Origin of the sequence: Nocardia sp. NPDC020380 (assembly GCF_044386975.1) — a bacterium.
Lineage (GTDB): Bacteria > Actinomycetota > Actinomycetes > Mycobacteriales > Mycobacteriaceae > Nocardia.
This window is the reverse complement of the sequence record NZ_JBIRVQ010000007.1, coordinates 287,899-401,733: the sequence shown is the minus strand read 5'-3', so window position 1 is coordinate 401,733 and position 113,835 is coordinate 287,899. Positions and strand designations below refer to the sequence as shown.

General features: G+C 67.7%; 104 protein-coding genes, 1 pseudogene and 1 riboswitch (2 of these 106 cut by a window edge). Of the genes and pseudogenes, 42 read left to right on the top strand and 63 right to left on the bottom strand.

Features of this window, described 5'->3' with window-relative positions; genetic code table 11:
• A protein-coding gene (locus tag ACH438_RS21470; RefSeq protein ID WP_397007791.1) for an SCO2521 family protein crosses the window boundary here: on the top strand, window positions 1-976 show its 3' portion. It extends 17 nt beyond the left edge of the window; only the last 976 of its 993 coding nucleotides appear in the window; its start codon lies beyond the left edge, outside the window; its stop codon occupies window positions 974-976.
• A gap of 16 nt (window positions 977-992) precedes the next feature.
• Here ACH438_RS21470 and ACH438_RS21465 read toward each other — a convergent pair whose 3' ends face one another.
• The 3 genes from ACH438_RS21465 to ACH438_RS21455 all read right to left on the bottom strand — a co-directional run bounded on the left by ACH438_RS21465 (window position 993) and on the right by ACH438_RS21455 (window position 2,885).
• Window positions 993-1,856, bottom strand: a complete 864-nt coding sequence (locus ACH438_RS21465; protein ID WP_397007789.1) for a hypothetical protein — start codon at window positions 1,854-1,856, stop codon at window positions 993-995.
• A gap of 2 nt (window positions 1,857-1,858) precedes the next feature.
• The gene (locus tag ACH438_RS21460) at window positions 1,859-2,329 is read right to left on the bottom strand and encodes a GNAT family N-acetyltransferase (RefSeq protein ID WP_397007787.1); all 471 of its coding nucleotides are present in this window, start codon (window positions 2,327-2,329) and stop codon (window positions 1,859-1,861) included.
• Window positions 2,330-2,681: 352 nt separating this feature from the next.
• The gene (locus ACH438_RS21455; RefSeq protein WP_397007785.1) at window positions 2,682-2,885 is read right to left on the bottom strand and encodes a hypothetical protein; all 204 of its coding nucleotides are present in this window, start codon (window positions 2,883-2,885) and stop codon (window positions 2,682-2,684) included.
• 235 nt (window positions 2,886-3,120) lie between these two features.
• Between ACH438_RS21455 and ACH438_RS21450 the strand changes: the two genes are divergently transcribed.
• The gene (locus ACH438_RS21450) at window positions 3,121-4,008 is read left to right on the top strand and encodes a helix-turn-helix domain-containing protein (RefSeq protein ID WP_397007783.1); all 888 of its coding nucleotides are present in this window, start codon (window positions 3,121-3,123) and stop codon (window positions 4,006-4,008) included.
• Window positions 4,005-4,208: a DUF397 domain-containing protein gene (locus ACH438_RS21445; protein WP_397007781.1), complete on the top strand. Its 204-nt coding sequence runs from the start codon at window positions 4,005-4,007 to the stop codon at window positions 4,206-4,208. Before ACH438_RS21450 ends, ACH438_RS21445 begins: the two co-directional genes overlap by 4 nt.
• A 41-nt stretch (window positions 4,209-4,249) precedes the next feature.
• Here the strand turns inward: ACH438_RS21445 and ACH438_RS21440 are convergent, their stop codons facing one another.
• The 4 genes from ACH438_RS21440 to ACH438_RS21425 all read right to left on the bottom strand — a co-directional run bounded on the left by ACH438_RS21440 (window position 4,250) and on the right by ACH438_RS21425 (window position 8,064).
• Window positions 4,250-4,387 carry a hypothetical protein gene (locus tag ACH438_RS21440; protein ID WP_397007779.1) on the bottom strand — a complete coding sequence of 46 codons (138 nt, stop codon included), beginning with the start codon at window positions 4,385-4,387 and terminating at the stop codon, window positions 4,250-4,252.
• Between the two features lie 138 nt (window positions 4,388-4,525).
• Complete coding sequence (locus tag ACH438_RS21435) at window positions 4,526-5,272, bottom strand: succinate dehydrogenase/fumarate reductase iron-sulfur subunit (protein ID WP_397007777.1); 747 nt, start codon at window positions 5,270-5,272, stop codon at window positions 4,526-4,528.
• Window positions 5,273-5,274: 2 nt separating this feature from the next.
• Window positions 5,275-7,197: a fumarate reductase/succinate dehydrogenase flavoprotein subunit gene (locus ACH438_RS21430; protein ID WP_397007775.1), complete on the bottom strand. Its 1,923-nt coding sequence runs from the start codon at window positions 7,195-7,197 to the stop codon at window positions 5,275-5,277.
• A 36-nt stretch (window positions 7,198-7,233) separates the two neighbouring features.
• On the bottom strand, window positions 7,234-8,064 hold the full coding sequence (locus ACH438_RS21425) for a hypothetical protein (RefSeq protein ID WP_397007773.1): 831 nt from the start codon (window positions 8,062-8,064) through the stop codon (window positions 7,234-7,236).
• A 747-nt stretch (window positions 8,065-8,811) separates the two neighbouring features.
• Here ACH438_RS21425 and ACH438_RS21420 point away from each other — a divergent pair.
• The gene (locus tag ACH438_RS21420) at window positions 8,812-9,831 is read left to right on the top strand and encodes an alpha/beta hydrolase (RefSeq protein WP_397007771.1); all 1,020 of its coding nucleotides are present in this window, start codon (window positions 8,812-8,814) and stop codon (window positions 9,829-9,831) included.
• Here ACH438_RS21420 and ACH438_RS21415 read toward each other — a convergent pair.
• Window positions 9,793-11,220, bottom strand: a complete 1,428-nt coding sequence (locus ACH438_RS21415) for a wax ester/triacylglycerol synthase domain-containing protein (RefSeq protein ID WP_397007769.1) — start codon at window positions 11,218-11,220, stop codon at window positions 9,793-9,795. The genes ACH438_RS21420 and ACH438_RS21415 overlap by 39 nt on opposite strands.
• A gap of 204 nt (window positions 11,221-11,424) precedes the next feature.
• On the opposite strand from ACH438_RS21415, the gene ACH438_RS21410 reads away from it, so the two are divergent.
• Entirely contained in the window at window positions 11,425-13,167 is a 1,743-nt protein-coding gene (locus ACH438_RS21410; RefSeq protein WP_397007767.1) for a hypothetical protein, read from the top strand.
• An 8-nt stretch (window positions 13,168-13,175) separates the two neighbouring features.
• Here ACH438_RS21410 and ACH438_RS21405 read toward each other — a convergent pair whose 3' ends face one another.
• The 5 genes from ACH438_RS21405 to ACH438_RS21385 all read right to left on the bottom strand — a co-directional run bounded on the left by ACH438_RS21405 (window position 13,176) and on the right by ACH438_RS21385 (window position 18,900).
• Window positions 13,176-13,682: a hypothetical protein gene (locus tag ACH438_RS21405; RefSeq protein ID WP_397007765.1), complete on the bottom strand. Its 507-nt coding sequence runs from the start codon at window positions 13,680-13,682 to the stop codon at window positions 13,176-13,178.
• Window positions 13,683-13,879: 197 nt separating this feature from the next.
• Window positions 13,880-14,170 carry a hypothetical protein gene (locus ACH438_RS21400; RefSeq protein ID WP_397007763.1) on the bottom strand — a complete coding sequence of 97 codons (291 nt, stop codon included), beginning with the start codon at window positions 14,168-14,170 and terminating at the stop codon, window positions 13,880-13,882.
• A 225-nt stretch (window positions 14,171-14,395) separates the two neighbouring features.
• Window positions 14,396-15,373, bottom strand: coding sequence for an alpha/beta fold hydrolase (locus ACH438_RS21395; RefSeq protein WP_397007761.1), 978 nt, complete (start codon window positions 15,371-15,373; stop codon window positions 14,396-14,398).
• 259 nt (window positions 15,374-15,632) lie between these two features.
• Window positions 15,633-17,588, bottom strand: a complete 1,956-nt coding sequence (locus ACH438_RS21390; RefSeq protein ID WP_397008228.1) for an acyl-CoA dehydrogenase family protein — start codon at window positions 17,586-17,588, stop codon at window positions 15,633-15,635.
• 127 nt (window positions 17,589-17,715) lie between these two features.
• On the bottom strand, window positions 17,716-18,900 hold the full coding sequence (locus tag ACH438_RS21385) for an AAA family ATPase (protein WP_397007759.1): 1,185 nt from the start codon (window positions 18,898-18,900) through the stop codon (window positions 17,716-17,718).
• Between the two features lie 188 nt (window positions 18,901-19,088).
• Here ACH438_RS21385 and ACH438_RS21380 point away from each other — a divergent pair, with 188 nt between their 5' ends.
• The 3 genes from ACH438_RS21380 (at window position 19,089) to ACH438_RS21370 (ending at window position 20,841) form a co-directional block, all read left to right on the top strand.
• Window positions 19,089-19,337, top strand: a complete 249-nt coding sequence (locus ACH438_RS21380) for a hypothetical protein (protein ID WP_397007757.1) — start codon at window positions 19,089-19,091, stop codon at window positions 19,335-19,337.
• Window positions 19,338-19,522: 185 nt separating this feature from the next.
• Window positions 19,523-19,685: riboswitch (cyclic di-AMP (ydaO/yuaA leader) on the top strand.
• A gap of 16 nt (window positions 19,686-19,701) precedes the next feature.
• Complete coding sequence (locus tag ACH438_RS21375; protein ID WP_397007755.1) at window positions 19,702-20,379, top strand: C40 family peptidase; 678 nt, start codon at window positions 19,702-19,704, stop codon at window positions 20,377-20,379.
• A gap of 51 nt (window positions 20,380-20,430) precedes the next feature.
• Complete coding sequence (locus ACH438_RS21370; RefSeq protein WP_397007753.1) at window positions 20,431-20,841, top strand: RNA-binding S4 domain-containing protein; 411 nt, start codon at window positions 20,431-20,433, stop codon at window positions 20,839-20,841.
• A 21-nt stretch (window positions 20,842-20,862) separates the two neighbouring features.
• Here the strand turns inward: ACH438_RS21370 and ACH438_RS21365 are convergent, their stop codons facing one another.
• From ACH438_RS21365 to ACH438_RS21345, 5 genes are all read right to left on the bottom strand, one after another.
• Window positions 20,863-22,047: a cation:proton antiporter gene (locus ACH438_RS21365; RefSeq protein WP_397007751.1), complete on the bottom strand. Its 1,185-nt coding sequence runs from the start codon at window positions 22,045-22,047 to the stop codon at window positions 20,863-20,865.
• 10 nt (window positions 22,048-22,057) lie between these two features.
• On the bottom strand, window positions 22,058-22,447 hold the full coding sequence (locus tag ACH438_RS21360; protein ID WP_397007749.1) for a hypothetical protein: 390 nt from the start codon (window positions 22,445-22,447) through the stop codon (window positions 22,058-22,060).
• Window positions 22,448-22,498: 51 nt separating this feature from the next.
• Entirely contained in the window at window positions 22,499-25,120 is a 2,622-nt protein-coding gene (locus ACH438_RS21355; RefSeq protein WP_397007747.1) for an acyltransferase domain-containing protein, read from the bottom strand.
• A 652-nt stretch (window positions 25,121-25,772) separates the two neighbouring features.
• Entirely contained in the window at window positions 25,773-25,946 is a 174-nt protein-coding gene (locus ACH438_RS21350; protein WP_397007745.1) for a type II toxin-antitoxin system VapB family antitoxin, read from the bottom strand.
• Between the two features lie 93 nt (window positions 25,947-26,039).
• Window positions 26,040-27,014 (bottom strand): NAD(P)H-dependent flavin oxidoreductase, encoded by a 975-nt coding sequence (locus tag ACH438_RS21345; RefSeq protein WP_397007743.1) that lies wholly within the window; start codon window positions 27,012-27,014, stop codon window positions 26,040-26,042.
• A gap of 283 nt (window positions 27,015-27,297) precedes the next feature.
• On the opposite strand from ACH438_RS21345, the gene fadD5 reads away from it, so the two are divergent.
• On the top strand, window positions 27,298-28,863 hold the full coding sequence (gene fadD5, locus ACH438_RS21340; protein WP_397007741.1) for a fatty-acid--CoA ligase FadD5: 1,566 nt from the start codon (window positions 27,298-27,300) through the stop codon (window positions 28,861-28,863).
• Between the two features lie 75 nt (window positions 28,864-28,938).
• Here the strand turns inward: fadD5 and ACH438_RS21335 are convergent, their stop codons facing one another.
• Complete coding sequence (locus tag ACH438_RS21335) at window positions 28,939-31,368, bottom strand: flippase-like domain-containing protein (protein WP_397007739.1); 2,430 nt, start codon at window positions 31,366-31,368, stop codon at window positions 28,939-28,941.
• Between the two features lie 250 nt (window positions 31,369-31,618).
• Here ACH438_RS21335 and ACH438_RS21330 point away from each other — a divergent pair, with 250 nt between their 5' ends.
• Window positions 31,619-32,245, top strand: coding sequence for a GDSL-type esterase/lipase family protein (locus ACH438_RS21330; protein WP_397007737.1), 627 nt, complete (start codon window positions 31,619-31,621; stop codon window positions 32,243-32,245).
• Here the strand turns inward: ACH438_RS21330 and ACH438_RS21325 are convergent.
• The gene (locus ACH438_RS21325) at window positions 32,222-33,781 is read right to left on the bottom strand and encodes a threonine/serine exporter ThrE family protein (protein WP_397007735.1); all 1,560 of its coding nucleotides are present in this window, start codon (window positions 33,779-33,781) and stop codon (window positions 32,222-32,224) included. The genes ACH438_RS21330 and ACH438_RS21325 overlap by 24 nt on opposite strands.
• Window positions 33,782-34,062: 281 nt before the next feature.
• Between ACH438_RS21325 and ACH438_RS21320 the strand changes: the two genes are divergently transcribed.
• From ACH438_RS21320 to ACH438_RS21310, 3 genes are all read left to right on the top strand, one after another.
• Complete coding sequence (locus ACH438_RS21320) at window positions 34,063-34,983, top strand: LysR family transcriptional regulator (protein WP_397007733.1); 921 nt, start codon at window positions 34,063-34,065, stop codon at window positions 34,981-34,983.
• 78 nt (window positions 34,984-35,061) lie between these two features.
• The gene (locus ACH438_RS21315) at window positions 35,062-35,955 is read left to right on the top strand and encodes a LysR family transcriptional regulator (RefSeq protein ID WP_397007731.1); all 894 of its coding nucleotides are present in this window, start codon (window positions 35,062-35,064) and stop codon (window positions 35,953-35,955) included.
• Window positions 35,952-36,590, top strand: a complete 639-nt coding sequence (locus ACH438_RS21310; protein WP_397007729.1) for a methyltransferase domain-containing protein — start codon at window positions 35,952-35,954, stop codon at window positions 36,588-36,590. The genes ACH438_RS21315 and ACH438_RS21310 overlap by 4 nt, the downstream gene beginning before the upstream one ends.
• Here ACH438_RS21310 and ACH438_RS21305 read toward each other — a convergent pair.
• The 3 genes from ACH438_RS21305 to ACH438_RS21295 form a co-directional block, all read right to left on the bottom strand.
• Window positions 36,571-38,142, bottom strand: a complete 1,572-nt coding sequence (locus ACH438_RS21305) for a phytoene desaturase family protein (protein WP_397007727.1) — start codon at window positions 38,140-38,142, stop codon at window positions 36,571-36,573. The two genes, ACH438_RS21310 and ACH438_RS21305, sit on opposite strands and share 20 nt — an antisense overlap.
• A gap of 35 nt (window positions 38,143-38,177) precedes the next feature.
• Window positions 38,178-39,713, bottom strand: coding sequence for an FAD-binding protein (locus ACH438_RS21300; protein ID WP_397007725.1), 1,536 nt, complete (start codon window positions 39,711-39,713; stop codon window positions 38,178-38,180).
• Window positions 39,714-39,819: 106 nt separating this feature from the next.
• A complete protein-coding gene (locus tag ACH438_RS21295; protein WP_397007723.1) occupies window positions 39,820-40,725 on the bottom strand; it encodes an NADP-dependent oxidoreductase in 906 nt (301 codons plus the stop codon).
• Window positions 40,726-40,791: 66 nt separating this feature from the next.
• On the opposite strand from ACH438_RS21295, the gene ACH438_RS21290 reads away from it, so the two are divergent.
• Window positions 40,792-41,238 carry a winged helix-turn-helix transcriptional regulator gene (locus tag ACH438_RS21290; RefSeq protein ID WP_397007721.1) on the top strand — a complete coding sequence of 149 codons (447 nt, stop codon included), beginning with the start codon at window positions 40,792-40,794 and terminating at the stop codon, window positions 41,236-41,238.
• On the opposite strand, the gene ACH438_RS21285 is transcribed toward ACH438_RS21290, so the two are convergent.
• Both ACH438_RS21285 and ACH438_RS21280 read right to left on the bottom strand, forming a co-directional pair.
• On the bottom strand, window positions 41,228-41,866 hold the full coding sequence (locus ACH438_RS21285) for a class I SAM-dependent DNA methyltransferase (RefSeq protein ID WP_397007719.1): 639 nt from the start codon (window positions 41,864-41,866) through the stop codon (window positions 41,228-41,230). The two genes, ACH438_RS21290 and ACH438_RS21285, sit on opposite strands and share 11 nt — an antisense overlap.
• A 67-nt stretch (window positions 41,867-41,933) precedes the next feature.
• Entirely contained in the window at window positions 41,934-43,844 is a 1,911-nt protein-coding gene (locus ACH438_RS21280; RefSeq protein WP_397007717.1) for a DUF6301 family protein, read from the bottom strand.
• A gap of 185 nt (window positions 43,845-44,029) precedes the next feature.
• On the opposite strand from ACH438_RS21280, the gene ACH438_RS21275 reads away from it, so the two are divergent.
• Together ACH438_RS21275 and ACH438_RS21270 are read left to right on the top strand one after the other, a co-directional pair.
• On the top strand, window positions 44,030-44,284 hold the full coding sequence (locus tag ACH438_RS21275) for a hypothetical protein (RefSeq protein WP_397007715.1): 255 nt from the start codon (window positions 44,030-44,032) through the stop codon (window positions 44,282-44,284).
• Between the two features lie 86 nt (window positions 44,285-44,370).
• The gene (locus ACH438_RS21270) at window positions 44,371-45,837 is read left to right on the top strand and encodes an MFS transporter (protein ID WP_397007713.1); all 1,467 of its coding nucleotides are present in this window, start codon (window positions 44,371-44,373) and stop codon (window positions 45,835-45,837) included.
• On the opposite strand, the gene ACH438_RS21265 is transcribed toward ACH438_RS21270, so the two are convergent.
• Window positions 45,834-47,774 carry a CocE/NonD family hydrolase gene (locus ACH438_RS21265; RefSeq protein ID WP_397007711.1) on the bottom strand — a complete coding sequence of 647 codons (1,941 nt, stop codon included), beginning with the start codon at window positions 47,772-47,774 and terminating at the stop codon, window positions 45,834-45,836. The genes ACH438_RS21270 and ACH438_RS21265 overlap by 4 nt on opposite strands.
• Before the next feature lie 149 nt (window positions 47,775-47,923).
• Between ACH438_RS21265 and ACH438_RS21260 the strand changes: the two genes are divergently transcribed.
• Both ACH438_RS21260 and ACH438_RS21255 read left to right on the top strand, forming a co-directional pair.
• Window positions 47,924-48,979 (top strand): alpha/beta hydrolase, encoded by a 1,056-nt coding sequence (locus ACH438_RS21260; protein WP_397007709.1) that lies wholly within the window; start codon window positions 47,924-47,926, stop codon window positions 48,977-48,979.
• Window positions 48,980-48,988: 9 nt separating this feature from the next.
• Window positions 48,989-49,480: a hypothetical protein gene (locus ACH438_RS21255; protein ID WP_397007707.1), complete on the top strand. Its 492-nt coding sequence runs from the start codon at window positions 48,989-48,991 to the stop codon at window positions 49,478-49,480.
• Between the two features lie 120 nt (window positions 49,481-49,600).
• Here the strand turns inward: ACH438_RS21255 and ACH438_RS21250 are convergent, their stop codons facing one another.
• From ACH438_RS21250 to rpsF, 6 genes are all read right to left on the bottom strand, one after another.
• Entirely contained in the window at window positions 49,601-50,944 is a 1,344-nt protein-coding gene (locus tag ACH438_RS21250) for an LAGLIDADG family homing endonuclease (protein ID WP_397007705.1), read from the bottom strand.
• A 43-nt stretch (window positions 50,945-50,987) separates the two neighbouring features.
• On the bottom strand, window positions 50,988-53,633 hold the full coding sequence (gene dnaB, locus ACH438_RS21245; protein WP_397007703.1) for a replicative DNA helicase: 2,646 nt from the start codon (window positions 53,631-53,633) through the stop codon (window positions 50,988-50,990).
• Between the two features lie 628 nt (window positions 53,634-54,261).
• The gene (rplI, locus tag ACH438_RS21240) at window positions 54,262-54,717 is read right to left on the bottom strand and encodes a 50S ribosomal protein L9 (RefSeq protein WP_397007701.1); all 456 of its coding nucleotides are present in this window, start codon (window positions 54,715-54,717) and stop codon (window positions 54,262-54,264) included.
• Window positions 54,718-54,734: 17 nt separating this feature from the next.
• Window positions 54,735-55,004, bottom strand: a complete 270-nt coding sequence (gene rpsR, locus ACH438_RS21235) for a 30S ribosomal protein S18 (protein WP_040814320.1) — start codon at window positions 55,002-55,004, stop codon at window positions 54,735-54,737.
• A 58-nt stretch (window positions 55,005-55,062) separates the two neighbouring features.
• Window positions 55,063-55,629 (bottom strand): single-stranded DNA-binding protein, encoded by a 567-nt coding sequence (locus ACH438_RS21230; RefSeq protein WP_397007699.1) that lies wholly within the window; start codon window positions 55,627-55,629, stop codon window positions 55,063-55,065.
• 143 nt (window positions 55,630-55,772) lie between these two features.
• Window positions 55,773-56,063, bottom strand: a complete 291-nt coding sequence (gene rpsF / locus ACH438_RS21225; RefSeq protein WP_397007697.1) for a 30S ribosomal protein S6 — start codon at window positions 56,061-56,063, stop codon at window positions 55,773-55,775.
• 196 nt (window positions 56,064-56,259) lie between these two features.
• Here rpsF and ACH438_RS21220 point away from each other — a divergent pair, with 196 nt between their 5' ends.
• Window positions 56,260-57,657, top strand: a complete 1,398-nt coding sequence (locus ACH438_RS21220) for a glycosyltransferase family 87 protein (RefSeq protein WP_397007695.1) — start codon at window positions 56,260-56,262, stop codon at window positions 57,655-57,657.
• Here the strand turns inward: ACH438_RS21220 and ACH438_RS21215 are convergent.
• A complete protein-coding gene (locus tag ACH438_RS21215) occupies window positions 57,571-58,131 on the bottom strand; it encodes a CGNR zinc finger domain-containing protein (RefSeq protein ID WP_397007693.1) in 561 nt (186 codons plus the stop codon). The two genes, ACH438_RS21220 and ACH438_RS21215, sit on opposite strands and share 87 nt — an antisense overlap.
• Window positions 58,132-58,206: 75 nt before the next feature.
• Between ACH438_RS21215 and ACH438_RS21210 the strand changes: the two genes are divergently transcribed.
• Entirely contained in the window at window positions 58,207-59,169 is a 963-nt protein-coding gene (locus tag ACH438_RS21210) for a DMT family transporter (protein WP_397007691.1), read from the top strand.
• Window positions 59,170-59,258: 89 nt separating this feature from the next.
• On the opposite strand, the gene ACH438_RS21205 is transcribed toward ACH438_RS21210, so the two are convergent.
• Window positions 59,259-60,386, bottom strand: coding sequence for a DUF475 domain-containing protein (locus ACH438_RS21205; protein ID WP_397008226.1), 1,128 nt, complete (start codon window positions 60,384-60,386; stop codon window positions 59,259-59,261).
• 88 nt (window positions 60,387-60,474) lie between these two features.
• On the bottom strand, window positions 60,475-61,050 hold the full coding sequence (locus ACH438_RS21200; protein WP_397007689.1) for a TerD family protein: 576 nt from the start codon (window positions 61,048-61,050) through the stop codon (window positions 60,475-60,477).
• A gap of 212 nt (window positions 61,051-61,262) precedes the next feature.
• On the opposite strand from ACH438_RS21200, the gene ACH438_RS21195 reads away from it, so the two are divergent.
• The 4 genes from ACH438_RS21195 to ACH438_RS21180 all read left to right on the top strand — a co-directional run bounded on the left by ACH438_RS21195 (window position 61,263) and on the right by ACH438_RS21180 (window position 67,133).
• On the top strand, window positions 61,263-62,462 hold the full coding sequence (locus ACH438_RS21195) for a hypothetical protein (RefSeq protein ID WP_397007687.1): 1,200 nt from the start codon (window positions 61,263-61,265) through the stop codon (window positions 62,460-62,462).
• 92 nt (window positions 62,463-62,554) lie between these two features.
• Window positions 62,555-63,619: an HpcH/HpaI aldolase/citrate lyase family protein gene (locus tag ACH438_RS21190; RefSeq protein ID WP_397008224.1), complete on the top strand. Its 1,065-nt coding sequence runs from the start codon at window positions 62,555-62,557 to the stop codon at window positions 63,617-63,619.
• Window positions 63,620-63,798: 179 nt separating this feature from the next.
• A complete protein-coding gene (locus tag ACH438_RS21185; RefSeq protein ID WP_397008222.1) occupies window positions 63,799-66,225 on the top strand; it encodes a phosphoribosyltransferase in 2,427 nt (808 codons plus the stop codon).
• A gap of 53 nt (window positions 66,226-66,278) precedes the next feature.
• The gene (locus tag ACH438_RS21180; RefSeq protein ID WP_397007685.1) at window positions 66,279-67,133 is read left to right on the top strand and encodes an HAD family hydrolase; all 855 of its coding nucleotides are present in this window, start codon (window positions 66,279-66,281) and stop codon (window positions 67,131-67,133) included.
• Here ACH438_RS21180 and ACH438_RS21175 read toward each other — a convergent pair.
• A complete protein-coding gene (locus tag ACH438_RS21175; RefSeq protein ID WP_397007683.1) occupies window positions 67,037-67,624 on the bottom strand; it encodes a TetR/AcrR family transcriptional regulator in 588 nt (195 codons plus the stop codon). The two genes, ACH438_RS21180 and ACH438_RS21175, sit on opposite strands and share 97 nt — an antisense overlap.
• Before the next feature lie 130 nt (window positions 67,625-67,754).
• On the opposite strand from ACH438_RS21175, the gene ACH438_RS21170 reads away from it, so the two are divergent.
• Entirely contained in the window at window positions 67,755-68,582 is an 828-nt protein-coding gene (locus tag ACH438_RS21170) for a carboxymuconolactone decarboxylase family protein (RefSeq protein ID WP_397007681.1), read from the top strand.
• Between the two features lie 100 nt (window positions 68,583-68,682).
• On the opposite strand, the gene dhaM is transcribed toward ACH438_RS21170, so the two are convergent.
• The 4 genes from dhaM to ACH438_RS21150 form a co-directional block, all read right to left on the bottom strand.
• Window positions 68,683-69,393 carry a dihydroxyacetone kinase phosphoryl donor subunit DhaM gene (gene dhaM, locus ACH438_RS21165; RefSeq protein WP_397007679.1) on the bottom strand — a complete coding sequence of 237 codons (711 nt, stop codon included), beginning with the start codon at window positions 69,391-69,393 and terminating at the stop codon, window positions 68,683-68,685.
• A 16-nt stretch (window positions 69,394-69,409) separates the two neighbouring features.
• Window positions 69,410-70,024 (bottom strand): dihydroxyacetone kinase subunit DhaL, encoded by a 615-nt coding sequence (gene dhaL, locus ACH438_RS21160; RefSeq protein WP_397007677.1) that lies wholly within the window; start codon window positions 70,022-70,024, stop codon window positions 69,410-69,412.
• Window positions 70,024-71,025, bottom strand: coding sequence for a dihydroxyacetone kinase subunit DhaK (dhaK, locus tag ACH438_RS21155; protein ID WP_397007675.1), 1,002 nt, complete (start codon window positions 71,023-71,025; stop codon window positions 70,024-70,026). Before dhaK ends, dhaL begins: the two co-directional genes overlap by 1 nt.
• 102 nt (window positions 71,026-71,127) lie before the next feature.
• On the bottom strand, window positions 71,128-71,874 hold the full coding sequence (locus tag ACH438_RS21150) for a hypothetical protein (protein ID WP_397007673.1): 747 nt from the start codon (window positions 71,872-71,874) through the stop codon (window positions 71,128-71,130).
• Window positions 71,875-72,030: 156 nt separating this feature from the next.
• Here ACH438_RS21150 and ACH438_RS21145 point away from each other — a divergent pair, with 156 nt between their 5' ends.
• On the top strand, window positions 72,031-73,311 hold the full coding sequence (locus ACH438_RS21145) for a TerD family protein (RefSeq protein WP_397007671.1): 1,281 nt from the start codon (window positions 72,031-72,033) through the stop codon (window positions 73,309-73,311).
• Window positions 73,312-73,334: 23 nt separating this feature from the next.
• On the opposite strand, the gene ACH438_RS21140 is transcribed toward ACH438_RS21145, so the two are convergent.
• The 3 genes from ACH438_RS21140 to ACH438_RS21130 form a co-directional block, all read right to left on the bottom strand.
• Window positions 73,335-75,005, bottom strand: a complete 1,671-nt coding sequence (locus ACH438_RS21140) for a glycosyltransferase family 87 protein (RefSeq protein ID WP_397008220.1) — start codon at window positions 75,003-75,005, stop codon at window positions 73,335-73,337.
• 90 nt (window positions 75,006-75,095) lie between these two features.
• The gene (locus ACH438_RS21135; protein ID WP_397008218.1) at window positions 75,096-77,483 is read right to left on the bottom strand and encodes a transglycosylase domain-containing protein; all 2,388 of its coding nucleotides are present in this window, start codon (window positions 77,481-77,483) and stop codon (window positions 75,096-75,098) included.
• Window positions 77,484-78,075: 592 nt separating this feature from the next.
• Complete coding sequence (locus ACH438_RS21130) at window positions 78,076-78,489, bottom strand: DUF5318 domain-containing protein (protein ID WP_397007669.1); 414 nt, start codon at window positions 78,487-78,489, stop codon at window positions 78,076-78,078.
• A 181-nt stretch (window positions 78,490-78,670) separates the two neighbouring features.
• Here ACH438_RS21130 and ACH438_RS21125 point away from each other — a divergent pair, with 181 nt between their 5' ends.
• The gene (locus ACH438_RS21125; protein WP_397007667.1) at window positions 78,671-79,228 is read left to right on the top strand and encodes a PadR family transcriptional regulator; all 558 of its coding nucleotides are present in this window, start codon (window positions 78,671-78,673) and stop codon (window positions 79,226-79,228) included.
• On the top strand, window positions 79,221-80,330 hold the full coding sequence (locus ACH438_RS21120; protein WP_397007665.1) for an inositol-3-phosphate synthase: 1,110 nt from the start codon (window positions 79,221-79,223) through the stop codon (window positions 80,328-80,330). Before ACH438_RS21125 ends, ACH438_RS21120 begins: the two co-directional genes overlap by 8 nt.
• Before the next feature lie 307 nt (window positions 80,331-80,637).
• On the opposite strand, the gene ACH438_RS21115 is transcribed toward ACH438_RS21120, so the two are convergent.
• The 6 genes from ACH438_RS21115 to ACH438_RS21090 all read right to left on the bottom strand — a co-directional run bounded on the left by ACH438_RS21115 (window position 80,638) and on the right by ACH438_RS21090 (window position 87,442).
• Window positions 80,638-81,063: a GyrI-like domain-containing protein gene (locus ACH438_RS21115; RefSeq protein WP_397007662.1), complete on the bottom strand. Its 426-nt coding sequence runs from the start codon at window positions 81,061-81,063 to the stop codon at window positions 80,638-80,640.
• A 5-nt stretch (window positions 81,064-81,068) separates the two neighbouring features.
• Complete coding sequence (locus ACH438_RS21110) at window positions 81,069-81,524, bottom strand: GyrI-like domain-containing protein (protein WP_397007660.1); 456 nt, start codon at window positions 81,522-81,524, stop codon at window positions 81,069-81,071.
• Between the two features lie 277 nt (window positions 81,525-81,801).
• On the bottom strand, window positions 81,802-84,021 hold the full coding sequence (locus tag ACH438_RS21105) for a transglycosylase domain-containing protein (RefSeq protein ID WP_397007658.1): 2,220 nt from the start codon (window positions 84,019-84,021) through the stop codon (window positions 81,802-81,804).
• 151 nt (window positions 84,022-84,172) lie between these two features.
• Complete coding sequence (locus ACH438_RS21100; protein WP_397007656.1) at window positions 84,173-85,063, bottom strand: carbohydrate ABC transporter permease; 891 nt, start codon at window positions 85,061-85,063, stop codon at window positions 84,173-84,175.
• On the bottom strand, window positions 85,063-86,040 hold the full coding sequence (locus tag ACH438_RS21095) for a carbohydrate ABC transporter permease (RefSeq protein ID WP_397008216.1): 978 nt from the start codon (window positions 86,038-86,040) through the stop codon (window positions 85,063-85,065). Before ACH438_RS21095 ends, ACH438_RS21100 begins: the two co-directional genes overlap by 1 nt.
• 97 nt (window positions 86,041-86,137) lie before the next feature.
• Window positions 86,138-87,442, bottom strand: a complete 1,305-nt coding sequence (locus ACH438_RS21090; protein WP_397007654.1) for an ABC transporter substrate-binding protein — start codon at window positions 87,440-87,442, stop codon at window positions 86,138-86,140.
• A gap of 147 nt (window positions 87,443-87,589) precedes the next feature.
• Here ACH438_RS21090 and ACH438_RS21085 point away from each other — a divergent pair, with 147 nt between their 5' ends.
• On the top strand, window positions 87,590-88,429 hold the full coding sequence (locus tag ACH438_RS21085; RefSeq protein ID WP_397007652.1) for a DUF2786 domain-containing protein: 840 nt from the start codon (window positions 87,590-87,592) through the stop codon (window positions 88,427-88,429).
• A gap of 104 nt (window positions 88,430-88,533) precedes the next feature.
• On the top strand, window positions 88,534-89,046 hold the full coding sequence (locus tag ACH438_RS21080; RefSeq protein ID WP_397007650.1) for a TIGR04338 family metallohydrolase: 513 nt from the start codon (window positions 88,534-88,536) through the stop codon (window positions 89,044-89,046).
• Window positions 89,047-89,053: 7 nt separating this feature from the next.
• Here the strand turns inward: ACH438_RS21080 and ACH438_RS21075 are convergent, their stop codons facing one another.
• The gene (locus ACH438_RS21075) at window positions 89,054-90,034 is read right to left on the bottom strand and encodes an o-succinylbenzoate synthase (protein ID WP_397007648.1); all 981 of its coding nucleotides are present in this window, start codon (window positions 90,032-90,034) and stop codon (window positions 89,054-89,056) included.
• Window positions 90,035-91,275: 1,241 nt separating this feature from the next.
• Here ACH438_RS21075 and ACH438_RS21070 point away from each other — a divergent pair.
• Both ACH438_RS21070 and ACH438_RS21065 read left to right on the top strand, forming a co-directional pair.
• Window positions 91,276-91,716: a hypothetical protein gene (locus ACH438_RS21070; RefSeq protein WP_397007646.1), complete on the top strand. Its 441-nt coding sequence runs from the start codon at window positions 91,276-91,278 to the stop codon at window positions 91,714-91,716.
• Window positions 91,717-91,828: 112 nt separating this feature from the next.
• Window positions 91,829-92,170, top strand: coding sequence for a hypothetical protein (locus ACH438_RS21065; RefSeq protein ID WP_397007644.1), 342 nt, complete (start codon window positions 91,829-91,831; stop codon window positions 92,168-92,170).
• A gap of 65 nt (window positions 92,171-92,235) precedes the next feature.
• Here the strand turns inward: ACH438_RS21065 and ACH438_RS21060 are convergent, their stop codons facing one another.
• On the bottom strand, window positions 92,236-93,405 hold the full coding sequence (locus tag ACH438_RS21060; RefSeq protein WP_397007642.1) for a thiolase family protein: 1,170 nt from the start codon (window positions 93,403-93,405) through the stop codon (window positions 92,236-92,238).
• Between the two features lie 162 nt (window positions 93,406-93,567).
• On the opposite strand from ACH438_RS21060, the gene ACH438_RS21055 reads away from it, so the two are divergent.
• The gene (locus ACH438_RS21055) at window positions 93,568-94,059 is read left to right on the top strand and encodes a winged helix-turn-helix transcriptional regulator (RefSeq protein WP_397007640.1); all 492 of its coding nucleotides are present in this window, start codon (window positions 93,568-93,570) and stop codon (window positions 94,057-94,059) included.
• A gap of 24 nt (window positions 94,060-94,083) precedes the next feature.
• Here the strand turns inward: ACH438_RS21055 and ACH438_RS21050 are convergent, their stop codons facing one another.
• Window positions 94,084-95,157, bottom strand: coding sequence for an ABC transporter ATP-binding protein (locus ACH438_RS21050; RefSeq protein WP_397007638.1), 1,074 nt, complete (start codon window positions 95,155-95,157; stop codon window positions 94,084-94,086).
• 193 nt (window positions 95,158-95,350) lie between these two features.
• On the opposite strand from ACH438_RS21050, the gene ACH438_RS21045 reads away from it, so the two are divergent.
• From ACH438_RS21045 to ACH438_RS21035, 3 genes are all read left to right on the top strand, one after another.
• Entirely contained in the window at window positions 95,351-96,145 is a 795-nt protein-coding gene (locus tag ACH438_RS21045) for an LLM class F420-dependent oxidoreductase (RefSeq protein WP_397007636.1), read from the top strand.
• A gap of 152 nt (window positions 96,146-96,297) precedes the next feature.
• Complete coding sequence (locus ACH438_RS21040; RefSeq protein WP_397008214.1) at window positions 96,298-98,052, top strand: ABC transporter substrate-binding protein/permease; 1,755 nt, start codon at window positions 96,298-96,300, stop codon at window positions 98,050-98,052.
• On the top strand, window positions 98,049-98,774 hold the full coding sequence (locus ACH438_RS21035; protein WP_397007634.1) for an amino acid ABC transporter ATP-binding protein: 726 nt from the start codon (window positions 98,049-98,051) through the stop codon (window positions 98,772-98,774). The genes ACH438_RS21040 and ACH438_RS21035 overlap by 4 nt, the downstream gene beginning before the upstream one ends.
• 38 nt (window positions 98,775-98,812) lie before the next feature.
• On the opposite strand, the gene ACH438_RS21030 is transcribed toward ACH438_RS21035, so the two are convergent.
• A complete protein-coding gene (locus tag ACH438_RS21030) occupies window positions 98,813-99,547 on the bottom strand; it encodes a glycoside hydrolase family 25 protein (RefSeq protein WP_397007632.1) in 735 nt (244 codons plus the stop codon).
• Window positions 99,548-99,681: 134 nt separating this feature from the next.
• A complete protein-coding gene (locus ACH438_RS21025) occupies window positions 99,682-101,022 on the bottom strand; it encodes an MGH1-like glycoside hydrolase domain-containing protein (protein ID WP_397007630.1) in 1,341 nt (446 codons plus the stop codon).
• A gap of 176 nt (window positions 101,023-101,198) precedes the next feature.
• Here ACH438_RS21025 and ACH438_RS21020 point away from each other — a divergent pair, with 176 nt between their 5' ends.
• The 4 genes from ACH438_RS21020 (at window position 101,199) to ACH438_RS21005 (ending at window position 104,107) form a co-directional block, all read left to right on the top strand.
• Entirely contained in the window at window positions 101,199-101,903 is a 705-nt protein-coding gene (locus tag ACH438_RS21020; protein WP_397007628.1) for an SDR family oxidoreductase, read from the top strand.
• Between the two features lie 132 nt (window positions 101,904-102,035).
• Window positions 102,036-102,830, top strand: a complete 795-nt coding sequence (locus ACH438_RS21015) for a polysaccharide deacetylase family protein (protein ID WP_397008212.1) — start codon at window positions 102,036-102,038, stop codon at window positions 102,828-102,830.
• 23 nt (window positions 102,831-102,853) lie between these two features.
• Entirely contained in the window at window positions 102,854-103,627 is a 774-nt protein-coding gene (locus tag ACH438_RS21010) for a polysaccharide deacetylase family protein (protein WP_397007626.1), read from the top strand.
• Window positions 103,628-103,762: 135 nt separating this feature from the next.
• A complete protein-coding gene (locus ACH438_RS21005) occupies window positions 103,763-104,107 on the top strand; it encodes a hypothetical protein (protein WP_397007624.1) in 345 nt (114 codons plus the stop codon).
• 96 nt (window positions 104,108-104,203) lie between these two features.
• On the opposite strand, the gene leuS is transcribed toward ACH438_RS21005, so the two are convergent.
• On the bottom strand, window positions 104,204-107,077 hold the full coding sequence (gene leuS / locus ACH438_RS21000) for a leucine--tRNA ligase (protein ID WP_397007622.1): 2,874 nt from the start codon (window positions 107,075-107,077) through the stop codon (window positions 104,204-104,206).
• Window positions 107,078-107,354: 277 nt separating this feature from the next.
• On the opposite strand from leuS, the gene ACH438_RS20995 reads away from it, so the two are divergent.
• Complete coding sequence (locus ACH438_RS20995; RefSeq protein ID WP_397007620.1) at window positions 107,355-107,762, top strand: SdpI family protein; 408 nt, start codon at window positions 107,355-107,357, stop codon at window positions 107,760-107,762.
• A gap of 3 nt (window positions 107,763-107,765) precedes the next feature.
• Here the strand turns inward: ACH438_RS20995 and ACH438_RS20990 are convergent, their stop codons facing one another.
• The 6 genes and pseudogenes from ACH438_RS20990 to ACH438_RS20965 all read right to left on the bottom strand — a co-directional run bounded on the left by ACH438_RS20990 (window position 107,766) and on the right by ACH438_RS20965 (window position 111,173).
• On the bottom strand, window positions 107,766-108,197 hold the full coding sequence (locus tag ACH438_RS20990) for a GNAT family N-acetyltransferase (RefSeq protein ID WP_397007618.1): 432 nt from the start codon (window positions 108,195-108,197) through the stop codon (window positions 107,766-107,768).
• A gap of 14 nt (window positions 108,198-108,211) precedes the next feature.
• Window positions 108,212-108,619, bottom strand: a complete 408-nt coding sequence (locus ACH438_RS20985) for a hypothetical protein (RefSeq protein ID WP_397007616.1) — start codon at window positions 108,617-108,619, stop codon at window positions 108,212-108,214.
• 22 nt (window positions 108,620-108,641) lie between these two features.
• Window positions 108,642-108,938, bottom strand: coding sequence for a hypothetical protein (locus tag ACH438_RS20980; RefSeq protein WP_397007614.1), 297 nt, complete (start codon window positions 108,936-108,938; stop codon window positions 108,642-108,644).
• Between the two features lie 419 nt (window positions 108,939-109,357).
• Window positions 109,358-110,224, bottom strand: a pseudogene (locus tag ACH438_RS20975) (DUF692 domain-containing protein); the annotation flags it as partial.
• A complete protein-coding gene (locus ACH438_RS20970) occupies window positions 110,221-110,775 on the bottom strand; it encodes a TIGR04222 domain-containing membrane protein (protein WP_397007612.1) in 555 nt (184 codons plus the stop codon). The gene ACH438_RS20970 and the pseudogene ACH438_RS20975, both read right to left, overlap by 4 nt.
• A complete protein-coding gene (locus ACH438_RS20965; RefSeq protein ID WP_397007610.1) occupies window positions 110,721-111,173 on the bottom strand; it encodes a hypothetical protein in 453 nt (150 codons plus the stop codon). Before ACH438_RS20965 ends, ACH438_RS20970 begins: the two co-directional genes overlap by 55 nt.
• A gap of 123 nt (window positions 111,174-111,296) precedes the next feature.
• Between ACH438_RS20965 and ACH438_RS20960 the strand changes: the two genes are divergently transcribed.
• Window positions 111,297-112,286: a bile acid:sodium symporter family protein gene (locus tag ACH438_RS20960; RefSeq protein WP_397007608.1), complete on the top strand. Its 990-nt coding sequence runs from the start codon at window positions 111,297-111,299 to the stop codon at window positions 112,284-112,286.
• On the opposite strand, the gene ACH438_RS20955 is transcribed toward ACH438_RS20960, so the two are convergent.
• Both ACH438_RS20955 and ACH438_RS20950 read right to left on the bottom strand, forming a co-directional pair.
• Window positions 112,273-113,424, bottom strand: a complete 1,152-nt coding sequence (locus ACH438_RS20955) for an aminotransferase class I/II-fold pyridoxal phosphate-dependent enzyme (protein ID WP_397007606.1) — start codon at window positions 113,422-113,424, stop codon at window positions 112,273-112,275. The two genes, ACH438_RS20960 and ACH438_RS20955, sit on opposite strands and share 14 nt — an antisense overlap.
• Window positions 113,421-113,835 carry the end of a 3-oxoacyl-ACP synthase III family protein gene (locus tag ACH438_RS20950; RefSeq protein WP_397008210.1) on the bottom strand. 599 nt of this gene lie beyond the right edge of the window, so the window shows 415 of its 1,014 coding nt (coding positions 600-1,014); the start codon falls outside the window, past its right edge; its stop codon occupies window positions 113,421-113,423. The genes ACH438_RS20955 and ACH438_RS20950 overlap by 4 nt, the downstream gene beginning before the upstream one ends.

Genomic DNA, 113,835 nt, shown 5'->3' with positions numbered 1-113,835 from the left:
GCCGCTGGTGCTGCTGGGCGAGGTACGCACCACCCTGTTGCCGTCCTCGGGTGCGCTGGCCGGGCGCGAGGCCTCGGCCCTGCTGTCGCTGCTGCCGGGGCAGCGCGTGCTGTTGCGGGAACGTCCGCTGGCGCTGGCGGTCTCGCCGAGTTCCGCGGTGGGCGTGGACTGTCAGCTCGCCACGGTGTCCAAGTCGGAGAGCCGGGCGGTCGGTACGGTGGCCGCGCACGCGGTTCTGGTCGGCGGCCGGATCGCGCAGAGTTCGGCCGCCACCAAGGTGGTTCGCGCGGCCGATACCAACCGGCGGCCGTGGTCGCACTATCTGACGCAGGTCGGGTCGGTGGAACTGATCCACCGGATCGGCGACGACACCACGGCCGCGGTCGATCTCACCGAGGGCTATCTGGAGGGTTCCACCGCCGGCACCCTCGATCTGGCCTCCATCAGCGACCGCCTGCTCACCCAGGTCCGCATGGACGGGCGCCTGGATCAGCGCCCGCCGGTGCGTACCGCCGCGACCCGGGTGCGCTGGGCCGCGCGGGTGGCGCCGCCGGTGGGCGGGGCGGTGCGCGGGCGCACCCTGTTCGCCTTCCGGCTGGAGGATGAATCCACCCGGTCGGTACGCATCATGGTGCCGACCGTCCGGGATCTCGCTGCCGTGCAACGCTTCTGCGAGGACCTGGCGGTGCACGACTGGCTGCTCACCACGCTCGCCTCCGCCCTGTCGGACGCCTCGCGCAACGAGCCGCATCGCGATACCGCCGAACTCCTCAGCCCACTGCTGGAACAGCTGGTGCACCTGTGGATGCCGGGCGCGCACACCCCGCCGCGCCTGCGCGAACTGTGGACCCGGCTGGAAGCCGATCCCGGCTTCACCAAGCAATGGACGGCGCAGATCGGGCAGCTGCGCGACCGCCTCGCGGTGGCGACGCTGGATGCTCTGCGCAGCGCCAAGATCAGCACCACCGAGTGGTGATCCGATCCACCGGTGCTCAGAGCCGGAACCAGCGCCGCACCAGCAGGGCGAAGAACACGGACATGGTGAACGTGCCGGTGTAGGCCTCCAGCGCGAACACGGCGCGCCCGCCGACCCGCAGGTCCTGGGTGTCCCCGATGCCGAGCGGGTTCAGGTAGTTGGTCATGCCCTGATAGATGGTGACGGCGATCGGCTGATCCGCGCGCAGCGCGACCGCGGCGGTGAAGATGAACAGTTGCAGGCCGATCAGCCAGAGCATGCGGAAGGGTCGATAGCCGTAGCCGCAGATGAGATCCGGCACCAGTCCGCCCGCTCGCTTCCAGGCCGCCGGTTGCGCGAGCCGCCGGGCGCGGGACAGGGCCAGCCCGCACCGATCCTCCGCATCGCTGTCCTCGTCGATGCGGTAGAGACTGCCGGCGCGCCGGAAGGCCAGCGCCGCATGCGCCGGGAGTCCGGCCCGGATGAGCGGTTTACCCAGCCGCTCATAGGTTTCCGCCAACTGCCGATTCTGGGTCCGGCTCAGGCGCAGCGGCCCGCGGAATTCCACCTCCGCCGCCATCAGCGCGGTCAGCAGTTCCGCGGTATCGATGACGGAAACATCTGCGCCGGAAGCGGTCTGCGACAGCACGGGCGTATACAGATTCCCGAAGACCAGGCTGTCCCCCGCGCGCCGGATGCCCGGCGGATCATAGGTGGCCAGCACCGCTTCCACGTGCCGGGTGAGCGTATCCAGCAGCGGTAACTCGCTGGTGTGCCGGCGCTGCCGGTGCGGGAGATCGGCGAAGACCGCGACCTCTTCGGCGTAGGCGTCGGCGTGCCTTTCGATGCGCGTGCTCATGGCCGCCACGAACGGCGAGGAGGGCGCGCTCTTTTCCAGCATGATCAATGGTAAAGCTTGCGCACCAGCACATCTCGTGGCTCATCTGCGCCGAAGTAGTCGTGTTCGTGATCGGTCCACACGAATCCGACCTCCTTGTAGAGATGACGGGCGGCGCGATTGCCCGGCCGTACGGTGACGAAGACCTGATCCACCTGGCTGGTCCGGCAGTGTTCCAGTGCGGTCTCCAGCAGGGCCCGGCCGTAGCCGCGCCCGCGGCAGTGGCCGGCGACGGCGAAGCCGAGGAACCAGGCGCTGCCCTCCGGCCCGATGGCCGTCAGGACATAGCCGCATACTTCGCCGTTGTCCTCGGCGACCATCCAATCCGAGCCGTGTAGCTCGAAGAGCTGGCGCAGCACGAAATATGGATAGGCCAGATGCTCGAACTCCACCACTTCCAGCTTGCGGATGGCGCTCAGGTCGGTCATGGACGCGGCCCGGAAGGCCGGGACCTGCGATTGTTCGAAGGCCAACAACGGTGTTCCCCTTCACCGGCACAACAGCGAGATGGCTCCAGGGTAGGCGTCGGGCCGCATCCGCGATGCGGTTCGCGCCGGGTCCTGGATGCGGTTCGGCCCGCCCGCCGTCTGCCAGAGGGGCGGGCCGAACCGCGCTGCAGCACCGCGGAGGGGCTTGCGTCAGCGCGCCGGAGGTTGGACGCGCGACGCTCGAAAGCGCTGTGCGGCAGCGTTCTTCGAGGCCAGGGGCCTTCCCCGAGAACCCCTGGCCACGTTTCGGAGGTCCATCAGCAGCCAGACCAGGCGGCGTGCCGCGCGATCCCGGCGATCCGGACGAAATGCGTTCTGATCGGGACGATGTGGCCGAGGATCACGGCAGTGCGCGTTCATCGAGCACGCACCGCCCCTCCTCCACGAGGGTCGCCCGTGCCCGCCTCCGCACCCTGCATGTCTCCACGGTGCAATCGAGATGCAATTGCATTGCTGCGTGGGCCTGTTCGACGGTCATGATGACCGGCTCCGTACCGCAGCGCAGCAATCCGGCTACCGGCATGTTCAGGGTGGTGAGTTGCACGGCCGAGACTCCTTGTTCCTACTGGTTCCTGAAGTGCCCGGAGGTTCAGGAAAGGAAAGGGGCCTAGCTACTTCAGCTCCGGGCACATCTCCAGCACACCATGAGCAGACCCCGCGCGGGGGGATTTCGAGAATGAGAACGCAAAATTGCGCGAATTCCCAGCAGCGAATCCGCTTGGGGGAGGACGATTCTCCATAGTGGACGAAGCCCCCGCGACCGACGAACGGAGCGCGCTGTGTCAGATGGTCCTGCTTCATCAACCCTGCCCCGCCGCCAGCTGGGCCGTTACCTGCGCGATTGGCGCATTCAGGCAGGACTAACCATCGCCGAGGCCGCGAAACTCATGGAATGGGGCGCGAGCACGCTGCAGCGCCTGGAGAAGGGCAACGCCGATCGCATCCGCACCATCGACGTCCAGGAGCTGTGCCGCATCTACGGAATCCCCGGCGAAATCGCCGAGGGACTCAAGGGATTGGCGCAGCAGGCGGCCGTCAAGAGCTGGTGGCACTCCTACGGCGATCTCATTCCGGAGAATTTCGACGTCTACGTGGGGCTCGAGGCATCCGCGCAGCAGTTGTCCTGCTACCAATCGGAGTTGGTGCCCGGCCTGCTCCAGATCGCGGATTACGCCAGGGCCCTGAACCGGCTCGGCTATCCGGAAGACGGTGCCGCGGAGCTCGATCGGCGCGTTCAGCTGCGGTTGCAGCGGCAGGCCATGATCACCCGCCGGATGCAGCCGGCGACGGTCGCCATGGTGTTGCACGAGTCGGTATTGCGCCGCTCGGTGGGAGGTGCAAGGGTGATGGCGGCGCAGGTGCGGCAGCTGGCGGACATCAGTACTCGTCCCAATGTCGGCTTGCGTATCCTGCCCTTCGCGGCCGGTGTCCCGCTGGGACTTTCGACCGGCCCGTTCGTGATCCTCGAATTCGGAACCGACGGCAAGGGGCAGCCGGTGGAGCCTCCCGTGGTCTATGTCGAGGGGTTCACCGGCGATCTGTATCTCGAAAGACAGGGCGATGTCCAGCGGTATCGCCGGGCGCTCGAGTGCCTGGAACGCTGCGCGCTGGATGTCCAGGACAGCAGAAACCTGCTGCGGCAGGTGGCGAAGGAGTATTCGGCATGAGCTTGGAGCTTTCCGGGGCACGCTGGTTCAAGAGCAGTCGCAGCGGCGCCGGTAAGGAGTGCGTAGAGGTGGCCTTCCTGTCCGACGGCCGGATCGGCGTGCGGGACAGTAAGAATCCGGACGGTCCGGCACTGGTGTTCGGTGCCGCGGAATGGGATTCGTTCACCGCCGGCCTGGGGAGAGACACCTTCGGGCACTGACGGTTGCCAGGGGTTCACGGGAATTCCCGTGAACCCCTTCGTCACAGGATCGCAACCACTCCGATTGCGACCGCGGCGACCAGCACTCCGATGGCCAGCGCCGACATCAATGCTCCGGTGAGTACGTACACGCCCATCGCCGATACCGCGAAGAGCATCCCGACGATCAGTCGTTCCACCCAATCATCCGGACCCAATTTCCGGTACCGGGGACGGTAATTCTTCAGTCCTCGGTCCACAAAAGGTTGGATACCCATGCTTAGCTGCGGCAAACATGGGTTCGTTGCCGAACGGCGGCTGTTTCGTGATCTAGAAGATCAACGCCGGAACAGCTTGTTGCCGAGCCAGACGATCGGGTCGTACTTGTGATCCACGACCCGTTCCTTCAACGGGATCAGCGCATTGTCGGTGATCTTGATGTGTTCGGGACAAACCTCGGTGCAACATTTGGTGATATTGCAGTAGCCGAGCCCCGCGTCGTCCTGGGCCAACTCCCGGCGATCCGCCACATCCAGTGGGTGCATTTCGAGTTCGGCAATGCGCATCAGATACCGCGGACCGGAGAACGAGACTTTGTTCTCCTCGTGGTCACGCACCACGTGACAAGTGTTCTGACACAGGAAGCATTCGATGCACTTGCGGAATTCCTGCGACCGCTCGACATCCTGCTGCTGCATCCGGTACTCGCCCGGCTTCAGATCCACCGGCGGCGTGAAGGACGGGATCTCCCTGGCCTTCTTGTAGTTGAAGGACACATCCGTGACCAGATCCCGGATCACCGGGAAGGTCCGCATCGGCGTGACCGTCACGACCTCCTCCGGCGTGAACGTGGACATGCGCGTCATGCACAGCAGCCGCGGCCGCCCGTTCACCTCCGCCGAGCACGAACCGCACTTGCCCGCCTTGCAGTTCCAGCGCACCGCCAGATCCGGCGCCTGGGTGGCCTGCAGCCGGTGGATGATGTCGAGCACCACCTCACCCTCGTTCACCGGCACGGTGAAGTCCTGCAGCCCGCCGCCCTCGATATCGCCGCGCCACACCTTGAACTTCGCGTCGTAACCCATGGCTATTCCGCCTTTCCGTCGTGCAGCACCGCGAGATCGGCCGGTGTGTAGTACTTTTCGAGCTCGGCCGGATCGAACAGCCGCAGCAGGTCCTCGCGCATGGGCACCTGGGCCTCCTCGGTCACCGTCACCGACGGCACCGTGAAACCGACCTCGTCCGGATCCACCCGGCAGACCAGGAGCTTGTTGCGCCAGACCGGGTCCATGCCCGGATGGTCGTCGCGGGTGTGGCCGCCGCGACTTTCGGTGCGCAGCAGGGCCGCCTGGGCCACGCATTCACTGATGAGCAGCATGTTGCGCAGATCCAGCGCGAGATGCCAGCCCGGGTTGAACTGCCGGTGGCCTTCGATGGTGACGGTGTCGTACCGGTCGCGCAGTTCCGAGAGATGCTCGATGGCCTGCTTCAGCTCGTGTTCCTTGCGGATGATGCCGACCAGATCGTTCATGGTCTGCTGCAGGTCCATGTGCAGCGTGTACGGATTCTCGCCGGGTGCGTCCTGTGGCGAATCGAACGGCGCCTCCGCCGATTTCGCGGCGGTGGCGACATCCGCGTCGGAGATCTTGGGCCGCGCGGCCAGCTGCTCCACATAGGTGGCCGCGCCCAGGCCCGCGCGCCGGCCGAACACCAGCAGATCGGAGAGCGAGTTGCCGCCGAGCCGGTTCGAGCCGTGCAGGCCGCCCGCGCATTCACCGGCGGCGAAGAGTCCCGGCACCGAGGCGGCCTGGTTGTCCGGGTCGACCTCGATGCCGCCCATGACGTAGTGACAGGTGGGCCCGACTTCCATGGGCTCCTTGGTGATATCCACATCGGCCAGTTCCAGGAACTGGTGATGCATGGACGGCAGCCGCTTCTTGATGGTCTCCGCGGGCAGGCGGGAGGCGATGTCGAGATATACGCCGCCGTGCTCGGTGCCGCGGCCCGCCTTCACCTCTTCGTTGATGGCGCGGGCCACCTCGTCACGGGGCAACAGGTCGGGGGTGCGGCGCGCGGAGTCGTTGTCCTTCAACCACTGATCCGCCTCCTCGATGCTCTCGGCGTACTGGCCCTTGAACACCGGCGGGATGTAGTCGAACATGAACCGCTTGCCCTCGGAGTTCTTGAGCACTCCGCCGTCGCCGCGCACGCCCTCGGTGACGAGGATGCCCTTCACGCTGGGCGGCCAGACCATCCCGGTCGGATGGAACTGCAGGAACTCCATATTGATGAGCGTCGCCCCGGCGCGCAGCGCCAGCGCGTGCCCGTCGCCGGTGTACTCCCACGAATTGGAGGTCACCTTGTACGACTTGCCGACACCACCGGTGGCGATGACGATCGCGGGCGTCTCGAAGAGCACGAAGCGCCCGGTCTCGCGCCAGTACCCGAACGCGCCGGCGATCTTGTCGCCGTCCTTCAGCAGTTCGGTGATGGTGCATTCGGCGAAAACCTTGATGCGCGACTCGTAGTCGCCGGTCGCCGCGAAATCCTCCTGCTGCAGCGACACGATCTTCTGCTGCATGGTGCGGATGATCTCCAGCCCCGTGCGGTCACCCACGTGCGCCAGGCGCGGGTAGGTGTGGCCGCCGAAGTTGCGCTGGCTGATCCGGCCGTCCTTGGTGCGATCGAACAGCGCGCCATAGGTTTCCAGCTCCCAGACCCGGTCCGGAGCTTCCTGGGCGTGCAGTTCGGCCATGCGCCAGTTGTTGAGGAACTTGCCCCCGCGCATGGTGTCCTTGAAATGGACCTGCCAATTGTCCTTGTCATTGGCATTGCCCATGGCGGCCGCGCAGCCACCCTCGGCCATGACGGTGTGCGCCTTGCCGAACAGGGACTTGCACACCACCGCCACCGACAGGCCGTGTTCACGGGCCTCGATGACCGCTCGCAGGCCGGCGCCACCGGCACCGATCACGACGACGTCGTACTTGTGCCGTTCGACTTCAGGCATGGAACCGAATACTCCTGTGGGACAAGTGGAATGGGGTCACCCGATGATCCGGGGATCGTTGATCGCGCCGCTCGAGACCAACATGACGTAGAAGTCGGTCAGCGTGAGCGTGCCCAGCGTGGTCCAGGCCAGCTGCATGTGCCGGGTGTTCAGCTTCGAGACCTGGGTCCAGAACTGGTACCGCACCGGATGCTTCGAGAAGTGCTTGAGCCGTCCGCCGGAGATGTGCCGGCAGGAGTGGCAGGACAGCGTGTACGCCCACAGCAGCAGTGCGTTCGCGGTGATGATGAGGGTCCCGAGGCCGAGACCGAAGCCACCGGGCGAGTGGAACGAGTCGACGGCGTCGATGGTGTTGATCACCGAGATGATGACCGCGACGTAGAAGAAGTAGCGGTGCGCGTTCTGGATGATCAGCGGAAGCCGGGTCTCGCCGGTGTATTTCGCGTGCGGCTCGGCCACCGCGCAGGCCGGCGGCGACATCCATACCGACCGGTAGTAGGCCTTGCGGTAGTAGTAGCAGGTGAGCCGGAAGAGCAGCAGGAACGGCAGCACCAGGAAGCCCAGCGGGATCCACATGGGCAGGTGGCCGAACCACTGCCCGAAGTGACTGGACCCCGAGACGCAGGAGGCGCTCAGGCACGGCGAGTAGAACGGCGTCAGATAGTGGTAGTTGTCGACCCAATATGCCGTTCGCACAAAGGATCTGATGGTCGCGTAGATCACGAACGCGCCCAGTCCGAGCACGGTCGCCGCCGGCGGTACCCACCACCGGTCGGTACGCAGTGTGCGCGCGGCGATAGCGGCGCGGCCTTTACCGAAAACTCCGGTCGTGCCCGATTCAGGTGCCTTGACTGGTGCGGCGCTCACTCTGACTTGCCTCGCTGCCCTACCCCGTGGAACGTCATCGTTACCTCCGGCATCGAATGTGATGGTGAGCACCTTACGACAGCGCAGCTATCGCCGGAGCCGTGTAACGCGATTTCGTGATCCCGTGATTTGCGCCACATTTCCCGGATCCGGGCATGTTTCGCTCCGCCAGTGAATCAAGGGCTATCGACGCCGATGTGGCCCGAAATCGGTTGTCCCGGCCCATGTTTTCGAGGGCAATTAAATTCCATCCGGAACCTATTGATCATGAACTGGGCGCTTGATATGTTGCCCGGGTCACAGTCGTTAGCTGATCGTGACCGTTTCGCTTTGGCGGCTTGGCAGTACGCGAAGCGCGACGACATGCGCACATAAGGAGATCCACCATGGGTTCTTTGAGTTCCCTGCTGTCCAGCCTCATACCGGCCCTCGGCTCCGCCGTAGCGGGCGACGGACTACTGGACACCTTCCTCGGTTCACTGGCGCACTTCCGCAAGTAACCGGGCAAGACCGCAAGAAACACAAAGCAACACAAAGCAATTCGAAGGAGACACCATGGGATCGCTGTTCGACCTGCTCGGCAAGGGTAGTGGGAGCATCGGCGACGTCGGCACCAAGCTGGTGAACGCGCTGATCACCATCAGCGGCGGCACACCGGCCGCCGGCAAGTAACCCGGACCGAACACGAGTGGGGGCACACCCGGATCCGGTGTGCCCCCTGCCGATCCCCGCTATCCAGGCGCATTCATGATTCCGAAGTTGTTGCGCGGCAGTATGTTCCGGGCAACGTTCCTCCTCGCGGCCGCACTGTTCCTCCTCACGGCAGCGCAGCCCCGCACCCTCGCCGCACCCGCCGCCCTCGGCGACACCGGCAGACTGGTCCAGCTCACCGTCCACTCCGCGGCCATGGACCGCGATATCACCCTGCAGGTCCTGCGACCGCGGGACACCGGAACCCCCGCCCCCACCCTGTATCTGCTCAACGGCGCGGGTGGCGGTGAAGACGAAGCGAGCTGGGTCGCGCAGACCGATCTGCAGAACTTCTTCGCGGACAAGCACGTCAACGTCGTCATCCCCATGGAGGGCGCGTTCAGTTATTACACCGACTGGCAGCGACCCGACCCGGGCCTGGGCAAGACGCTCGGCAACAACGGCCGCAATATGTGGTCGACCTTCCTCACCCGGGAACTACCCCCGGTCATCGACCGGACCTTCGGAACCGACGGCGTGAACGGCCTGGCGGGCATCTCCATGGCCGGCAGCTCCGTCCTCGATCTCGCCATGCAGGCGCCCGCGCTCTACCGTTCGGTCGCCTCCTACAGCGGCTGCGCCATGACGAGCGATCCACTGGGACAAGCCTTCATGAACCTGGTGATCAGCATCGGAAACGGGCGGGCGCAGAACATGTGGGGCCCGCTCGACGGCGAGCCGTGGCGCGACCACGACGTGGTGCTGCACGCCGACCGCCTGCCGGACATCCCCATGTACGTCTCCAGCGGCACCGGACTACCCGGCGCCCACGATCGGCTCGACGACCCGACCGTGCGGGACAACCCGCAGACCCTCGCCAATCAGATGCTGCTCGGCGGCGGCATCGAAGCCGCCGCGCACTACTGCACCACCCGGCTCGCCGAACGCACCCGCGCACTCGGGCGCACCGACATCACCTACAGCCTCGACGATCCGGGCACCCACTCCTGGGGGTACTGGCAGGACGAGCTGCACAAGTCATGGCCGATGTTCGAGAACGCGCTCGGCCTCGGCTGATTCGAGCGCCGCGGACAACCGGTCGAACGAGCAGAGCAGCAGCTCACCGTAGTGCGCGGTCGACGGCAGCATCGTCCTGTCCGCGCTGAACGCGATGATCAGCTCGTCCCCCTGCGAGGTGGTCACATGCCGCAGGCCGTCTCCGTCCATGATCGGCAGCGCGCCGAACGCGCAGATCATCGGCGCGCCCAGGAATTCCAGCCGCGCCGCCACCGGCGGCACATTGCTGACGGTGGTGTTGGACAACGGGACGGTCGAGAGCTCGTCGAACACCCGGCGCGCCCGGGCCCAGCCCGCCAGCCGCAGCAGCCACGCCGGGGACGTCTGGACCCGGGACTCCCGGCGCAGCACCGCGGGATCGGCGCTGCGCTCCTTCTCCCGTCGCGCCGACTCCCGGATGGCCAGTAGCCGCGCCACCGGATCGGCCAGATCGGTGTGCAGATCAACCGACAGCTGCACCAGCTGATTGGCCGAATCCCAGTGCGCCACACCCCGCATGGAGCGGGGCACCATGGCGGCCAGTGCCGCCGACGGCGTCTCGCCGAGTTCGGCCAGCAAGGTCCCGAGCGCACCGGACACCACCGTCAGGACCAGGTCGTTGACCGTAACCCGCTCCGGCGCCGCCGCTTTCGCTCGCAGCACCGCGGACAGCGGAATGCGCACCAGGTCGAAGCCGAAGACCGGGTCGACACGGCGATTGAAACGGGTCGCCGGACGGAAGGCCGGCGGTTCGTGAATCAACCCGGCCGCGGTCCGTTCCCGCACCTCGGCGGCCGCGACACCGGTCCGGCGCAGGCCGATTGCGAAGCGCGTCAGCCGATACGGCAGTACCGCCACCGCCCGCGCGGCAGCGAACGGAGCCGACCACGTCCGGCCCTCGTCCGGAGTGCCGACCGGCAGCTCCGCACCGGCGTCGAAGAGCTTCGATTCCAGGGCGCGAGTGGCGACACCGTCCCCGGCACTGTGATGGAACCGGACCACCACCAGGGTCACCGTGTCCCCCGGTGCGCCGGGAACTCCGCGCACTCCGGCGAAGACATCGACCCGCCACGGCGGCCGATCGAGATCCATTCGGTCGGCGGCGATCTCCGCGATGCGCTCGCGCGCCGCGTCCCAGGCCAAGCCGGATTCGGCCGATGCCACGTGCCGGTCCAGGTCGAAGTCCCGGTCCGGCACCCAGTACGGCAGATCCAGATCCCAGGGCACGCGCGCCAGCCGCTGCCGATGACGAGGGAAGTGCCCGATGCGCGCCCGCACCCATGCGTGTACCGCATCGAGCTCGGGCGGCGTCGCCTGCGGCGCGGTGGCGTCGAAAGCGTAGACGGCGACGATATTCGACGGATGCCGGGCGAATTCGTCGTAGACGAAAACGGCGTCCCGCGGGGTCAACTGTTCGATGAGGCAAAGTCTAGCTACCGGTCGTTCGCTAGGGTGCGACCCGGAGATTCCGTGACTTGCACCACATTTCACCCGCGACGGGCGGTGCGCTGAATTCCGTTCACATGCCGTCACATGACAGCAACAACACTGTGATGGCCTGTGCGGGCTTGTACCCCACGGGGGAGCCGGTGATGAGCTCGAAGGGAGCCGGTGATGAGGAGAGCCGCGATCGTGATGCCGTTGCGCACGCCGATCGGCCTACCGGGCGGACAACTGTCGACCGTCCCCCCGGACCGCTTGATAGCCACGGTCATCCGCGCGGCCACCGAGCGCTGCGGCCTCGACCCCGCCCGCATCGAAACCCTCGTCACCGCGGTCCCCGAACCGCACGCCGTCCGCGCCGCGGCCGCCCGCACCGGCATCGCCCCCACCGCCGGCGAATTCCCCATCGGCAGCTCCCCCGGCGCCGGCCTGCGCGCCCTCATCACCGCGGCCATGATGATCCAATCCGGCGCCGCCGACATAATTCTCGCCATCGGCGCCGAATACGCCTGCACCCCGGCGGAACCCGGCGACCGAGCCGTCCGGACACACCCGCCCACCGATCCCGCTCGACCCGCTGTCCATCCGCCCGCCGGCCCGATGCCCCAGCCGCGCCCCCACGATGTGACCCCATCTCGCCCCGGCGCCATGGCCGGGCCGCACCTCGGCGCCGTGGCTGCGCCCCACCCCGGTGAGGTCGCCCCGCCCCGCCCCGGGATCGTGGCAGCCATGCTCGGCGCCGCCGACCTCACCACCGGCGCCACGACCGACACCTACGCGAGCCCCATCAGTGTCCCCGCGCATCCTGCGGCCCAGCCCGGCCTCGCGGGTGAGAACTCCGCGCAGTCCATCACCGCCGCCCAGGGGTATTCGGCCACAGACGCTTACGGACAACCCGTTGCGGAAGCGTTCGCGTGGCCCGCCGGGGTGCACCCGGTTGCCGGGACCCCGCCGCCCGGAGCGGCACGGGTTATCGGTCCCGCCGGCGCCGGCGTGGTGGCGGACTCGCGCGGCCGCGCCCACGGGACCGGCGTGGGCGAGCCGACGACCGTCGAGCAGGCCGCGGTACTCGCGGCGGCCGAATCCAGTTTCGGCACGGCGGAATTGGAGTATGCCGAGATGCTGGCGCAGCGGTACGGCATTTCGCGGGTGGCGGCCGACGAGTTCGCGGCGACCAGTCATCGGCGCGCGGCGCGGGCGCGCCGGCAGGGGTTCTTCGGGGAGGAGACCGCGCCCGTGGTGTGCGCCGCGCCGGGTAGCGGGAATTCCGGTGCGGCCCAATTGGTCGATCGGGACGAGGGGTTGCGCGACGATGTCTCGCCGCGCGCCTTCGCCCTGCTGCCGTCGCTGCGGCCGGACGGCATTCTCACCGCGGGCAACAGCAGCGCCCGGGCCTTCGGCGCCTCGGCCTGCCTGATCGTGGCCGAGGATCGGCTGGCCGACCTCGGGCTCGCCCCCATGGGCTACCTGACCGGCTGGACCACCGCGACCGCGGAGCCGGACGCCCCGGTGCCCGCCGTCACCTCGGCCATCGCCAAATCCCTGTGGCACACCGGGTTCGACCTCGACGACCTGGATCTGCTGGCGGTCGACGAGCCGAGCGCGGTCGAGGTGCTGGCCCTGATGCGCGCGCTCGGCTACGAGGATCCGGACGGTGAGCGCCTCAATGTGCACGGCGGCACCCTCGCGCTGGGCGATCCGGGCGGCGCCGCCGGGCTCTGCATGATCACCACCCTGCTGCACGAACTGGCCCGCAGCGCAGGCGGTTACGGCCTGGTCGCGACCTCCGCGGGGCCCGCCCGGGCGGTCTCGGTCATCGTCGAATCCGCCTACGCGGTCCCGCTGGAACAGGCCCCGCGCGGCGCCCGCTTCCACGGTGTCCGCGCCCGCCGCTCCGGCAAGCACCGTGCCTGAATCGAAAGCTATCGATCGGCAGGGAAATCCGGATCCTCGTCGGGGATGTGCGGGCGCAGGATCACGATCGCCAGGCCGTTGGCCAGGGCGGCGCGCAGTTCCGCACGATCGACGCTGCCGTCGGCCCGCAGGCTGATTCCCGCGCGCTTGCCCTGGGCCGGGTTGCGCCACAGGATGAGCCGGTACGGCGCGTCCGTCTCGTCCTCGCCGGTGAGCACGTCCCAGTCGGCGAGCACGGCGCGGCCGCGTAACAGCACGCGGACGGGTTCGTCCGGCCGTAAGTGGTGCCGCCAGCGCGCGGCAGTGCTGATGAACAGTTCACCATCGTGTTCCACGTACCCGGCGGGGTGCTCGTACGCCTGCCCGGCTTTATCGCCGGTCACGGTGACCACCAGTAGCTTTCGGCTGATCACACGATGCAGTGGTGAGCGCAGTATCGACCGCACCACGGCATCCAGCGCGCGCCGCGTGGCAGATGCGCCCGGGTCGCGAGTTTCCGTGACGGGTTTCGACATCGGGAGTACCTCCGAACCACCTATTTACCGAGTCACTACTCAGAAAATACGACGGAGTACCCCGCGTCCGCTCAAAGATCAACTCGCCGAACAGGAATCGGCTCCCCGGCGGTCCTGCACGACCGGCAGGACCTCGACGCCATTGCAGGACCTCGACGCCATTGTCGAAGCCGCCCTGGTGTGGTGCTGCTGTTTTCCTATTTGGTGCGGGGGCGGGAGTGGAAGCCCAGTCCCTCGTCCTGTGCACCCAGCCAGTCCTGTTCCTGGTGCTTCGCATCCGGAACGTAGATGGTCTCCTGCTCGCGCTGGGTGACCACCTGGGCGGGCGGGGTGTGCTCGAACTCGTCGGCGTCGATGACGAGCCGTTCGAGATCGTTTTCCAAGCGGCGGACAGTGTTGTCGTCCCCGTAGTGCGTACGCAAAGCGCCGACGCACTGCCGGAGCTGGCCGACCGCGTAGCGGAGTTCGGCAATCTCGCTGCGTGTCATCGAAACCTCCTCGAGCCGTGTGACAGACCACACATCGTGATCTACAACACAGTACGTGAAGACTGGCGATCCGTCTCGTCCGAAACGCAAATCCACAGGTAGCGGGCCTGTCCCGACCACACGCCCGTGCCATTTTCGGGCCTCCGGACAAACACCCCGAAACCCCCAACCCGTACCGGGTACCCCCGATACGGGGTCGTTTTCCGGGTCCGTGATGGCCGGCGCCTAGCCCGCGATGGCCAACTCCGGACCGCACTCCTCCGGCCCCCGCCCGGACCGGCTCGCCACCGCCCGATCCACCAGCGTCACGATGGCCGTCGCCACCTCCTCGGCGCGCTCCAGGATGACGCTGTGACCGGCGCCGTCCAGCCGCACCAGCTCGGCGTCGTCGAGCTGTGAGGCCAGCACCACCGAATGCGCGAACGGAATCATGATGTCCGCCGAACCGGCCAGCACCAGCGCCGGAATCGCACCCAGCTGGTGCAGTGTGGCGGTCTCGTCGAAACGGATCAGTGAGTGCAGGAAGCTGGCCATGGTGAGCAGCGGCGTCTCGTTGACCATGGCGGTGGCCACCGCCAGCACCCGCGGACTCACCTTGCGGGTGCCCAGCGTGGCATCGCGCATGATGGGCTCGAAGATCCTGCGGCTGAAGTGTTTCGACGCCTGCATGGCCCGCGGCGCCCGCCGGATGGCCAGCTGCAGCGAACTCACCGCCGGGCCGCTCAGCAGCCGGCCCAGGCCCACCCGGGTCACCCCGTTGGCCGCCGCCGAGATGAGGCCGACGCCCACCACCCGGGTCCCGATCGCCTGCGGGAACAGGCGCGCGTAGGCGAGCACGGTCATGGCGCCCATCGAATGACCCACCAGCACAATCGGACCCACCGGGACGACCGTGCGCAATACGGCGTCGAGATCGTGCGCCAGCTGGTCGATGGTGTACGTGGCCGGATCGGCCGCACCCGAATCCCCGTGTCCCCGATGGTCGTAGAACACCATGTGGGTGTCGTCGCCCCAGCGTTCCAGCAGATGCGTGCGCATGAAGGCCCAGGATTCGGTGCGCAGGCAATGCCCGTGCACGAAGACGACGGTGACCGGGGCCTCGGGCGTGCCGAACTCGCGGACCGCGATCGGGACGCCGTCGTCGGCCGAGACGGTGATGTGGCGGCCGTCGAACTCGGCCGCCGGGCGGTTGGCAGTGGACATGACGTGCTCCTGAAGAGTTCGCCTCTTGCCCGGTTGTCGATAGTGATTGCCGCCGCGTTAACCCGCTACACCAGGCGTTATGCACAAGTTGTGCAACTGTCGCCGATGATCGACCTACGGCTTGCCAGGCAAATCTACGAACATCTCTGCATCTCGCTAGAGCGCGCTAGAGATTCCTGCCAACGAGCCTCGCCAGATGAATCTATGCCTTTCTAGTGAATCGGGTAGATATCTGTAGATTCCTATCCGTAGCCGCCCGCTAGGTGGTGGCCGCCGACTTGGTCGACGGGAGGAACGGCCGGAGCAGGTTCTGCTCCACCGAGGGACCGAACTGCCATTCGGAGATCCACGGCCCGGTGCCCTCGCTCGGATCGAGCGCACCGCCCTCCAGCCACTGGTAGCGGCCGTCGAGGACACCGCGGGTCAGATCGGTGTCCGCGTCATCGGTATTGGCCCAGAGGGATTCGAAGAGCTTCTCGACGCGCAGTCGGGACTGCCGGCAGAAGACATCGGCGAGTTCCTCGGCCGCCACGCCGTCCGGATCACCGGCCACGCGCAGCGACTGGGCCCGGACGCAGGCGGCCGCCATGGCGAAGAGTTCCGCGCCGATGTCCACGATGCGGCCCAGGAAGCCCTGCTTGTACTCGAGCTTGGCCTGCCAGCGCGCCATGCCGTACATGAGCGCGCGAGCCTGCTTGCGCGACATCCGCTCGACGAAGCGCATATGCCTTGCCAGCGGCCCGAATTCGCCGAACGCGACCGGGGCCGTGCCCACGCCCACCGCCAATTGCGGGAACCACTTGGCGTAGAAGCCGCTCGCGCCGACCGCCGCCTTGGCCTTGTCCTTGAGTTCGGCATTGCGGTCGACCAGCGCGCCCGCCGCGGCCATGTGCGCGTCCGCCATCTCGCGGGCGATGAGCAGCCGCATGATCTCGCTGGAACCCTCGAAGATGCGGTTGATGCGGAGATCGCGCACCATTTGCTCGGCGCCGACGGCTCTTTCGCCGCGCGCCTGCAGCGAGGCCGCGGTCTCGTAGCCGCGGCCGCCGCGGATCTGCACCAGTTCATCGGCGATCCGGCAGGCCATCTCGGAGGCCCAGAGCTTGGCCAGCGCCGCCTCGATGCGAATGTCGTTGCGGTTCTCGTCGCACATGGTGGCGGACAGGTCCAGCACCGATTCCAGCGCGAAGGTCGAGGCGGCGATGAAGGAGATCTTCTCGGCCACCGCCGCGTGCTCGCCGACCGGACGGCCCCACTGCACGCGGGTGCCCGACCATTCCCGGGCGATCTTGAGCGACCACTTGGCCGCCGCCGTGCACATGGCCGGAATGGCGAGCCGCCCGGCATTGAGGGTGGTGAGCGCGATCTTCAGCCCGTCGCCCTCGCGGCCGACCAGATTCCGCTTCGGCACCCGCACGTTGTACATGCGGGTGACGCCGTTCTCGATGCCGCGCAGGCCCATGAACGAATTGCGGCGCTCCACAGTGATTCCCGGGCTGTCCGCCTCCACGATGAAGGCGGAGATCCCGCCGCGATGCCCCTCGCTCTTGGGCACCCGGGCCATCACCACCAGCAGTTCGGCGACCACGCCATTGGTGGTCCACAGCTTCACGCCATTGATCTCGTAGGCCTCGCCGTCGGCGGTCGGGGTGGCGGTGGAGGCCATGCGGGCCGGATCGGAGCCGACATCCGGTTCGGTGAGCAGGAAGGCGCTCACCGCGCCTCTCGCGCAGCGCGGCAGGAACTCTCGCTTCTGCTCCGGGGTGCCGGCCAGCTTGAGCGGTTCGGGGACGCCGATGGACTGGTGCGCCGACAGCAGCACGCCCAGGCTGGCATGCGCCGAGCCGACCAGCATGAGGGCCCGGTTGTAGCCGACCTGGGACAGGCCGATGCCGCCGTACTCCTCCGGGATCTTCAGGCCGAAGCAGCCGAGTTCGGCCAGCCCGCGTACGTATTCGTCCGGTATGCGACCTTCCGCCTCGATGCGCTGACCGTCGATGGTTTCGCAGAATGCCCGCAGCCGGGTCAGGTAGGCCTCGATCTTGGCCGAATCCGCGGCGCTGGGCTGCGGGAACGGATGGATGAGGTCCAGCCGGAACCGGCCGAGGAACATCTCCTTCGCGAAAGAGGGCTTGGCCCAGGTGGTTTCGCGGGATTCTTCGACAAGCGCTCTCGCTTGTTCTTCGGTGGCATCGACTTTCGCGGCAGTCGCCATGATGTCCTCCTCGACCGTGATGAGAATCACATTCGAGTGTAGGAGTGTTTGTTACCCACCGGTAGGGGGCGGCAAAGATCGAAATGCCTTGTCGGCCAATGATCTTGGTTGGGTAGCTAGTTGCTGGTTACTGCACCCCGCGCAGATATCGGCCGAAGTGCGGCACCGTGAAACCGATGGTTCCGCGCTCCGCGGAGTAGATCAGGCCCTTCTTGATCAGCCCGTCACGGGCCGGAGAGAGCGATGCGGGCTTGCGGCCCAACTCATTTGCGACCGCAGATGTCGCCACGGGTCCGTCATCTCCGGACAAATCGGCCATCGCACGCATATATTCACGCTCGGCTGGAGTAGCCCGCTCGTAGCGGGAGCCAAAGAAACCGACCGCCAGTTCCTCTTCGGCATGCGGCGCGGCCACCGCCACATCGTCGGCCGAGATCGGGCTCTGGGCCGCCACATCCCAGGTCGCCTTCCCATACGCCTGAACGAAATACGGGTAGCCGTCCGCCTTGCGGTAGAGCTCCTCCAGGGCCTCCTGGGTGAACTTCACGTCCTCCCGCTCGGCGGGCGCGAGCAGCGCCAGGTCAGCGGAGTCCCGGTCCAGGCGATCGATGCGGTGATAGGAGAACAGGCGCTCCGAGTAGCTCTTGGAGGCCGACAGCACCGCGGGCAGATGCGGCAGGCCCGCCCCCACCACGATCAGGGGCGCGGCGTCCTGGCTGAGTTCGTGGCAGGCGCCGCAGATGGCCGAAATGTCCGCTGCGCCTAGATCTTGCAGCTCATCGATGAAGAGGGCGATACCCACGCCCGTGTCCCGCGCCAGCTGCGCGGCCTCCATGAGCAGCTCCACCAGATCGATCTCGATATCCCCGGAATCGGCGCGCCCGGTCACCGCGGGCACGTCGATGCCCGGATTCCAGCGCTCCCGCATCCCCTTGTCCGCGGTGGAGCGCAGCGCGAATGCCTTGAGAATGCCGAGGAAGTCGTCCACCTGCTCCGGATTCCGGTGCTGCACCGCGATCGACCGCACCGCCATGTGCAGCGCCGAGGACAGCGGCCGGCGCAGCTCCTGATCCGGGCGCGCCTCCAGCTTGCCGGTGCCCCAGCCGCGCGAACGCGCCGCCGAGCGAAGCTGATTGAGCAGCACCGTCTTCCCCACGCCGCGCAGCCCGGTGAGCATGACGCTGCGTTCCGGCCGGCCGCGCGACACCCGCTCCAGCACGATGTCGAAGGCGTCCAGCTGGCGATCGCGGCCCGCGAGTTCGGGCGGCCGCTGGCCGGCGCCGGGCGCGTAGGGATTCCTGACCGGGTCCATGCCGCCCAACCGTAGCGTGCGAACGCCGGATCGGAAGGGGAAGAATCCGGGATTATCCGGGCGTCTACCGGGAGAACTAGACACAGCTATCGATAGGCATACGCGACCGATTGCGTTCGCACCCCCAGGGTCTGCTCGCTTCTCTACCCTTATGCGTGGTTCGCGAAGGATCCAGCGCAGGAGGGTTCATGACGGAAGAAACAGTGCCCACCGTCGCGGAGGTGGTCGAATCCTGGAACGTACCCGCCGAGGCGACCGTCGCGGCGCGGATTCGGAAGAACATCCTCGTCGCCATCGAACGCGGCTACGACGATCCGCAACTGGTCGCCGATCTCGCGGTGGGTCCGCTCGTCATGGCGCTGGGTCAGCTCGAGGTGGAACTGGCGGACGCGCGCCGGCGCATCGAGGATCTCGAGCGGGCGCTCGGGGATGGCTAGATAACGGTCATTTCGATCAGGTATATCGAGCCGTGATCCAGGGCGCTGAACGGGATTTCGAGCATCCACCTGGGGAAATTGCATAGGTCACAACACACCCGTGCGTTGGGGTGGACAACACACAGCGCTAGCCGTAATCTTCTCGTGACTTAGCGGAGTCTGTCGCTTCATCGGAGAGGCGGCCCGCGACGTTACCGCCCAATCGAATGAGAGCGACCATCTCTCACTCGAGCCGGGGACCCAATCCAGTTCGGGGTGAATCTCCTTACGGCCAACCGCCGTTGGAGTAGGGCCTACTTCCGGGCCCGAACCCGTCAGCTAACTCGGTCGGCGGTCAGAGTAGGAAGATCGGAGATGCGGCTCGGTGGGTAGGCACAGCTTGCAGCGGGAATCCCGGCTGCCGAATTCTGTCAAGGGCGCCATTGTCATGGGCGCCATGGCGGCAACGACTACAGGCGCGTTCCCGGCGATCACCGCCGCCGCTGCCACGGTCGACATCCCGGGCATCGGAAACTTCGATGTGCCGGATCAGTTCGCACCCCAGGTGCAGCAGTTCAACGAGACGGTCAAGAACGTCCAGAACGCCGTCCCCGGCGCTGGTCTTCAGGTGGGTCAGCCCGCCAACCCCGCTCCGCTGCTGCCGCAGGTCGGCCAGTCGCCGTTCCCCAATCTCTTCCCGGCTCCGGTCCACCAGACCGCGGGCGACGTCGCCCTGCAGGCCGCGCAGACCAAGATCGGCTCCGAGTACGTCTGGGGGGCCACCGGCCCGTACAGCTTCGACTGCTCCGGTCTGGTCCAGTGGGCCTACAAGCAGGCCGGAGTCAACGTGCCGCGCACCAGCTTCGAGCAGTCCAACGTCGGTATGCCGGTCGCCTACCAGGACCTGCAGCCCGGTGACATCGTCATCACCAACGGCGGCGGCCACGCCGGCATCTACGCCGGCGACGGCAAGATGCTGAACGCCCCGCAGAGTGGCGAGACCGTCTCCTACGCGACCCTGCGTCCGAGCGAAGTCGTCACCGCCCGCCGCATCAACGCCTAGTCACCCACCGACGTAGGCACCCACCGCGTCGCGCCGACACCGTATGGTGGCGTGGTGACGCCAGCTCCAGCGAGCACCGGATTTTCCGAAACGGCCCAGGCCCGAGTTGATTCTTGGACCTGGGCCGTCCGGCTGTTCAAAACCAGGTCGGCCGCCGCAACCGCCTGCCGCGCAGGACATGTGCGCGTGAACGGGGTTCCCGTGAAACCCGCGCACACCCTGAAACCCGGCGACGAGGTCCGCGTCCGGGTCAACGGCATGGAACGCATAGTCATCGTCGAGCGGCTCATCACCAAGCGGATCGGCGCGGCCGTCGTGAGCCAGGTGCTCATCGACAAGAGCCCGCCGCCACCGGATCCCGGCGTGCTCGCCGCCCAGCCCCGCCGCGACCGCGGCTCCGGCCGCCCCACCAAACGTGAACGGCGCGAAACGGATCGGCTCCTCGGGCGTATCGAGGAATAGCCCGCCGTGTGACCCCGAGTGCTAGCTCGGAGACTTCGGGCTCGGCGGCTCGGGTTCGGCCGCGCCGTTGCTGCCCGCCGCCGGAGGCGTGGCCGGGATGGCGCGCGCGGCCCACGCCGTGGCGGCCACCGTGATGAGGGCGCCCAGCATGAGCGCCGATGCCTCACCGGGTTTCAGCACATGCAACTGGGTGCCGACCGTGACCGCCGCAACCGGCACGCCGATCTGCGCGGAAGCCATGACCCCGAAGGGAATCGGCTGCCCCGACAGCCGCATGAGCGCATGCGCCAGCACCGCCGCGCCGCCCAGTGCCAGCCCCAGCAGGATCAGGTGCGGCTGCTGCCCGAACTCGCGCAGGTTCAACCGCGCACCCAGCCAGATGAAGAACAACGGCGCCAGGAACCCGTCACTGATGCCGAACAACTGCCGCGCCACCCGCCGCGGCTCGCCGACCGCCGCCACCGCCAGCCCGAGTGCGAAGCCCGCCAGCATGATCGACACCTGACTGCGCGTCGCCAACGCGCCCAGCAGGAACAGCAGCGCCAGGCTGACCCGCAACTCCAGCGCGAACTGCCGATCCTCCGAGATCTTGTGCATCCGATGCCGGATCCCCGAGGTCTCCAGATAACGCAGCACGAAATAGACCACCACCGCGGCCGCTGCCACCGCGAGCGCACCCAGCGCGGCCCGCCCGGCATGCCTCGGATCGATCATCAGGGGCAGCGCCACCACGCACGCGGCGTCCGCGATGGCGACCTGAGCGGTCAACTCCAGCACCGGTTTTCCGGTCAGCCCCTGCGAATCGATGACCGGCAGCACCAGCGCCGCCGACGACGACGCGATCAGCACCGCGTACATCGCCCCATGACCCATATCGAAGAAATCCGACACCAGCGGCCCCAGCAGGGCCGCCGCCACCCCGACCAGCACCGCGCGCAGCGCACCCGTGCCCAGCGCCGACCGGATGGCCGCGTTCCGCACCGGGACATGCGTCCCGGCCACGAACATGACCACCGCGAAACCGATGTTCGCAATGAACGCGAAGGTCGGTTCGGCCGGATCCAGCACCCCGAATCCGGTGGTGCCGAAGATGATTCCGGCCGCCAGTTCGCCCAGGATGACCGGCAGATGCCAGGACCGGCGCCAGGCCAGCAGCGGCCCGGCCAGCCCGAGGACGGAGATGAGGGCGAGGGTTTGGAAGGTCATGGGCTCACGATCATGGCAGGTCGGCGATCTTCACCGGGATCTCGATATTCTCGTCCGTGTAGTAGATGGCACAGACGCGGTGGTAACCGTCGGCGATCTGCATGGGCACACCCTTACGAAAGTTGCCGCACACCAGCAGGATCGGCGACAGCGCGGTGCCCGCGATGATCTTCTGCAGGTCGGCGCGGACCCACTGATTGGTGGGCGGCAGCAGCTCCAGCTGGGAGGCCCGCAGAATGTCCTTGGCCTTCTTGTGCGTGATCTTCGCCTTGCGCAGGCCGGCGACCACCTTCTCGATGATGTCCGGCTCGGCCAGCATCTCCAGATAGTCCGCCGCCGCCGGATAGTCGTGCTCGTCCGGCTCTTTCTTCCATTTGACCGTCACGGTCGATTCCGCCATGGCGTCATCATTCCGTCCGGCCGGTGGCGGCGTGGCCCGACACGCGGATTCTCAGGCCGCCGGCCCGACCTCCCACTCCACGCACACCACCCGCCGATCCCGCTGCGCCGCCGCCAGTTCGCGCACGGCATCGTGCGCGACCTGCCAGGTGGGGCCGGGGACCGGGGCGGTGAGCAGCACCGTGAAGTCCGTCGGATCGGCCGCGGTGAGCTCCAGCAGATCGGCGGCGGCGCTCAGTGGCGGCTCGCAGGCCGCGTGCACGATGCCCCGGATCGGCGACCCGCACTCGCGGATATCGTGCAGCGCCGTGGCCAGATCCGCGCGATCGGCAATATCGCAGCGCACCACCACGATCCGATCCTCCATGCCGTCCAGCGGGGGCGGCAGCGCCTGCGGATCCGGGGTCAGCACCACCACGTCCAGCGCCCCGGCCGCCAGCAGCCAGCGCACCGCCACCACGCCCTGCGCGCTCAAGCCGTCCGCCACCACGTAGGTGTCCTCCGGTCGCACCTTCACGACCGGGAAGACGGGGGCGAGCGCCGGCTCGGAATCCGACTGCCCGCCAGCGGAATACCGCTCACCGGGCAGGCCGCGCGGCCGCCGCCACTGGCGTCGCGGGGGTGCGGTCGTATGCGGTCCGAGCGCCGTCCAATCGACGAAACGCCCCTCCAGATACAACCGGGCCACCGCCGTCAGGAACGCGGCGGCCTCGTCCTCTCGTGAGGCCGCGGCATACGCCGACTCCCGCAGTGTGACGTGCTCCCGCACGGCCGCGGCGTGCACGGGATGTGGCGCGACCTCCACCACGGTCGAAATCCCGTCGCGCACCGCCTGTTCCAGCGCCCCGGCCAGTTCGACCGTTCCGGTCGCGTTCGCGGCCCAGTACGCCGCATCCATTCGCGCCTCCGTCCCGATCGGGTCGGATGACGGCACGATCCCGCCCGTTCCGGCGGGCTTGTGGTCCGCGCCGTGCGACACCACTTCCCCGCTGCGGGCGGGATCGGTCGGGCGGCTCGGGTCGGTGGGCGTGAGCTGCGGCAGGCGGAGGATCGCGCCGCGGTGGGTGGTGGAGTACACGGCGATATCGGGGGTGCGCGGGACGAGATCGGCGAGGTCGGTGATCAGTTGGGGTACAAGGGTTCTGGCGCGCGGTAGATGATGCGGAGCCGATCCCGGCGCCCGCTGCGCGAAGATCGCTCGCCGGTGCGCGCGGCGGATGAGGGCCTCGACATACCGGGGTTCGCCCGAGACGGTGATCGAGGTGGGCCCGTCGACCGCGGCCACGGCGACGGACGTCCGCATGGGCTCCACCAGTCGCATGGCCTCGGCGGGCGTCGCCTCCAGCACGGCGGCTGCCGCCTCGGTCCCGGCCGCATCGAGGAGCCTGCCCCGCGCCACCGCCACCCGCGCACCATCTCCCAGCGACAGCACTCCGGCCACCACCGCGGCCGCGATCTCCCCGGCCCCGTATCCGGCCACCGCATCCGGGCGAATACCCCAGGAGTCCAGCAATTCCGCCAAGGCCACCTGATAGGCGAACAGCGCGGAATGCGCGAATACCGCCCCACCGGAATCGTTTCCGAACCCGGTGCGCGGCGTCCACACCCGCGGCCCGCCCGCTTCGACCACCGCATCGGCGACCGCGGTCACCACGGCCCCGAAAACGGGATACCGTGCCGCCAGCCCGCGCCCCATCCGTGCGTGTCCTCCGCTCCCCGAGAAGAGCAGCAGCACTCCGCCTTCCCGGCGCGCCGGGACCGGGCCGAGCACGATGTCGGAGGTTTGCAGCCCGGCCGGCACGGTATCGGCGAGCAGCCGCGGCGTGATGGCGCGGGGTGCGGCCGTCTCGATATGCCGTGCCAGCGCCCGCAACTGGTCACCGGCGTCGGCGATATCGTCCGCCAGCACGGCGGCCCGCACCGTCTCCGGCGCCAATCGTGAGGTGGCCGCGCCGAATTCGCGCAGGGTGCGATAGGAGGACACGGCCGTCGCCCAGCGCAGCGCCAGATTGTGCACGGCCGCCGCATCCCGGCCGCTGATCGGGATGAGCACCGGCGGCTCCTCACCGCGCTCGTGCGGGGCCGTCGCGACGGCGTCCCGCAGCGAGATGTGCGCCGAACTCCGCGCCTCGGTGAATTCGATGCCGCCCAGCCCGATTTCCGCGTATCTGCGGGTGCGAGTGCGCCGGGCATCGGCCGTGCGCTGCAGCACCAGCACCGTGCACACGCTGTCCCCCGTCAGGCCGACCGGCACCTGAAGGTCCGAAATGTCCGGTAGCAGAGCGAGATCCACCCCGCCCGCGATCACGAACGGCACCGCCTCATCGGCCAGCAGCCGGACCCCCATATCCACCGCCACCAGCGGCGAGGTCCGGTCGCTGTCCACCATCAGGCTCGGCCCGCGCAACTCCAGCGCCCGCGACAGCTGATGCGCGCTGTTCACACTCCCGCCGACCCCGAACACCACCGCCGCTCCGGACCCGCGCGCCACACACCCCAGCCCCGAATCGTCCAGGGCCTCCACCGCCACTTCGAGATTCGCCCGCTGCCGCCCACTCATCCCCGCGGCCTCCAGCCCCCCGATCCCGAACCACTCGTGATCGAAGTCCGCCCCGGTCACCCGGCACCCGATTCCCACGATCGACACCGCCGGCAGCCCGGCCGCCGCGCTCATCGGACCGACCCGTCCCACGGCATTCCGGCGTGTCCCGGGCCGTCAGCGCTGCTCGCGGCCTCGCCGTCAGCGGCGGGCGCGGCGATTTGCCCTGCCGCAGGGAATTTCTCGGCCGCTCTACGGCTCGGCCGCCGATCGATCCGGACATCGCATCGCTGCCGCACCGCTTTCTCCAGGCGTGCCGAATCGGTGATCGGCAGCCTGGTGACGAGAGCGTGAGCGTCGGCCGGGCCGGAGTGACCGGGTGTGGCAGTGCGCATCGCGGCATGGGGGCGCGATGTGGGCGGGGGTGTTGCTTTCGTACTCTGCTGCACAGGAATCCCTCCCGTGTGCGGCGCTCGCAGGCGCCGAGGTACCTCAAAGGATTCTGCCAAGTTTTGGGCGCGGTCAGAAGAGCTTTGCGCGAGCCGCGTCCGCGCCCAGCGTGGCGCTGGCGAGGCGGTTGCGGGCGTTGCGGTACGGGGGGAGGGCAGCGCCGGCCACGATCGTGGCGGAGAAAGTGCGCAGCCTGAAGAAACCCGCAGGTCAAGCTGATTCGTGGGAAGGGGCCTTTGCCCGGCCCGCCGTTCGACGCCGACCGGGATGTCGCGTTCCGCACGATTCAGCGGCTACACGCGGTCCCGGCCGGTATCGAGGTGATCGCGTCACATGATTACGACGCCTGCGCCGTCCGCGCGTGAATGGGATGCTCGAGATCCTCGGGCGTCGCATGCTGGGTGAAGAAGCGCAACGCTAGATTCACCGCTTCCTGTTCGGTGTAAACACCGGAGATGGCCATTGTCCGGCGCAGCGCGTCATCGTCGAGATAGATACGAGTGATTGCCATTTCGGCACCTCCGCCATGTCCGTCTGTAGAGAAAGCATGACGTATCGACGAGGCGGTGGTGCCGAAACAGCGAGGTCGCACTACTCGAATCTGTCAGGCGAGCATGCCCGCCAGCCGCGCGCCGATCAGCGCCTCGGCCTCGGACACCATGCGCGACACCAGTTCCGCGCAGGTCGGGATGTCGTCGATGAGACCCTGCACCTGACCGGCGGACCAGATGCCCGCGTCCAGATCGCCGTCCTCGAACACGCGACGGCCGCGCGCGCCCGCGACCAGGTCCTTCACGTCCTCGAACTTGCCGCCGGCCTTCTCGATTTCGACGACCTTGCGGCTGATCTCGTTGTCCGCCACGCGCGCCGTGTTGTGCATGGTCCGGAAGATGAGCTGGGTGGCGCGCTCGCTGTTGGCGACGATCTGCTCCTTCACCGTCTGGTGAATCGCCGACTCCTGCGTGCACATGAAGCGTGTACCCATATTGACGCCGTCCGCGCCCAGCGCCAGCGCCGCGACCAGACCGCGCGCATCGGCGATGCCACCGGAGGCGATGACCGGAATGTCCAGCACCTGGGTGGCGGCGGGGATCAGGATCAGGCCGGGGACATCGTCCTCACCCGGGTGCCCGGCGCATTCGAAGCCGTCGATGGACACGCCGTCCACGCCGATCTTCTGCGCCTTGAGGGCGTGCCGCACGCTGGTGCACTTGTGCAGCACCTTGATTCCGGCTTCCTTGTAGTACGGCAGGAAGGGTTCCGGATTGCTGCCGGCGGTCTCCACGATCTTCACGCCGGAGTCGATGATCGCCTTGGCGTACTCCTGGTACGGCGGCGGGTTGATCGACGGCAGGATGGTCACGTTCACGCCGAAGGGCTTGTCGGTGAGCTCCCGCGCGCGATCGATCTCGCGGCGCAGATCATCGGGGGTGGGCTGGGTCAGGGCGGTGATGATGCCGAGCCCGCCCGCCTCGGAGACGGCGGCGGCGAGTTCGGCGCGGCCGACCCACATCATGCCGCCCTGCACGATCGGATGCTCTACCCCGAAGGTCTCGGTGAACCTGGTTTTCAGAGCCATTGGCGCTGTCCTCTCCCTGCCTCTCGCAACTGCGCCGATACTCGCATGGTTGCATATGCGCCTACAAGCCCTATGTGAGTCGGAGTTTGCACCTCAAACGATCTCGCCAGGGTCAACCTGTGGATAACCGGGCCGGGCACTGACCTGGTGTTAGATCATTTTGTGCCCTCTGAGCTGCGAAATGAAGCACTGATAAATTTATGGCGGAACCTTCTCTGTAACCCTTGTCACGCCAAAAAGTTAGTTGCTATTCTCACGCTCGATCAGCGTGAAAGGACACCGCATGACCTTGCAGCCGCTCGACGAACCGATCCGCTCGCGACGCAACCACTGGGTCAACCAGATAGCGACGCACGCGATCATGCGCCCGGACCGGGTCGCCTTCCGGTGCAAGGGCGTGGACACCACGTGGCAGCAGCTGCACGAGCGGTCGGAGCAGTTCGCCGACGCGCTCGCCCGTCGAGGGGTCGGGTTCGGCGACCGCGTGCTCATCCTGGCGCTCAACTACACCGAGTACATCGAGGCGGTCATGGGCATCAATGCCGTGGGCGCCATCGCGGTACCGGTGAACTTCCGGCTCACCCCGCCCGAGGTCGCCTACATCGTGAGCGACTCCGGCGCGAAGGCCGTCGTCACCGACAACCTGCTGCAACCGCTCGCGGTAGGCGTCGCGGCGCAGGCCCCGGACCTGTCCACCATCGTGGTCATCAACGGGCAGACCGCGGACGGCGTCATCGGCTACGACGACTTCCTCGCCGAACCGGGCGAACCCCATGCGCCGCTGGACATTCCGGAGGACACGCCCTGCCTCATCATGTACACCTCCGGCACCACCGGCGCGCCCAAGGGCGCGGTGCTGTCGCACGCCAACATGAGCGCGCAGGCCCTCACCTGTATCCGGGCCATGGATCTGGGCGCGGACGCCATCGGCTTCTGCACCTCGCCGCTGTTCCACATCGCCGGACTGGGCAGCCTCACACCGTATTTCATGCTCGGCGGCAAGACCGTCCTGCATCCGCTGGGCGCGTTCGACGCCACCGAATGGCTGGACGCCGTCGAGGCGGAACAAGCCTCGGCCGCCTTCTGCGTCCCGGTGCAGTGGCAGCTCATCTGCGAGGAGCCGACGGTCAAGCAGCGCAAACTGGCCCTGCAGGCGCTGTGCTGGGGCGCCGCCCCGGCCTCGGACACGGTGCTGCGGGCCATGGCCGACTGCTTCCCCGGCGCCTTCAATGTCGCGGTGTTCGGGCAGACCGAGATGTCGCCCATCACCTGCGTGCTCGACGGTAAGGACGCGCTGCGCAAGATCGGCTCGGTGGGCAAGCCCATCCCGACCATCCAGACCCGCATCGTCGACGACGAGATGAACGATGTCGCGCCCGGTGAGATCGGCGAGATCGTCTACCGCGGGCCGACACTCATGTCCGAGTACTGGAACAAGCCCGAGGCCACCGCGGAAGCCTTCCACGGCGGCTGGTTCCACTCCGGTGACCTGGTGCGCCAGGACGAGGAGGGGTTCGTCTACGTGGTGGACCGCAAGAAGGACATGATCATCTCCGGCGGTGAGAACATCTACTGCGCCGAGGTCGAGAACGTCCTGTTCGCGCACCCCAAGATTCACGAGGCCGCGGTGGTCGGCCGGCCGCACGAGAAGTGGGGCGAGGTGCCGGTCGCGGTGGTCGCACTCGTCGAAGGGGCGGACGACCTGACTCTCGAAGAGCTGGAACCCTTCCTCAACGAGTCACTGGCGCGCTACAAGCACCCCAAGCACCTGGTGATCGTCCCCGAACTCCCGCGCAACGCCAGCGGCAAGGTCGTGAAGGTCGAACTGCGCAAGCAGTATTCGGCGTAATCCGGGATTCTCTCTGTGGTCTCTCGCGCCCGTTGCTACCGCAACGGGCGCGAGTTTGTATAGGCCGGAGAGGATCTAGATCATGTCGCGGGACGTGAGCCAGCGCATGAGCGGCCAGCCGCAGAAGACCGGGAGCCAGCAGGTGAGCACCCGGTAGAGGAGGACGGCGGGCACCGCCAGCGTCGCCGACACACCGAAGGCGGCGAGCCCACCGATCAGCGCGGCCTCGACGGCGCCCACACCACCCGGTGTCGGCGCGGCCGAGGCCAGCGTGCCGCCGATCATGGTCACGATGGTGACCGTCACGAAAGTCGTGCTGCCGCCGAAGGCTTCGATGCTCGCCCACAATGCGAGGGCCATGCCCAGCGTGGTGGTGGCGCAACCGGCCACGATCATGGCCAGCCGCCACGGCTTGCGGGCCAGATCCTTGAGCTGTTCGAGCACCTCCGCCAGCTGCGGGCGCACCTCGTGCACCAGCCATTTGCGCACCTTGGGGATGAACATGGTGGCGCCGAGCAAGCCCAGCAGCGCACCCGCCACCAGGTACAGGACGGTGGCGCTGGGCACGAAATGCGACAGGTTCGTCGAAACACCGGCCAGCGCACCGAAGATCAGCAACAGCACCACGTGCGTGACCACCTGAATGGTCTGCTGCAAGGCCACCGCCGCGGTCGCGCGCACCGCACCCAGGCCGCTCTTCTGCAGGAACCGCACGCTCAAGGCCAGGCCACCGACACCGGCGGGCGTCGTGGTGGCCGCAAAGGTATTGGCCACCTGCATGATCAGCAGATTGCGGAACCGCACGGCCTCGGACGCGCACGCCCACAAGGCCATTGCCGCGCCCACATAGGTCAGCGCCGATACGGTGAGCCCGAGCGCCGCCCACCCCCAGTGCAGATTCCCCAGTTCGGACGCGAAGGTCGGGGCCTGGCTGATGTACGGATAGGCCACGTAGACAAGGCCGATGAGCAGTACCAGCTGGATGATCTGATTGCGCGAGAACCGGGTGATCTGCGCGGCCTCGATCTTGTCCTGCCCGGTCTGCTCCAGCACTTCCTCGCGGATGGCCTTCATCAGCTCGCCCGCGTCCGGCACCGCCTTGCGCACATGCGCGGGCATGGCGGTGCGGGTCAGCCGCGCGGAGGCGCTGAGCACCGCCTCCTTGCCGAGCGCCTCCAGCGCGGTGCGCACCGTCATCTCGGCGCCGAACAGGGAGGTCGCCGACAGCAGCAGCTGCGCCACATCGGATTCGAAACGGGCCTGGTACGCACCGAATTCGGACTGCACGAACCCGCCGAAGAGCACGGTCTCGTCCGGCATGATGCGGATTTCCTCGGTGCGCAGATCACCGTGCGAGATCTGCGCCTGATGCATGACGCCCAGCGTCTCCCACACCTTGGTCAGCGTGCGGGCGCTGTCGGAGGCGGCCAGTGATCGGCCCTGGGTGACGGTATGCGCGTAGACCATCCAGCCGCGTTCCAGCGCCGCCACGGTGAGCGGCTTGTTGCTGGCCAGCCCCAGATCCGCGATGGCGAAGCCCATGAGCGCGCGATGCTCGACCGCACGGCGCATGGACGCGAAGGGCGCCGGGGACTCACTCGCGCGAATCGTCAGCCAGCGCTTCAACATCTGCAGGGCGCCGCGACTGCGCTGATTCGCGCCGTACATCTCGATGATCAGTTCATTGTCCGGCGAAGCGGATCCGCCGTTGCCGTTGTTCAGCGACGCGCCCAGCTCGGCGGACGGGGTGGTGCTCGCCGACAGCACCAGCGGCCCGCGCGCGGCCGGCCGCAGCACTTTGAACGCCGTCACCCGGAAACCGCGCTGCGCCAGCACCCGAACCGCCGCGTCGAGCGGAACCTCCAGCGCGGGAGTGCCGACCACCAGCACGATCACCGCGCCCACCAGCCAGCCCACCGCCAGCCCCAGCGCGGCCCGCGCGGGCACCACCAGACTGACGAACAGGTGGATCGGCACGAACGCCAGCAGCAGCGTCCACCACCACCGCCGGGCGCGCTTGGGCAGCCACGGGCTCGCGACCGTCAGCACCGCCGCCAGCATGGCGATCCAGCGCGGATCGTCGAGGAACTGCGACAGGAACGTATTGACCTGCTGCGGCTGCGACAGATGCCAGCGCGGCGCCGTGAAACCGGTACCGGTGATGGAGAACAGGCCCAGCGCGATCAGGCCCGCGGACAGGAACCCGGCCAGCAGCTTCCACTGCCGGCGCAGCACGAGCCGCACCAGGATCGCGAACGGCAGCGCCAGAATCGCGATGCCGTAGAGGATGTAGACGAGATTGGACTGTTCCGGCGTCAGGAAGCCCAGGATGTTGGAGACGGATTTCTCCAGCGCCTCCCATTTGGGCCGCGTGATGAGCGAGCCCGCGATGACGATCGCGACCAGGAGTACGGACAGCATTACGCGCAGAATGTCACTGGTCCGGCGGATCCGCGGCTGCAGCAGGCTGCCGGAGACGGGGATCTCCCGCCCGTCGACTCGCATGTCCTATCGGCGCTTTCGGATCGTGGGAACACCTGCGGTCCCATGGTCGGCTCGTGTGAGTATGCGGCAGGCGACGGCAGCACCGTGCACCCAACACGCCGAGTTACCGTAACCCGTCGCTGCCTGCGGCTGAGATCTGCCCGGCCCGTCACCTGCCACCGGGCGTGTCAGGCGCCCCCGCGATACCCCTGTTTTTCCGGCTTAATTGATCTTCGCGGCGTTCCGGGCAACGGCGTGCAAGGATCGATCCGTGGTGCTCGATCTCCGTGTGTGCTTTCTGGGGGAATCGTTCGTTGCGGGGGTGGGTGACCAGAAGGGCTTGGGCTGGGCGGGCAGATTGGCCACCCGCGCCATTGCCGCCGGACAGCCTCTCACGTTCTACAACCTCGGTATACGCCGCGAAACCAGCAGCGAGCTGAGAACCCGGTGGGAAGCCGAGTGCAAGCGCCGACTACCCGAGGGCGCGGACTGCCGGGTGGTGATCTCCACCGGCGTCAACGACAGCGTGCTCGAACGCGGTATGCCCCGGGTGGATCCGGTCGAGTCGGTGGCCAACATGGACGCGATCCTGCGCCGCGTGCAGGGAAACGGCTGGCAGCCACTGGTTGTCGCGCCGCCGCCGAATGTCGATCCCGCGCACAATCATCGGCTCGAGGTGCTCGACGAGAAGTTCGCCCAGCTCTGCGAGGGACTCGGCGTCCCCTACCTGCGGGCGCATCAACCGTTGCTGGAGAACAAGATCTGGATGCAGGACGTCGCGGCCGGCGACGGCTACCACCCGGGCGCGGCGGGCTACGACGAATTCGCCGCCCTGCTGGTACCGCACTGGCTGCTGTGGCTGGCCGATCCCGGCTCAGGGCTGCCGACCCTCCGCTGACTCCGGCACGGTGGCCGAATCCCGTTCCGCCACCGCATCGGCCGCGGCGGGCGGGGCGCCCACCGCATCGTGCACGACCGCGACCCGGTGCGCCGGATGCGCGGCGGGCGGCAGCAGCCAATCCATCACCGACGCCGAGCCGCGTTTGCGGGTATTGGTCAGGCCCGATCCGACCAGCACGCCCAGCGCGATGGCCAGCACCGACAACAGCACATTGATCAGCACCTGCAGGCCGTTGACCCCGTGCGAATTGTTCACCAGATCCGACACCGCCGTCAGCCCCATACCGCCGGGCACCAGCATCCAGAACGCGGGCAGGAACGCCACCTGGGTCGGCGGCGCATTCCGATTGCGCTGCACCAGATATGCGGCCGGCACCGCGACCAGGCCACCCAGGAACGCGCCCAGCAGCGGCCCACCGGCCCGAATCCCGAACTGCTGCGCCACGAACGTGACATACAGGACCAGCAGCAGCCAGAACAACGATTTGGGCGGCGCACTGGACCGCCACGAATGCCCGATGCCGATGAGCAGCACGCCCAGGATCGGCGCCCACCAGCCGACCGTGTGCAGATACGAGAACTCGGGCGGCTGCGGTCCCATCATCTGCAGCGCGATGTAGATGCCGAAGGCCAAGAGCAGCAGCTTGTTCAGGCCCGCCAGCGTGCGCGCGGAACCCGCCACCATGGACCCGGTGGCCAGTTCGATCGCGCCATTGGTGAGCGTCGCACCCGGCAGCAGGCCCGCGACCGCCGGAATCAGCAACTGCGAGGGCTGACCGCCGCCCAGCGCGTGCGGAAAACCGTAGGCCAGCAAGGTGACCACCGCGCCCGCCGTGACCGGCAGCGCCAGCGACAGCAGCTGGAAACGGTCCGCCAGCATCACCAGCAGCTGCACCGCCAGCCCGAGGACGGCGTAGCCGATGAGCGCCTGCGGCGTCGGATCCAGCATGAGGCCCAGGCCCACGGTCAGAATCACATTGCCCAGCAACATGAGCCAGACGGCGGTCGGGGGCGGCGCGGCCAGGATCGCCTCCAGGCCGGCGGTGACCTCGGTGGGCGGCGGGAGTTCGTGCTTCAAGCCGTCCAGCAGTTTGTACAGCGCGGCGATCTGATCCAGCCGCAGCGTGTCGTTCCCGGCCACTTGCAGGTCAACCGCCGAACCGCGCGAATCCTGCACGCGCACGAACACTCCGGTGGGCAGCACGAAGAACTGGACATCGTTGGCGCCGTAGCGGCAGGCGGTGTCGTCGAGAATGGCCTGGGCGCGATCGGTGGTCTCACCCGCGCCGATGAGCATGACGCCCAGCAGCCGCAACAGATTCAGCAGATCCGCGGAGACCGGCGGTTCCTCCGGCGGTGGCGGATCGTGGATCTCGTGCGCGCCCGCGCGGTGCACCACGCGATTGACCAGCCACTCGTCGACCACATCACCGGCCCGGCGGGCCACGCTCGTCAGTCGCCGGCTGACCGGGACTCCGGCGGTGGCCGCACGCCGAGGCCGCGTCCGTAGATGCCGCGGGCTCGTCGCACTCATGTATCGCCTCCTGATTCCGCTTCAGTTCTACTCGCCGGGCCGGAGACAGCAACATCGTGGCTAAAAAACCCTAACCTGCGCGGAACCGGGATCGGCCGCGCCACCCGGCGGGTGAGTTCGCCCACCGTGACGAGTCCCACCTTCGGCTGAACCGGCCATAACATCTGCCCGGCGGGGCCGGGTGCGATACCGTCACGAATGCCTGCCCGGGCAGTCGGGGTTTCAGGGGCCTGGCCCCTCGAAGTTCACGAGATTTGGTCCTCCTCCATAAATTGGGTGGCATGGATATCGATACGCGACTGCTGCGTTACTTCCTGGCGGTCGCGGAAATGGAGAACCTCCCCGGGGCCGCGCAACGCCTGCATGTCGCGCAGCCCGCCCTGGCCACGCAGATCAAGCAGCTGGAACAGCAACTCGGGGTGGAGCTCTTCATTCGTTCGCGGGCGGGCTGGACGCTGACCGCCGCGGGCAAGGTGCTGGCCGAGCAGGTGCCGAACCTGCTGGCCAACTGGGATCGAATCCTGCGCGACACCAAGAGCGACGCCTCCCGGGCCTCGCGGGTACTGCGGCTGGGCTGCGTGCAGAGCGCGGCCGACGGCTACATCCCGGAGATCATCCAGGTCTTCCACCGCCTGCACCCCGACTGGCAGGTCGACATCCATCAGGGCGGCTGGACCGACCCCACCGCCGGACTGGACGAGGGCGACGTGGATGTCGCGCTGCTCCGATTACCCTTCCCCGGCCAGGGCGAGTACCACGTGCGCGAACTGTTCACCGAACCACGCTGGATCGCACTGCCCGCGGATCATCCGCTGGCCGAACGCGACGATATCGCCTTCCGCGAACTGTGGGACGAACCGTACGTCGCCTCGCCCGCGGAAACCGGCTGGTGGCGCGACTATTGGATGGGCCTGGACGCGCGGCCCGCGGACACCGCCATCATCGGCGCCATCGCCCGCAATACCGACGAATGGCTGCGCGCCATCGCCGGCGGCTTCGGCGTGTCCTTCACCCCGGCCTCCACCTCCCGCACCAATGCCTACCCCGGCGTGGTCTTCCGGCCCGTCCACGGCATCGGACCCACCCGGGTCGCCCTGGTGTGGCCGGACGCCTCGGAGGCGGATCCCGTGCTGCGCTACTTCATTCGCTGCTGCACCGACATCGTCGGCCACCAGGGCCACGACGGCCGCCGCACCTCGTAGGGGCTCCACCTCATCTTTGTGGGGGTTTCAGGGGTTGCCCCTGAGAGCCTCGAGAGTTGGTTTCCATAACCTGATGACATGGACATCGATACGCGGCTGCTGCGGTATTTCGTCGCCGTCGCCGAGGAAGGTCATCTGACTCGGGCCGCGCAGCGGCTGTACGTGTCCCAGCCCGCGCTGACGAAACAGATCAAGCAGCTGGAGCAGCAGTTGGGGGTTGAGCTGTTCGTGCGCTCGCGCACGGGGATGGCCCTCACCGAACCCGGGCGCGTGTTCGCCGAATATGCGCCCGGGCTGCTGACCGGCTGGGATCACATGCTGCGGGAGACGAAATCCGGGGCCAGCCGCGCCGCGAAGGTCCTGCGTGTCGGCTTCATCGCCAGCGCCGCAAACGAATTCACACCGGAGATCGTGGCTGCGTTCGGTGCCGCCCATTCCGGCTGGCGAATCGACATGCGCCAGTTCGGCTGGACCGATCCGTCGGCCGGTCTCGATGACGGCGATGTGGACGCCGCGCTCGTACGCCTGCCGTTCCCCGGACACGAGCGCTATCGCACCGAGGAGTTGTTCGAGGAGCCGCGCTATATCGCCATGCCCGCGACGCACCGCCTGGCCGACCGGGAAGAGATCGACTTCGAAGAACTCTGGGGCGAACCGTTCGTCGCCTCCCCTCCCGAAAATGGCTGGTGGCGCGACTTTTGGATCGGCACCGACGCGCGCCCCGCCGACACGGCGGTCATCGGAGCGATTGCCCGCAATACCGACGAATGGCTGACCGCCATCGGCAATGGTTTCGGCATGAGCTTCACACCGGAGTCCTCGACCCGCTACTACCCCCGCCCCGGGGTGGTCTATCGCCCCGTGCGCGGCATCGGGCCGAGCCGGGTGGCGGTGGCCTGGCCCGCGTCCGCGGACGTGAATCCGATGGTCCGCGACTTCGTCCGCTGCTGCGTACAGGTGTGTGGCGCATGACCGATCAGCATCAGCACTGGGAGCGGACGTACCGGACGCATCCGGAAATGTACGGCGAGCAGCCCTCCGCGGCCGCGGTGTACGCCGCGCAGATCTTCGGCGCGGCCGATGCCCGCGAGGTGCTGGAGCTCGGCGCCGGTCACGGCCGTGACGCGATCTACCTGGCACAGCAGGGTTTTCGCGTCCGTGCCACCGACTTCAGCGCCATCGCGCTGGAACAGCTGCGGGAGCGGGCCGGCTCACTCGGCGTCGCCGACCGGGTGGAGACACTGGAACACGATGTGCGCCAGCCCATCCCGCTCCGCTACCACAGCGTCGACGCCGTCTTCGCCCACATGCTGCTGTGCATGAACCTGAGCACCGTCGAGATCCTGGACCTGGTCGCCGAGATCCGCCGCGTGCTGCGCCCCGGCGGCGTCTTCGTCTACACCGTCCGCAATACCGACGACGCCCACTACAACAGCGGAATCGCCCGGGGCGACGATATTTTCGAGCACGCCGGTTTCGCCGTGCACTTCTTCTCCACGGCCCTGGTCGATGCCGTGGCCAGAGGCTGGGAACTGCGCGAACGCCACTCCTTCGAGGAGGGCGAGCTCCCGCGCCGCCTCTGGCGGATCACTCAGTCGCTGCGGTGACCGCGAGGACCGCCATGGCGGCATTGTGCCCGCCGATGCCGCTGACCCCGCCGCCGCGCACCGCGCCCGCCCCGCACAGCAGGACATTGCGGTGCCGGGTGCCGACACCCCAACGGGCGGCGAGGGTATCGGCGCCACCGGTCAGATAGGGGAAGGACAGGTCGGCGTGGAAGATGTGCCCGCCGGGCAGGCCGATCTCCTGTTCCAGTTCGACCGGAGTCCGCGCCTCCAGGCACGGCTCACCATTCGCATCGGTCGCCAGGCAGTCCCGGATGGGTTCGGCCAGCACCGAATCCAATTGCGCCAGGGTGGCATCGACCAGCCGCTCCTTCGCGCCCCGTGGATCGTCGGCGAAAAGCCGTGCGGGAGTGTGCAGGCCGAACAGCGTCAGCGTGTGCATGCCGTGCTCGATCAGCTCGGGCGCGAGAATGGACGGGTCGGTCAGGGTGTGGCAGTAGATCTCCGAGGGCGGCGCCGAGGGCAGCCGGCCGGATACCGCCTCGCGGTAGGCGTGCTCGAGCTGAGTAGCGGATTCGGCGATATGGAAGGTGCCGGCGAACGCGGTGCGCGGATCGATCGTGGTGTCGCGCAGGGCCGGGAGGCGGCGCAGCAGCATATTGATCTTGAGCTGGGCGCCCTCCGGCTTCTCCGCCTCCTCGCCCAGCAGGTGCGCGAGCTCGTACGGCGCGGCGTTCACCAGCACGTGCCGCGCGTGCACCGTCTCCTCCGCGCCGGCCCGCGTGTACCGCACTTCGGCTGTGACATCGTCGGTTTCGATCCCGGTGACCGTGGCCCCGGTCAGGATCCGCGCACCCGCCCCGCGGACCGCGTCGGCGAGCGCATCGGTCAGGGCGCCCATACCGCCGACCGGCACGTCCCAGTCGCCGGTGCCGCCACCGATCACGTGGTAGAGGAAGCAGCGATTCTGCAGCAGCGACCGGTCGTGGGCGTGGGTGAAGGTGCCGATGAGCGCATCGGTGAGCACCACGCCGCGCACGGTGTCATCGGTGAACGCGGCCTCGACCGATTCCCCCAGCGGCCGTTCGAAAACGGCCTCCCAGGCGGCGGAATCGTCGACGGTGCGCTGTAATTCGGCGCGGGTGGGCAGCGGCTGGGTCAGCGTCGGGAAGACGCGCTGCGCCAGCTGCCCGGTCATGGCGTAGAAGCGTTGCCACGCTTCGAAATCCCGATCGGAACCGGTGGTCTCGACGAAGCTCTCCCGCGTGCCCGCCGCCGAGCCGTTGTCCACCAGCAGACCGTGCTCGCCGACCGGCGTGTAGGAGGAGATGCGCCGCTTCCGGGTCTCGAAGCGCAGCCCCAGATCCCGCACGATCCGATCCGGCAGCAGCGAGACCAGATACGAGAACCGGGACAGCCGCGCATCCACGCCCGCGAAGACCCGCTCGGACACGGCCGCGCCCCCGGTGTGGTCCTGACGCTCCAGCACCAGCACCGAGCGCCCGGCCTTCGCCAGATACGCGGCCGCCACCAGCCCGTTGTGACCGCCGCCCACCACGACCACGTCGTACTGCGTCCTACCGGTGTGTGTCATGAACCCATCGGATCACATCCGGGGCGGCGGTATCGCTACCTCGCGGTCATGTCGAGTGCCGCTAGATGACTGAACAACACGGATGCCCCGATCGGATTGCCGCCGCCGGGATAGACCGTGCCACTCACCGCGGCCATGGTGTTGCCCGCGGCGTACAGGCCCGGAATGGGCTCGCCCGCCGAATTCAGTACGCGCGCCGCGGTATCGGTGCGCAGACCGCCCTTCGTGCCCAGATCGGAGATGCCGAAGGCGGCGGCGTGGAACGGACCCCGCACGATCGGCGCGAGCGGCGGTTCGCCATTGGAGAAGGCACGGTCATAGGCCTCGTCGCCACGGCAGAAGTCGTCGTCCACGCCCGCGGCGGCGAACTTGTTGAACCGGGCCACGGTGGCGACCAGGGCCTCCGCGGGTACGCCGATCAGTTCCGCGAGTTCTTCGAGAGTGTCGGCGGTGCGCCAGAGTCCGGCGTCGACGTACTGCTGTGTGTCGACCATGGGCACATTGCTGGCCTTGATCGGCGGCACCGGGCCCTCGGTGTCGTCGTAGATCATCCAGAACGGGAGGGTCGCGGAGCCGTCGTTCAGGTGCTCGATGATGTCGCGGCCCAGGCGGTCGTAGGGCGCGGACTCGTTGACGAAACGCTCACCGGCCTGATTCACGAAGATGCCGCCGGTGAACCAGAGCGCGAAGGCAGCGCGCCCGTCCGGATGCACGAGTCCGGGCGACCACCAGGCCTGATCCATGAGATCGGTATCGGCGCCGGCGGACAGACCGGCCTCCAGGGCCTTGCCCTGATTTCCCCAGGGCCCCATGGTGTCCCGTGCCACGCCGGGCACGCCGTAGCGCTGCCGCAGTTCGTCATTGCCCTCGAATCCACCGGCGGCCAGCAGTACGCCCTTGCGGGCGCGGATGGCGCGGCGTTCGCCGTAGTGCTCCACGATCGCCCCGACGACCGCGCCGTCCTCCATCACCAGCTCCACCAGTGCGGTGTTCAGGTGCAGGGAAACATTGGGGTACTTGCTCAATCCGAGCAGGAACCGGCCCACCAGCGCCCGCCCGCCGATGAGCAGTTCGGGGGCGGGACCGCCGTATCGGTCATTGCCCAGCGGGCCGCGTACCTGCTCGCTCATTGCGCCGAGTTCGGCGGCCGGCAGCGGGGTCGGGATGATGTGCCGCTTCCCGTCCAGGCGGGCCTTGGGCGCCTTCCCGAAATAGTCGGGCCACGGGAACATCTGGAAGGAGAACGCCGCGTCCCGCTCCAGGTACTCGATCACCTCGGCGCCCTTGCGCACATAGGTTTCCTGCAGGTCGGCCGGGGTGCGGTCGCCGACCACCGCGCGGAAGTAGGTGAGCGCGTCCTCGAAGCTGTCATCCACTCCGGCCCGGCGCAGCACCGGGTTACCCGGGAACCACACACCGCCGCCGCCCGAGAATGACGTGGTGCCACCGAATTTCTCGGTGGCCTCGACCACCGCCACCGACAATCCTTCGCGCGCCGCGGTATACGCCCCGGCCAGGCCGCCGCCCGAGCCGGCCACCAGCACATCGACTTCTTCGTTCCAGTCCGTCACCGATTACTCCCTGAAAAGACGCGGTCCCCGAGCCGACGCTAAACGGCCGGGGACAGTGCCCGCAGGAAGTGTCTCGATGGGCAGGAATCGGAGCGTCCTCCGCTGGTCAGGCGGCGGCGCCCCACGGGATGAGCACGATCTTGCCGCGCACCCGGCCGGATTCGCTGAGCTTGTGCGCCTCGACCACCTCGTCCAGCGGCAGCACGCGCTCGACCTCGCCACGCAGCCGGCCGCTCTCCAGCAGGGGGGTGAGCGTCCGCAGATCGGCACCGGACGGGCTGACGTAGTGGCGGTGGTAGCGCGGATCGTCCAGCGGTTCGCCCTGGGCGTCCACCACACGGCCGCCCGGGCGCAGCACCTGCAGGGAACGAGCCGTGTAGTCGCCGCCGACCAGATCGAAGGCGAGGTCGATTTCGGTGACGGCGGTGGTGAAATCGGTTGTGGTGTAGTCGATCAGCTCGTCCGCGCCGAGCTCGCGCAGGAATTCGTGATTGGCCGTCCGCGCGGTGCCGATCACGTACGCGCCCGCCGCCTTGGCGATCTGGACCGCGAGATGACCGACCCCGCCCGCCGCGGCATGCACCAGCACCCGTTGCCCCGGCTGCACTTCGGTGAGCGCCTGCCAGGCGGTGAGCACCGCGGTCGGCAGCGCGGCGGCATGCACGTGATCCAGGGACTCGGGCTTGAGGGCGATGAAATCGACCGGGACGGTGACGTATTCGGCGTAGGCGCCCTCCCGGCTCAGCACCATGCCGAAAACCTCGTCGCCCGGCCGGAATTCGGTGACGCCGGGGCCGGCCTCGGTGACCGTGCCGGAAAAGTCGAAGCCGAGGGTGAAGGGCGGCGGGCCCAGCTTCTCCACCTGGCCTTCGCGCAGCTTCCAATCCGCCGGATTCACCCCGGCGGCGGCGACCCGCACCAGTACTTCACCGGCTGCGGGCTGCGGGATATCTGCCTCCACGACCCGCAGAACTTCCGGTCCGCCGAAGACTTCCTGCCTGATCTTCTTCATGACTCGAATCCTGCACCGGGTAGTATCCATTGGAAAGAAGGCACTATTTCGATCCCGAGGTACCTGATGGATACCGTCTGTGACTGGGCACAATCGCCGAACCTCGTCGAAAGCTACGTGAAGGACTGTCCCGCGCGGAACGTCCTGTCGGTGCTGGCCGACAAGTGGGTGCTGCTCGTGCTCGGCACGTTGCGGATGGCGGGCGGCCCGGTCCGATTCAACGAACTTCGCCGCCGCCTCGACGGCATCACCCAGAAGGTGCTCACCCGCACGCTGCGGGATCTGGAACGCGACGGGCTGGTCAGCCGTACGGTCTACCCGACGGTCCCGCCCCGGGTCGAATACGCGCTCACCGAGATGGGCGCGGACCTCGGTGTCGTCACCCATGCCATGGGGCAGTGGGCGGTGCGGAACGCCGACGAAATCAACCGCGCGCGAGCCGAATTCGACGAGCGCGCGGCCCAGGAACCGCAACCGGTCACGGTGCGAACGGTGCGGCCGGTCACTGCCTGACGCAGAGCAGGCAGGCGTGCGGAGTCCACTCGTCCGGGCGGGGATCCCGCACCAGGCGGGCGGTCACCCGGAAGCCGTGGCGTTCCAGCTCGGCCGCCAGAGTGTCGGGGGCCCAACGGTATCCGGGGGCCACCTTGTGCGGGTAGTCCTGGATTCCGGTCGGTTCATCGGAGGCCTGGAAGGCGAGCAGCAGTTGCCCGCCGGGGCGTAGCGCCCGCGCGAATTCCGCTGCCACCGCGGGGACCCGCGGTGGCGGCATGTGAATGATGGAGTACCAGGCCACGATTCCGGCCAGCGCCGCGTCCGGGACGTCGAGGTGTTCCATGGTGCCCACCTCGAACCGCAGGTCCGGGTGTAGTTCGCGGGCGATGCGGATCATTTCCGGGGACAGATCGATGCCGGAGACATCCACCGCGGCGGCCTGCAGATAGCCGGTGACCCGGCCGGGCCCGCAGCCGATATCGATGACCGGGCCGCCGGAGTTCTCCTCGACCGAGGCCGCGAAGACATCGAGCATGGCGCGCTCGAAGGGGTTGTCGTGCAGATGCCGCTGGAACATTGCCGTATACCGCTCGGCTATATCGTCATACGCCTCGCGGGTCACCCGCACATCTGCCGCTTCGCTCACGCCTCGACTCTAGATCGATGCGGTGACACGTCCGGGAACACGGCGCACCGCCGCCTCGGCCCGGGTCTCATTGCCGCGCCGCGCCCGTGGACGGGAATCGCAGCGGCTGCTCGACACCGTCCAGCCGCACCCGTAACGGCATCTCCGGGCCCATGCGGGCGCGTAACGGCCACACGCTGAGCTGTGCCAGGAAACGGTAATCGCGGGGCAGTGCCGGCAGCGGAAGGGTGATGCGCCACAACGGGTATCGGCTGTCGGGCGCCAGCCAGCCGTCCCGGAGCATGAACCGCAGCACGCGTGGGGACAGGTGGCGGGCGGTGGCGCTGGACAGTTCCAGGCGCACCGTCTCGCCGTCGAGGTCGATGCGGGCCCGATTGTCGGCGCCGCCGTCCACCGTGAGCTGCCCGTCCGGGGTGAGATCGGTGGCCAGCCCGGCCAGATCGTCGAAGAACTGACCCCACTCGCGATCGCGCGCCCGATGCGCGGCCTGCTGCTGCTCGATGATCAGCCGGCGCTCGCGTTCCGCCGGATTCACCAGGTGCAGGTTCACGGTGTCCTCATCGGCCACCAGGCCCAGGGACAGGCGCGCGGACGGCCAGACCGGGCCGTGCGCATGCCAGAGCACGGCGTGCACCGGCGTGCCGAATTCGGAGCGGAAGCCGTCGAAGGCGCGGGTGAAGGCGGCGGTGCGCTGCTCGCGCACCTCGGCGGGGAGACCCTCGTCGTAGAGGAAGGATTCGATGCTGTCGCTGAGAGTGACGCACACCGATTCCAGGCGGTCGCCGTCGAAGGTGAAGCGGGCGCGGGGGCCCTCCACTCGGACTTCGGTGTCCGCCCACACCTCGCGTTCGCCCTCGCGCGGCTCGTGCACCGGCTTCCAGCCGGTCACCTCGAGGAAGGCGGCCACATCGGCGCGGGTCCAGGTCCAGGCGAAATCGCGGGCAGCGCGGGCGATCTCGACACCGCCGGGGACATCGATGCGCAGCGGTTCGGCATCGGCCTCGACAGCGGTGTGGCGGCGCAGGAATTCGGCGCGCTGGCTGCGCGCGGTCGGATGTTCGGGGATGCCGAGGGCGCTGGTATCGAGATCCTCGCCGCCCTCGACCCAGGCATCGGCCACCAGTTCGGTGGCGGCGGTGACGCCGAGCAGGCGCAGGGCGTCGGTGGTCTGCCGGGCCAGGGTGCTCAGCGCGATATTGCCGGAGCCGCGGGTCAGGGCCCGCCACCAGTTCGCGTCGGGGGCGGCGGTCCAGCCCTGAGCGGTCAGTTCCTTTTCGGTCTCCGTGCCGTATCGCCAGGTGGGGTCGATGAATTCGCTGCGGCTGAGTTCGCAGTGCAGACGTTCCGGTTCGGCGGTGAACTGCAGGTATCGGCCGCCGGGTGCGGTGAGCACCAGCCGGGCCTCGACCGGCAGCCCGTCCAGGAATCCGGCCAGCTGTTCGGTGAGCCGGCCCCAGCCGCCGAGCGCGGTGCGGCGGCGGGCGGCCTCGTGCCGCATATCCATCCAATAGCGTTGCTGCGCCGGGGCTACCAGCAGCAGGTCTATGGTGTCCGCGCCGATCGTCAAGCCTGCGAACAGGTTCGGGAAACGCCAGGCCACACCCTCGGCGGGACCGGCGTCGGTGCTCTCCGGTTCACCCCACCGCTCGGTGAAGGCGGCGGTGGCCCGGGCCAGGGCGTCGGCGAGCAGTTCGTCACCGGCGAAAACCGACCGGGACGGGCAATCCGAGATCGGCATGCGCACATAGTCGAGCCCGTGTTCGCTGCCCCAGAACAGCGCCGAATCCCACCAGACCTGCAAGCCCGTCCGCGCGAACACCGCACCGGATCGGAAGGTGCCCACCGGCAGCGGCGTACTCCACCCCATCCGCCGGGCGAAACCGGCCACATCCGCGGCGCCCCAGTGCCATTCGAACCCCACCGCGGCCCTGACGATCTCGACCGCGCCCGCGATATCCACCCGAACCTCGAAACCCACCCAGCGACCCTAACCCCGGTCCGCGCCCATCGGAACAGGCTTCCGGCGCGACCGGATTCTTCCGAACAGAAGCATGCGATAAACAGACATACCGGCGCGTTTTCATGCCGTACTGTCACGGGTGCAGGAAATCTGCGTCACAGTAATTTTCCGCTGCGGGGAGCGGCGAATCGGGAGGGAAACCCATGAACACCAAGAACTTTGCCGTGCGCGCAGCGCTGACCGGCGCCGTCATCGCCGCCGGCCTGCTCGCCTCGGCCGGCGCAGCGAGCGCCGAAATTCCCCTGCAGCCCTACACCTCCGACGTCAACTGCACCTGGGGCGGCGACGGGCCGCTCGCCACCCAGAACTGCAACAACAACGGCGGGTCCGGCAGCGCCAGCGGCTCCGGCCAGGCCCTCGGCCAACTGATCGGTCGCGCCCTCTTCGGCGGCAACTGATCAGTCGAGCTGCGGCCCGGGGCTTCTCGGTAGGGCAGAGAATCACGACGAGAAGCCCCGGCCGCAGTGTCCCGTAGCGTGGCTGTGTGGTCGATACCGAACCGGTGACGGACCGGGCCTTCGGCCCGGCGATATTCGTACTCAGCGGATTACAGCTACTCGTCGTACTCGACGGAACCGTGGCCAACCTGGCCTTACCCAAGCTGCAGGACGATCTCGGGCTATCCGATGCCGGACGGAACTGGGCGGTTGTCGCCTATGCGCTGGCGTTCGGCGGGCTCATGCTGCTGGGCGGGCGGCTCGGTGATCGGTTCGGGCGCAAGAAGATGTTTCTCTGCGGGGTCACGCTGTTCACGGTGTCCTCGCTCCTGTGCGGGGCGGCGCTGAACGGCTGGATGCTGATCGCGGCTCGCGCCCTGCAGGGCAGCGGCGCGGCGATCGCCTCACCCGCGGCATTGGCGCTGATAGCAACCACTTTCGCGGCGGGGCCGGCGCGGAACAAGGCCATTGCCATCTCCGCGGCCATGTCGGGTGCGGGATCGTTCACCGGGCTCATTCTCGGTGGCGCGCTCACCGATCTGTCCTGGCGGTGGATCTTCCTCATCAATGTGCCCATCGGGGCGGTGATCATTCCGTTCGCGCGGAAGGTGCTCGTCGAAACCGATGATGAGCCAATGGAACTCGATGCGCTCGGCGCGGTGCTGGCGACCACCGGCTGCACGGCGCTCGTGTTCGGGGTGAGTATGGGCACCGAACTCGGGTGGACTCATCCGGTGGTGGCTGCCGGAGTGATCGGCGGGCTGGCATTGCTGGCCGTCTTCCTATGGGTCGAGCGGACCGCGTCCCGGCCGCTACTACCCTTGCGGCTCTTCGCGGAGCGGGATCGGCTGATCACGTTCGTATCCATAGCTTTCGCGGCCGCCGCGCTGTTCTGCGGCAGCGTCTACATTGCTCAGTTCGTGCAGAACATCCTGCATTACAGCGCGTTGCGGGCCGGGTTCGCGTTCGTGCCGTTCGGGCTCGGATTGGCGGTGGGCTCGGCCGTCGCGAGCAAGCTGGCCGCCCGGATGCCGCCGCGGGCGCTGGTCTTCGCGGGCGGGCTCATCGTGGTTCCGGGACTGATCTTCGGATCCACCCTCGATTCTGGGGCCCGGTATCTCACCGATCTGCTGCCGCCGATTCTCGCCATCGGGTTCGGGATCGGGCTGGCCGTGGTGCCGCTGCCGCTGTGCGCGCTGGTCGGCGTCGGTGATTCGGAGATCGGGCCGCTGACGGCGATCACCTCCGTTGCGCAAACCCTCAGTGGGCCGGTGGCACTCGCGGTGATCGGCGGGCTGGCGACCGCCAGGACGCGGGCGCTCGGCGGGATCGACGGGCCGCCGTCCGGGATGACCGCCGCACAGTTGGATGCCCTCGGCAAGGGGTACATGCTCGCGTTGCTCGGCTGTGCGGTGTGCGCGGGGCTCGCGGCGGTGGCGGCCTTGTTCATTCGGCTGACGGCGCGGCAGGTGGCCGCGGCTCAGCATGCGCAAGAGGTGAATTCGGTCGGTTAGTGCTCGATCGGGAACGTCTCCGTGCCGTTGTCGCCGGCGGGAATGATCGGAAGAATCAGCGCCGATGGATGATCCGGGTCGTGATAGATCGTCTGGGTGGCGAGCTGGGTATTCGTGGACTGGCCGAACGGCTCACCGGTATTGGGATTCGGGGCGAACTGCGGATAGTCGCTGCTGGAGACCTCCACGCGAATGCGATAGCCGGCCTTCACCAGGTAGCTCGTGGGCCAGATGTCGATCGTGTACTGGTAGGGCTTGCCCGGGTCGATGGGTGACGGGTTCTCCAGGGAATCCCGGTAGGCGGTGCGAATGATGCCGTTGTTCAGATTGATCGAGGACCCGTCGGGGGCGACGGCCACCAGCTTCGCGGTGAAATCGGTATCGCGGGCGGTGGAGGCGGCCCACAGTTTCAGCTGTACGGGACCCGTGATCTCGGTATCCGACGTGACCGGGGCGGTGGTGTAGGTCAGCACATCGGAACGCTGCTCGACCACGAATTGGTCGTATGGGCCCTGCGGGCCGGAATTCGCGCCACAACAGGAATGACCGCCCGCGCTCGGGACCGGGTCCAGCGGGTTGTAATCGTAGGTGTCGGGCTGCTGCGCCTTCGGGGCGTCCGTGGCCAGCGCACCCGCGCGGCCGGCCAGGCCGGGGCCGCCCGGACCGGACAGGTAATAGGTGGTCCAGCGGGTATTCGGCAATGGCCAGGCGGTCGCGGACTTCCAGCGGTTCGCACCCATCAGGAAGTAGTCGACGCGCGGCTGACCGGAAACCTTGTCGTCCTTACCCTTCAGGCTCTGCCCTTTCAAAAAATGGTCGTACCAGGCCAGCATCAGATCATTGATGGGACTGCTGCCCACCGCGCCCAAGGTGTTCAGCATGGGCGCGGACACGTCCGCACCGGGACGGCCCCAGCCGACGTGATCCCACGGGCCGATCACCAGGCGCTGATTCGCCCGCGCCTCCGGCGAACCGCCATTGGCCACCATGCCGGAGAAGTTCTGCGTGCCGCCCGCCAGGAACGCGTCGTACCAGCCCTCGAAATCGAGTACGGGCACCTTCACGTCCGGGTAGCGGTCGCGGATGCTCCACTGCTTCCAGAAGGTGTCGCGCGAGGAATGCTTGATCCAGTCGTAGAACCAGGGCGCGACCGCCGGATCGCCCGGGTGGAAAGGCGGGAACTGCTGGTATGGGCGGAAATTCAGCCAGCGGGTGTAGTCATTGCTGTCGTTCTGCAGCTGCTGGGCCGTCGCCTTGTCGCCCCGGTCGAGGGCGGCGGTCTCGCCGATGGTGCCCATGGCCCACGGCTCCACGAAGGCGAGGCGGAACTCGCCGCCCTCGTAGGTCCAGCCGTCGTAGTAGTCGGAGGCGGTATTGGCGGGAACGATGGTGGTCAGGTGGGGTGGGGTGCTCACCGCCGCGAGCCATTGCGTCGCACCCACATACGACGAGCCGTACATGCCGACCTTGCCGTTCGAACCCGATAGCCCGGCCGCCCATTCCACCGAGTCGTAGCCGTCGTTCATATCGTTCTGGAACTCGGTGAAGGTGCCGCCGGACGCGCCCTGGCCCCGAATGTCCTGCACCACAACGAGATAACAGTGCGAGGCGAACCAGTCCGGCGTCTGATAGCGGAACGGCTGGATCTGCGCCTCCTCCTTGCCGTACTGCGTGCGCATCAGGATGACCGGCACCTTGTCGGTGGTCTGCGGGCGGTACACATCGGACTTCAGCACCACGCCGTCGCGCATGGTCGCGGGCACGTCCTGCTGCTTGGTTACCGCGCAGGAACCTCGCCCGCCGGTGGGTGGCCAGGAGGAATCGCTGGTCTTGGCGGTATCGGCCGAGCTACCGCAACCCGCGGCGACGAGCGCGGCCGCTGCGGCCACCGCCCCTGCCCGAGCGATACGAGTGCGACGCAACCGGTTCCGCCTCATTGATCGACGGTAATCCCTCCCGTACGTGTGCCGCATCACAATATCTAAGCTAATTTTCAGCAACAAACTCTTGCGCCTGGGCGATAGGCAATTCGAATGAGCGTCGCGACGGTACTGCCTCGCTACCCACGGCGAAAGGATCGGGATCGATGAGATCGATTCACAGTAAGTCGAATTCGGCAACGAAAACGCTGGTGAGGCGCACGCTCATGGTGCTGTCCCTGGTATTGACCGCACCCCTGGCCATCGCCGCAACAGGCATCGGCGCGCTCGCGCACGCGGCCTTCAACCCCGCCGCCTTCGACGTCTGGGTCGACTCACCGGTCATGGGTCCGATCAAGACCCGCGTCCTCCGCGCCGCCGACGGCAACACCGACCGCGTCGTCTACGCGCTCGACGGTATGCGCGCAGGTCAGGACCTCAACGGCTGGGAAATCGAAACCAACGTCGCCGAGACCCTGGCCAGCTGGAACATCAACGTGGTCATGCCCGTCGGCGGCGAATCCAGCTTCTACACCGACTGGAACGCACCCAGCGAATTCTTCGGCATCCCCGCCGGCACCGGCTCGGCCAATACGGGATCCGGCGCCACCGACGCCTTGTCCGGAGGCCCCGGCAAGTCGTACCGCTATGCCTGGGAATCCTTCCTCACCAATGATCTCCGGTGGGCACTCCGAGACCGCTACGGCTTCAACCCCAATCGCAACGGCATCTTCGGCCTCTCCATGGGCGGCTCCGCGGCCCTGACCCTGGCCGCCTACCACCCCGACCAGTTCAGCTTCGCCGGTTCCTTCTCCGGCTACCTCAATATCTCCGCCCCCGGCATGCGAGAAGCCATCCGCCTCGCGATGATCGACGCCGGCGGCTACAACGTCGACTCCATGGCCCCGCCCTGGGGCCCGCAATGGCTCCGCATGGACCCCTTCGTCTTCGCCCCCCGCCTCATCGCCAACAACACCCGCCTCTACATCGCCGCCGCCAGCGGCCGCCCCACCGCCCAGGACGGCCCCAACATGGGCACAGTCAACGGCATGGCCCTGGAAGCCTTGGCCCTGGCCAACACCCGCTCCTTCCAGGTCCGCATGGCCACCCTCGGCGCCGGCAACGTCACCTACTCCTTCCCGGAGTACGGCATCCACGCCTGGAACAACTGGCAAGACGAAGCCACCCGCATGCTCCCCGACCTCTCCGCCAACATCGGCTAAGGAGTCCCCATGAAATGGCGCGTGTGGCAGGTCCGCATCGCGGTGACCTCAATGCTCCTGGCCATGCCCCTCTCGGTAATGACCACAGTCCTGACCACCTGGTCCCACGCGCCCACCACCCCCTTGACCTTCCTGAAAACGGCCCTAACCCCCACCCTCACCAACCCCCTCTACTGGCTAGGCGCCGGCTTCACCTTCTGCGACCCCCTCCTCCCCCGCCGCCCCGCCCTGACCTGGTACGCAACCACCCCCACCGGCTCCCTCCTAGCAGCCTCGATCACCCTCTGGTCCAAACACTTCGACCTCCCCGGCGCCTTCCCCTGGACCTCCGCCGCCGCAATAGCCTTCTGCTGCCTCCTCATCCAATCCTGGACAGTCGTCGACATGCCCGAAACCACCCTCCCCCAACAACTCCCCCACCACCCCCGCCCCCAACTCCCCCGCATAATCCCCGCCGGCCGCCCCGCCCCGCTCCGCCTGGTCCGCGCCAACGAAGCCTGACACCACCGGTAGCGGTGGTGGCACTACCGGCAGTGGTGACGGAGTTGTGGATCATCATCATTCTCGTGGTCGTCGTTCTGGTGGCGGTGGCTGTCCAGAGCTCGAGGCGCGAGTAGGTATTCAGGCTTGGACGCAGATGCCTTGTGCGACGAGGTTTTCGGGGCCGGAGATGCTGAAGACCTCCTGCTCACCGAGGCTGGTGATCTCGGTTATTCGATCCCAGAAGACGTCGCTCGTGCAGTGCATCATCAGTTCGGGAGCATCCAGGACGTATGCGGCGCGGGCCAGACGTTGGTGGCTGGGTGAGTGCTTCCACATGGTGGAGCCGCAGAATTTGGTTCCCATCGCGGTCTGGAACTGACGGTGGGTCATGTTCTTCTCGGTCAGGAGGGCTCGGACCCTGTTCCAGATCTCTTTGGGGACGGTGTCCACATTGGGATTCGAGGTCATCGTATCGAGCTGGGCGAGGCACGCTTCGCCGGTAACGCCACGGGCGCCGTGTACACCGATGTCCTCGAGAAAGGTGATTTGGTTGTCCGCGCCGTCGATCGTCAGATGCCAGCAGTCACGGTAACCGGCCTTCGGGACGAGTCTGATGCGTCCGTGAACTCCAAGGCGGAGCAGGAGATCGGCGACGTCATGAATGAGACGCAGGCTTGTGGAGGTGTAGTAGATCCGGCCTTGGCGTCCTGTCTCGTCCCAACGGGCGGAACCATCCGTGGCCCACAGATGTCTGAGGAAGATCACCACCATGTCGGTGGGGAGCGCGAAGATCGCATCCGGAACGAACTTTTCGTAACTACGCAAACCGAACAGTCCCAGCTCGTCGAGCCACGCCGCGATCGGATTGCGCTTACCGTGTGTGAGGCGGTACGGCGCAGGCAGGCGGAGCGTAGTGACCCGCGCCGCTTCGTAGTCGTCGCGTATCGCGGTAATCCCGAAATGCGTTGCGGCGGTGGTGACCGCCGCGAGATTCTCTTCGTCGACGCTGGCGTAGCGGATTGGTTGCCGTTTCACGAACGAGCCGTCACCGATCATGTGTCCCAACAGGGTTATTTCAGCCTCCGCCATCGTCGTGGCGTTCTTGGGTGCGGGAATCCATCGTGGGATGGCAATGCGATCCCCAACGGCGAGTGTCCGGAGTTGTCTCCAGCCATCGATGGTCAACAGGCGAGCCTCCGTCGCGATGTCGATCGAGCGGCCGGAGGCGAGGCGGAATTGCGCGATCTTGGCGCGGTCAACGGGGAGTACGTCATCCATCGGCCGCGCGACGAAGCGCATCAGCTTGTCGAGTGACCACACAAGCGGTCGTTCGCCACTCTGCAGCAGGGTCTTCAGCGAAACGCGTGCACCATTATCGGCACGAAAAATCTGCGCCGAAACTGGTAGACCTCCCAGTTCGCAATGCTCGAACGTGTTGGTGCGCTTATCTGTTGGCTCCATTGGAGCGGGGTTCGCATCCACAATCCAACGGTAGCTCGAATCTGTGTTCGATGTCGCTGAATTACTAACCTCGCGCCATATCGACGAAACGGCTCAAATGCAATTGGTGCGCAACGGTAATGGTCGCGGTGGGACCGTTGCGGTGCTTACCGAGGATAAGGTCGGCTTCGCCGCCGCGGGGGTCATCTCGCTCGAATGCATCGGGGCGGTGCAGAAGGATAACCATGTCGGCATCCTGTTCTAGACTTCCACTTTCACGCAGGTCAGACACCATAGGGCGCTTATCTGTTCGCTGTTCCGGACCACGGTTCAGCTGTGAGATTGCGACAACGGGAACTTCCAATTCCTTTGCCATCAGCTTGAGGCTACGAGAGAATTCCGAGACTTCCTGCTGGCGGGATTCGACCTTTTTGCCGGAGGTCATCAGCTGGAGGTAGTCGACGACGATGAGGCGTAGGTCGTGGCGTTGTTTGAGGCGGCGGGCTTTTGCGCGGATTTCCATCATCGTGAGGTTGGGGGAGTCGTCGACAAATAGTGGGGCCTGGCTGATTTCGCTCATGCGGCGGGCGAGTTTGGTCCAGTCGTCGTCGCTCATGCGACCGGAGCGCATGTCGCCGAGTTTGATTCGGGCCTCGGCGGAGAGGAGGCGCATGACGATTTCGGTGCGGCTCATTTCGAGGGAGAAGATGACGCTGGCGAGGCCGTGTTTGATGGAGCAGCTGCGCATGAAATCCATGCCCAGGGTGGAGTTGTGGGTGGGGATCATGGCGCGGCCGGCGAGGTAGAGGTGGGCGGGGTTGTCCACTTCGACACAGCGCACGGGGACGGACGGGATGGGGCGGACGTCGGCGATGAAACGGGAACCGGAGCGGGTGGTGTTCGTCGCGCCGCGGCGTTGCTTGTGCAGCAACTCTTTTCGGCTGAGGCCGAAGACCTCGTCCTCGGTGGCGAAGGTCAGCGTGTAGGCGATGGACGAGCTCTCGGTGCGGCCGAGGACCCGTTTGGTGGACAGCTGGCTGCGGTAGCCGAGGCTGACGATGAGTTCTTCGACATCCCGGGCCAGACGCTCGTTGGTGACGGCGAACTGAACGGAGCCGCCCTTGGTGACAGTGCCGTCGGTATCGAGCAGACCGGCGAGGAGAGCGCGGCGCTGTTCCTCCGATGCGCGGAGGTAGTCGGATGGGATGTGCTTGTCGCCGAGCACTCCGATCGTGCGCAGCCGCCCCTGCAGCGTGCCGATGGCATTCCGGCAGTCCTGGCACAGGCGCAGGCCGATGGACGGGCCGCCGCAATGGGCACAGGTGGGGGCCGGAACAGGAGCGGAGACGAAACGCGCCTTGCCGCCGCAAGATCGGCCGCACGTGCGAACTTCGCTGGTGAAAGGAACGAACTCCGAGCCGCAGACGACACAATTACGCGGAGCGACGGGCGTATCGGCCGGCAGCTGCAAGCTGAACCGCAGCGGAACGGATTCGGAGGGGACCGCGACGATGCCCTCGTTCTCGATATTGACAACGATCTCGGGATCGGCGGTGGTCAGCTGCGCGCAAGCGGAGCTACCGTCACCGAGCCAGGCGCCGAGTGTGTATGGGGGAACAAGCAATTCACGTGCGGGCAGCTGCAGCGGGGCCGCATTGACGACGGAATGGTTGAGCCGCCGATCAACCGTCTCGCACCGGACCGTGGCCGCGATCTCCGCGGTGGTGCGGACCTCGGCGAAGGTCTGCCGGTTGCGAGAGCGGTTGTGCCCCTGGGCCGCCTGCTGGGCCGACCGGCGGGAGGCGCGCGTCTCGGTGAGCCACTGGTGCTGCTCGTCCGCGACCAGCACGGTGCCGTCGGAGAATTCGACTTCGTAGCAAGGGCGGCCGGCCATCACTTCGGTGGCTGCCACGACGCGGGTCGGCCTGCCCTGCGCATCCAGCAGCTCGTCACCGACTCGGACCTCACCCATGGTGGTCCAACCGGTCGGCGTCGGCAGCGGTGTATCCAGCGCCAGCGCCTTACCCACACCGGGTCGAGCCGCGACGATGATCATCTGGCCGGGATGGAGGCCGTTGGTGATTTCGTCCAGTTCGGTGAAACCTGTTGGGACGCCTAGGGAGATGCCGCCTCGGGAGGCGATGGAGTCGAGTTCGTCCATGGTGGGCTGGAGGATTTCCTCCAGGGGGGCGAAGTCTTCGGAGGCTCGGCGTTCGGTTACTTCGTAGATTTCGGCTTGGGCTCGGTCTACGACCTCGGCTACGTCTTGGCCGTCGGCGCCGGCGTAGCCGAATTGGACGATGCGGGTGCCTGCTTCGACCAAGCGGCGCAGGATGGCCTTCTCGGCGACGATTTCGGCGTAGTAGCCGGCGTTGGCCGCGGTGGGGACCGTTTGGGTCAGGGTGACGAGGTACGGGGGGCCGCCGATGCGTTTGAGGTCGCCTCGGCGGTCGAGGGAGGCGGCGACGGTTACCGGGTCGGCGGGTTCGCCGCGGCCGTAGAGGTCGAGGATGGCGTCGTAGACGGCCTGGTGCGCGGGGCGGTAGAAGTCGCCGGGGCGGATGACCTCGATGACGTCGGCGATGGCGTCCTTGGACAGGAGCATGCCGCCGAGGACGGATTGCTCGGCTGCCATGTCGTGCGGGGGCTGGCGGCCGAAATCCTCGCCGGGAGCCTCGGGGTAGTCGGAGGGTCCGTGATCGTCGTGGCCGCGATCGTCGATGACTGCCATCAGTCGACCGTCCTCTCTCCTCCCGCCCGGATGCGGCACATCCTTGACCCGTTCTACGCCTGGGGACCGACACGTTCGGGCATGCGGCGCGGCGTGTTTCGCGCGCGTCGGCAAACCCGTGGTGCGGGATGAGGGGCAGGGCGGGTCGTGTCGTCCGGGGCCGTGGTCACGGCAATGAATGCGAACCTAGGCGACCGGGCGGGAACCCGCCAAACGGAGCTGTGTACACAACTGTGGGCAACGTGGGTATTGTTCACCAACCGTTGTGCACCCCCTGTGGAGAACTTGGGGACAACAGTCGGTGTGTGCAATCAATTCGCAGGTAGTGGCCGAATTCTCAACAAAGGCCACTGTGGATCAATTTGGTGCGGCGTGTCGCTGGACAGTAACGTCCGGGCGTGTTGGGTAAACGGACGGCCACAAGGCTGTGACCTGCCACACAACGAAAACGGTTGGTTTGCTGAGTAATCCACAACCTGGGCGAACACTCCGAATCATGCATCGCGACACTTCGCCCACTCGCGCCCGGCGACCCGCGGCCACCAGCGGCGCAGAGATTCAGACAATACCCGGCAAACAGAAATCGGAGGCCATCCCCACGCAGGGAGATGGCCTCCGATCGGCCGAATTACTCGGCGGCGTTGACCTGCAGGTCGACCTTGGCGATCACATCCGGGTGCAGATGCACCACGACACCGTGCTTACCAGTGCTCTTGATGTGGGCCTTCGGCAGCTCGATGCTGCGCTTGTCGACGACCGGGCCGCCGGCAGCCTTGATGGCGGCCGCGACGTCGGCGGCGGTGACCGAGCCGAACAGCTTGCCGGTGCCGGCGGTCTTGACCGCCAGCACCACGCCGGTCAGGCCCTCGAGGGCCTGCTTCAGCTCGTTGGCGTGATCGAGGTCGCGCACCTTACGGGCGTCCTGCGCCCGGCGGATGCCCTCGACCTGCTTCTCCGCGCCACGGGTGGCAACGATGGCCAGTCCGCGGGGCAGCAGGAAGTTACGGCCGTAACCGTCCTTGACTTCCACGGTGTCGCCGGGCGCACCGAGGTTGTCGACATCAGCGGTGAGGATGAGCTTCATGGCTGTGTCTTCCTTTCTCAGCGAGCGGTGGACACGTAAGGCAGCAGGGCCACCTCACGCGAGTTCTTGACGGCGACAGCGATATCCCGCTGGTGCTGCACGCAGTTGCCGGTCACCCGGCGCGCGCGGATCTTGCCTCGATCGGAGACATACTTACGCAGCAGCGCAGTGTCCTTGTAATCGATCTTGGCGCCGGCGGTGTTGTTCTTCTTGCCGGCCTTGTCTTCCTTGCAGAAGGTGCAAGCCTTCTTCTTCAGCACCTTTTCGCGTGCCGGTGCTTTGGCCATGGTCATTCACTCCGTAAGTTTGCGAAGCCTGCCTGGAGGCTCCTGCGAAAGCCGTTCTTCAGAACGGCGGTTCATCGTCCATTGGGCCGCCCCCGAAGGAGCCGGCCGCGGGCGCACTGCCCCACGGGTCGTCGCCGGCACTCTGGCCGCCGCGACCTCCGCCACTGCCACTGTTACCGCCACCGCCGGAGAAGCCGCCGCCCTGCTGGGCGCCGCCTCCACCACCGCCACCGCCGAAGCCTCCGCCACCACCGCCACGGGTGGTTTTGTTGACCTTCGCGGTCGCGTAGCGCAAGGAGGGACCGACCTCGTCGACCTCGAGTTCGACGACCGTGCGCTTCTCACCCTCGCGGGTTTCGTAGGAGCGCTGCTTGAGTCGTCCGCTCACGATCACTCGTGAGCCCCGGGTCAGGCTCTCGGCGACATTCTCCGCAGCTTCACGCCAGATGTTGCAGCGCAGAAAAAGCGCTTCGCCGTCTTTCCATTCATTGGTATTACGGTCGAACACACGGGGAGTCGACGCGACCGTGAAGTTCGCGACGGCCGCTCCCGCGGGCGTGAATCGAAGCTCGGGGTCAGCCGTCAAGTTTCCGATGACGGTGATGACCGTGTCGCCTTGGGCCATGGTTCCTCCTGCTTTCCGGTGCAGTCCGCAATCCGCTCGCTCCGCGCACCCGGATGAACCCGGTGCCGGGTTCGATGCACGGTTTGCCAGTCAGCCTAGAGATAGGCACCGACGGTTACGAGCGACGTTGCGGGAGGACTGGACTACTTCTTGTCGAGGCGCAGCACCTTGGTGCGCAGCACCGACTCGTTGAGCCCCAGCTGGCGGTCGAGCTCGCTCACGGTGGCGGACTCGGCGGTCAGGGTGACCACCGCGTAGATGCCTTCGCTCTGCTTGCTGATCTCGTAAGCCAGACGACGGCGGCCCCAGATGTCGACGTTGTCGACCTTGCCGCCCTCGGTCCCGACAACACCGAGCATGGTGTTCAGATTCGGGCCGACGGTGCGCTCGTCCAGGCTCGGATCGAGAATGACCATCACTTCATAATGACGCACGGACCTCATCACCTCCTGTGGACTGTGAACGGCCCACGGGCTGTCCGTGGGCAGGAGGGTTCGTTGCGTCAGCAACTGGACAAGGCTACATGAAGGCCGGTTGAGCAGCGAAATCGGGTGCAACGGGCCCGTGTGATCGAATGCCGCGTCGCGTTGAGCGCGCCGACACGCCGGAGCGCCCCCTACTGTGGTGGCCATGTCGCAGCGACTGGCCGCCGGAATCACTTCCCTGATGGTGTGCTCGGTCACGCTGCTTTTCGCCTACGCCAACAAACTGCGGTGTGCGGCAGCCCCGTTCGACGAATTCGGCCGCAGCACCATCTTCGATTCGGTGAAGGATTCCTCGGTCTGCTACTCGGATATCCAGTTCCTGTGGCTGGGCCGGGGCATCGACGACCACATCTTTCCGTATATATCGGGCGGCATCACCCCCGATGGCCAGCTGACCGGCGGCGCCGTGGAGTACCCGGTGCTGAGCGGCCTGCTCATGTGGATCGGCGCGGTGGGCGCGCACAATGACGCCGCGTTCCTGCTGCACACGGCGATCCTGCTGGCTCCGTTCGCGCTGGTGACCGCCTATCTGCTGGGCAAGATGGCCGGTAAGGCGGCGTTGCTGTGGTCGGCGGGATCGCCGCTGGTGCTCTACGCCTTCCACAATTGGGAACTGCCTGTCGTCTGCACGGCCGTCGGCGCGTTCTACATCGTCACCATGATGCCCCGATATTCGTTGCGGCAGCGCGGAATTGCCGCGGCGATCCTGCTGGGCATCGGCTTCTGTCTCAAGCTGTATCCGGGCATATTCGTCCTGCCCTTGCTGATTCACGTACTGCTCGGCGAGGAAAACGAATTCGGCAGTGCGGCAAGGCGGCACAGTCTGCCGCGCCACTACGACGTGCGCGGCGCACTCGCCGTGGCCGGCGCCGCGATAGGCACCGTGGTGGCGATCAATCTCCCGTTCGCCGTGGCCGGATTCGAGGGCTGGCGCGCCTCCATCGTGTTCCAGGAATTGCGCCACGCCGACATCACCACGAATTCCATTTGGTACTGGGGATTACGGCCGCTGTTCGGTGGCACGCCGGCCGCCGAGCGCAGCTTCCAGGACGTGGTGTCGGTGGCGTCACCGCTGCTGATCCTGGCCTCGTTCGCGCTGGCGGCCTGGCTCGGCTGGCGGCGGTACCAGGTCACCGGCGTGTATCCGTGGGTCGGCGCCAGCGGCGCCATGCTGTGCGGATTCCTGTTGTTCCACAAGGTGCATTCGCCGCAGTACACGCTGTGGCTGATCCCGTTCCTGGTGCTGCTGGAAGTGCCGTGGTCGCTGATCGGCGGCTATCTGCTGGCCGACGCGGCCATCGGCATCGGGGTCTTCCGGTACTTCTACGCGCTCGGCAGCGGCTACAACGCGAGCGTGGAGCAGAACATCGTGCAGTTCGGCGTGTGGGGGCGCGCCGTCCTGCTGCTGGTGTTCTTCTTCCTCTTCGTTCGGGCGCGCATGCGCTGGGCGGACGCGCTAGGTGTTCCGGGCGCGGAAAGCCGCACTCTTGGCGCGGTTTCCGCAGATCCCCATATCGCACCACCGGCGCGAACCGCCGCGTGAGGTGTCGATGTAGAGGCGGGTACACGCCTCTCGTTCGCATTCCTTGATCCGGGCGCGGTCGGGTCCGCCGAACAGTTCGACGGCCGAGCGGGCGATGGCGGCCAGCGCGGAATCGATTGTGCCGGTGCGGTGTACGTGACCGGGCGCGGTCAGCACGACTTCCGGCAGTGTGCCGCGGGCGATCTCGTTGACCAGTGCGAGGTCCGCCTCGGCGAACGGCGCGCCGCCCAATAGCGCCAGCGCCATGCGGTAGGTGCCCTCGCGGAGTTCGGTCGCGCGGTCCAGGTCACCGGGCGTGCAGTCGGGCGCGGTGTCGAGCAGTCCCGCGGCGACGGTCCATCCCCCGAGGTCGTCGGGTGTTTTCAGCCGGTTCTCGTAGTAGTCGCGGCGTCCCTCCACCGTGCCGATGAAGTTGAGCGCCAGGTTGCCGCTGACCCAGAGGTGGGCGTCGTCGAAGGTGGACACGGTGGTCATAGTAACCCCCTTGACAGGTTATGTGGACGAGTGCCATCGTAGTAACCACTTAAGGCGGTTAGCAAGGAGATGATCATGAACAACCGGCTCATGGAGGTAGCGGGCCCGCCGGCCCTCATCCTCATGTGGAGCAGCGCCTTCATCGCCGGCATCATCGGGGTCGGTTCGGCCGCGCCCATGCTGGTGCTCTTCGTGCGCTTCGGCATCGCGGCCCTGATACTCACCGCGTACGCGCTGCTGACCCGCGCCGCCTGGCCGCGCCGAAAGACGCTGGCGCACACCGCGATCGCGGGCCTGCTCATGCAGATGGTGCAGTTCGGCGGGTTCTACACCGCCATGCACGAGCACGTCAGCGCCGCGGTGATCTCGCTCATGCAGGGCCTCAGCCCGCTCGTCATCGCCGTATTCGCCGGTGCCCTGGGCGAATCCGTCACCCTGCGGCAGTGGCTGGGCTTCGGCGTCGGCGGAGTGGGCGTGGGCCTGGCCGTGGTGGACCACCGATCCACGTTCTCGCTGATCGGGCTGCTGCTGTGCGCGGTCGGGCTGCTGGGCCTGAGCATCGGCACCGTGTACCAGAAGCACTTCACCCCGCAGCTCGATCCGCGGACAGGCACGGCCCTGCATGTGGCAATCAGCGCGCCCTTCGCCGGTCTGCTGGCACTGCTGGGCGGCAATCTGCACATCGCCGATCCGGCGCGCTTCGCCGGCTCGATGGTGTGGATGGTGCTGATCAATTCCATCGGCGCGTTCCTGCTGCTGAACACCATGTTGCAGCGCTGGGACACCACCCGGGTGAGCCGCCTGTTCTTCGCCATCCCGGCGGTCACCGCGGTACTGGCCTGGCTGGTCATCGCACAGCCGTTGCACCCGTTGACGATTGCGGGCCTGGCGGTCGGTGTGGTCGGCATGGTGCTCGCCTCGCGGCGGACCCGCACCGAGGTGCAGGGCGAATCCGGGCCGGTGGCAGCCGAAGCCGTGGCGGAGGCGATCGAACCGGAGAGCTTCCTCATCGAGCGGGTGACCCCCGCTCGCGCCTGAAACCGGAACGACCGCGCCCGGCACGCATTTCGCGTGCCGGGCGCGGTCGTTTGTGCAAGTGCCTCAGCCGCTCACGGCCGCACCGGGTTTCAGCCGATCACGGCCGTGTGGGGTGCGTGGTCCTCCGCGTCGGAATCCCCCGCCGCGCCGTCGCGGCGATTGCGGACAATGCTGGTGAGGAACGCCGCGCCGATGAACGCCACGCCGATCAGGCCGGTGATCACCTCGTTGATGTGAATCCCGATCGAGGCCAGCAGGATCACCGCCAGCGCGCCGATGGCCCAGTGCGCGCCGTGCTCCAGATACACGTACTCCGACAGCGTGCCCTTGCGCACCAGATAAACAGTGATGGACCGGACGAACATGGCGCCGATCAGGCCCAGCCCCAAGGCGATCAGAATCGGGTCGGAGGTGATGGCGAAGGCGCCGATCACCCCGTCGAAGGAGAACGAGGCATCCAGTACTTCCAGGTAGATGAACAGGAAGAACGCCGCCTTGCCGACCGCCTGCACCACACCGGAAGGCCCCGCGGTGGCCTGCCCTTCGGCCTGCTGCTCGGCATTGAACATCGAGCCGAGCCCGTCGACGGTGATGTAGGTGATCACGCCGAGCACGCCGGCCAGCAGCACGGTGGCCACGTCATCGTCGTCCGCGATGGCCTGCGCGGTGACCGCCACCGCCGCCAAGGTGAGTACCACCGAAAGCATTTCGAGCTTGCCGAGCCGCGCCAGCGGGCGCTCGATCCAGCTCAGCCAGGTGATCTCGCGGTCCTCGAGGATGAAGTTGAGGAACAGCAGCAGCAGGAACGCGCCACCGAAGGCCGCGATCTGCGGATGCGCGTCGGTGAGCAGTTTCTCGTAGGAGGAGCTGCCGTCCGGGAAGAGCAGGCCGCCGTCGTCCGGCGGGTTCAGCGCCAGATGCAGGGCCCGCTGCGGGTTCAGTCCGGCGGTGATCCACACGATGGCCAGCGGAAACACCAGGCGCATACCGAAAACGGCGATGAGCACGCCCACGGTGAGGAACAGCCGCTGCCAGAACTCGCTCATGCGTTGCAGCACGCCGGCATTGATGACCGCGTTGTCGAAGGACAACGACACCTCGAGCACGCCGAGGATGGCGCAGACCGCCAGTCCCTTCCAGCCGCCGTACAGCAGCGCGGCCAGCAGCGAGAGCACCGAGACGATGATGGAGAGGCCGAATATACGCACGGCGACCAGGCCTTTCGTTGTGCCGGATCCGATTCGGGTGAAGCTGGTGGAGACAGCGCAGGGGCCCTGCCGAGCCCCTGCGCGCTAGCCGTTCGAATCAGACATTGACGCCGTAGTCGCGGGCAATGCCTGCCAGGCCCGAAGCGTAACCCTGGCCGATGGCGCGGAACTTCCATTCGCTCGCATTGCGGTACAGCTCGCCGAAGACCATGGCGGTTTCGGTGGAGGCGTCCTCGGTGAGGTCGTAGCGGGCGAGTTCGTTGCCGTTGCTGCGGTCGACCACGCGGATGTAGGCGTTGCGGACCTGGCCGAAGCTCTGGCCGCGCTGGTCGGCGTCGTAGATGGAGACCGGGAAGAAGACCGACTCGACGGTGGGGGGCGTATTGGCGAGGTCGATATTGATGACCTCGTCGTCGCCGTCGCCTTCACCGGTGAGGTTGTCGCCGGTGTGCACGATGGTGCCCTCCGGGGACTGCAGATTGTTGAAGAAGACGAAGTGCTTGTCGGACAGCACCTTCTTGTCGCCGCCGGTGGCGATGGCGCTGGCGTCGAGGTCGAAATCGGTTCCGGTGGTGGTGCGGACGTCCCAGCCGAGGCCGACGGCGACCTGCGTCAGGTTCGGGGCCTGCTTGGTGAGTGAAACGTTACCGCCCTTGGACAAACTGACACCCATCTGGGAATCCCTTTCCTTGCAAAGCGTTCGGAGCGTTTCCAGCAACACGGATGACCGATTTGTCCGGTTCCGCTGTAACGACACAGTAGTGGCTCCGGCCGTCGCTGCCCACCGGCAAACCGAAAGCCATCCCCGCTCACCCTGGCACAAATAATCCCATTCGGAAATATTCCGGGTCGCCCACCCGGTGAACGGTCTCCTAACATCGGGGCGTGGCAGGCCGAAAACGCGGATGGTTCCGGACACCCCCGAACAACGAATGGGTGCAACAGGCCCGGCAGGCGCTCACCGCGGCCTTCCTCGACATGGACCGGCGGCAGAGCATCGCAGAAACCGCCGTCACCGCCTCCGCACAACTGTTCCCCGAACGCGGCGTGACCGCCGAATGGACGCCCGTACGCGCCCGCTGCTACGACGCCGCTGGCGCCTACCTGGCCCTCGGTGAACGCCTCGATCAGGCCGAACACCATGGCGGCAGCGTGCCGCAACCCGAAATCGACACGCAGATCCGGCGTCTCGCCGACGCGGCGCGCGGCGTGGACGAGTTCTATCACCGCCACCGCGCGCACCTCGAACACGCGGTCGCGGTGTACGGGTCGGTGCCGCAACTGGTTACCCAGGCCCGCACCGCCGCACGGCAGGCCAGGCAGGCGGCCGACGCGTCCCCGCACGCGCGATATCCGTCGATCCGGCGCTGCGCGGCCGCCGTGGACGAGGCGCTCGTCACACTCGAGGCCGCTGTTTCCGCGGACGCGACCGCCGCCGCACGCGACGCCGCCACCCTCCTGGACACCCGCACTCGCGAACTGTCCACGGCCCTCGAAGACGCTCCGGGCAAACAGCATTCGGCCGAGAACACGCTGGCCTCCGCGACCACGCGACTCGATGCCGCCCGGCATCGGCTGCAGCGCATCGGACCCGCCATGTCCGCGCTGCTGCGCGAATTCAATGCGGCCTCCTCGTCCGATTTGTCCAATAATGAGCGGCACGCCCGGCACGCCATCGACGCCGCCGATGCCGAACTCACCCGGGCACGTACCGCCCTGCGGCACCACGACCCGGAGCAAGCCCTGGACCTCACCACCACCGCGCGCGGCCAGCTCGCCACCGCCGAGCAACACGCCGACGCCGTCACCGACCGCCTCGCGCTGCTGCGCGCGGTCCGCGAGCAACCGCAGGAACGCGCCGCGGCCGTCCGCTTCAAACTCCGCGACGCCCAGATGCTCGCCGTCAACAACGGACTGGTCCCGCAATGGGGTTCGGTGCTCGACGGCCAGGTCGAACGCCTCGGCCGTGTCACCGGCGGCCTCACCGGGCCGCACCCGGACTACTGGGCCTACATGTCCGAACTCGACACCATCGCGGCCTTCGTCGCGGGCGTGGTCGAGCGCATGCGAAATACCGACAGATAAACCGAAAGCCCAGGAGGACCGGGGGACCGATGACCGCGATTGTCAGCACCTATCCGGAAGTCACCCGAGTCTCACTGCGCAAACACCTGCCGCTGCGGCACTTCCGGCACGTGCCCGGACCCGAGATCCGGCGGCTCTTCCACCGGCAACCCGAACCCTTCGGCGACACCCGCGACCGCGAACTCCTCGCCATGGCGCTGGGCGCCACGCTGTACGTGCCCGCCACCCGGCCAGGGCTGACCGAGACCATCGTCCGGCGTGCGCACAGCGGGGTGTGCTCGATGGTGATCGACCTCGAGGATGCCGTCGCGGACCATGAACTGGCACAGGCAAAACGGCGCGCCGCGGACACGCTGGCGGAACTCGGGGCGGGGCATGAACCGTACCCGCTGTTGTTCGTCAGGGTGCGAGATCCCGGAACCGTGCGCGAAATCGTGAATCGGCTGGGCGCGGACACCAAGGCGCTCACCGGATTCGTCTTCCCGAAATTCGACAGTTCCTGCGCCGCCGACTATCTCGACGCGCTCGACACCGCATGCAGGAGACTCGGCCGCACCGTCTACGGCATGCCGGTACTGGAATCACCCGCCCTGGTACACCGGCAGACCCGCGACCACGAACTGCACACCATCGCGCGACTGCTCACCGCCCACCGCGACCGCGTGCTCGCCGTGCGTATCGGCGCCACCGATATGTGCTCCACCTTCGGAATCCGCCGCGACAGCGAACGCACCATCTACGACGTGCGCGTGGTGGCCGACGTCATCGCCGACATCGTCAACTACCTCGGGCGCAGCGACGGCAGCGGATTCACCATCACCGGACCGGTCTGGGAGTACTTCGACGTCGACGGACTGCTGCGCGAGGCAGCGCTGGACCGCGCCAACGGAATCCAGGGCAAGACCGTCATCCACCCCGCCCAGGTGGCGGTCGTGCACGCGCTGTCCGTGGTGACGCTCGAGGAGTACTCGGACGCCCTCGACATCCTCGGCACCGATGCCGGCGGGGTCGCGGCCTCCGAGTACCGCAACAAGATGAACGAAATGCGGCCACACCGCAGCTGGGCGCGGCGAACACTGCTGCGCGCCCGCCTCTTCGGCGTCGCCGACCGCGGCGTCTCACTCACCGATCTGATGAAAGTGCTGGTGGAACAGTGACCGTCGTGCCCTGGGCGACACGCCGCTTCGGACTCGGGCTACGGCACCGGAATTCGTTCGTGTACGAGCACGGTCAGAATTCTGGGCACGAGCACCGCCAGAGCCCGGTGCACGAGCACGGCCAGAGTTCCGTCCATGAGCACGGCCAGAGTTCCGTGCAGGAGCACAAGGAATCGTCCGTGCGCGACGTCTATCCGGATGCGGGTGAGCAAGGCTGGGCCGTACCGCATCTCGTCCAGCCCGGACTGCGCCAGAACCCACGTCGTGCGCACCTGCTGGTCTCCACGGTGCTCGGCAAGCACCTGCCCACCGACCCGCACCTCGTTCTCGACGCGGGCAATCGGCTCGGCGACCTGGTCCGCGCGGCCCTCACCGAATCCACCGGCGCCGATACCTCCGCGGTCGTGGTGCTCGGCTTCGCGGAAACCGCCACCGGACTCGGCCACTGCGTCGCGGCCCGCATCGGCGCCCGCTGCTACCTGCACTCCACCCGCCGCGACGTGCGCACCGCCGAAACCCTCGCCGGCTTCGAGGAAGGCCACTCGCACGCCACCTCCCACCTGCTGCAACCCGCCCCCGCCGGCATCTTCCGCAACCGGCTACCCATGGTGCTGGTCGACGACGAGATCTCCACCGGGGCAACCGCCCTCGAAGCCATCGCCGCTCTGCACGCCGACACCCCGCGCCCGCACTACATCCTGGCCTCCCTGGTGGACATGCGCACGGATGCCGACCGCGCCGCCTTCACCAGCCTCGCCCGCGAACTCGGTATACGCATCGACACGGTATGCCTGGCCACCGGCCGCACCGAGCTACCCACCGACCTGATCGAATCCGTTGCGGCCCTGCCGGACCCGCCCTACAACCCGATCGCGGCCACACGCGGCCACACCGCTCGCATCGAACTACCCTGGCCGCCCGGCGTTCCCGAGGGCGGCCGGCACGGCATCCTCGATGCCGACACCCCCGCCTTCGAATCCGCCCTCACCACAGCCACCGTCACCCTCCGTCGCGAACTGTCGGCGCTCCCCTGGCCGGGCTTCACACCGGAAGACCGCCGCCCGGTCATCGTGCTCGGGCACGAGGAACTCATGTATCTGCCGCTGCGGCTGGCAGCGGCGTTGGCGGACAGGGGAATCCCGACCCGCTATCAGACCACCACTCGCTCGCCGGCATATGTGATCGACGAGCCGGGGTACCCACTGCGGCGCGGATTCCGTTTCACCGCACCGGAACCCGGCGAGACCGCACCGCGCTACCTGTACAACGCGCAGTGGCCGGAATCCGGCGCAGCTGAGCCGATACTGCTGGTCGTCCTCGATACACCGGCCGACACCGAACGCCTCACCGGGGAGGGCGGCCTGGTCGATGTGCTGACCGCCGCCGGCGCGGATGTCGTCCTCGCGGTGTTGCCCGGCGCAGACCCGTGTGTGTTGACCAGCGCACGGGTCGAGTTGGAGCCGTCGTCGGATGGACGTACGCGCCGGTCTCGTTCGCTGCCGGAACCGTTGCGGGGGCCGGGGTTCGGGTCGTATGCGGCGGATGAGGTGGGGTGGTTGTTGCAGGAGCTTTCCGGGGTCGAGCTGGAAGGTGATGTGGGGGAGCGGGAACGGCGGATTCAGGCCGGGGTGGCGCATTACGCGGAGTCACTGCCGATCGAGTATCAGCCGGATGGCGCGTATCAGGAGTTGTTCGAGCGGGTGCTGGCGGACAGTGCGGAGCGGCTGGCCTTGGCGGTGGCCACCGTTTCCGAACTGGTGGTGAGTGAACGGGGGGAGGACATTGTGCTGGTGTCGCTGGCGCGGGCGGGGACACCGGTCGGGATTCTGATGCGGCGGTGGCTGGGGACGCGTGGGGTGCGGGTGCCGCATTATGCGATGTCCATCGTGCGGGATCGGGGGATCGACACCGTGGCCTTGGATTACCTGGCGCGGCAGCATGATCCGGCGCGGATCGTCTTCGTGGACGGGTGGACCGGTAAGGGAGCGATCACTCGGGAACTTGTCTCCGCGTTGGACGATTATCACGCGGCGGGCGGTGCGCGCTTCGAAGTCGATCTCGCGGTGCTTGCCGATCCCGGCGGGTGCGTGCGCACCTACGGCACTCGCGATGATTTCCTGATCGCCTCCGCCTGCCTCAATTCGACAGTCTCCGGATTGATTTCGCGGACCGTGCTGAACGATGCGCTGATCGGGCCGGGGGAGTTCCACGGTGCGAAGTTCTATCGGGAGCTCGCACCTGACGATGTCTCCAACCACCTGCTCGACGCGGTCACCGCCCGCTTCGACGACATTCGCACCCGAGTCCCGGCCGCGGTCGCCGCCCTGCGCGCCGCGGATCGCACACCGACGTGGGCGGGCTGGGAATCGGTGGAGCGGGTGCGGGCGGAATACGGTCTCGCGAGCGTCAACCTCGTGAAACCCGGTGTGGGCGAGACGACCCGGGTGTTGTTGCGCCGCATCCCGTGGCGGGTGCTGGTGCGCGAGGCGGAGGCGCCCGAGCACGCCCATATCCGGCTGCTGGCGGCGGCCCGCGGCGTGCCCGTCGAGGTCGTGCCCGAGCTGGCGTATGCATGTATGGGGCTGATCAAGACAATGGGGGAGTAGTGGACGGGACGTCGCATCGGGAAACACTGATCGCAACCGATCTCGATCGGACAATGATCTATTCGCGGTCCGCCGCCGGACCGGATGCGGTCTGCGTCGAGTACCTCGACGGTGGTGCGCTGTCGTTCATGACCGCTGCGGCGGCGGATCGGCTGTCTGCCCTCGCCGCCGCTGCCATCGTGGTGCCGGCGACCACTCGAACCGTGCGGCAATTCAACAGGATTCGGCTGCCCGGCAGGCCATGGAGGTATGCCGTCACCACCAATGGCGGCAATATCCTCGACAACGGCCGACCCGATCGGCATTGGCGTACCGGCCTCGATGCCGAAGTACGCGCGAGCGGCGCGACGCTATCCCAGGTGAATGCCGAATTGTGCAGTCGCATAAGCGATTCGTTCGTGCAACGATTCCGGGTCGCGGATCATCTGTTCCCGTACCTGGTCGTGGACCCGGCAGCTCTACCGCCCGAATTCTTACCCGAATGGGATGCCTGGTGCCGCCCGCGCGGGTGGTCGGCCTCCCGGCAGGGGCGCAAGATCTACACCATGCCGGTCGCGGTCTGTAAGAGCCGGGCCGTAACGGAAGTTCGCCGCCGCCTGACGGATTCGGGCGAACTCGCGCCTAACGCCCGGCTGGTCGCGGCCGGGGACGGTGCGCTGGACGCCGCAATGCTGCGTTCCGCGGACGCCGCCATCCGGCCCCTCCACGGTGAACTCGAAGAGCTCGCCTGGACCCACCCGAATCTCACGGTTACCGGCGCCTCCGGCATCGGGGCGAGTGAAGAGATCCTGGACTGGTTCGAGAAGTTCCGTCAACTGCCGGCCGGGCGGAGTCCCGCGAGGATCGGATCCACCAGATCCGCGCTGCGCCGCACCTCGACCTCGGGCGCGCCCAGCAGGAAGCGGTAATACACGGGCCCATACAGCATTTCGACCATGGTGCGGGTGGGCAGGTCGGCGCGGATCTGACCGGCCGCGATACCCAGGCTCAAGCGATCCTGGCAGCGGCCGATGCGGGGTTCGACGATGATCTCGCGGACCGCCGCCGCAATGCGCGGATCGGTCTGCGCCTCGGCGATGACGCCGCGGTAGATCGGGCCGACATCGCCGGTGAGCAGCCGGGCCAGGCCACCGATCTGGGTTTTCAGGTCGGCGGTGATATCTCCGGTGTCGGGGAACTCGGTGTCCGGGCCCATCTTCTCGTTGAGCGCGTCGAGGGCGACGGCCGCCTTGGACGGCCACCAGCGGTAGATGGTCTGTTTGCCGACGCCGGCCGCGGCGGCGATGGCCTCCACGGTGACTTTGGCGTAGCCCTTGCGGACGGCGAGGTCGAAGGTCGCGTCCAGGATCGCGCGGTGGGCGCGCTGACTGCGCAATTCCGGGTTCGGGGTAGTGGCCACGAGCCGAGCCTACCCGACAATGAGACGGTCCGTCTCGTCTTGACGAGCGCTCGGGCCACCTATATGTTGGGAGACGAGACGGACCGTCTTGTTGGATCACCACCTGCTGAACCCGCAGAAAGGGTCGATCATGACCGCCGCAGTCACCCCCGCCGACACCCGCTACCGCCGTGGCCTGGAACTGCTCACCACCGTCGGCGGCGCCGCGGGGGCGGGCTTCGAGAACGGACTCGCCGATATCGCACCCGGACTCGCCCGGCTCACCGTCGAATTCGCCTACGGGGATGTCTACGACCGCCCCGGCCTCACCCTGGCGCAGCGGCAGCTCATCAATGTGGCGGCGCTGACCGCCATGGGCACCGCGGCCCCGCAGCTCCGCTTCCATATCGACGGCGCGCTGAACGTCGGCGTCACCCCGGCCGAGATCGTCGAAACCATCATCCACATGAGCGTCTACGCCGGAATCCCCGCCGCGCTCAATGGCATTGCCGCCGCCAAGCTCGCCTTCGCCGACCACACCGACCTCGCCGATCCGGTCACGACCGTGGCCGAACCGGGCGACGAAACCGCCCGCGAGCGGTACGAGCGGGGGCTCGAGGCGCTCGGCCGCATCGACGGCGAAGCGGGCGAACAGGTCATCGCCTTCACCCAGGTCATCGCACCCGACCTGGGCCGCTACATCATCGAATTCGCCTTCGCCGACGTCTACTCCCGCCCGGTCCTCGATCTGAAGACCCGCGAACTCGCCACCGTCGCCGCCTGCACCGCCCTCGGCACCGCCGCACCCCAGCTCCGGGTGCACCTACACAGTCTGCTCAATGTCGGCGGCACCCGCGAGGAAGCCGTCGAAGCCATCACCCAGATGGCCGTCTACGCCGGATTCCCCGCCGCCCTCAACGGAATCACCGCCGCCCGCGAGGTTTTCGCCGCCCGCGACGCCGAGGCCGCCGCGCACTGACTCGACCCAACTGGAGTGCAAAGCCGCCCCACGGGAGCGCAAGGCCGAAAGTCGTGGTGCGCCGCGGACTTTCAGCGCCTCACCGACGTGGCCTCCGCCCTCAGTGCCCGGTTGTCAGAGCCGCGATGCGCGCGAGCGCGGCCTGCGCATCCGGTCCCGAGGCGGTGACCTCCAACTGCTGTCCGGGCATGACACCCAGCGTCAGCACCCTGGTCAGACTCTCCGCGGGCACCGGACCCGCATCGGTGGTCGCATTCCGCAGCGTCACCACGGCGTCGAGATCCCGCAGCCCGGCGACCAATTCGGCCGCCGGTCGCGCATGCAGGCCATGCTCGTTGCGCACCTCGAAAACAGCCACCACAACCTCGGGTGCGGCGGGTCCGGCCGCCGAATCCCGCAGTGGTGCAGGCGTTTCACCCAGCTGGGCACGCTTGGCGTCCAGGGCACGATCTGCTTCGCCCGCGACCTTCTCCAGGTCCGCACCGCCACCGGCCGCGGCCAGCGCGGCGACCAAACCCTCCACCAGCGGTGCGGCGCACAGGCGGACGGTGTGCGGGGTATCCAGCAGGTCCAGTGCCGTTTCGGCGGACAGCACCGCGCTGCCGAGATCCATCAGCACCAGGACGCCGTCGCCGGTGTCGGCGGCGGCAATCGCCTCGGCGACCGCTACCGCGTCGGTGCCGAGCGTGTTCTCGTCCAGGCCCGCCGCGATCTGCACGCGGACCGGTTGCTCCGGCAGCAGTTCGATGGCCAGTGCGACCGCCGCCCGCGCCAGCGCCTGGCTGTGCGACACCACGACCAGGCCGATCATTGCCGCACTCCCGCGGTCATTGCAGTGCCTCACGCGCCGCGATGACCAGCAGGGTGGCGCTGGTAGCGCCCGGGTCCTGGTGTCCCACACTGCGTTCGGCGAGGTAGGAGGCGCGGCCCTTGCGGGCGAGCATGGGGGTGGTGGCGTCCCGGGCGGATTCGGCGGCGGTGACGGCGGCCTCGAGGGCTTCCTCGGGAGAGGCGCCTCCGGCGGCCTGCTTGTCGAGCACATCCGCGACGGGCGACAGGACGTCGACCATGGTCTTGTCGCCGAGTTCGGCCTTGCCGCGCGCCAGGACGCCGTCCAGGCCGGCACGGAAGGCGCGCGCGAAATCGGTGATATCCGAACCTGTTCCGATGGCCGCGGCGAAACGCAGGAAGAACGTGCCGTACAGGGGTCCGGCCGCGCCGCCGACCGAGCGGATCAGCACCATGGCCGTCTGCTTGCTCACCTCGCCCGGTGTCGCGTCCGAATCCGGCAGTGCCGCAACGGCCGCCGCCGTCCCGCGTTGCATATTGGTGCCGTGATCCGCATCGCCGATCGCCGCGTCCAGCGCGGTCAGTTCTTCGGCGTGCGCGTCGATCAGCGCCCCGAATCCGCGCACCCACGCGCGCAGGTCCACCGCCGCCATCAGATGCCCCACCGCAGTGCGGGCGTACGCACCGGCGCGTCCCACAGCGTCGTGAGTTCGTCGTCCAACCTGGTCAAAGTCACCGAGCAGCCTGCCATTTCGAGTGAGGTGATGTAAGGGCCGACCAGGGAGCGTTCGATGGTCACCCCGTGTCCGTGCAGAATTCGCGCCACCTCGTCGAACATGAGGTACAGCTCCAGCAGCGGCGTGCCGCCCATCCCGTTCACGAAGCAGAGCACCCGATCGCCCTGCGCGAACGGCAGATCCGCGAGTATCGGCTCCAGCAGCATGGCCGCGATCTCCCGGGCCGGTGCGAGCGGCACCCGGCGGCGGCCCGGTTCGCCGTGGATGCCGATGCCGATCTCCATCTCGTCGTCACCGAGTTCGAAGGTGGGGTGCCCGACCGCGGGCACCGTGCACGAGGTCAGCGCCACGCCCATGCTGCGGGATTGCTCGTTCACTCGGGTCGCGATCTCGGCCACCGCCGCCAGCGGCCGGCCCTGTTCGGCGGCGGCCCCGGCCATCTTCTCCAGGATCACGGTCGCGCCGACTCCGCGCCGGCCGGCCGTGTACAGGCTGTCCTGCACGGCCACATCGTCGTTCACCACCACCGACCGCACCTCGGTCCCGGTCTCGGCGGTGGCGAGTTCGGCGGCCATGTCGAAGTTCATGACATCGCCGGTGTAGTTCTTCACGATGTGCAGCACGCCCGCCCCGGCGTCGACGGCCGCGGTGGCGGCGAGAATCTGATCGGGCACCGGTGAGGTGAAGATCTCGCCCGGGCAGGCCGCGTCCAGCATGCCGAAGCCGACGAAGCCGCCGTGCAGCGGTTCGTGCCCGGACCCGCCGCCGGACACCAGGCCCACCTTCCCCGCGACAGGCGCGTCCGCGCGCACGACAATGCGCTGCTTGACGTCCACCCGCAGTTCCGGATGCGCGGCGGCCATGCCCGCGAGCGCGGCCTCCACCACCTCAGCCGGGTCATTGATCAGCTTCTTCACCGAATACTCCCGTCGGCAGGCCGGTTCCGATCCTCTGAGCCAGACTCGCATTCCCGGACCGGGCATGTCGCCGAATTCGGGCTTATTGACGCGGCGGGCCGGTCACACCGCCGGCTGTTCCGGCGCACCGTCCTCCAGCGAGCGGGCCAGTTCGATATCGGTGACCAGCTGCACCATCAGATCGCGCAACTCGCAGTCCGGCAGATGATGGGCGGCGAACTCGAACGGCTCCGACACGTCCAGCCCGCCCTGGGTGGCCGCCAGGATCACCCACGGAATGCCGACCTCGGCCACGCCCAGCCGCTCCCGCACCAGATCGGTGGTGTCGTCGATCAACTCGGTGCGGCGGGTGACGGCGATGGTCATCTCCTCGTCGAGCTCGTGCCGGCGCGCCTCCAGGACACCGAGATCCGCGCCGAACTCCTGCTCGACGGTGGTGCGCACCGAACCGTCCTCGAACACCTGGAAGCCCTCGTCGACCGCGGTGGTGCCCAGCCGGATCTCGGCCTCGGCCAGTTCGGGCAGGGTGCGCAGGCAATCCAGCACCGCGTCCAGGGCAGCCACCAGGCGGTCCCGAATATCGCGGCGGCGCAGCAACTCCCGCTCGGCGTCCTCGCGTTCGGCGAGCGCCTGCTCCACCGCACGGCCGATCTGGAAGGCCATGGCCGTGGATTCGGGCGCCCAGCCGCCCGCGGGCGGCAGCTCGTCCTCCCGGGGCGTGATGGAGTCGAGAAAGCCGTTCACGGCGTCGAGCAGGCCCTGTAACTGCTCGCGGGACACGGCGGGGTGGCGGAAGGCGCGCAGGTACTGCTCGTGTGCTTCCGCGGGCTGGACCTCACCGTCGCTCACTCCGCCGATCCTGCCATGACCGAGTGGCGGACCCGCGCAATGACAGCAAACTGTTAGCGTGCCTTCCGAGTGACGGGCGCTCCACGGGCGCGCCCGAGGTGTCGCCCGGTTCTCGTAAAGTGGCAACGACAGCATCGACAAGCGAAGGGGGAGACCTTGTCCGGAGCATTGGTGAAGGGGCAGAACGGGCCCCTGAACGTATCCGACCTGGTGGTCACCACACAGATCGCGGCGCCCGCCGATCTTTCGGCGCTGCTGGTCACGGCAAACGGCACCGTGCGGTCCGATGCCGACTTCGTGTTCTTCAATCAGCCCAGCGGGCCCGGCGTCAATCTGCATCCCGGACCCGACGGGCGGCCCGCGGCGCTGGTCATCTCACTGGGGTCGGTGCCCCCGGAGATCCAGGGGATCCGCGCCGTCATCACCCTCGACGACACCGTCGTCCCGAACTTCGGGCAGATCGCCCCGCCGACCGCCATCGTGGCGGACCTGAGCGGGGACGTGCTGTACGAGTACCGGACCGAAGGGCTCACCACCGAATCCGTGATCATCGCGCTGGAACTGTATCGGCGACAGGGCGATTGGAACGTGCGCGCGGTCGGTCAGGGCTATGCGAACGGATTCGCCGCGCTGGTCGCCGATCACGGGGTGCAGATCAACCAGACCCCCGCCGCGCCGTCCACCGCGTACGCGCAGCCCGCGCCGCCCGACTTCGCGCCCCCCGCAACGGGATACGCGGAGCCCGCACCGGGATACGCGGCGCCCGGCTATCCGCCGCCCGCTCAGCAGTACCCCGCCGGGGGCGGGTCTCCGTCGCAGGGCGGCTTTCTCGACGATCAGGACCTGCCCGGCAGTCACGCGGTCAGCCTCGTCAAGGGGCAGCGGATCAACCTGCGCAAGGCCGGTGGCGAACCACTCAGCTACGTGCGCATGGGGGTCGGCTGGGATCCGGTGTCGCGCGGCGGCATGTTCGGCGGCAAGGCGCCGGATATCGACCTCGACGCCTCGGTGGTGCTGTACTCCGATATGAGCCCCGTGGACGTCGTCTACTACAGCAGCCTCACGTCCAAGGACGGGTCCATCCGGCATCAGGGCGACAACCTCACCGGTGAAGGGAACGGCGACGACGAGGTCATCGTCGTCGACCTCACCCGCATCCCCGCCTATGTGACCGCGCTGCTGTTCATCGTGACCTCCTACAAGGGCCACACCTTCGAGCAGATCTCGAATGCGTACTGCCGCTTGGTCGACGGCGCCACCAATACCGAATTGGCCCGCTTCACCTTCACCGGCGGCATGCCGTACACCGGCATGGTGCTGGCCAAGGTGTACCGCAGTGGCACCGGCGAGGACTGGAAGATGGAGGCCATCGGCGAGAGCTTCCAGGCCGCGCATCCGAGCGATGCCGTGCCCCAGCTGGGACGATTCCTCAACTAGGACAACGGCTCTCCAGGACTCGGCTAGGGGACGGGTTCCAGTGTCCGTGGCTGCAGCACCCGCGGCAGCCACGGCAGCTGCGGATCGGGGGACCGGTCCAGCACACCGCCGAGCGGATCGTCCACGCCGTCGCGGCGCACCGGATCCTCCGCCGGGCGGTAGATCTGGCGGATCACCAGGACGCACAGCCCGAGCACCGCGAGATCACGCAGCAGCACGGCGCCCGTGAACCACTGCTCCGGCAGGCCCTTCCGCTCCACGCCGAGGTAATAGAACATGCGCGGCACCCACACCAGCGCGTCGATCGCCATCCACGCCAACAGGATCCGGCGCTGCGGCAGGGCCAGCACGGCCAGTGGCACCAGCCACAGCGAATACTGCGGGCTCCACACCTTGTTGGTCAGCAGGAATGCCGCCACCACCAGGAACAGCAACTGCGCCAGCCGCGGTCGCCGCGCCGCCGTCAGGCCGATCCAGGCGATGCCCGCGCACGCCGCCACGAACAACACCAGGGACACCGCGTTCAGCGTCGTCGGCGTCTGTTCGGGGGTCAGCGTGCCGTCGAACCCCTTCCAGCCGGTGAACGACGTGATCACGTTGTAGATCGAATCCGGGTCGGCGTGCCGGACGGTATTGAGGCGGAAGAACTCTCGCCAACCCGTCGAATACAGCGCCGCGATGGGCGCGTTCACGGCCAGCCAGGTCACCGCCGCCGCGGCGACCGTCGCCCCCGCCGCGCGCAGCGGGCGCAATCCGCCCCACAGTGGCACGTCCTCGCCCTGCCGGTCCGCCCGCAGGCACAGAATGACGATCGGGCCGAGCAGCAGCAGCGGATACAGCTTCGCCGCACCACCCAGCCCCAGCAATATCCCCGCCAGCACCGGCCGCCGCCGCGCCCACGCCAGCAGCCCGCAGGCCGCGAAAGCCGTTGCGAGCGCGTCGAAGTTGGTGAAGGCGTGCACCAGCACCAGCGGCGACAAGGCCACTAGCGCGCCGTCCCACACCCGGCGGCCCGCCGACAGCGCGGTGGCCCAGATGGTCACCAGCCACGCCAGCGCCAGCCCGACCGCCACCACATCGAAGTAGATGACAACCTCGAGCCCGCCCGGCAGCGGAGAAGCCTTCCACGCCTTGGCGATTCCCATGGCCGCGTACTGGTACAGGCCCGACAGCACCGGATACTCCATGTACCGGACCTGCGGCTTACCGTCCGGGCCGATCTCGGTCCACTGCTTCTTGTACGGGAACGCGCCCTCGTTGAGGTGTTCCGCGCCGTACAGCGGCACGACGTCCGAATAGCACATGGCCGTGTACTGGCGTCCGTTGTTCCAGTCCAGTCCCAGTACGCCATTGGCGTCCGGACGCTGCTGGATGCAGCCCATCTTGCCGAACCAGCTCAAGGCCAGGAACAGCACGCCGAAGGCGAACAGCACCCGCATCGGCGTCCAGAAACGCACCCGGCCGATCACCGCGTGATCGCCCACCGGGCCGCCGAACGGATCGCACAGCTGGGCGGTCAGGGTATCGGTGCGGCTGGGCTTGTCGCGGTCGTCCAGCGACCGCAGATCATCGGCCAGCGGCGCGGGCGATACATACCGGTCGGTGGCCCGGCGTTCTCGCGGCGCACCGGGCCGCGGCGAAGTCGGCTGTCCGCCATCATCTTCGGATCCGTCGGTCTCCGCTGTCTCCGGCATGCGACCGCCCCCTGTCTCCAGCGCGCGACCGGCCGACTCGCCTGTGGCGACCGGCCGGTGCGCCAGCTCCTCCTCGATCACGGCACGAGGCTACCGATTGCGCGGTGAGCCGTTACCGTTCCCGTAGCCATTCCCATTGCCGTTACCGTCGCCGGTCCCATTGCCGTTGCCGTATCCGTTGTTGGATGTCGTCGACGGGGCGGTGGTGGCCGGCCCGCCGTCGGCCGGCGCGACCGGCTGGCCGGGCAGCGGACCACCGCCGTCACCCTGGTTCTGATTCTGGTTCTGCGGCTGCTGCCGCTGGTTCTGCGGGTTCGGCGCCAGACCCGGCACCGGGATGGTGATACCCGGGAGGATCTCCACCTGACTCTGCGTGATCACCGGCGGCGCGACGGGCACGTTCGAGGTCGACGGTGCCGTGTACGGCGCCGTCCAGGACGGCACACCGGCCTGTCCGGCGATGGGCGCCGGCTTCGGGAAGCTCTCGTTCGGAGTGCCCTCCAGCGCGCCGTCCATGGTCTTCTTCCAGATGTCGGCGGGCAGGCCGGCGCCATAGATCTCGCCGCCGTTCGCATTGCGCAGTGCCTCACCCTGATCGGTGCCGACCCAGACCGCGGTCGACAGGGACGGCGTGTAGCCGACGAACCAGGCGTCACGGTTCTCGTCGCTGTCGTCGAGCTGGTTGGTACCACTCTTGGTGGCGCTCAGGCGGCCGCCGGCCAGCTGATGCCGGTTCGAGTACTGCGCGATCGGCTCCATGGCGGCGGTCACGTTGTCGGCCACGGCGGCCGACACCTTCTGCTCGCCTGCCACGGTGCCGCGGTCCAGCAGCACGGTGCCATCGGAGGCGACGACCTTCTGCACGAAGTGCGGTGCGTGGAAGACGCCTGAGGCGGCGAGCGTGGCGTACGCGGACGCCATGTCCAGCGGGCGCACCGGGTACTGGCCCAGCACGATGCCGTTGTTGGGGCCGTTGCCGTCCTTCTCGGTGAGGGACTTGCCCACGCCCGGAATGGTTTCCGGAATGCCCAGCCGATGCGCCATGTCCGCGATCTTCTGCGGGCCGTTGCCCGGCATGTCGAGCATCATGCGATAGAAGCTGGTGTTCAGCGACATCTTCAGCGCCTGGGCGATGGTGCAGGAGGTACCGCAATTCTCGCCGGCCACGTTGGTGATCTTGATGCCGTTCACCGTCACCGGCGACGAGTCGTACAACGTCGACAGCGGCTTGCCCAGCTCCAGGTTCTCGGCCAGGCCGAACACCTTGAACGAGGAACCCGGCGGCAGACCGGAATTGGCGTAGTCGAGGCCGTAACCGTCGGTGCCGCCGTAATAGGCCTTCACCGCACCGGTTTTCGGGTCCACCGACACCGCGGCGGTCCGCAGCTTGTCCGGTTCGCCGTCCATCACCTTGGTGGCCGCGTCCACGACCGCCTGCTGCGCCTTCGGATCGATAGTGGTGGTGATCTGCAGGCCCTCGGTGTTCAACTCGGTCTCGGAGATGCCCGCGGCCTCGAGTTCCTTGATCACCTGGGTCTTGATCAGGCCCTCGGGGCCCGCGTCCAGGGTCTTGTCCTGCTGCGCCTGCGCGGCCGGAATCACGTCCGGGTACTGCATGTTCGCGCGATCCGTGGCGGACAGGTTGCCGCCGGACACCATGCCGTCCAGCACATAGTTCCAGCGCGACTTGGCACCCGTCGGGTTCTTCTCCGGGTCCAGGTTCGACGGCTGCTGAATGGTCGCCGCGAGCATCGCGCCCTCGGCCACGGTCAGATCCGGCACCTTCTTGTTGAAGTACGCCTTGGCCGCCGCGTCGATACCATATGCGCCGCGGCCGAAGTAGATGGTGTTCAGGTACGCGGTGAGGATCTGGTCCTTGGACCACTGCCGCGCCATCTTCGCGGACATGACCAGCTCCTTGACCTTTCGGGTCAACGAGTGCTCATTACCGACCAGCGCGTTCTTCACGTACTGCTGAGTGATCGTGGAACCACCACCCGCGTCCGCCACACCGGTCAGGTTGCGGTACAGCGCGCGGGCGAAGCCCTGGATCGAGAAACCCGGATTGGTATAGAACGTGCGGTCTTCCGCGGCGATCACGGCATTGCGCACCTGCGGCGGAATCTGATCGATGCTCACATCGGACCGGTTGCCCTCCGGCGGAACGACTTTCGCCAGCACCGTGGTGCCGTCGCTGTCGAATATCGTGGCCACCTGATTGGTCTTCAGGTCGGCCGGCTGCGGCACGGTCGTCGCCGAATACGAGACCAGGAACAGGGTGCTGGGCACGATGAGCAGCAAGGCGATACCGACGTAGCAGATGCGCCGGATGATGCGCCACACATTGCGCTTGCTCCCGGCGCCGCGGCCCGGACCGCCCTTACCGCCGCCGGAACCGCCGCCCGGCCGCCGCGGGGGCGGACCCGAGGGCGTACCGGGCTGGGCGCGCCGCTCCGGCGAGCCGTTCGCGCCTGACAGCTGGCGGGTGCGGTCGTCGGCGGTGCGGCTCGCGGTGCCCGCGCCCGCGCGTACCGCGCGGTCGGAAATACGCTGCGTGCGATCGGAAACCGCCGCGCGCTGAATATGATCCGGCACCGCCTGCCGCGAACCGGTGTTCACCTTCTGGGTGGCATCGGGATCGGCCGGCCGCGGCGCACCGGGACGACGCGGGGGCGCTCCGGCGCCCGGCGCCGGTCTGCTGCCCTGCGGCGCCGGCCCACGCGGCGGCTGACCGTTCGGACCCCGGGGCGGTAGGCCGCCACCGGGGACGGGACCGCGCCCCGATCCGCCCGGACCCTGTCCGGGCCGGGGTGCGCCACCACCCTGCGGCTGCCGTGCGCCGGGCGGCGGGCCTGCCGGTCGAGGCGGGGGGTAGCCGCCGGGGCCGGGTTGCGAACCGCCTCGGGGGCGGCCGCCGTGCGGTCCGTCGTCATAGGGCGCTGTCACAGCCTGGATCTCCAATAACTACTCGATACGGTCCGCCCAGGGAGGCGGCGGCGCTGGCTCGATGCGGTCACGGGCACCGCGGCGGGCAGGCTCCTGCCCGTGAATCAGCAGTCGACGTGGCCTTTCACTCGGCGGCCGTGCGACGGGTGCCGCTACGGCGGCGGCCCGTCGGTGCCGGGGTCATGCCCAGCACATAGGACTGCACCAGATGATTCCAACTGCAGGTCCGGCACACCTCGACCACATGCACCGAGAACTCTTCACGAGACTCGGCCAGCCGGACCAGTTCCTCAGGTGTGCGCGCGGAGCCGGCGATGGGCCCGAGCCCGTCACCGTAGACCCACGATACGAGAGTCAACTGCTCTTTCCTGCAGATAGGGCATGTGACCTCGCTCCCCCGACCGTGGAACTTCGCCGCACGCAACAGGTACGGGTTCGCATCGCATACTTCCGCGACGTCCACCCGTCCCGCGTAGACGTCGGCCAGCAGCGACCGGCGCCTCAGCGCATAGTCCACTACCTGCCGCTGTATTCGCACGCGACCCAGAGTACTTGCGGCCACCCACCGCCCGCACGCCCCCGATCGACTCTCAGGGTTCTCCTACACCCCCGGATGGTCGTTCGCGCGACGTAAGTGCGCGCGAAATATATCGGCGCGATATAGTTTGGAACTGCATCCATCGGTTAGGTCTGAAAAGAAGGTCAGGGGGTGAGGCCCGGTGCTCGAGTTGGCAATCCTCGGGCTGCTCCTGGAATCACCGATGCACGGCTACGAGCTGCGGAAGCGGCTCACCGGCCTGCTCGGACCGTTCCGAGCGTTCTCGTACGGGTCGCTGTACCCCGCGTTGCGAAGAATGCAGGCGGACGGCCTGATTGCCGAGGAAAGTCCGCAAGGTCTGGCCACGCGCCGGGCGCGACGGGTCTACAACCTGACCGACTCCGGCCGGGAAAGATTCGCCGAACTACTCGCCGATACCGGGCCCCAGAACTACACCGACGACGGCTTCGGCGTTCACCTGGCCTTCTTCGGCCGCACTCCTGCGGAAGCGAGGATGCGAATCCTGGAGGGGCGGCGGCGGCAGGTCGAAGAACGCCGAGAAGGACTGCGGGAGGCCGTGAAACGCGCCAGCGGGCAATTGGACCGCTATACCCGCCAGCTCCATCAACTCGGTCTCGAATCAAGCGAGCGCGAAGTGCGCTGGCTCAACGAGTTGATTGCCGCAGAGCAATCGACGAAGGCGTCACCACAGAAAGAGGGAAATATCGGCCATGAGTGACATCGACAAGGCTGGCGCCACCGAAGTACGGGTGGCCATCGTTGGTGTGGGTAACTGCGCATCGTCGCTGGTCCAGGGCGTGCAGTACTACAAGGACGCGGACGAGAACGCGACTGTTCCGGGCCTCATGCACGTCAAGTTCGGTCCCTACCACGTGCGCGATGTGAAGTTCGTCGCCGCGTTCGACGTGGATGCGAAGAAGGTCGGTTTCGACCTTTCCGACGCGATCTTCGCGAGCGAGAACAACACCATCAAGATCTCCGATGTGCCGCCGAGTGGCCTTACGGTGCAGCGCGGTCCGACCCTCGACGGTATCGGCAAGTACTACGCGCAGACCATCGAGCTCTCCGATGCCGAGCCGGTCGATGTGGTGCAGGCGCTGAAGGATGCCAAGGTCGACGTCCTGGTCTCCTACCTTCCGGTCGGTTCGGATGAGGCCGACAAGTTCTACGCGCAGTGCGCCATCGACGCGGGCGTCGCGTTCGTCAACGCGCTGCCGGTGTTCATCGCCTCCGACCCGGTGTGGGCGCAGAAGTTCGTGGACGCGGGCGTCCCGATCGTCGGCGACGACATCAAGTCCCAGGTCGGCGCGACCATCACGCACCGCGTCATGGCCAAGCTGTTCGAGGACCGCGGCGTCACGCTGGACCGCACCTACCAGCTGAACGTCGGCGGCAACATGGACTTCAAGAACATGCTCGAGCGGGAGCGGCTGGAGTCCAAGAAGGTTTCCAAGACCCAGGCCGTCACCTCCAACCTCGAGGGCCCGCTGGCCGGCAAGGTGCACGACCGCAACGTGCACATCGGCCCGTCGGACTACGTCGAGTGGCTCGACGACCGCAAGTGGGCCTACGTCCGGCTCGAGGGTCGCGCCTTCGGCGACGTGCCGCTGAACCTGGAGTACAAGCTCGAGGTCTGGGACTCCCCGAACTCGGCCGGCATCATCATCGACGCCGTCCGCGCGGCCAAGATCGCCAAGGACCGCGGCATCGGCGGCCCCGTCCTCCCGGCCTCCGCCTACCTGATGAAGTCCCCGCCGAAGCAGCTCGCCGACGACATCGCTCGCCAGCAGCTGGAAGCCTTCATCATCGGAGCGGATTAACCCACTCCCGGGACCCGCGGCTCCACCTCCCTGCGCCGGGGTGAACCCCTGAAACCCCGAAGACAAGGTGATGTGGCGGCCCCGAAACCGCGAAAGTGGTTCGGGTGAGCTCTGAATCCTGACGAGGTGGGTCTCGCTCGGCTGTGGGCCCCGGGAGAGGTTGGGCGCGAGCCCAGCTCGGCCTCCCGCAATGAGTAGGGCGGCCCCGCGATCGAATCGCGGGGCCGCCCTTGGCGTTTCATCCCCCGAATTGCGTCCGGCCCGCGAATTCTTTCGCGGGCCGGGCTGGTTTGCGGTTCGACTGTTTTCAGTCGAGGGAGACGTAGACCTCTACGGAGGTGGGGCCGGTGTAGCGTTCGACTTCCGCGGTGTGGGAGCGGGTTATGGTGCCGGCGTTCTCGGCCTTGGCGACCTTGGCCCAGGCGGTGCGGAGGAGGTCGTAGGGCTTGTCGGAGACAACGAATTTGGCGTAGCGGCCCGCGGGGATGCAGGTGAGGACGTCGCCGATGTCGAGGTGGTCGAGGCCTTTCAGTTCGTAGCCGAGAACGGCCACGGCGTGGTCGTTCTGGCCGATGTAGGCGGCGACGCGTTCGACCTTCTTCTCGCGGGCCAGGTAGCGGTCCCAGGTGAAGTTGACCAGGTCGAGGTCGCGCGCGGTCACCTCGCGTCCGGCCAGCGGGATGGTGAGCCCGCCGACGAAGAACGCATCCAGGGTGACGATTTCGAAGTCCACTGCCCCTACCCCTCCGCGCTCGGATCCAGCGCGACGAAAACCTCTACTGTCCGGGAATCCGGATACCGTTCGAAATCCCCGGTGTACGCCCGCACCAGGGTGCCGGCCGCCTCCAGGTCCCACACCGCGCGCCAGACGGAGGCGATGGTGTCGCCGAGGTTGTCGCCGGTGCGGGTGAAGCATGCGAACCGCCCGGCCGGTATGCGCGCCAGGACGTCACCCGGCTGCAAATCGTCCAGGGTCTCGCAGCGGTAGCCGACGATATGGGTCAGATACGACCCGATCTCCGGTGCGTGATCGACATACGCGGTCGACGGTGGCCCGGGAAGCGTGCGCGAAAGATTGCGCTTCCAGGCTTCCTCGACCTTCGCGCGGCGCGGTCCTTCGACCGCGAGAGCCGGACTGCGTAGCACCGTTCCGGCCACCAGCGTCTCGTGGCGTTCAACGACATTGAAATCCACCGGCGTCGCCCCTAAGTCTCGTGCTGTCTCCGACCCCACCCTGCTCCCAACCCGCATCCTGCCACCGACGTCCGGAGTCGCTGGCACCGGTAGCGGGTTCCACAATATCCGCGGGCGCGCCCGGATGGGTCCGGACATGTTGATTCATGATCATCTGTGTGGTCCGTTCCCCCACACCCCCGGAAACGGGGTGTCGCGGGCCCGGTCTCCGAACCCCCCTCGCGGCGGCGAATTCGATTCCCGACCCGGGTTTTCTTCGTCCGATGCCCGCCATTCGTTACCCCGGGACCGGGATGCTGAGGCCGGGAAAGATCTCGACCTGTTTGGGTTCGGGTGCGGGCGGGATGATCACCGCGGGTCCTTCCGGCGGCGCCGAGGGACCGGGATTGAGGATGTCGTAGTTGTTGTTGCTGCCGACCAGGCTCGGGTTCTGGTCGCTGGGAAACTGTTCGGCCGGGCTGCCGTCGAGCGCGCCGTCCATGGTCTGCTTCCAGATGTCCGCGGGCAGACCGGATCCGTAGATCATGGCGCCGCGCGCGGTCCGGATCGGTTGGGACTGTTCGGTTCCCACCCAGACCGCGGTGGACAGCGACGGGGTGAACCCGACCATCCAGGCGTCCTTGTTCTGGCTGGTGTCGCCGAGCTGCGTGGTGCCGGTCTTGGCGGCGGAGGGCCGCCCGGCCAGATTGTGGCCGTTGGAGTAGGCGGCAATGGGTTCCATGGCCTGCGTGACGGTATCGGCCACATCGGATTTGATGCGCTGCTCGGACTTGCGCGGATCGGCGCCGCGGTCCAGCAGTACGCGCCCGTCTCCGGTCACTACCTTCTGCACGAAGTAGGGCGCCCGGTACGTGCCCGAGGCGGCCAGGGTGGCATACGCGGAGGCCATATCGATGGGCCGCACCGAGTACGCGCCGAGCACGATCGACGGCAGCGGCGCGCCGCCACCGTCCTCGGTGAGCGTCTTGCCGGGCACGCCGGGAATCTGATCCGGGATACCGGCCTGGTGAGCCGCCTTGGCGATGGCCGTCGGCCCCTCGAACAGGCTCTGGGTGAGGCGGTAGAAGCTGGTGTTGAGCGACCGCTTGAAAGCCTCCGCCAGCGAACAGGTGCCGCAGGATTCGCCGCCCACGTTCTGGATCTTCTCGCCGTTCACGGTGAGTGGTTCGCTGTCGAGCCGGTAGGACAGCGGGATGCCCTGTTCCATGGCGGCCAGCACGGCGAAAGTCTTGAAGGCCGAACCGGTTTGCAGCGGGGCCTGCGCGAAGTCGAAGCCGACGCCGTCCGGACCGCCGTAATAGGCCCGGACCGCCCCGCTGCGCGGGTCGATGGACACCACGGCGGTGCGGAGTTCCCCGGGTTGCCCGTTCAGGTTTCCGGCGACCGCGTCGAGGGCGGCCTTCTGGGCCCTGTCGTCGATGGTCGTAAAGATCTGCAGCGCACCGGTGTTCAGGTCGTGCTCGCTGATGCCGGAGGCGCGCAGTTCGCGCAGCACCTGGGTGCGGATGAGGCCTTCGGGGCCGCGCGGGGTGGTGTCGTCGACCTCGGTGACGGGGACGATGGTGGGGAATTGGGTGGTGGCGCGCTCGTTCCGATTGAGCACGCCCATTTCGACCATGCCGTCCAGCACGTAGTTCCAGCGCGCCTTCAACTGATCCAGGTGGGTTTCCGGGTCCAGGATGGACGGGGTGCGCACCAGGGCGGCCAGTACCGCGCCCTCGGCGAGGGTGAGCTCGGGCACGGGCTTGGCGAAGTAGGCCTTGGCCGCCGCGGAGATGCCGTACGCGCCGCGGCCGTAGTAGATGGTGTTGAGGTAGGCGGCGAGAATGTCGTCCTTGCTCCATTCGCGCGCCATCTTCGCGGAGATGATGAGCTCCCGCATCTTCCGGCTCAGCGTGCGTTCGGAACTGAGGAAGGCGTTCTTCACGTACTGCTGCGTGATGGTGGAGCCACCGCCCGCGTCCTCGCGGCCGAGCAGGTTGTCGCGGGCGGCGCGCAGGAAGGCAGCGGCCGAGAAGCCCGGATTGGTGTAGAAGTGGCGGTCCTCGGCGGACAGCATGGCCAGGCGCACCGGTTCTGGTACGTCGCTCAGCGGTACGGGGACCCGATTGCCTTCCGGCGGAACGACCTTCGCGATGACGGTATTGCCGTCGGCGGTGAGGATGGTGGCGATCTGGTTGGTCTGCACCTTGCTCGGGTCGGGAATCTCCGCGCTCCAGTACGCCAGTCCCAGCATGCTCGTCGGCATGACCACCAGGATCAGGAACAACGCGAGCAGCAGGCGCCGGATGCGCTGTCCCCGGGTGCGGCGCGGCCGCGTCTTCGATTGCGGATCCTTGGGCTGCTTGGGCGGTTTGGCGCGTCGCCGAGGCCGGCTGTGTGAGGGCGCCCCGGGCCGCCGGCGTGGGTCGATACCGTCCAGCTCGTTCCAGCCTGCCATGGTGGCGTACGGCGGAGGCTCACCACGGCGCCGCTGTCGGGACGAGCTCACGAGCATCTCCTTCCGGAGCGTCGACCAAGCTTGTATCGGGGACGCCGCGGTCCGAACCCGCGGCGCGCCCAATGCTAGTCCACGCGGTCCTTTTCAGGGCCCAGCAGCAGGGGGTCCGGAGGCTCGGCCTCCGGACCCCCTGCGCAGCGAAGGAATGTCAGCTCTTCACACCGCCGGCGGTGAGGCCGGAGATGATGCGGCGCTGGAAGAGCAGCACCATGATCACCAGCGGAATGCTGACGATGGTGCCCGCGGCCATGATCGCGGTATAGGGCTGCACCAGCGGATTGTTGCCGGAGAAGCGCGCGATGGCGACCGTCACCGGCTCGGTCTTGTCACTGGAGAGCAGCCGGGACAGCAGGTATTCGTTGACCGCCGCGATGAACGCCAGGATGGCGGTGGTGAACAGCGCGGGCGCCGCCAGCGGCAGCATGACCAGCCGGAACGCCTGGAACCGTGAGGCGCCGTCGATGCGCGCGGCTTCCTCCAGCTCCCAGGGCAGTTCGCTGAAGAACGAGGACAACGTGTACACGGTCAGCGGCAGCACGAACGAGATGTTCGGGATGATCATGGCCTGGTAGTGGCCGATCCAGCCGAGATCGGTGAAGAACTGGAACAGCGGCGTCACCAGCACCACCACCGGGAACATGGAGGCGGACAGGATGAGTCCGGACACCACGTACTTGCCGCGGAAGGTGAGCCGCGCCAGCGCGTAGGCCGCCATGACACCCAGCAGCAGCGCGATGACCGTGGTGGCCGCGCCGATGATGAGGCTGTTGCCCAGTGCCCGCCCGAAGTTGTTGCCGCGGCTGGTGTCGAAGGCGTCGTGGAAGTTCTGGAAGGTGACGTGCGTCGGCCAGGGCGTGTTGTCGAAGGTGTACGACGGGTCGCGCAGGGCGGTGACGACCATCCAGTAGAACGGCCCGAGGCCCCAGATCAGGATGATCAGCGCACCCAGGTACACGCGCCCGGAGGTGAGCCGCTTGGTCCACGAAATCGGTTGCGGGACAGCCTTGCGCTCGGTCTCGACGACGGTGTTCACGCTCATTATTTCGCCTCCCGCTGTGCTTCCTGGGTGCGAACCGCGTTGGCGCCCAGCACCTTCACCAGCAGGAACGCGATCGCGAAGGTCATCAGGAAGGTGAGTGTGGACAGCGCCGAGGCCGAATTCGGGCCCTGCCGAACCTGATCCACCACGAGCATGGAGATGGTGCGGGTGTTCGGGTTGTCGCCCATCATGATGGCGGGCAGGTCGTACAGGCGCAGCGCGTCCATGGTGCGGAACAGGACGGCCACCAGCAGTGCGGGTTTCAGCAGCGGCATGGTGATGTTCCAGAAGCGCTGCCACGCGGAGGCGCCGTCCACCCGGGCGGCCTCGTACACGTCGGCCGGAATCACCTGCAGGCCCGCGAGAATCAGCAGCGCCATGAACGGCGTGGTCTTCCACACGTCGGCCACCACGATGGCGATCCGGGACGGCCAGGCGTCCGAGGTCCACAGGATGTGGGTGCCGAACACGCGGTTCACGACGCCGTCGTACTGGAACATGAACTCCCACAACCGCGCCGTGACGGCGGTCGGGATGGCCCACGGAATCAGCACGGCGGCGCGCAGCAGGGCGCGGCCCTTGAAGGTCTTGCCCATGATGACGGCCATGCCGAGGCCGATGGTGGCCTCCAGCGTCACGGTCACCACGGTGAACAGCAGGGTGACGCCGATGGCGCCCCAGAACTGGGAGCCCAGGTTGCCGGTGGGGCAGCTGACGGTCTGGCCGAGCGAGTCGGTGCACTGCTGCAGCAGCCAGTGCTTGTAGTTGTCGATGCCGGCGCCGCCGCCGTCCACGAACATGCCGGTCGCCGGGTCCAGGCCCGAATCCTTCTGGAAGGACATCCAGATGGCGCGGATCACCGGGTAACCGATGACCACGGCCAGTGCGAGCAGCACCGGACTGACGAAGAGCCAGGCCCGCCCCGATCCGGCGTACCGGCCGGATCGGGTCTTCGATTGTGACGCTTCGGATTTCACGGGCGGCTCCGGCAGATCGGGCCGCGCGACGTCGGTCGCTCCCGAAGGACGTGACACCTTTTTCTCTCCTACGGGCCTGACTCGGCTTACAGCGTTCCTACGAACCGGCGGTCTCGATGCCCTTTTGCATGCCCAGGATGGCGTCGTCGACGGACTTGGTTCCGGTCATCGCAGCATAAGCGTTGTCCTGGATGGCCTTCGACACCGCGGGGTAGAAGGGGGTCACCGGCCGCGGCACGGCGGAGGCGATGGAGTCCTTCAGCGCGGGCAGGTACGGCATCTTGGCGATCAGGGCCGGATCGTCGTAGACCGAGGCGCGGACCGAGGGCAGCGCGCCGGAGGCGACGATGTGCTGGGCGTCCTCGCTGATCAGGTAGCGCAGGAAGTCCAGGCCGGTGGCCTTGTTCTTGGAGAAGGCGCTGATGGCGGCGTTGTAGCCACCGAGGGTGGAGGCGCCGATGCCGTCCTTGCCGGGCAGCGGGGCGACACCGAACTTGTCCTTCACCGCGGAGGCGTCGGAGCCGACGTCACCGAACGAGGACGGCCAGTTCCGCATGAACAGCAGCTTGCCGGTCTCGAAGGCGTTCTGCGCCTCGGGCTCCTTGAAGGAAATGGCTTCCTTCGGGATGTCGCCGTCCTTGTAGGCGTCGACCAGGGTCTGCAGACCCTGCCGCGCCTGGGCGCTGTTCACCGTGGGGGTCTTGCCGTCGGGGCCGACGAAACTGCCGCCGAAGGCGTTGATGGCCTCGGCCGTGTTCACGGTCAGACCCTCGTAAGGGGCGAATTGCCCGGCGTAGCAGCCGATTCCGGCCTCCTTCGCCTTCGGGCAGTCGGCCATCAGCTCGGCCCAGGTCTTCGGGGGCTCGGGCACCAGGTCCTTGCGATAGAACAGCAGGCCACCGTTGGTATTGCGGGGGGCCGCGTAGAGGGTGCCGTTGTAGGTGGCGGACGCGACCGGCGGCGACAGCAGGGTCGAGGTGTCCAGCGCGAAGGAGTCCTTCAGCGGCTGGATCCAGCCCTTGGCGGCGAACTCCGCGGTCCACGGCACGTCCAGGGCGACCACGTCGTAGTCGGCGGACTTGGCCTGCATGTGCTGCTTGAGATCGTCGTACTGCTGCGAAGCGTCGTTCGACTGCTCCTTGAACGTCACCTTCTCGTTCGGGTGCGACGCGTTCCAGCGATCGATGAGCTGCTTGACCGCACCGGTTTCGGTGGTGTCCTTGCCCTCGACGTAGGTGATCGGCCCGCGGCCGGTCAGGCCCTGCGAGATGGCATTGCTCCCGCTACTACTGCTCGAGCAGCCGGCGGCGAAGCCCGCGGTCAGCAGCGCTGCTGCGGACACCGCAACCGCGGCGCGCGGCACGAGCGACGATCGTAGGGACGACACCTTCTTCAAAGCCATCGCGGATACTCCAGGGTCGAGACGTGAGAGACAGCACACCCAGCCGGTTGCACAAGGGAAGATACATGGTGGATGCACCCCTTGCCGTGACTACCTCGGTCTTCGCGCTCGTGACCGCGGGCATCGGCCCAGCTAGGCTGGGTGCCGATGTCTTCTCAGGACAAGATGCTGACGAGAATCGGCGGACTGCTGCGCCAGGCCGAATCCACCGATAACGAGCATGAGGCGGAAGCGTTCCTGGCGGCCGCACAGAAGCTGGCGACGCGGTCCTCCATCGACCTGGCGGTGGCGCGTGCGCACATCGCGCATCGGGAGCGCCGGCCGACGCCGGTGCAGCGGGTCATTCCGATCGGGGAGCCGGGGAAGAAAGGCCTGCGCACGTACGTGCAATTGTTCGTGGCCATCGCCTCGGCCAATGATGTGCGCTGCGATGTCGCGCGTACTTCGACGACCGTGTACGCCTACGGTTTCGACACCGATATCGACACCTGCGAGGCGCTGTACACCAGCCTGCTCATCCAGATGGTCCGGGCCTCCGACCAGTACATCAAGTCGGGGTCCTACCGGTCGGCGACCACGGAAAAGCTGGTCACCGAAACCCGGTGGGGGCGTTCGGTGCAGCGCAAGGTGAAGGCCCCGGTCGCCGCGGTGACGGCGCGACTGAACTTCCAGATGGCGTTCGCGGCCCGGGTGGGGCAGCGGCTCGCCGAGGTGAAGGCGGAGGTGGAAACCGAGGCCGTGCGCTCGGAGAGCGAGGGCATCGTGCCCACCGGCACAGCGCTCGCCCTGCGCAACAAGGAACTCGAGCTCACCGACTTCTACGGCCGCACCTCCGAGGCGCGCGGAACCTGGCGCGGACCGCAGGCCTCGGCCGGGTTCTCCGCGGCCGCCCGGCGCGCCGGGGACCGCGCGGGCCGGGCCGCCCGCCTGGGCAACTCGCCCGAGTTGGGCGCTGCCCGAGGCCAACTCGCGCGCGGTGCGGAGTAGGCGCGGGGGACGCATGAGGTCGGTGGGGCTCCGGACATGCCGCGCAGGTGCCACATGGGGATGTGTGATGCGCCGGGGCTCCGGACACGACGGGCGGGTGCCGCGTGAGTCCGCGTGATGCGCAGCGTTCGCGGGTCTACGACGCGGAGATCTTGGTGCGCGGCATGTTCGACCGGGCCGACGAGTTCGGGGCCCGCACCGTGGAATTGCACGGCTCCCAGCTGACGCTGCCGGTGGAGCGGAAATTCGCCTCGGTGGAATCGGTGCAGACATACGCGGATCGGGTGCTCGCGCTGAACTGGGTGCGCGGGCAGTGGGATCGCTCCGCGCTGCCGGTGCACGTCCGGCCCCGCGCCGGAGCCACGGCCGCCCACTACGAGCACGACGGGGCAACCCTCGCGGTGCCACTGCACGCGCACGGAAAAGCCTGGGCCCTGCGCGAATTGGTGATCCTGCACGAGCTGGCGCATCACCTCGATCCGGACCACTCCGATCATGCCCCGCACGGGCCCGAGTTCTGTTCCCGCTACCTGGAATTGGCGGACGGGATCATCGGCCCCGAGGCGGCGCTGCTGCTCCGCACCACCATGTACTCCTGCGGCGTGCGCATCGCCTGACCGCTGGTCAGAGCAGTTCGCGGACGCGGGCCAGCCGCCGGCGCCACCAGTCGGTGCGTTCCGGGTCGGGGTGGCGGTAGCGGTCCAGCAGCTCCGGATCGGGGACGGGGGCGGTGCGGGAGACCGGGAGGTAGCCGTCGACCGGGCGCAGCGGCTCGGTGACGACGTCGCCGGTGAGCAGGGACAAGGTGTCCAGGCCGCACGCGAAGTCGAGTTCGGGAAGGCTTGCGGCCAAGGCGATCTGCGCGGACAGGCCGACGCTGGTTTCCAGCGCGGAGGAGACCAGGCAGGGCAGTCCGGCCGCCGCGGCGACCTGGAGCGCACGGCGAACACCGCCCAGCGGAGTGCACTTCAGCACCGCCGCATCGGCCGCACCGGCCACCGCGACGCGCAGGGGATCCTCGGCCCGCCGGATGGATTCGTCCGCGGCGATCCGCACATCCACCCGCCGGCGCACGGCCGCGAGTTCCTCCACCGTGCGGCAGGGCTGCTCGACGTATTCCAAACCGCCTGCGGCCCGGTCGATCTGCTTGATCCGATCGACGGCAGTCTCGACATCCCACACCGCATTGGCGTCGATCCGGACCGCGCCATCGGGCCCGAGGGCGTCCCGCGTCGCGGCCACCCGATCCAGGTCTTCACGCAGCGAGTCGGGATGATCGGCGACCTTGACCTTGGCGGTACGGCATCCCGAGGCCGCGACGATCTCGTAGGCCCGTTCCGGCCCCACGGCAGGCACGATGCAGTTCACCGGTATCCGATCCCGCACCGGCTCCGGCCACCCCACGGTCACCTGCTCCACCGCGGTCGCCAGCCAGGCCGCGGCCTCCCGATCGCCGTACTCGGGGAAGGCGCAGAACTCCCCCCACCCGAGCGGCCCGGGAATCAACATCCCCTCCCGCACCATGATTCCGCGAAACCGGGTCCGCATCGGAATGGCGTAGACAACCGCCCCCTCGAAATCCGGCCCCTCCGAGTTCCCGCTCATCCCCCGGACCCTACGCCCCGCCCCCAGACCAGGATTCAAGGTCATCGGGCACTCACCGAAGCATCGGCCGAGAAGCCCCCACCATGAGTGCCCGGTGATCATGAAGCGTCGAATGGGGTGGCGGGCGGCGGTGGACCCGGTCAGACTTTCGGAGAGAGTTGGATCTACATGGGGGAGCCAGGCCAGTCATGAACCCGCCGAACGAAGCGCGCCGCACCGGTCCGGACAATTCCCCACCCCCCGCAACCCCACCCCAGCCCCCTACCCCGCCCCCGGGCGACCCGGGCGCACCGGATGATCCCCTCCGGGCCCGCAATCCGGGCAGGCCCCCACATCCGGGCGGCCCGGCCCCGCAACCACCCGGCGGCCCGCAAGGATCCGGCGGGCCGCAAGGCTCGGCTGGACCCGCTCGCCAACGCGGCCCAGGCCTCCCGCCCGGCACGCAACAGCCGGGTGGCCCGCCGCGGCAACAGAATCCGGGACCCGACGCCCCGCCGCCCCCTCCGGGCGGCCAGTTCGATCGGCGCGGTCCAGGCTCCGCCTTCGCACAGGGTTCCGGCGTCCCCGGGGACCCCTATCCGTCCGGCCCTGGGTCGCAGCGCGATCCGGGCGGCGCGGGCGCTCAGGCCGCGGGTGGTCCTCCTGACCGGCGTGGCTCCGGCCCGGCGTTTGCGCCCGGTCCCGGGTCTGATCCATACCCGTCCGGCCAGGGCTTCGCACCGGGTCCCGGTGCGCCGGGACGGCCACCCGCGAGCGGTCCGGGGCGACCCTCCGGCCCTGCGCCGCAGCGCAATCCGGGCGTCGGAGCCGCACAGGCTGCGGGCGGTCCGGGCGATCGGCGTGGACCGGGCGCCACCTTTTCGCCGGGGCCGGGGGCTGACCCTTATCCGTCTGATCCGGCGCCGCAGCGGAATCCGGGCAATGTGGGGGGTTCGCCGGCCGTTGGCGGTCAGTTCGATCGGCGTGGACCGGGACCCGTGTTTCCTCCCGGGCCGGGGGCCGATCCTTATCCGTCCGGTCAGGGCTTTCCACCCGGTGTCGGTTATCCCGGGCAGCCCCCGGGGGGCGAGCAAGGTCGGGCGTCCGGGCCTGGGGTGCAGCGCAATCCGGGTGGAGAGGTGCGTCCGCCGCGACCGGTCGGTTCTGGTGGGCCGGTTGGGCAAGGGCCGCAGGAGTGGTCTGCTGGTGCGCAGCAGGGGGAGTCGAGCTATGGGGTCGCGCCCGATGATGCGGAAGAGACTGTGCGGCGGTCGTTGTCGGCGCCGGTGGAGGTTGCCGATGGGGGCGCGGTAGGTCAGGAGGGGCCGGCGAAGGTCGCGAAGAAGTCGGTGCGGCGCAATGACATTTTGTTGTCGGCGGTGCTTTATGTGGTTGCGGTCGCGGCTACGGCGGGGTTTGCGTATGACCTGTTCGGTAAGGCTTTTGGGCTTGTGCACAATCGGTGTGCGGCGAAGCGTGATTTCACGGTGCAGTGTGAGGCGATCAAGCCTGCTGCTTCCGCGTTGTGGGGTCTGCTGATCGGTGGTGGCGGAATGGCTTTGGCGCTCATGTCGGCGCTGGTGATCGCTTCGGTGGCGGCCATGACGGGGCGGCGTGCCTGGGTCTGGCCCGCGTTGGCGATTCCGGTTGTGCTGATCTGCGGTGGCGTCGGCCATCTGCTGATCGGTAACGCCGCGAGCTGATTTCAGCGGCCGGGTGGTCGCGGGTAGCGGGCCTGGCGGTGCTGTGGGCTTGCGCGGCAGGTGGTCTCATTCGTGACGTGTCGGGTGGGGGTGGGGCGGGCATTCTGGAGGTGTGGCGGAGGAGTGGTGGAAACCGCCAGTGGACTGGGCGGATGTGATTGTCGCCGGGGTGATTTACCTGGTGGCGGTGGCGGCTGCGTGGGTGGTGGCCGGGGTGGTGCCGGAGTATCGGGGGCTGGTGCAGGGGAGTAGCGGGGATCCGCGGTATCTGGGGTTCGCTTATGTGGTGGCCTGGGTGGGGATCGGGGTCACGTTGTTGCTGGTGCCGATGTGGGTGATGCGGGCGGTGTATTGGCGGCAGCGGGCCTGGCGCACGGCGTTGCTGGCGTTTCCGATGCTGGCGGAGGCGTGGGTGGTGGGGTTGCTGGTGGCGATCGTCATGGTGTCGGTGTGACGGTGGCCGGGACGACGATCGGGCCCTGCGCACCGGGATGGTACGCAGGGCCCGAACCGGATCGGTCAGAGTCGTTCCAGGATCATGGCGTTGGACAAACCGCCCGCCTCGCACATGGTCTGCAGGCCGTAGCGGGCGCCGCGTTCCCGCATGGCGTGGACGAGCGTGGTGGTCAGGCGCGATCCGCTGGCGCCGAGCGGGTGGCCGAGGGCGATGGCCCCGCCGTTGACATTGACCTTGCTCAGGTCGGCGCCGGTGTCGGCGGCCCAGGCCAGCACCACCGAGGCGAACGCTTCGTTCACTTCGAACAGGTCGATATCGGACAGCTGTAAACCGGCCTTCTGCAATACCTTCCGCGTCGCCGGGATGACGGCGGTCAGCATCAGCAGCGGATCGTCGCCGGCGACGGCGAAGCTGTGCAGGCGGGCGAGCGGGCGCAGGCCCAGCTGGGCGGCGCGTTCGCTGGTCATGATGAGGACCGCGGAGCTGCCGTCATTGACCTGGCTGGAGTTGGCGGCGGTGATGTTCCAGCCGATCTGCGGGAAGCGGGCGGTCATCTCGTCGCTGTAGAAGGCGGGGCGCAGCTTGCCGAGCGTCTCCAGGGTGCTGCCGAGCCGGATGCCTTCGTCGGCATCCAGTCCCGCGAGCGGAGCCAGCTGGGCTTCGAAGGACCCGTTCTTGGTTGCGGCGGCGGCCTTTTCGTGGCTGGCGAGCGAGAACTCGTCGAGCTGAGTGCGGCTCAGTCCCCACTTGGCAGCGATGAGTTCGGCGCTGATGCCCTGCGGTACGAGACCCTCGGGGTAGCGCTCGGCGAATCCGACGCCCGCGATGTCCTCCGCGCCGATCAGGTTGGCTCCCATGGGAACCCGGCTCATGGATTCCACACCGCCGGCCACCACGATGTCGTACGCCCCGGCGATGACGCCCTGGGCGGCGAAGTGGATGGCCTGCTGGCTGCTGCCGCACTGCCGGTCGACGGTGGTGGCGGGTACGGATTCGGGATACCCGGCGGCGAGCGCCGCGCGGCGTGTCAGATTGGAGCCCTGCTCCCCGACAGCGGTGACAATGCCGCCGATGACGTCGTCGATCAACACCGGATCGATCTCCGTGCGCCGCACGATCTCCCGCAGGCTGTGCGCGAACAGATCGGACGGATGCACCCCGTGCAGCGCGCCGTTCGCCTTCCCCTTGCCGATCGGCGTGCGTACGGCCTCGACGATGACTGCGTCTCTCATGGCTGATCCCTTCAGCGCGGGCCGCGCCGGGCCGAGGGGGGTTTCCGGGGGCAGCCCCCGGAGACCCCACTTGAACCGGGGGAGCGGCTAGCTTCTTTGCTATATAGTCAGAGTATGAGCTGGCCATAGTTCACGCAAGTCAGAGGAGGTATGATGTACGCCATGTCGATCGTGCTCGAAGGAAAGCTCAGTGACCTGAGCGCATGGAAACCCGAGGAATGCTCGGTGGCCAAGGCGCTGGACATCGTCGGCACCCGGTCGGCGATCCTCATCCTGCGCGAGGCCTACTACGGCGTCACCCGCTTCGACGGATTCGCCACCCGCGTGGGCATCACCGACGCCGCCGCGTCGAGCGCGCTGAAGAAGCTCACCGAGGCCGGCGTGCTGGAGAAGCGCCCGTACCAGGAAGAGGGCAAGCGCACCCGCAGCGAATACATCCTCACGCCGATGGGTCTGGATCTGCTGCCCGTCGTGATGTCGCTGTGGCAGTGGGGCGACAAGTACCTGCAGAACGGCACGCCGCCGATGGACCGGCTCGAGGACGCGACCGGTGAACCCATCCGGGTGGAGGTCCTCGGGGCCGCCGGAAACGAACTGACAGTGGACGAACTGCGTGTCCGGTTGAACAAGAACTGGCGCCGCCCCAAGCAATAGGGCGACGCCAGTCGAGGGCCGGGCTCAGTTCAGGCGACGCCCGTCTTCGGGTGCGAAGAAGTAGGTGTGCTCCGCGTCGGCGGTCAGGGTGAGCGTGTCCCCCTTCGACGGCGGATTGCGCCAATCCGCGCGCGCCACAATGGTTTCCCCGTCGCCGAGCGTGCGGCCGTAGATGTACGCGTCGGAGCCGAGCTCCTCCACCACATCCACCTCCATGGCGATGCCCGCCCCGTTGCCGACCACCTCGAGGTGCTCGGGCCGGATGCCGACCACGACCTGGTCCCCGGTGGCCGCGGCCACCGAACGCGGCAGCGGCAGCGGACAGCCGCCGAGCGTGACGCTGCCGCCGGTCTGCACCGGGAGCGTGAACAGGTTCATGGCGGGCGAGCCCATGAACCCGGCGACGAACAGGTTGGCCGGATCGCGGTACAGGTCGCGGGGCGCCGCGCACTGCTGCAGCAGCCCGTCCTTGAGCACGGCCACGCGGTCGCCCATGGTCATGGCCTCGACCTGGTCGTGGGTGACGTAGACGGTGGTGGTGCCGAGGCGGCGCTGCAGCTGGGCGATCTGGGTGCGGGTCTGCACGCGCAGTTTGGCGTCCAGGTTGGACAGCGGCTCGTCCATGAGGAACACCTGCGGCTGGCGCACGATGGCGCGGCCCATGGCGACACGCTGACGCTGACCGCCGGACAGGGCCTTGGGCTTGCGGTCCAGGTAAGGCTCGAGGTCGAGGAGCTTGGCGGCCTCGAGGACGCGCTGCTGGCGTTCGTCCTTGGAGACCTTCGCCATCTTGAGGGCGAAGCCCATGTTCTCGGCGACGCTCATGTGCGGGTAGAGCGCGTAGTTCTGGAACACCATGGCGATGTCCCGTTCCTTGGGTTCGGCATTGGTGACGTCCTTTTCGCCGATGAGGATGCGGCCCGCGCTCACCTCCTCGAGGCCGGCGAGCATGCGCAAGGACGTGGATTTGCCGCAGCCGGAGGGACCGACCAGAACGAGGAATTCGCCGTCGGCGATCTCCAGTTCGAGTGCGTCGACCGCGGGTTTGGCCGAGCCGGGGTAGAGGCGTGAAGCCTTCTCGAAAGTCACCGTAGCCACGATGAATACATCCCTTCACCGGCAGGAACGTGCCGGACGATCCGAAGTAGAGGGGGTTGACCAACTCTCGGGGCTCTCAGGGGCTTCGCCCCCGAACCCCCTCGGGTCGGTTGCGGACAATATATGTGGGGCGGGCCAGGTCTGCGGCGGTAGCCTCGAATTCGGATACGCATCACGCGACGAGGGAGCGTTCATGAGCCGACCGGTTCGTATCGGAGTTCAGCTGCAGCCGCAACATGCCCCGAACTATGGCTTGATCAGGGATGCGGTGCGGCGGGCCGAGGACATCGGGGTGGACATCGTCTTCAATTGGGACCACTTCTATCCGCTGTACGGCGACCCGGAGGGCGCGCACTTCGAGTGCTGGACCATGCTCGGCGCGATCGCCGAGCAGACCGAGCGGGTCGAGCTCGGCGCGCTGGTCACCGGCGGTGGCTACCGGAATCCGGAGCTCTTGGCGGACATGGCCCGAACCGTCGACCACATCAGTGACGGCCGCCTGATCCTGGGCATCGGCGCGGGCTGGTTCCAGAAGGACTACGACCAGTACGGCTACGAATTCGGCACCGCGGGAAGCCGTCTCGCGCTGTTGAAGGAGTCGATGGCCCGCCTCACCGACCGCCTGGCCAAGCTGAATCCGCAACCCGTGCGCGAGATTCCGATTCTCATCGGCGGTGGCGGCGAGCAGAAGACGCTGCGCCTGGTGGCCCAGTACGCGCACATCTGGCACAGCTTCGCCAAACTCGACGACCTGACCCGCAAGTCGGGGATCCTGGCCGAGCACTGCGCGGAGGTCGGCACCGACGCGTCGCGCATCGAGAAGTCGGTGGACTGGCCGGGCGCCGAGCGCGCGCCGGAGTTCGTGGCGGCGGGCGCCACCCTGTTCACGGTCGGCGAGGGCGGCCCGAACTACGACCTGACCAGGGTCGCGGAGGCGGTGCGCTGGCGGGACTCGTTCAATCCGGAGTCGGTGGCGGGTATCGCCTGATCGAGACCCGGAGTCGGTAGCGGGCCGCGCTCGCTACCGACCGGCACCCATTAGGGTGCTTTGTCATGGTTTGCTTGCGCACGACCACTCCCCGTCGACAGGGGCGGCGACCTCGCCTGCTGTCGATCGCGGGGGTGTTGCTCGTCACGCTCATGGGCACCGCCACCATCGGGGCGGGGTTCGGTTCCGCCGCACCCGACAACGGTGACCTGTGTTCGCCGCCCGGTCTGTCGGCGTCCGCCGCGGCGCCCACCAATCTGGCGAGCGGTGACGCGGGCCCGTCGGCGGACCGGTTCACCACCGCGACCACGGAACCGCTGGACTCGATCGACAAGAGCAAGCTGGGACTGCTGACCCCGGGCAAGCTCAGTGTCGGTACCCTCTCGGACGCGCCGCCCAGCATCTGCCTGAACTCCAAGGGCGTCTTCACCGGCATGGACAACGAGCTGCTGCGCGCCATCGGCGCCAAGCTCGGCCTGCAGGTGGAGTTCACCGGCACCGAGTTCTCGGGTTTGCTGGCGCAGGTGGCCAACGGCCGCTTCGATATCGGCTCGTCGAGCATCACCACCACCGATGAGCGCCGGAAGCTGGTCGGTTTCACCAATGGCTACGACTTCGGCTATTTCTCACTGGTGGTGCAGAACGGCAGTCCCATCAAGGGTTTCGCGGATCTGCACAAGGGCAATCGCATCGGCGTGGTGCAGGGCACCGTGCAGGACGAGTACGTGGTCAACGAACTGCACCTGGATCCGGTGAAGTTCCCCGACTACAACACCGCCTACGCCAACTTGAAGACCGGGCAGATCGATGCCTGGATCGCGCCGTCCGCGCAGGCCGAGGGCGCGCTCAAACCGGGTGACGCGACCTCGATCGTGCAGAACACCTACAGCGTCAACAACTTCGTCGCCTACGCGGTGCGCAAGGACAATCAGGCGCTCACCGACGCCTTGAACGCGGGCCTGGACGCGGTGATCGCGGACGGCACCTACGCGAAGCTGTACGAGCAGTGGGAGCCGCGGCAGCTGCCGCCGGGCTGGAAGCCGGGCTCGAAAGCCGCTCCCGCACCGCAGTTCCCGGATTTCGCCGCCATCGCCGCCGAGAATGCCGGGAAGAAGCCGGACACCAGCGGATTGCGGCCGAAGTCCACGCTGTCGCAGTTGAAGGACACGTTCTTCGATTGGTCGCTGTACCGCAAGGCCTTCCCGGATCTGTTCAAGACGGGTCTGCCGAATACCTTGATCCTGGCGCTGGTTTCGGGTGCGCTGGGCACCGTGCTCGGCATGCTGCTGGCCGTGGCGGGGATCTCCCGCACACGCTGGTTGCGCTGGCCGGCAAGGGTTTACACGGATATCTTCCGTGGCCTGCCCGCGGTGGTCATCATCCTGCTGATCGGCCTCGGCGTGGGCCCGGTGGTCAAGAACATCACCGGCAACAATCCGTACTGGCTGGGCGCGGTGGCGCTGGCGCTGCTGGCATCGGCGTATATCGGTGAGATCTTCCGTTCCGGTATCCAGTCGGTGGAGGCCGGGCAGCTGGAGGCCGCGCGCGCCATCGGGTTCGGCTACCGGCAGGCCATGACGCTGGTGGTGATCCCGCAGGGTGTGCGGCGGGTGCTGCCCGCGCTCATGAACCAGTTCATCGCGCTCATCAAGGATTCGTCGCTGATCTACTTCCTGGGTCTGCTGGCGACGCAGCGGGAGCTGTTCGCGGTGGGCCGGGATCTGAACGCACAGACCGGGAATCTGTCGCCGCTGGTGGCGGCGGGCCTGGTGTATCTGCTGCTGACGGTGCCGCTCACGCATCTGGTGAACTACATCGACAATCGGATGCGCACCGGCCGCCCGGAGGCCGCGGCCCCGGCGGAACCGGTGGAGCAGGCCGTGATCACGGAAGGACGTGGGGCATGAGCGCCTCCCTGACCGGCACCGGCCTGCATCTCACGCTGGGCCGCAACGAGATTCTGCGCGGCGTGGACATTCACGTGGACGCGGGCAAGGCGACCACGGTGATCGGCCCGTCGGGCTCCGGCAAGTCGACCCTGCTGCGCGTGCTGAACCGGCTGTACGAGCCGGATCAGGGCGACATCCTGCTGGGCGGCAAATCCGTGCTGAAGGAGAACCCGGACGCGCTGCGGCAGCGCATCGGCATGGTGTTCCAGCATTTCAATCTGTTCCCGCACAAGACGGTCGCGGAGAACATCGAGCTCGGGCCGCGCAAGCTGCACGGGCTGTCGAAGGAGCAGGCGCGCACGCTGGCCCTGCAGCAGCTGGAGGCGGTCGGGCTGGCCGGGAAAGCCGATGTGCGCCCGGCGAATCTGTCCGGCGGCCAGCAGCAGCGGGTGGCGATCGCGCGGGCGCTGGCCATGAAGCCGGACATCATGTTCTTCGACGAGGCGACCTCGGCGCTGGACCCGGAACTGGTGAAGGGCGTGCTCGCGCTCATGTCCGAGCTGGCGCAGGGCGGTATGACCATGATCGTGGTGACGCACGAGATGGGTTTCGCCCGTTCGGTTTCCGATCAGGTCGTGTTCATGGATCACGGCCTGGTCGTCGAAACGGGCTCGCCCGACGCGCTATTCGACAATGCCGAAACTCCACGGCTCCGGCAATTCTTGTCGCAGGTGCTCTAACTTAAGGGGGGTGTTGGGGGCTTAGCCCCCACACCCCCTTAACTTCCGGAGCTGCCGGAAAAGGGCATATTGGCGAATTTGCCGAAATCCCCTTGGGCGCCGCTGTATGCGTTCATATCGGTGCCTCCGGCGATGCCTGGAACATTGCCGGAATCGGTGTACTGCCAGAACGTCCAGTTCGGCCAGCCGCCGGGCACTTCGGGATTGTCATTGCCCCGATAATCGGCGATCCACAGCGGGTACCTGGTGAACTCGTTGGAATCGGCCATGGCCGATTTCCAGAAGTTCGGATACGTGTAGATGATCGGCAGGCGACCGGTCAACGCCTGCACAGTATTCAGGTACCGGTGCGTCCAGTCGATGAGCGCGCCGGGCGGCAGTCCGCCGGAGTCCTCCATGTCGAGGACCGGTGGCAGGTCCAGCATTCCGTTCTGGCCCAGCACGATCGCCGCGTACAGCGCCCCTTGGAGTTCGGGGGATTCGGCCGGGCGGGCGAAGTGATAGGTCCCGCGCGCCACGCCCGCCGCGCGCATGAGCAGGCTGTCCTGGACGAAGTACGGGTTGATGTAGTTGAGGCCCTCGGTGGCCTTGAGCATGGCGAAGTTGTTGCCCGAGCCGCGGACCGCGAACCAGTTGATGCCGCGGCCGTCGATGTGCTGCCAGGACGAGACGTCCGGACCGTTGATATCGGCCGCCGCGGGTGCGGCGGACATAGCTGTGAGGACGCTGGCGGCCGCAAAACTGACCAGAACCAGACGGTTTCGGCTGACCATGCAACCGCACGGTATGTGGGCTCATCAGCTTTGACCAGCGATCCCCCGGCGTGTTGGCCAAGTGTTAGCTGTATCTCAGCTGTGAATCCGATCTCAGCGCGGTCCGGCCCCCGGAACAGCGCGGCCCCGCCGGCTCAACCGAGCCAGTCCAGAACCGAAGCGGCCGTCCAGGATTGCTGCATACTGCCCAGCGGCTCGCCCGTGTACGGCTCGTAGTACTCGGCGAAGGTCCCGTCACTGGCCTGCCGCAACCCCTCCGCGCGCAGCATGAAGGACCGCTCGGCCCAGCCACGCCGCGCGAACACCCAGGAGAACAGCCAGCTCATCACCGGCCACACCGGTCCGCGCCAGTACTCGCGGGACCGGAAGTCCCTGGACACCGGCGAGGTGGACGGCGGCAGCGCGTAGCGCAGATCCGGATGACCGCACCAGCGCGGCCCTTCGAACAGCCGCAGCAGCCGGCGCTCGGCATCCCGCGACAGCCCGCCCGACAGCAGCGGCGCGAAGATCGCGAGCGTCTCGGTATCGATCCACTTGTCCGCGCGCACATCGAAGTCGCGGGCCGCGCCGGTGCGGGGATCGGCGGTGGCCACCACCCCGGACCGGAAGTAGTCGGCCCATTCGTACAGTTCGCGCACGTCCGCGTGCGGCTGCCGGTAGTCCTCGCCGATATTGGCCAGCACATCGCAGGCCAGCGCGAAGATCGCGGTGACGAAGACGTCCTCGACGGCGAAGCTCATGGTGGAGGCGAGCTGGTAGTCGTCGTAGCCGGCCCGGCGCATCTGCTCGACCAGCCACATGTAGCGGTCGTATTCGCGATCGGAGGGCCGCTGCGTGGGATCGCCGACCACGTGCAGATCCTCGCGCACATAGGCGGGCAGGTCCGGACCGGGAATCACGTTCTCGTAGGCGCGATCCCAGCGCGGCGAGTTGTCCATGCCGGATTCCCAGCCGTGATAGAGCGTGATCCGCCCGTGCTGCTTGGGATCTCGCGCATACGCCAGCCAGCGATGCCAGCGCATGAGGTCCGGCCAGCGCCGCTGCAGGAACTCCTCCGCCACCGCGCGGGTACTGCGCCCGTGCCGGCGGGAGTGATCCAGAATGCGTTGCACCGCAATGGCATGCACCGGCGGCTGCGTGATGCCGGAGGTGTCGGGCCCGTCCGGCGCGTCGGCCGCCAGCCGGCGGCACTCCCAGCGTGACGGCCCCGGGAAGTACCCGTCCACGCCATTGGCGAAGACGATGTGCGGGATCATGCCGTTGCGCCACTGCGCCGACAGCAAGGTGTCCAGTTCCAGCACGGCGCGCTCCACGCTGAGCGGGGCCAGGCCGACCGCCACGAAGGCGGCGTCCCAGCTCCACATGTGCGGATACAGCTTGGGCGCGGCGCTGGTCATGGTGCCCAGGTCGTTGCCGCGCAGCAGGTAGGCCGCGCGGGCCGCGAGCTGGGTGGGCGTGAACCCCGGGTGTGTCATCGCCCTATTCTGCGCTGGAACCCGCAGGTATGCGCGCTGGGCTGCACGCACGGGGTGGCTGGGAGTCGGCTCCCGTTCGCCGGATTGCACTCTGTTCGCCTCTTCATGATCAGCTGCTCGGTAACCACCTGCATGCGGAGCATCGGCGGCCGGGCACGCCCGGTTACGGTGATCGCATGGCGAATTCCGCGAAGCCCGGCACCGACCGCCCCACCGTGCTGATCACCGGGGCCAGCCGAGGGCTCGGCGCCGCCATCGCACGAGAACTCGCACCCACGCACCGGTTGCTCCTCGGAGCGCGCACACCGGAGGCCCTGGGCCCGATCCTGAGCGAACTGCCGGACTCGGCCGGCTTCCCGGTCGAGCTGACCGATTACCCGGCGGTCGCCCGCGCGGTGCAGCCGATCGAACGGCTGGATGTGCTGGTGCACAATGCCGGTATCGCCGACTTGGGAACGATAGCCGATTCGTCTGTTGCCCAGTGGCGGAATACGTTGGAAGCCAACCTGATCGCCGTGTCGGAGCTCACCCGCGTGTTGCTCCCGGCGTTGCGGGCCGCCAACGGCCATGTGGTGCTGATCAATTCGGGTGCGGGACTGCGCGCCAACGCCGGCTGGGGCGTGTACGCGGCCAGCAAGTTCGGCCTGCGGGCCTTCGCGGACGCACTGCGCCTGGAGGAGCCGGCGCTGCGGGTCACCTCCGTGCACCCCGGCCGCATCGACACCGATATGCAACGCGAGATCATCGCGGGCGAAGGCCGCGAATATCAGCCGGGCGAGTTCCTGGCGGCCACCACGGTGGCGCGCGCGGTACGCAATGCGGTGGAGACCCCGCGCGACGCGCACCCCACGGAAATCGTGCTGCGACCCATTCCCAGGTAAGAAAAAACCTAACGTTCCAACTGAATTTCGATCGGTACGCTCAGAATTGGTGCTCGGTTCACTGTGAGTCGACATAAACAATGGCTGTGCCGATGAGGCGTGGCCTCGGCAATTTCGGAGTGGGCGTTGGAGATGGATCGACGGCGATTACTGGCCGTGCTGGCCGCGGGTACCGCGGCGGCGCTGACCGGCTGTTCCCGGGCCAGGACCGAGGTCCTCGATCCGGGCACCGTGAAACGCGCGGTCCCCGCGACGACGGCCACCGCGCGACCACTCCTACCACCGCCCGCCGGGCCCAGGACCACCATTCCGGCGGGCACCATCACCGCACTACCCGGCCAGGGCACGAATCTGGCCCTGACCGTCGATGACGGCGCGAGCGCCGACGTGGTGGGCGCGTACATCAAATTCGCGCGCGACACCGGCGCGCGGTTCACGTTCTTCGTGACCGCCAATTACGACTCCTGGACCGTCCACAAGGACGAGCTACGCCCGCTGGTCGATGCCGGGCAGATCCAGCTGGGCAATCACACCTGGGATCATCCGGATCTCACCAAGCTGTCCGCGAGCGCGGTCCGCTCCCAGCTGGATCGGGCAAAGACATTCCTGCACAACACCTTCGGGGTGGACGGCACCCCCTATTACCGCCCGCCCTACGGCCGGCACAATGCTACGGTCGACAGTGTGGCGGCCGATCTCGGTTACACCGTCCCGACCATGTGGTACGGCTCCCTGTCGGATTCGGGCGTGATCACCGAGGACTACCTGATCGAGTGCGCGCGTAAGTATTTCAACGCGCAGGCCATCGTCATCGGGCACGCGAATCATCCCGCGGTGACCCACTGTTACGACCAGCTGGTCGCCATCATCCGGGAACGCAATCTCAGCATGGTGACGTTGAACGATGTACTGGCGCCGCCGAAATAGTGTGAATTGAAGAAGGTTTACAAATGGATAGAAGACGGCTGCTGACGCTGCTCACGGCGGGCACCGCGGCGACTCTGCTGGGACCGGCCGCCGCGCGGGCGGATTCGCCGATCGGCGCCGGATCGGGCGGAGCGCCCCAGGTGCTGCCACCGGATTTCGGGCCGAAGACACCGATCGGGCCGGGCACCCTCACCGCACTACCGGGCGCCGGAAACCATATGGCGCTCACCATCGATGACGGAGCGAGCTCCGAAACCGTGGGCGCCTTCATCGATTTCGCGCGCAATACCGGGGCGCGGTTCACCTTCTTCGTGACCGCCTACTATCCGGGCTGGCGGGATCACCTGGATACGCTGCGGCCCCTGGTGGATTCCGGGCAGATCCAGCTGGGCAATCACACCTGGGACCATCCGGATCTCACCAAGCTGTCCGCGGGCGCGGTCGCCGATCAGCTGAACCGGTGCAAGCAGTTCCTGTGGAACACCTACGGCACCGACGGCACGCCGTACTACCGCCCGCCCTTCGGCTATCACAACGGCGCGGTGGATTCCGTTGCCGCCGACTGCGGCTACACCGTACCGACCATGTGGTACGGAACGCTGAACGATACGAACAAGACCATCGACGACGGCATGCTCATGGACGCCGCCCAGCAGTGGTTCCGCGCGCAGGCCATCGTCATCGGACATGCCAACCGCCCCACCGTCACCCATCTCTACGATCAGTTCACGGACCTGCTCCGGCAGCGGAACCTCCAGCTGGTCACGCTCAACGACGTACTGATCCCGCCGCGATAGCGACACCTGGCGCAAATCGGTCAAAAGCAGCGTTTTCCGAGTTTCGTTGCGAAATAAGAGATGTCGCCTATGCATCCAGGCCGGGCGATCACTATCCTCTTGGATTGGGTCGGATCCACGACAGGAGATAGATACATGGGTCATCGTTTGGCACTCGGAGTCGGTGTGGCGTCCGCACTGTTCACCGCCACTATCGGGCTGACCGCCGGACAGGCTTCCGCCATCCCCAGCATCCTCGGCAACGGCGGCAATGTCCCCGGCGCGCCGGGCCTGAGCTGTTCGGGCGTCACCTGCACGAACAACTCGGACAGCGCGTACCTGGTGAGCGGCACGGTCACCTGCAAGGACGACGCCAGCTACAACTTCGGCACCGTCAGCGGCCGCATCGACGCGCACTCCACCGAGGACCTGCAGTTCCAGTGCGCCGGCGCGACCACTCCGTCGGGCGACATCAACGCCATGGCCTCGCTGGCGCCCTAGTCCGCCCGGACGAGCATGCGGCAGAGATCGCAGTAGTCGGGCCCGATACGCGCGCGGCGTACCGGGCCCGAAAACTATTGCGCCGGGCGGCCCGGCTCAGGCGACGATGTTCACCAATCGGCCGGGCACCACGATGATCTTGCGAGGATCCTTGCCGCCCAGCAGTTCCGCGATCTTCTCGTCAGCCAGCGCCGCGGCCTGCACCGCCGCCTGATCGGCATCGGCGGGCACGCTGACGCGACTGCGGACCTTGCCGTTGACCTGAATCGGATATTCCACCGAATCCGCCACCAGTAGCGCCGGATCCGCCACCGGGAACGGGCCGTGCGCCAGGGACACCGTGTGGCCCAGGCGTTCCCACAGCTCCTCCGCGATATGCGGGGACATCGGCGCCAGCATCAGGACCAGCGGCTCCACCACCGAGCGCGGCGCGCCGTCCGGGTAGTTCTTGGTCAGGTAGTTGGTCAGCTCGATCAGCTTCGCGCCCGCCGTATTGTCACGCAGGTTGGCGAAGTCGTCGTCGACCCCGGCGATCGTCTTGTGCAGCAGGCGCAGTGACTCGGGCGTCGGCTCGGCGTCGGTGGCCTTGACGGCGCCGGTCTCCTCGTCCACCACCAGTCGCCACACCCGCTGCAGGAAGCGGTGCGCGCCCACGACATCCTTGGTCGCCCACGGCCGTGAGGTGTCCAGCGGGCCCATCGACATCTCGTAGAAGCGGAAGGTGTCCGCGCCGTACATATCGCACATCTCGTCGGGGGAGATGGCGTTCTTCAGCGACTTGCCGATCTTGCCGTACTCCTGGAAGACCTCCTCCTCCACACCGGAGGCATTGGTCCAGAAGAACTTTCCGTCCCGCTCCACGATCTCCGCGGCCGGCACGTACGCGCCACGCACATCCTTGTAGGCGTAGTCCTGGATGTAGCCCTGGTTGAACAGGCGGCGGTAGGGCTCGGAACCCGACACGTCACCCAGATCGAACAGGACCTTCTGCCAGAAGCGGGCGTACAGCAGGTGCAGCACCGCGTGCTCGACACCGCCGACGTACAGGTCCACGCCGCCCGGATCCTTCGGACCGTGCTCCGCGGTGCGCGGGCCCAGCCAGTACTTCTCGTTCTCGGGGGCGCAGAACTGCTCGGTATTGGTCGGATCCGCGTAGCGCAGCTGGTACCAGGAGCTGCCCGCCCAGTTGGGCATGACATTGGTGTCGCGGCGGTACCGCTTCGGGCCGTCGCCCAGATCCAGTTCCACGTGCACCCAGTCGGTGGCCTTGGCCAGCGGCGGGGACGGCTCGGAATCGGCATCGTCGGCATCGAAGGTGACCGGGGCGAAGTCCTCCATCTCCGGCAGCGTCACCGGCAGCATGGCATCCGGCAGCGCGTGCGGCGCACCGTCCTCGTCGTACACGATCGGGAACGGCTCACCCCAGTAGCGCTGGCGCGCGAACAGCCAGTCGCGCAGCTTGTACTGCACGGTGCCGTGGCCGTGACCGTTGGCCTCCAGCTCGGCGATCACCTTGGCCTTGGCGGACTCGATGTCCAGGCCGTCCACGTAACCGGAGTTCACCAGGGGGCCCTCACCGGTGTACGCGGCCTCCGTGACATCCCCGCCCGCAACGACTTCCACGATGGGCAGGCCGAAGGCGGTGGCGAAATCCCAGTCGCGCGGATCGTGGCCGGGGACGGCCATGATGGCGCCGGTGCCGTAACCGCTCAGCACGTAGTCGGCGATGAAGATCGGCACGCGGGCGCCGTTCACCGGATTGGTGGCGTAGGTGCCCAGGAAGACGCCGGTCTTCTCCTTGTTCTCCTGGCGCTCCAGATCCGACTTGGCCGCGATCGACTTGCGGTACTCCGCAACGGCTTCCGCCGGGGTGTCGACGCCGCCGAAGGTCCAGCGGGCCCCGGTGCCGGACGGCCAGGACGCGCCGGTCAGGCGGTCGACCAGCTCGTGCTCGGGGGCCAGCACCACATAGGTCGCACCGAACAGGGTGTCGGGCCGGGTGGTGAAGACCTCGATGATGTCGGCGCCCGCCTCGAACTTGACCTGCGCGCCCCGCGAGCGGCCGATCCAGTTGCGCTGCATGGCCTTCACGTTCTCCGGCCAGCTCAGCTCGTCCAGATCGTCGACCAGGCGGTCGGAGTAGGCGGTGATGCGCATCATCCACTGCCACAGCCGCTTCCGGAACACCGGGAAGTTGCCGCGCTCACTGCGGCCGTCGGCGGTGACCTCCTCGTTGGACAGCACGGTGCCCAGTCCGGGGCACCAGTTGACCATCGAATCCGTCTGGTAGACCAGGCGATACGAGTCGATCAGCGCATTGCGCTCGGCCTGGGTGCGTTCCGCCCAGGAGCGGCCCTCCACCGGATTGCGCTTGCCGGCCTCGAATTCGGCGATCAGCTCCGCGATCGGGCGGGCCTTGCCCAGGCCCTCGTCGTACCAGGCGTTGTAGATGCGCAGGAAGATCCACTGCGTCCACTTGTAGTACTCGGGATCGGTGGTCGCGAACGAGCGACGGCGATCGTGGCCCAGGCCCAGCCGGTCCAGCTGCCGCTGCATGGTCGCGATATTCGACTCGGTGGTCACCCGCGGATGCGCGCCGGTCTGCACGGCGTACTGCTCGGCGGGCAGGCCGAAGGCGTCATAGCCCAGGGCGTGCAGCACATTCCGGCCGCGCATGCGGTGGAAGCGGGCGAACACGTCGGTGGCGATGTAGCCCAGCGGGTGGCCGACGTGCAGGCCCGCACCCGACGGGTACGGGAACATGTCCTGGATGAACAGCTTGTCGGCGGGCACGTCGCCGTGCAGCGGGCCGACCGGATTGGGTGCGTAGAAGGTGCCGCGCTCCTGCCAGGCGCCCTGCCACTTCTGCTCTACGCGGCACGCCAGCTCGGCGTTGTAGCGGTGTGCGGGCACTTCGCTGCCCCCACCCGCCGTCGCGGTGGGTGTATCGGTTGCACGAGTGTCCTGCACGGTCCTGCCTTCTGTTGTCCGAGCTGATCCCCGATAAGGTCGCTCACCAGGGTAAAGCGCCCCTGCCGCTGTGCCCAATTTGCCCTGCGCTTCGCTCCGGGCGGGTTCGCGGCCCCGAAGTCTCGATTCTTCCCTCCCTCCGCTCCCTCCCTCCGCTCCCTCCCTCCGCTCCCTCCCTCCGCTCCCCCGCTTCGCTCCTCCGCTCCACTCAGTCCAGAATCGAGACGGCCGCGAACCAGCGGGCTGAGGCGTATGACCTGCCGTGTAGCCTGGCGGAGTGTTCGTGCTGGCGCTGATCCTCTTCGTCCTCGCGGCTGTGGCCGTGGTCACCGGCGTGCTCGGACTCACGGGCACGCTGCCCGGGAACCGATACTTCGGCGTGCACAGCGAGGCCGCTGTCCGCACCGAGGAGTCGTTCAAGTACGCCAACAAGGTGGCCGCGCCGACCTCCATCGTGGCGGGGCTGCTGCTCGCCGCCGCCGGAGCCGTCACGCTGGTCGCCGGTGCCGTCCCGGCCCTGATCATCACGGCCGTGGCCCTGGTGGTCTCCGTCTTCACCCTGGGTGCGGGCGCGGCCGCCGCGGAAAAGGCACTGGCCGTTCGATTCCCGGAGGAGAAGGTCGGCGGCTGCGGCAGCGCCTGCGGCTCCTGCTCGCTGCGCGATGCCTGCCAGCCGGCCAACTGACCCTCAGTTCCCGAGGTCGCGGCGCATCCAGATGTGCGGGATGCCCGCGTCCATCTCGATATCCCCGTACGCCCGGTAGCCCAGCTTCTCGTAGAAACCGGTGGCCTGGGTCTGTGCGTGCAGTTCGATACCGCTGAGCCCACGGTCCCGGACCCGTTCCTCGATGGCCCGGACCAGCGCCACGCCGAGCCCGGTGCCGCGGGTCTCCGACAGCACGGCCAGGCGGCCCAGCACACCCACCCCGTCCTGCACGATCAGCCGTCCCGCGCCGACCGTTTTCCCGTCGAGGCGGGCCAGGAAGTGATCGGCGGTCTCGTCGAGTTCATCGATCTCGATGTCCTCGGGCACGCCCTGCTCGTCGACGAACACCCGCATGCGGACGGCATACGCCTCGGCCAATTCCTCTTCGCTGCTGACGGTGACGACCTCGATCATGTGGTCAGCATGCCTCAGTGCGCTGTTTCACTCGCACACGGTGGCGGCGGCACACTGCGCGAGAGCGGACTGCCGGCCGGGTTGATGTAGAAGACGGTCAGCATGACCGGCGCGGATCCGGAATTCCGGGCCAGATGCGCATGCGCCCGCCCGCGCGGCTCCCGGAAGATCCGCCACGGCCGTTTGATCACCGCCGCGCAATCCAGCCCCGGATGATCCAGGATCCCGCCCGTGACCAGCACGAACAGCGTGCCGTCGTGATAGTGCCAGCCGCTGTGCCCGCCCGGCTCGAGCACGGTCTGCCGCAGCACGAACTCCCAGCCCGCGATCGACACCCGGGCCAGCATCCGGCTGACAGTCCCGATCGCCGGCGCCGGGTTGGGCCGGAAGCCGTGCGCGGCAGCGTATTCGGCGGAGGGCATGCCTGAATTCTCCCGAATACGATCAGTGCTCGTCGTAGTGCCCGTCATGCGCGGCATGCCGATGCCCGTCGTGGATGTAATCGACGTGGTCACCGTGCGGCACCGAGACGTGCCCGCAGCCCTCGCCGTGCTGATGCGTATGGCTGTCGTGTGCGGCGTGCCCGCTGGGCTCGCACTCGTCGAAATGACCGTCGTGCGCCCGGTGCAGATGCCCGTCGTGCACGTAGTCCACATGATCGCCGTGCGGAACGGCAACATGTCCGCAACTGGCACCGTGTTCATGGTCGTGACCGGTATGAGCGGCGTGTGGGGCCGTCATGGAGCTTCCTTTCCGAGATGGATGGAACGTTCCAGCAAACCAATCGTCACATTAGCATTCGCGCATTACTGCGCCCGGCGTCCAGCGAACCGCCGCACTACCGGCCACCGAGTCGCCCGCGACCCCGGCTCGGGCAACCCGGCGTCCCGGGCGAAGGCCGCGGCATCGGCGACCGTGCCGGACTTCGGCCCGTCCCGTGCCCACTCCACATAACGTGCCCGGAAATCCGGCCCGCACGCATGCGCGAGCAGCGGAAACCGTCCCGCTACCTCGTCGGCCCGTTTGTGCAGCAAGGCGTGGGCCGCGGCCGACACATCACCCGCATCGAAGCCGGGTTCCGGAATTTCCCCGGCGGTCAGTGCCCGCACCAGCGCCGCCTGCCGCTCCGCGAGCCGGTCCGTAGCGCTCGGCGGCCGCACGGTGCGGAGGGTGATCGGCGGGCGTCCGGCCGCGGCAGCGATGGCGCTCAGCTCGGCGGCGAGTTCTGTTGCGGGCGGGTAGTTTCCGTCGCGTTCCAGCAGGAGGGGAACGTCGCGCCCGCTCGCGAACTCGCCGACCAGTGCCAGCACCTCCACGGGGACCCGGTCGCTGTGCGTGTCGTGGTAGCGGCCATCGGAGACGCGCCCGCCCGCGACGTGGCAGTAGGCCAGCCGTTCGGTGGGCAACCGCAGCAGTTCGGTGAGCGGGTCACGAGATCGGTTGCGCGCGTTGGCATAGACGTTCGCGATATCGAGCAGCAAGTACACGCCGGTGCGCTCGACCAACTCCTGCAGGAACTCTGCCTCGGAGTACTCCGCGTCCGGCCATTCGAACAGCGCGGCGATGTTCTCCACCGCCAGCGGTACCTCCAATTCTCGCCGCGTGCGAAGAATATTGCGCTCCAGCGCATCCAGCGCCTCGCGGGTGCGCGGCACCGGCAAGAGATGCCCGGCCTCCATCCCGCCCGCCCGCACGAAGGCGATGTGCTCGCTGACCAGCGGTGACCCGAGCACTCGCGCGCACTTCGCAAGGTGCGCGACCCGGTGTTCGTCCACCGCCTCCGCGCCGCCCAGCGACAGCGAAACACCGTGCGGCACCGCCGGTATGCCGCGTTCGATGAGAGCGGTCAGTTCCTCGGGCACGGCAAGCTCGCGCGACTTCCGCGATCGGCCGCGCGGGCCGTGTCGCGGGACGAGGGATTCGGCGATCACCTCGCAGAAGCCGAGGCCCGCCAGATCCGCGATGATGCCGCAGATTTCGCGCCGCCAGCCGATACCGACAGCGCCGCCGCGCAGGGGTGAGGTCATCCGCCGCACCCACCGCCACCGCCGCACCCGCCACCGCCGCCCCCGCACCCTCCTTGGCCGCCGACGCTGCCGCAGTGCGCGTGGCCGGTACCGCCACCGGTGCTGCAGCTGGCGCCCCAGACGCCCGAATTCGTAGCGAGAACCTGGGCGGTGCCGGCGAGCCCGGGGTCCAGGGCCCAGAGGGCCGGACCGCCGAACAAGGCGGTGGCGAGGGCGGCGCTGCCTACGCCGTACGCGTCGTAGGCGGGGTCGTGCGCCGGTCGCAGGTGCGAGTTCCGCCGCCGGTAGTTGCGGAGGGTGGCGCACCCGTAGCCGGTGAGGCGGACCGGGCGGATCACCAGGTAGATACAGATCGCCACTCCGACCATGCACCCGATGAGATTGCCGACCGGCCGATGGCCGAGCAGGCCCGCGCCCAGCCGCACCACACCCAGCACGAGCACGGCGTCGAGCGGGATCGAGGCCAGCAGTAGCGACCGCTCCCGGGCCGAATTCATCATGAGGCCGCGACGGCCGAGCTCGGCACGCAGGTGTCCACGCGGATATTCCATACGGCCAGTCCGAGTTCCGTCACGTGCCGCTTCGGTGAACTGCCGAGGTGCGTCAGCAGGGTGCGCGAGACCGGATCCAGCTCACCGTATTCCGCATCGGACGGCGTGCGGAGCGGTTCACCGCCGGAGTCGATGAGCTGCCGCTCGCGCAGTACCGCCAGTCCGGCCAGCACGGGTCTGCGGTCGTCGACGAGCAGGGCGGCCTCCACCGGTGTGAGCGCCGGATCGGTCGGCCCGCGGGCCGACCGGATCGTGATGACGCGCCAGACGAGGCCGATGACGGTGGCCGCGAGCGCGGCCACGAGATAGACGCGGATGAAGTCCGGACCCGATATCCCCCAGGTATCGGCCGCGACAGCCGATTCCGAGGCTCCGTCCGCAATGGTCCAGAGGACCATGTCTCCCCCCTCGGGAGTTGTGCCGACTTGCGGCTCGCCGCAAGCCTTGTGGAGCATCCCCAGTATCGCGCTGTCCCGGGTGCGGTGTTAATCCCCTGGAACTGGGGTGATTAGCCTGGCTGAGTGCGATTTTTGAGCAGGTTCTACATCGACGGGTTCATCCTGTCGATTTTCGCGGTCATCGCCATCGCGAGCGTCTTCCCGGCGCGGGGCGAGGCGGCCACGGGGGTGGACTGGGCGACCAAGGTGGCCATCGGGCTGCTGTTCCTGCTCTACGGCGCCCGGCTGGCGCCGGACGAGGCACTGGCGGGGCTCAAGCATTGGCGGTTGCATCTGACCGTGCTGGCCTGCACCTTCGTGTTGTTCCCGATCCTCGGGCTGGCGGCGCGGGTGCTGGTGCCGCATGTGCTCACCAAGGATCTGTACACCGGTCTGTTGTTCCTGTGCCTGGTGCCGTCGACGGTGCAGTCCTCGATCGCCTTCACCTCCATCGCACGCGGCAATGTGGCGGGCGCGATCGTGAGTGCCACGGTGTCGAATCTGCTGGGGGTCTTCCTGACTCCCGCACTGGTGATTCTGCTGATGAACACCACCGGGCAGGCGAAGGTGGACCTGTCCTCGGTGGTGGACATCGTGTTGCAGTTGCTGGTGCCGTTCTTCCTCGGTCAGCTCATCCGGCCGAAGGTGAAGGGGTTCCTGCAGAAGTACGCGCAACCCACCAAGCTGGTGGATCGCGGATCCATCCTCTTGGTGGTGTACAGCGCGTTCAGTGCGGGCATGGTGGAGGGGATCTGGCATTCCATGTCGCCGTGGCGGATTCTGGTGCTGGTCGTGGTGTGCTGTGTGATGCTCGCGATCGTGCTGGGGGTGACCTCGGTGATCGGGCGGGCCCGGCACTTCGATCGCGGGGATCGGATCGTGGTGGTGTTCTGCGGCTCGAAGAAGAGCCTGGCCACCGGACTGCCGATGGCCACCGTGCTGTTCGCGGGCGCGCCGATCGGACTGATCGTGCTGCCGCTCATGATCTTCCATCAGGTGCAGCTGATCACCTGTGCGGCGCTCGCCCAGCGCTGGGCCCGGACCGCGGAGCAACCCGTGGTCATGAGCGAGTAGCGACCGACGGCTCCGATCGGACGGTGACCGACAGGACCCGGCTGTCGTCGTGCCGCAGTGGCCGGCCGGGTCCGGCGGGCCGTGCCGCCAGCGCATGCACGACAGCCCGATCCGCGGCGGGATCGCCGACCGCGATACGCGCGCTGCCGTCCGGATAGCGTTTGGCCACAATGCCGGCGCGGGAGAGCGCGGGGACGATATCGCGGCCCGGCAGGTACAGGAAGTTGGCGCTGCTGCGCGGCACCCGGATACCGCCGCGCCGCAATTCCGTGCGCAACAGCTCCCGCGCGGTCGTGATGCGCAGAATCCGTTCGCCCAGTTCGGCTTCCGCCGCATAGGAGGCCCGCACCGCCGCCACCGCGGTGCCCGGTACCCCGAACGGCAGTTGCAGCCGATGCACCCGGCGCACCAGCTCCGCCGAGCCGAAGGCGTAACCGATGCGCAGGCCCGCCAGCCCGTACGCCTTGGAGAAGGTGCGCAGGATCAGCACATTCGGATGCCGGCGCACCAGTTCGACCGTGTCGAGAGTGTCTGCCGCACCGAGGAATTCGACATACGCCTCGTCCAGGATCACCGGCACCTGCGCCGGGATCGAGAACAGGAAGGCCTTCAGCTCGCTGGCCGAGACCACGGTGCCGGTCGGATTGTGCGGGCGGCAGACGGCGATCAGCCCCGTGCGTTCGCTCACCACCCGCGCCATGCCCCAGAGATCCTGGCGGCCACCGGAATCGAGCGGTATCCCCAGCGCGCGCAGGCCGATCATGTTCGCCATGATCGGATAGCCGTCGAAGGTCGGGGTGGCGTAGACGAACCTGGATCCGGGTGCGGGCAGGGTCTGCATGATCTGCATGGCCACCCCGGTCGCACCGGATCCCACCACCACCTGATCGGGGCTGACGCCCACATGGGCGGCGATCAGCCGTGGCAGCCGATGCGGCAGGAACTCCGGATACCGGTTCGCCTCGCCGAGGCAGTCGTCCAGCGCGCCGAGCACCGACGGCAGCGGCGGGAACGGATTCTCGCTGAGGCTCAGGTCGAAGCGGACCGGCACCCGGCGTTGCCCGGGCGTCGAATCCTCCTGCGCCGCGGCGACTTCCTTGCCGTTGAGCCCGCTCGGCCACGGCACCGGCGTGGTCATCGCGCCGCGCCCCAGCGCACGGCCGCCGCGCCGGCGAAGTCCCCGGCATGCGCGAACGCGGCCATCAGCACCACCGAGTCATTGCGCAGCCGTCCCGCCCGGTTCTCGGTGTCGAGGGTGACGGGAATGCCTGCCGCGAACAGGTTTCCGCAGTGGTCGAAGGTGTCCGGATGTCGTTCGGGCGGCAGTTCCAGGGCCTCGTTCCAGTTGCGCAGGAACAGCCGGTTCGGCTGATTGGTGACGAAGGTGTCGATATCGCGGGACTTCACGCCGATGCGCTTGCACACCTCCTGCGCCACCTCCGGCACCAGCCGGTTGCCGCGCGCCATCACCTTGGCCACCTTGGATTCGGTGAAGCTCACGCAGCCCTGGCCCTCGCCGGGCTCCCAGTACTTGCGCTCGCCGTTGGTG

Excerpts from the sequence above, each read along its gene's own strand:
- ACH438_RS21465 (WP_397007789.1), bottom strand. The coding sequence starts at position 1,856 with ATGCTGGAAAAGAGCGCGCCCTCCTCGCCGTTCGTGGCGGCCATGAGC.
- ACH438_RS21445 (WP_397007781.1), top strand. The coding sequence starts at position 4,005 with ATGAGCTTGGAGCTTTCCGGGGCACGCTGGTTCAAGAGCAGTCGCAGC.
- ACH438_RS21435 (WP_397007777.1), bottom strand. The coding sequence starts at position 5,272 with ATGGGTTACGACGCGAAGTTCAAGGTGTGGCGCGGCGATATCGAGGGC.
- ACH438_RS21430 (WP_397007775.1), bottom strand. The coding sequence starts at position 7,197 with ATGCCTGAAGTCGAACGGCACAAGTACGACGTCGTCGTGATCGGTGCC.
- ACH438_RS21420 (WP_397007771.1), top strand. The coding sequence starts at position 8,812 with ATGATTCCGAAGTTGTTGCGCGGCAGTATGTTCCGGGCAACGTTCCTC.
- ACH438_RS21410 (WP_397007767.1), top strand. The coding sequence starts at position 11,425 with ATGAGGAGAGCCGCGATCGTGATGCCGTTGCGCACGCCGATCGGCCTA.
- ACH438_RS21405 (WP_397007765.1), bottom strand. The coding sequence starts at position 13,682 with ATGTCGAAACCCGTCACGGAAACTCGCGACCCGGGCGCATCTGCCACG.
- ACH438_RS21400 (WP_397007763.1), bottom strand. The coding sequence starts at position 14,170 with ATGACACGCAGCGAGATTGCCGAACTCCGCTACGCGGTCGGCCAGCTC.
- ACH438_RS21395 (WP_397007761.1), bottom strand. The coding sequence starts at position 15,373 with ATGTCCACTGCCAACCGCCCGGCGGCCGAGTTCGACGGCCGCCACATC.
- ACH438_RS21390 (WP_397008228.1), bottom strand. The coding sequence starts at position 17,588 with ATGGCGACTGCCGCGAAAGTCGATGCCACCGAAGAACAAGCGAGAGCG.
- ACH438_RS21385 (WP_397007759.1), bottom strand. The coding sequence starts at position 18,900 with ATGGACCCGGTCAGGAATCCCTACGCGCCCGGCGCCGGCCAGCGGCCG.
- ACH438_RS21380 (WP_397007757.1), top strand. The coding sequence starts at position 19,089 with ATGACGGAAGAAACAGTGCCCACCGTCGCGGAGGTGGTCGAATCCTGG.
- ACH438_RS21365 (WP_397007751.1), bottom strand. The coding sequence starts at position 22,047 with ATGACCTTCCAAACCCTCGCCCTCATCTCCGTCCTCGGGCTGGCCGGG.
- ACH438_RS21360 (WP_397007749.1), bottom strand. The coding sequence starts at position 22,447 with ATGGCGGAATCGACCGTGACGGTCAAATGGAAGAAAGAGCCGGACGAG.
- ACH438_RS21355 (WP_397007747.1), bottom strand. The coding sequence starts at position 25,120 with ATGAGCGCGGCGGCCGGGCTGCCGGCGGTGTCGATCGTGGGAATCGGG.
- ACH438_RS21350 (WP_397007745.1), bottom strand. The coding sequence starts at position 25,946 with ATGGCAATCACTCGTATCTATCTCGACGATGACGCGCTGCGCCGGACA.
- ACH438_RS21345 (WP_397007743.1), bottom strand. The coding sequence starts at position 27,014 with ATGGCTCTGAAAACCAGGTTCACCGAGACCTTCGGGGTAGAGCATCCG.
- fadD5 (WP_397007741.1), top strand. The coding sequence starts at position 27,298 with ATGACCTTGCAGCCGCTCGACGAACCGATCCGCTCGCGACGCAACCAC.
- ACH438_RS21335 (WP_397007739.1), bottom strand. The coding sequence starts at position 31,368 with ATGCGAGTCGACGGGCGGGAGATCCCCGTCTCCGGCAGCCTGCTGCAG.
- ACH438_RS21325 (WP_397007735.1), bottom strand. The coding sequence starts at position 33,781 with ATGAGTGCGACGAGCCCGCGGCATCTACGGACGCGGCCTCGGCGTGCG.
- ACH438_RS21320 (WP_397007733.1), top strand. The coding sequence starts at position 34,063 with ATGGATATCGATACGCGACTGCTGCGTTACTTCCTGGCGGTCGCGGAA.
- ACH438_RS21315 (WP_397007731.1), top strand. The coding sequence starts at position 35,062 with ATGGACATCGATACGCGGCTGCTGCGGTATTTCGTCGCCGTCGCCGAG.
- ACH438_RS21310 (WP_397007729.1), top strand. The coding sequence starts at position 35,952 with ATGACCGATCAGCATCAGCACTGGGAGCGGACGTACCGGACGCATCCG.
- ACH438_RS21305 (WP_397007727.1), bottom strand. The coding sequence starts at position 38,142 with ATGACACACACCGGTAGGACGCAGTACGACGTGGTCGTGGTGGGCGGC.
- ACH438_RS21295 (WP_397007723.1), bottom strand. The coding sequence starts at position 40,725 with ATGAAGAAGATCAGGCAGGAAGTCTTCGGCGGACCGGAAGTTCTGCGG.
- ACH438_RS21290 (WP_397007721.1), top strand. The coding sequence starts at position 40,792 with ATGGATACCGTCTGTGACTGGGCACAATCGCCGAACCTCGTCGAAAGC.
- ACH438_RS21275 (WP_397007715.1), top strand. The coding sequence starts at position 44,030 with ATGAACACCAAGAACTTTGCCGTGCGCGCAGCGCTGACCGGCGCCGTC.
- ACH438_RS21265 (WP_397007711.1), bottom strand. The coding sequence starts at position 47,774 with ATGAGGCGGAACCGGTTGCGTCGCACTCGTATCGCTCGGGCAGGGGCG.
- ACH438_RS21260 (WP_397007709.1), top strand. The coding sequence starts at position 47,924 with ATGAGATCGATTCACAGTAAGTCGAATTCGGCAACGAAAACGCTGGTG.
- ACH438_RS21255 (WP_397007707.1), top strand. The coding sequence starts at position 48,989 with ATGAAATGGCGCGTGTGGCAGGTCCGCATCGCGGTGACCTCAATGCTC.
- dnaB (WP_397007703.1), bottom strand. The coding sequence starts at position 53,633 with ATGGCAGTCATCGACGATCGCGGCCACGACGATCACGGACCCTCCGAC.
- rplI (WP_397007701.1), bottom strand. The coding sequence starts at position 54,717 with ATGAAGCTCATCCTCACCGCTGATGTCGACAACCTCGGTGCGCCCGGC.
- rpsR (WP_040814320.1), bottom strand. The coding sequence starts at position 55,004 with ATGGCCAAAGCACCGGCACGCGAAAAGGTGCTGAAGAAGAAGGCTTGC.
- ACH438_RS21230 (WP_397007699.1), bottom strand. The coding sequence starts at position 55,629 with ATGGCCCAAGGCGACACGGTCATCACCGTCATCGGAAACTTGACGGCT.
- ACH438_RS21220 (WP_397007695.1), top strand. The coding sequence starts at position 56,260 with ATGTCGCAGCGACTGGCCGCCGGAATCACTTCCCTGATGGTGTGCTCG.
- ACH438_RS21215 (WP_397007693.1), bottom strand. The coding sequence starts at position 58,131 with ATGACCACCGTGTCCACCTTCGACGACGCCCACCTCTGGGTCAGCGGC.
- ACH438_RS21210 (WP_397007691.1), top strand. The coding sequence starts at position 58,207 with ATGAACAACCGGCTCATGGAGGTAGCGGGCCCGCCGGCCCTCATCCTC.
- ACH438_RS21200 (WP_397007689.1), bottom strand. The coding sequence starts at position 61,050 with ATGGGTGTCAGTTTGTCCAAGGGCGGTAACGTTTCACTCACCAAGCAG.
- ACH438_RS21180 (WP_397007685.1), top strand. The coding sequence starts at position 66,279 with ATGATCTATTCGCGGTCCGCCGCCGGACCGGATGCGGTCTGCGTCGAG.
- ACH438_RS21170 (WP_397007681.1), top strand. The coding sequence starts at position 67,755 with ATGACCGCCGCAGTCACCCCCGCCGACACCCGCTACCGCCGTGGCCTG.
- dhaM (WP_397007679.1), bottom strand. The coding sequence starts at position 69,393 with ATGATCGGCCTGGTCGTGGTGTCGCACAGCCAGGCGCTGGCGCGGGCG.
- dhaL (WP_397007677.1), bottom strand. The coding sequence starts at position 70,024 with ATGGCGGCGGTGGACCTGCGCGCGTGGGTGCGCGGATTCGGGGCGCTG.
- ACH438_RS21140 (WP_397008220.1), bottom strand. The coding sequence starts at position 75,005 with ATGCCGGAGACAGCGGAGACCGACGGATCCGAAGATGATGGCGGACAG.
- ACH438_RS21120 (WP_397007665.1), top strand. The coding sequence starts at position 79,221 with ATGAGTGACATCGACAAGGCTGGCGCCACCGAAGTACGGGTGGCCATC.
- ACH438_RS21105 (WP_397007658.1), bottom strand. The coding sequence starts at position 84,021 with ATGCTCGTGAGCTCGTCCCGACAGCGGCGCCGTGGTGAGCCTCCGCCG.
- ACH438_RS21100 (WP_397007656.1), bottom strand. The coding sequence starts at position 85,063 with ATGAGCGTGAACACCGTCGTCGAGACCGAGCGCAAGGCTGTCCCGCAA.
- ACH438_RS21090 (WP_397007654.1), bottom strand. The coding sequence starts at position 87,442 with ATGGCTTTGAAGAAGGTGTCGTCCCTACGATCGTCGCTCGTGCCGCGC.
- ACH438_RS21085 (WP_397007652.1), top strand. The coding sequence starts at position 87,590 with ATGTCTTCTCAGGACAAGATGCTGACGAGAATCGGCGGACTGCTGCGC.
- ACH438_RS21075 (WP_397007648.1), bottom strand. The coding sequence starts at position 90,034 with ATGAGCGGGAACTCGGAGGGGCCGGATTTCGAGGGGGCGGTTGTCTAC.
- ACH438_RS21060 (WP_397007642.1), bottom strand. The coding sequence starts at position 93,405 with ATGAGAGACGCAGTCATCGTCGAGGCCGTACGCACGCCGATCGGCAAG.
- ACH438_RS21055 (WP_397007640.1), top strand. The coding sequence starts at position 93,568 with ATGTCGATCGTGCTCGAAGGAAAGCTCAGTGACCTGAGCGCATGGAAA.
- ACH438_RS21045 (WP_397007636.1), top strand. The coding sequence starts at position 95,351 with ATGAGCCGACCGGTTCGTATCGGAGTTCAGCTGCAGCCGCAACATGCC.
- ACH438_RS21040 (WP_397008214.1), top strand. The coding sequence starts at position 96,298 with ATGGGCACCGCCACCATCGGGGCGGGGTTCGGTTCCGCCGCACCCGAC.
- ACH438_RS21035 (WP_397007634.1), top strand. The coding sequence starts at position 98,049 with ATGAGCGCCTCCCTGACCGGCACCGGCCTGCATCTCACGCTGGGCCGC.
- ACH438_RS21030 (WP_397007632.1), bottom strand. The coding sequence starts at position 99,547 with ATGGTCAGCCGAAACCGTCTGGTTCTGGTCAGTTTTGCGGCCGCCAGC.
- ACH438_RS21025 (WP_397007630.1), bottom strand. The coding sequence starts at position 101,022 with ATGACACACCCGGGGTTCACGCCCACCCAGCTCGCGGCCCGCGCGGCC.
- ACH438_RS21020 (WP_397007628.1), top strand. The coding sequence starts at position 101,199 with ATGGCGAATTCCGCGAAGCCCGGCACCGACCGCCCCACCGTGCTGATC.
- ACH438_RS21015 (WP_397008212.1), top strand. The coding sequence starts at position 102,036 with ATGGATCGACGGCGATTACTGGCCGTGCTGGCCGCGGGTACCGCGGCG.
- ACH438_RS21010 (WP_397007626.1), top strand. The coding sequence starts at position 102,854 with ATGGATAGAAGACGGCTGCTGACGCTGCTCACGGCGGGCACCGCGGCG.
- ACH438_RS21005 (WP_397007624.1), top strand. The coding sequence starts at position 103,763 with ATGGGTCATCGTTTGGCACTCGGAGTCGGTGTGGCGTCCGCACTGTTC.
- ACH438_RS20990 (WP_397007618.1), bottom strand. The coding sequence starts at position 108,197 with ATGATCGAGGTCGTCACCGTCAGCAGCGAAGAGGAATTGGCCGAGGCG.
- ACH438_RS20985 (WP_397007616.1), bottom strand. The coding sequence starts at position 108,619 with ATGCCCTCCGCCGAATACGCTGCCGCGCACGGCTTCCGGCCCAACCCG.
- ACH438_RS20980 (WP_397007614.1), bottom strand. The coding sequence starts at position 108,938 with ATGACGGCCCCACACGCCGCTCATACCGGTCACGACCATGAACACGGT.
- ACH438_RS20970 (WP_397007612.1), bottom strand. The coding sequence starts at position 110,775 with ATGGAATATCCGCGTGGACACCTGCGTGCCGAGCTCGGCCGTCGCGGC.
- ACH438_RS20965 (WP_397007610.1), bottom strand. The coding sequence starts at position 111,173 with ATGGTCCTCTGGACCATTGCGGACGGAGCCTCGGAATCGGCTGTCGCG.
- ACH438_RS20955 (WP_397007606.1), bottom strand. The coding sequence starts at position 113,424 with ATGACCACGCCGGTGCCGTGGCCGAGCGGGCTCAACGGCAAGGAAGTC.